The 115343-nt window shown below is 36.5% G+C and carries 95 protein-coding genes and 5 pseudogenes; 72 read left to right on the forward strand and 28 right to left on the reverse strand.

Annotation, left to right across the window (positions count from 1 at the left end):
* The first annotated feature begins 122 nt into the window (after positions 1–122).
* From rpsJ to alaS, 31 genes are all read left to right on the forward strand, one after another.
* Complete coding sequence (rpsJ, locus tag ACFINC_RS03745; RefSeq protein WP_005773267.1) at positions 123–431, forward strand: 30S ribosomal protein S10; 309 nt, start codon at positions 123–125, stop codon at positions 429–431.
* Positions 432–458: 27 nt separating this feature from the next.
* On the forward strand, positions 459–1196 hold the full coding sequence (rplC, locus tag ACFINC_RS03750; RefSeq protein WP_375616171.1) for a 50S ribosomal protein L3: 738 nt from the start codon (positions 459–461) through the stop codon (positions 1194–1196).
* A 2-nt stretch (positions 1197–1198) separates the two neighbouring features.
* Complete coding sequence (rplD, locus tag ACFINC_RS03755) at positions 1199–1819, forward strand: 50S ribosomal protein L4 (protein WP_375616172.1); 621 nt, start codon at positions 1199–1201, stop codon at positions 1817–1819.
* Entirely contained in the window at positions 1816–2109 is a 294-nt protein-coding gene (locus ACFINC_RS03760) for a 50S ribosomal protein L23 (RefSeq protein WP_375616173.1), read from the forward strand. Before rplD ends, ACFINC_RS03760 begins: the two co-directional genes overlap by 4 nt.
* A gap of 21 nt (positions 2110–2130) precedes the next feature.
* The gene (gene rplB, locus ACFINC_RS03765; protein WP_375616174.1) at positions 2131–2964 is read left to right on the forward strand and encodes a 50S ribosomal protein L2; all 834 of its coding nucleotides are present in this window, start codon (positions 2131–2133) and stop codon (positions 2962–2964) included.
* A gap of 15 nt (positions 2965–2979) precedes the next feature.
* Positions 2980–3258 (forward strand): 30S ribosomal protein S19, encoded by a 279-nt coding sequence (gene rpsS, locus ACFINC_RS03770; RefSeq protein WP_004855734.1) that lies wholly within the window; start codon positions 2980–2982, stop codon positions 3256–3258.
* A 2-nt stretch (positions 3259–3260) separates the two neighbouring features.
* A complete protein-coding gene (gene rplV, locus ACFINC_RS03775; protein ID WP_375616175.1) occupies positions 3261–3650 on the forward strand; it encodes a 50S ribosomal protein L22 in 390 nt (129 codons plus the stop codon).
* Complete coding sequence (gene rpsC, locus ACFINC_RS03780; RefSeq protein WP_375616176.1) at positions 3650–4360, forward strand: 30S ribosomal protein S3; 711 nt, start codon at positions 3650–3652, stop codon at positions 4358–4360. Before rplV ends, rpsC begins: the two co-directional genes overlap by 1 nt.
* Before the next feature lie 35 nt (positions 4361–4395).
* Positions 4396–4809 carry a 50S ribosomal protein L16 gene (gene rplP / locus ACFINC_RS03785; protein ID WP_375616177.1) on the forward strand — a complete coding sequence of 138 codons (414 nt, stop codon included), beginning with the start codon at positions 4396–4398 and terminating at the stop codon, positions 4807–4809.
* Between the two features lie 12 nt (positions 4810–4821).
* Complete coding sequence (gene rpmC, locus ACFINC_RS03790) at positions 4822–5022, forward strand: 50S ribosomal protein L29 (protein ID WP_375616178.1); 201 nt, start codon at positions 4822–4824, stop codon at positions 5020–5022.
* 12 nt (positions 5023–5034) lie between these two features.
* Positions 5035–5274 (forward strand): 30S ribosomal protein S17, encoded by a 240-nt coding sequence (rpsQ, locus tag ACFINC_RS03795; RefSeq protein WP_375616179.1) that lies wholly within the window; start codon positions 5035–5037, stop codon positions 5272–5274.
* Between the two features lie 142 nt (positions 5275–5416).
* Positions 5417–5785, forward strand: a complete 369-nt coding sequence (gene rplN, locus ACFINC_RS03800) for a 50S ribosomal protein L14 (protein WP_004855715.1) — start codon at positions 5417–5419, stop codon at positions 5783–5785.
* Positions 5786–5797: 12 nt separating this feature from the next.
* On the forward strand, positions 5798–6112 hold the full coding sequence (rplX, locus tag ACFINC_RS03805; RefSeq protein ID WP_375616180.1) for a 50S ribosomal protein L24: 315 nt from the start codon (positions 5798–5800) through the stop codon (positions 6110–6112).
* The gene (gene rplE, locus ACFINC_RS03810; protein WP_375606713.1) at positions 6105–6662 is read left to right on the forward strand and encodes a 50S ribosomal protein L5; all 558 of its coding nucleotides are present in this window, start codon (positions 6105–6107) and stop codon (positions 6660–6662) included. Before rplX ends, rplE begins: the two co-directional genes overlap by 8 nt.
* A 24-nt stretch (positions 6663–6686) precedes the next feature.
* Positions 6687–6992 carry a 30S ribosomal protein S14 gene (rpsN, locus tag ACFINC_RS03815; protein WP_375616181.1) on the forward strand — a complete coding sequence of 102 codons (306 nt, stop codon included), beginning with the start codon at positions 6687–6689 and terminating at the stop codon, positions 6990–6992.
* Positions 6993–7006: 14 nt separating this feature from the next.
* Positions 7007–7405, forward strand: coding sequence for a 30S ribosomal protein S8 (gene rpsH, locus ACFINC_RS03820; protein WP_375606711.1), 399 nt, complete (start codon positions 7007–7009; stop codon positions 7403–7405).
* A 39-nt stretch (positions 7406–7444) separates the two neighbouring features.
* Positions 7445–7978, forward strand: coding sequence for a 50S ribosomal protein L6 (gene rplF / locus ACFINC_RS03825; protein WP_375616182.1), 534 nt, complete (start codon positions 7445–7447; stop codon positions 7976–7978).
* A 12-nt stretch (positions 7979–7990) separates the two neighbouring features.
* A complete protein-coding gene (gene rplR / locus ACFINC_RS03830) occupies positions 7991–8353 on the forward strand; it encodes a 50S ribosomal protein L18 (protein WP_375608623.1) in 363 nt (120 codons plus the stop codon).
* A 111-nt stretch (positions 8354–8464) separates the two neighbouring features.
* The gene (gene rpsE, locus ACFINC_RS03835) at positions 8465–9013 is read left to right on the forward strand and encodes a 30S ribosomal protein S5 (protein ID WP_375608624.1); all 549 of its coding nucleotides are present in this window, start codon (positions 8465–8467) and stop codon (positions 9011–9013) included.
* A gap of 31 nt (positions 9014–9044) precedes the next feature.
* Complete coding sequence (rpmD, locus tag ACFINC_RS03840; protein ID WP_375606709.1) at positions 9045–9251, forward strand: 50S ribosomal protein L30; 207 nt, start codon at positions 9045–9047, stop codon at positions 9249–9251.
* A 20-nt stretch (positions 9252–9271) separates the two neighbouring features.
* Positions 9272–9739, forward strand: a complete 468-nt coding sequence (gene rplO, locus ACFINC_RS03845; RefSeq protein WP_375606708.1) for a 50S ribosomal protein L15 — start codon at positions 9272–9274, stop codon at positions 9737–9739.
* Between the two features lie 161 nt (positions 9740–9900).
* The gene (gene secY, locus ACFINC_RS03850) at positions 9901–11247 is read left to right on the forward strand and encodes a preprotein translocase subunit SecY (RefSeq protein ID WP_375616293.1); all 1347 of its coding nucleotides are present in this window, start codon (positions 9901–9903) and stop codon (positions 11245–11247) included.
* A complete protein-coding gene (locus ACFINC_RS03855) occupies positions 11244–11822 on the forward strand; it encodes an adenylate kinase (RefSeq protein ID WP_375616183.1) in 579 nt (192 codons plus the stop codon). Before secY ends, ACFINC_RS03855 begins: the two co-directional genes overlap by 4 nt.
* 179 nt (positions 11823–12001) lie before the next feature.
* A complete protein-coding gene (gene rpsM / locus ACFINC_RS03860) occupies positions 12002–12370 on the forward strand; it encodes a 30S ribosomal protein S13 (RefSeq protein ID WP_375608626.1) in 369 nt (122 codons plus the stop codon).
* Positions 12371–12485: 115 nt separating this feature from the next.
* The gene (gene rpsK, locus ACFINC_RS03865) at positions 12486–12875 is read left to right on the forward strand and encodes a 30S ribosomal protein S11 (RefSeq protein WP_007347762.1); all 390 of its coding nucleotides are present in this window, start codon (positions 12486–12488) and stop codon (positions 12873–12875) included.
* A gap of 95 nt (positions 12876–12970) precedes the next feature.
* Positions 12971–13984 (forward strand): DNA-directed RNA polymerase subunit alpha, encoded by a 1014-nt coding sequence (locus ACFINC_RS03870; protein WP_375608627.1) that lies wholly within the window; start codon positions 12971–12973, stop codon positions 13982–13984.
* Positions 13985–14008: 24 nt separating this feature from the next.
* Positions 14009–14437, forward strand: coding sequence for a 50S ribosomal protein L17 (rplQ, locus tag ACFINC_RS03875; RefSeq protein WP_375616184.1), 429 nt, complete (start codon positions 14009–14011; stop codon positions 14435–14437).
* 270 nt (positions 14438–14707) lie between these two features.
* On the forward strand, positions 14708–16102 hold the full coding sequence (locus tag ACFINC_RS03880; protein WP_375616185.1) for a DegQ family serine endoprotease: 1395 nt from the start codon (positions 14708–14710) through the stop codon (positions 16100–16102).
* 9 nt (positions 16103–16111) lie between these two features.
* Complete coding sequence (locus ACFINC_RS03885; RefSeq protein ID WP_375616186.1) at positions 16112–17431, forward strand: replication-associated recombination protein A; 1320 nt, start codon at positions 16112–16114, stop codon at positions 17429–17431.
* 606 nt (positions 17432–18037) lie between these two features.
* The gene (recA, locus tag ACFINC_RS03890) at positions 18038–19081 is read left to right on the forward strand and encodes a recombinase RecA (protein ID WP_375606702.1); all 1044 of its coding nucleotides are present in this window, start codon (positions 18038–18040) and stop codon (positions 19079–19081) included.
* Positions 19082–19290: 209 nt separating this feature from the next.
* The gene (gene alaS, locus ACFINC_RS03895) at positions 19291–21957 is read left to right on the forward strand and encodes an alanine--tRNA ligase (protein ID WP_375616187.1); all 2667 of its coding nucleotides are present in this window, start codon (positions 19291–19293) and stop codon (positions 21955–21957) included.
* A 1254-nt stretch (positions 21958–23211) separates the two neighbouring features.
* Here alaS and ACFINC_RS03900 read toward each other — a convergent pair.
* The gene (locus ACFINC_RS03900; RefSeq protein ID WP_375616188.1) at positions 23212–24999 is read right to left on the reverse strand and encodes a glucan ABC transporter ATP-binding protein/ permease; all 1788 of its coding nucleotides are present in this window, start codon (positions 24997–24999) and stop codon (positions 23212–23214) included.
* A 221-nt stretch (positions 25000–25220) separates the two neighbouring features.
* On the opposite strand from ACFINC_RS03900, the gene ACFINC_RS03905 reads away from it, so the two are divergent.
* The 6 genes from ACFINC_RS03905 to ACFINC_RS03930 all read left to right on the forward strand — a co-directional run bounded on the left by ACFINC_RS03905 (position 25221) and on the right by ACFINC_RS03930 (position 33006).
* Entirely contained in the window at positions 25221–26204 is a 984-nt protein-coding gene (locus ACFINC_RS03905) for an RluA family pseudouridine synthase (RefSeq protein WP_375616189.1), read from the forward strand.
* Positions 26205–27006: 802 nt separating this feature from the next.
* The gene (locus tag ACFINC_RS03910; protein ID WP_375616190.1) at positions 27007–28014 is read left to right on the forward strand and encodes an ATP-binding cassette domain-containing protein; all 1008 of its coding nucleotides are present in this window, start codon (positions 27007–27009) and stop codon (positions 28012–28014) included.
* Positions 27989–28813, forward strand: a complete 825-nt coding sequence (locus tag ACFINC_RS03915) for an ABC-2 family transporter protein (protein ID WP_375616191.1) — start codon at positions 27989–27991, stop codon at positions 28811–28813. Before ACFINC_RS03910 ends, ACFINC_RS03915 begins: the two co-directional genes overlap by 26 nt.
* Positions 28797–29585, forward strand: coding sequence for an ABC-2 family transporter protein (locus ACFINC_RS03920; RefSeq protein ID WP_375616192.1), 789 nt, complete (start codon positions 28797–28799; stop codon positions 29583–29585). The genes ACFINC_RS03915 and ACFINC_RS03920 overlap by 17 nt, the downstream gene beginning before the upstream one ends.
* 2151 nt (positions 29586–31736) lie before the next feature.
* Positions 31737–32096, forward strand: a complete 360-nt coding sequence (locus ACFINC_RS03925) for a hypothetical protein (RefSeq protein WP_375616294.1) — start codon at positions 31737–31739, stop codon at positions 32094–32096.
* 544 nt (positions 32097–32640) lie between these two features.
* The gene (locus ACFINC_RS03930) at positions 32641–33006 is read left to right on the forward strand and encodes a response regulator (RefSeq protein ID WP_273724078.1); all 366 of its coding nucleotides are present in this window, start codon (positions 32641–32643) and stop codon (positions 33004–33006) included.
* A 310-nt stretch (positions 33007–33316) separates the two neighbouring features.
* On the opposite strand, the gene rpsI is transcribed toward ACFINC_RS03930, so the two are convergent.
* Positions 33317–33802, reverse strand: a complete 486-nt coding sequence (gene rpsI, locus ACFINC_RS03935; RefSeq protein WP_375616193.1) for a 30S ribosomal protein S9 — start codon at positions 33800–33802, stop codon at positions 33317–33319.
* A gap of 2 nt (positions 33803–33804) precedes the next feature.
* Positions 33805–34269 (reverse strand): 50S ribosomal protein L13, encoded by a 465-nt coding sequence (rplM, locus tag ACFINC_RS03940; RefSeq protein ID WP_375616194.1) that lies wholly within the window; start codon positions 34267–34269, stop codon positions 33805–33807.
* 297 nt (positions 34270–34566) lie between these two features.
* On the opposite strand from rplM, the gene recJ reads away from it, so the two are divergent.
* Positions 34567–36351, forward strand: coding sequence for a single-stranded-DNA-specific exonuclease RecJ (recJ, locus tag ACFINC_RS03945; RefSeq protein ID WP_375616295.1), 1785 nt, complete (start codon positions 34567–34569; stop codon positions 36349–36351).
* A gap of 17 nt (positions 36352–36368) precedes the next feature.
* Here recJ and parE read toward each other — a convergent pair whose 3' ends face one another.
* The 4 genes from parE to ACFINC_RS03965 all read right to left on the reverse strand — a co-directional run bounded on the left by parE (position 36369) and on the right by ACFINC_RS03965 (position 40880).
* Positions 36369–38435: a DNA topoisomerase IV subunit B gene (gene parE, locus ACFINC_RS03950; RefSeq protein ID WP_375616195.1), complete on the reverse strand. Its 2067-nt coding sequence runs from the start codon at positions 38433–38435 to the stop codon at positions 36369–36371.
* Between the two features lie 82 nt (positions 38436–38517).
* Positions 38518–39255: a lipoyl(octanoyl) transferase LipB gene (gene lipB, locus ACFINC_RS03955; RefSeq protein WP_375616196.1), complete on the reverse strand. Its 738-nt coding sequence runs from the start codon at positions 39253–39255 to the stop codon at positions 38518–38520.
* Positions 39256–39402: 147 nt separating this feature from the next.
* Positions 39403–40254, reverse strand: coding sequence for a TPM domain-containing protein (locus tag ACFINC_RS03960; protein WP_375616197.1), 852 nt, complete (start codon positions 40252–40254; stop codon positions 39403–39405).
* A complete protein-coding gene (locus tag ACFINC_RS03965) occupies positions 40254–40880 on the reverse strand; it encodes a LemA family protein (RefSeq protein ID WP_375616198.1) in 627 nt (208 codons plus the stop codon). Before ACFINC_RS03965 ends, ACFINC_RS03960 begins: the two co-directional genes overlap by 1 nt.
* Positions 40881–41302: 422 nt before the next feature.
* Here ACFINC_RS03965 and ACFINC_RS03970 point away from each other — a divergent pair, with 422 nt between their 5' ends.
* The 10 genes and pseudogenes from ACFINC_RS03970 to ACFINC_RS04015 all read left to right on the forward strand — a co-directional run bounded on the left by ACFINC_RS03970 (position 41303) and on the right by ACFINC_RS04015 (position 54844).
* Positions 41303–42079 carry a class I SAM-dependent methyltransferase gene (locus ACFINC_RS03970; RefSeq protein ID WP_375616199.1) on the forward strand — a complete coding sequence of 259 codons (777 nt, stop codon included), beginning with the start codon at positions 41303–41305 and terminating at the stop codon, positions 42077–42079.
* 1093 nt (positions 42080–43172) lie between these two features.
* Positions 43173–44711 (forward strand): histidine ammonia-lyase, encoded by a 1539-nt coding sequence (hutH, locus tag ACFINC_RS03975; protein WP_375616200.1) that lies wholly within the window; start codon positions 43173–43175, stop codon positions 44709–44711.
* Between the two features lie 403 nt (positions 44712–45114).
* Positions 45115–45474, forward strand: coding sequence for a hypothetical protein (locus tag ACFINC_RS03980; protein ID WP_375616201.1), 360 nt, complete (start codon positions 45115–45117; stop codon positions 45472–45474).
* 449 nt (positions 45475–45923) lie between these two features.
* On the forward strand, positions 45924–47300 hold the full coding sequence (locus ACFINC_RS03985) for an amino acid permease (RefSeq protein WP_375616202.1): 1377 nt from the start codon (positions 45924–45926) through the stop codon (positions 47298–47300).
* A gap of 1128 nt (positions 47301–48428) precedes the next feature.
* Positions 48429–48854 (forward strand): hypothetical protein, encoded by a 426-nt coding sequence (locus tag ACFINC_RS03990; RefSeq protein WP_375616203.1) that lies wholly within the window; start codon positions 48429–48431, stop codon positions 48852–48854.
* A gap of 97 nt (positions 48855–48951) precedes the next feature.
* Positions 48952–49080: a hypothetical protein gene (locus tag ACFINC_RS03995; protein WP_375616204.1), complete on the forward strand. Its 129-nt coding sequence runs from the start codon at positions 48952–48954 to the stop codon at positions 49078–49080.
* A 319-nt stretch (positions 49081–49399) separates the two neighbouring features.
* Positions 49400–49719, forward strand: a pseudogene (locus tag ACFINC_RS04000) (hypothetical protein); the annotation flags it as partial.
* A 364-nt stretch (positions 49720–50083) separates the two neighbouring features.
* A complete protein-coding gene (locus ACFINC_RS04005) occupies positions 50084–50485 on the forward strand; it encodes a hypothetical protein (RefSeq protein WP_375616296.1) in 402 nt (133 codons plus the stop codon).
* 150 nt (positions 50486–50635) lie between these two features.
* A pseudogene (locus ACFINC_RS04010) lies at positions 50636–51053 on the forward strand (hypothetical protein).
* Between the two features lie 1037 nt (positions 51054–52090).
* A complete protein-coding gene (locus tag ACFINC_RS04015; RefSeq protein WP_375616205.1) occupies positions 52091–54844 on the forward strand; it encodes an autotransporter outer membrane beta-barrel domain-containing protein in 2754 nt (917 codons plus the stop codon).
* An 891-nt stretch (positions 54845–55735) separates the two neighbouring features.
* Here the strand turns inward: ACFINC_RS04015 and ACFINC_RS04020 are convergent.
* The 7 genes and pseudogenes from ACFINC_RS04020 to ACFINC_RS04050 all read right to left on the reverse strand — a co-directional run.
* Positions 55736–55942 (reverse strand): annotated as a pseudogene (locus ACFINC_RS04020) (Arm DNA-binding domain-containing protein); the annotation flags it as partial.
* Positions 55943–56064: 122 nt separating this feature from the next.
* Positions 56065–57324, reverse strand: coding sequence for an acetyl-CoA carboxylase biotin carboxylase subunit family protein (locus tag ACFINC_RS04025; protein ID WP_375616206.1), 1260 nt, complete (start codon positions 57322–57324; stop codon positions 56065–56067).
* On the reverse strand, positions 57321–58268 hold the full coding sequence (locus tag ACFINC_RS04030; protein WP_375616207.1) for a DMT family transporter: 948 nt from the start codon (positions 58266–58268) through the stop codon (positions 57321–57323). Before ACFINC_RS04030 ends, ACFINC_RS04025 begins: the two co-directional genes overlap by 4 nt.
* The gene (locus tag ACFINC_RS04035; RefSeq protein ID WP_375616208.1) at positions 58265–58462 is read right to left on the reverse strand and encodes a hypothetical protein; all 198 of its coding nucleotides are present in this window, start codon (positions 58460–58462) and stop codon (positions 58265–58267) included. Before ACFINC_RS04035 ends, ACFINC_RS04030 begins: the two co-directional genes overlap by 4 nt.
* A gap of 53 nt (positions 58463–58515) precedes the next feature.
* Positions 58516–58893 (reverse strand): hypothetical protein, encoded by a 378-nt coding sequence (locus tag ACFINC_RS04040; protein WP_375616209.1) that lies wholly within the window; start codon positions 58891–58893, stop codon positions 58516–58518.
* A gap of 135 nt (positions 58894–59028) precedes the next feature.
* Positions 59029–59478: a hypothetical protein gene (locus ACFINC_RS04045; protein ID WP_375616210.1), complete on the reverse strand. Its 450-nt coding sequence runs from the start codon at positions 59476–59478 to the stop codon at positions 59029–59031.
* 43 nt (positions 59479–59521) lie between these two features.
* Positions 59522–59776: a prephenate dehydratase domain-containing protein gene (locus ACFINC_RS04050; protein WP_375616297.1), complete on the reverse strand. Its 255-nt coding sequence runs from the start codon at positions 59774–59776 to the stop codon at positions 59522–59524.
* Between the two features lie 915 nt (positions 59777–60691).
* Here ACFINC_RS04050 and ACFINC_RS04055 point away from each other — a divergent pair.
* Entirely contained in the window at positions 60692–61474 is a 783-nt protein-coding gene (locus ACFINC_RS04055; protein WP_375616211.1) for an ATP12 family chaperone protein, read from the forward strand.
* A 374-nt stretch (positions 61475–61848) separates the two neighbouring features.
* On the opposite strand, the gene ACFINC_RS04060 is transcribed toward ACFINC_RS04055, so the two are convergent.
* From ACFINC_RS04060 to ACFINC_RS04070, 3 genes are all read right to left on the reverse strand, one after another.
* Positions 61849–62394, reverse strand: coding sequence for a hypothetical protein (locus ACFINC_RS04060; protein WP_375616212.1), 546 nt, complete (start codon positions 62392–62394; stop codon positions 61849–61851).
* Between the two features lie 156 nt (positions 62395–62550).
* Complete coding sequence (glnA, locus tag ACFINC_RS04065) at positions 62551–63960, reverse strand: type I glutamate--ammonia ligase (RefSeq protein WP_375616213.1); 1410 nt, start codon at positions 63958–63960, stop codon at positions 62551–62553.
* A gap of 59 nt (positions 63961–64019) precedes the next feature.
* On the reverse strand, positions 64020–64358 hold the full coding sequence (locus ACFINC_RS04070; RefSeq protein WP_375616214.1) for a P-II family nitrogen regulator: 339 nt from the start codon (positions 64356–64358) through the stop codon (positions 64020–64022).
* 632 nt (positions 64359–64990) lie between these two features.
* Between ACFINC_RS04070 and ACFINC_RS04075 the strand changes: the two genes are divergently transcribed.
* Positions 64991–65272: a hypothetical protein gene (locus tag ACFINC_RS04075; RefSeq protein ID WP_375616215.1), complete on the forward strand. Its 282-nt coding sequence runs from the start codon at positions 64991–64993 to the stop codon at positions 65270–65272.
* A gap of 137 nt (positions 65273–65409) precedes the next feature.
* Here ACFINC_RS04075 and uvrA read toward each other — a convergent pair whose 3' ends face one another.
* On the reverse strand, positions 65410–68325 hold the full coding sequence (gene uvrA / locus ACFINC_RS04080) for an excinuclease ABC subunit UvrA (protein WP_375616216.1): 2916 nt from the start codon (positions 68323–68325) through the stop codon (positions 65410–65412).
* Positions 68326–68656: 331 nt separating this feature from the next.
* Here uvrA and ssb point away from each other — a divergent pair, with 331 nt between their 5' ends.
* From ssb to ACFINC_RS04115, 7 genes are all read left to right on the forward strand, one after another.
* On the forward strand, positions 68657–69163 hold the full coding sequence (gene ssb / locus ACFINC_RS04085; RefSeq protein WP_375616217.1) for a single-stranded DNA-binding protein: 507 nt from the start codon (positions 68657–68659) through the stop codon (positions 69161–69163).
* Between the two features lie 241 nt (positions 69164–69404).
* Positions 69405–72188: a DNA gyrase subunit A gene (gene gyrA, locus ACFINC_RS04090; protein WP_375616218.1), complete on the forward strand. Its 2784-nt coding sequence runs from the start codon at positions 69405–69407 to the stop codon at positions 72186–72188.
* Positions 72189–72212: 24 nt separating this feature from the next.
* On the forward strand, positions 72213–72731 hold the full coding sequence (gene coaD, locus ACFINC_RS04095; RefSeq protein ID WP_375616219.1) for a pantetheine-phosphate adenylyltransferase: 519 nt from the start codon (positions 72213–72215) through the stop codon (positions 72729–72731).
* Positions 72721–73314, forward strand: a complete 594-nt coding sequence (locus tag ACFINC_RS04100; RefSeq protein ID WP_375616220.1) for a peptidylprolyl isomerase — start codon at positions 72721–72723, stop codon at positions 73312–73314. The genes coaD and ACFINC_RS04100 overlap by 11 nt, the downstream gene beginning before the upstream one ends.
* 18 nt (positions 73315–73332) lie before the next feature.
* Positions 73333–73845, forward strand: coding sequence for a peptidylprolyl isomerase (locus ACFINC_RS04105; protein WP_375611520.1), 513 nt, complete (start codon positions 73333–73335; stop codon positions 73843–73845).
* Between the two features lie 2384 nt (positions 73846–76229).
* A complete protein-coding gene (gene tgt / locus ACFINC_RS04110) occupies positions 76230–77351 on the forward strand; it encodes a tRNA guanosine(34) transglycosylase Tgt (RefSeq protein WP_375616298.1) in 1122 nt (373 codons plus the stop codon).
* 1291 nt (positions 77352–78642) lie between these two features.
* Positions 78643–79842, forward strand: coding sequence for an MFS transporter (locus ACFINC_RS04115; protein WP_375616221.1), 1200 nt, complete (start codon positions 78643–78645; stop codon positions 79840–79842).
* A gap of 44 nt (positions 79843–79886) precedes the next feature.
* Here the strand turns inward: ACFINC_RS04115 and ACFINC_RS04120 are convergent, their stop codons facing one another.
* Together ACFINC_RS04120 and ACFINC_RS04125 are read right to left on the reverse strand one after the other, a co-directional pair.
* A complete protein-coding gene (locus ACFINC_RS04120; protein ID WP_375616222.1) occupies positions 79887–81314 on the reverse strand; it encodes an MFS transporter in 1428 nt (475 codons plus the stop codon).
* 115 nt (positions 81315–81429) lie between these two features.
* Positions 81430–82644 (reverse strand): NADP-dependent isocitrate dehydrogenase, encoded by a 1215-nt coding sequence (locus tag ACFINC_RS04125; RefSeq protein WP_375616223.1) that lies wholly within the window; start codon positions 82642–82644, stop codon positions 81430–81432.
* A 635-nt stretch (positions 82645–83279) separates the two neighbouring features.
* Here ACFINC_RS04125 and ACFINC_RS04130 point away from each other — a divergent pair.
* Entirely contained in the window at positions 83280–83891 is a 612-nt protein-coding gene (locus tag ACFINC_RS04130) for an invasion associated locus B family protein (protein WP_375608379.1), read from the forward strand.
* A gap of 74 nt (positions 83892–83965) precedes the next feature.
* Here ACFINC_RS04130 and ACFINC_RS04135 read toward each other — a convergent pair whose 3' ends face one another.
* Entirely contained in the window at positions 83966–86584 is a 2619-nt protein-coding gene (locus tag ACFINC_RS04135; protein WP_375616224.1) for an Rne/Rng family ribonuclease, read from the reverse strand.
* Between the two features lie 597 nt (positions 86585–87181).
* On the opposite strand from ACFINC_RS04135, the gene ACFINC_RS04140 reads away from it, so the two are divergent.
* The 4 genes and pseudogenes from ACFINC_RS04140 to ACFINC_RS04155 form a co-directional block, all read left to right on the forward strand.
* Positions 87182–88411, forward strand: coding sequence for an N-acetylmuramoyl-L-alanine amidase (locus ACFINC_RS04140; RefSeq protein WP_375616225.1), 1230 nt, complete (start codon positions 87182–87184; stop codon positions 88409–88411).
* Between the two features lie 169 nt (positions 88412–88580).
* Complete coding sequence (locus ACFINC_RS04145) at positions 88581–91046, forward strand: penicillin-binding protein 1A (protein ID WP_375616226.1); 2466 nt, start codon at positions 88581–88583, stop codon at positions 91044–91046.
* Positions 91047–91216: 170 nt separating this feature from the next.
* Positions 91217–92345 (forward strand): peptide chain release factor 2 gene (gene prfB / locus ACFINC_RS04150; RefSeq protein WP_375616227.1). Its coding sequence is split into 2 segments (ribosomal slippage): positions 91217–91285 and positions 91287–92345, totalling 1128 coding nucleotides; the frame shifts between segments, so codons are not numbered across the junction.
* A gap of 600 nt (positions 92346–92945) precedes the next feature.
* Positions 92946–93241 (forward strand): annotated as a pseudogene (locus tag ACFINC_RS04155) (integrase); the annotation flags it as partial.
* Between the two features lie 209 nt (positions 93242–93450).
* On the opposite strand, the gene ACFINC_RS04160 reads toward ACFINC_RS04155, so the two are convergent.
* The 3 genes from ACFINC_RS04160 to ACFINC_RS04170 all read right to left on the reverse strand — a co-directional run bounded on the left by ACFINC_RS04160 (position 93451) and on the right by ACFINC_RS04170 (position 96407).
* The gene (locus ACFINC_RS04160; RefSeq protein WP_375610354.1) at positions 93451–93936 is read right to left on the reverse strand and encodes a peroxiredoxin; all 486 of its coding nucleotides are present in this window, start codon (positions 93934–93936) and stop codon (positions 93451–93453) included.
* Between the two features lie 213 nt (positions 93937–94149).
* A complete protein-coding gene (gene tyrS / locus ACFINC_RS04165; protein ID WP_375616228.1) occupies positions 94150–95403 on the reverse strand; it encodes a tyrosine--tRNA ligase in 1254 nt (417 codons plus the stop codon).
* 323 nt (positions 95404–95726) lie between these two features.
* Positions 95727–96407: an alpha/beta hydrolase gene (locus ACFINC_RS04170; protein WP_375616229.1), complete on the reverse strand. Its 681-nt coding sequence runs from the start codon at positions 96405–96407 to the stop codon at positions 95727–95729.
* 160 nt (positions 96408–96567) lie between these two features.
* Here ACFINC_RS04170 and ACFINC_RS04175 point away from each other — a divergent pair, with 160 nt between their 5' ends.
* From ACFINC_RS04175 to ACFINC_RS04220, 10 genes are all read left to right on the forward strand, one after another.
* Positions 96568–97713, forward strand: coding sequence for a cysteine desulfurase family protein (locus ACFINC_RS04175; protein ID WP_375616230.1), 1146 nt, complete (start codon positions 96568–96570; stop codon positions 97711–97713).
* A 171-nt stretch (positions 97714–97884) separates the two neighbouring features.
* Positions 97885–99396 (forward strand): Fe-S cluster assembly protein SufB, encoded by a 1512-nt coding sequence (gene sufB / locus ACFINC_RS04180; RefSeq protein ID WP_375616231.1) that lies wholly within the window; start codon positions 97885–97887, stop codon positions 99394–99396.
* A 163-nt stretch (positions 99397–99559) separates the two neighbouring features.
* On the forward strand, positions 99560–100315 hold the full coding sequence (gene sufC / locus ACFINC_RS04185) for a Fe-S cluster assembly ATPase SufC (protein ID WP_375616299.1): 756 nt from the start codon (positions 99560–99562) through the stop codon (positions 100313–100315).
* Between the two features lie 10 nt (positions 100316–100325).
* On the forward strand, positions 100326–101588 hold the full coding sequence (sufD, locus tag ACFINC_RS04190) for a Fe-S cluster assembly protein SufD (RefSeq protein ID WP_375616300.1): 1263 nt from the start codon (positions 100326–100328) through the stop codon (positions 101586–101588).
* Positions 101589–101598: 10 nt separating this feature from the next.
* On the forward strand, positions 101599–102843 hold the full coding sequence (locus ACFINC_RS04195; protein ID WP_375616232.1) for a cysteine desulfurase: 1245 nt from the start codon (positions 101599–101601) through the stop codon (positions 102841–102843).
* A complete protein-coding gene (locus ACFINC_RS04200) occupies positions 102836–103237 on the forward strand; it encodes an SUF system Fe-S cluster assembly protein (protein WP_375616233.1) in 402 nt (133 codons plus the stop codon). The genes ACFINC_RS04195 and ACFINC_RS04200 overlap by 8 nt, the downstream gene beginning before the upstream one ends.
* A gap of 57 nt (positions 103238–103294) precedes the next feature.
* Positions 103295–104935, forward strand: coding sequence for a site-specific DNA-methyltransferase (locus tag ACFINC_RS04205; protein WP_375616234.1), 1641 nt, complete (start codon positions 103295–103297; stop codon positions 104933–104935).
* 22 nt (positions 104936–104957) lie between these two features.
* Positions 104958–106598: a site-specific DNA-methyltransferase gene (locus ACFINC_RS04210; protein WP_375616235.1), complete on the forward strand. Its 1641-nt coding sequence runs from the start codon at positions 104958–104960 to the stop codon at positions 106596–106598.
* A gap of 22 nt (positions 106599–106620) precedes the next feature.
* Complete coding sequence (locus ACFINC_RS04215) at positions 106621–109371, forward strand: DEAD/DEAH box helicase (RefSeq protein WP_375616236.1); 2751 nt, start codon at positions 106621–106623, stop codon at positions 109369–109371.
* A 427-nt stretch (positions 109372–109798) separates the two neighbouring features.
* Positions 109799–110731, forward strand: a complete 933-nt coding sequence (locus ACFINC_RS04220) for a COG2958 family protein (protein WP_375616237.1) — start codon at positions 109799–109801, stop codon at positions 110729–110731.
* 621 nt (positions 110732–111352) lie between these two features.
* Here ACFINC_RS04220 and sodC read toward each other — a convergent pair.
* From sodC to ACFINC_RS04240, 4 genes and pseudogenes are all read right to left on the reverse strand, one after another.
* Positions 111353–111880 (reverse strand): superoxide dismutase [Cu-Zn] SodC, encoded by a 528-nt coding sequence (gene sodC / locus ACFINC_RS04225; protein ID WP_375616238.1) that lies wholly within the window; start codon positions 111878–111880, stop codon positions 111353–111355.
* A gap of 444 nt (positions 111881–112324) precedes the next feature.
* Positions 112325–112666: a hypothetical protein gene (locus ACFINC_RS04230; RefSeq protein ID WP_375616239.1), complete on the reverse strand. Its 342-nt coding sequence runs from the start codon at positions 112664–112666 to the stop codon at positions 112325–112327.
* Positions 112659–113003 (reverse strand): hypothetical protein, encoded by a 345-nt coding sequence (locus ACFINC_RS04235; protein WP_375616240.1) that lies wholly within the window; start codon positions 113001–113003, stop codon positions 112659–112661. The genes ACFINC_RS04230 and ACFINC_RS04235 overlap by 8 nt, the downstream gene beginning before the upstream one ends.
* A 1075-nt stretch (positions 113004–114078) precedes the next feature.
* Positions 114079–115244, reverse strand: a pseudogene (locus ACFINC_RS04240) (UbiH/UbiF family hydroxylase).
* Between the last annotated feature and the right edge of the window lie 99 nt (positions 115245–115343).

Below are 115343 nucleotides of genomic sequence, written 5' to 3' on the forward strand. Positions count from 1 at the left end.
TGCTATTCGTGAAGGTGGTCGTACTGTTGGTGCCGGTATCGTCTCTAAGATCATTGAATAAATAATGCTTGTTGAGCACCTTGATTATTTGAGGTGCTTTGTATAACAGGGAAATAAAGAGCATGAACAGTCAAAATATCCGCATTCGCCTAAAAGCGTTTGATCATAGAATTCTTGATACGTCGACGCGTGAGATTGTATCGACTGCTAAACGTACCGGTGCAAATGTCCGTGGTCCCATTCCGCTTCCTACGCGGATTGAGAAGTTTACGGTCAATCGTGGACCGCATATCGATAAGAAGAGCCGTGAGCAGTTTGAAATGCGTACACATAAGCGTCTTCTTGATATTGTTGATCCAACGCCGCAAACAGTGGATGCGCTTATGAAGTTGGATCTTTCTGCTGGTGTGGATGTAGAAATTAAGCTCTGAGGTTTGAGGACAGAAGGAACAGACCCGATGCGTTCAGGTGTAATAGCACAGAAGCTGGGCATGACCCGTATTTATAATGATGCCGGCGAGCATGTGCCGGTGACAGTGCTTCGTTTGGAGAATTGTCAAGTCGTTGCTCAGCGTACAGTTGAAAAGAATGGTTATACTGCTGTTCAATTAGGTGTAGGCTTTGCCAAGGTTAAAAATACTTCGCAAGCTCTTCGTGGACATTTTGCTAAGGCTTCTGTTGAGCCTAAAGCCAAAATAGCAGAGTTTCGTGTTAGTCCCGATAATCTTCTTGATATCGGTACCGAAATTACAGTGGAACACTTTGTTCCAGGACAAAGAGTCGATGTGACGGGGACCAGTATTGGTAAGGGGTTTGCTGGTGTTATGAAACGGCATAATTTTGGTGGACACCGTGCTTCCCATGGTAATTCGATCACCCATCGTGCTCATGGTTCTACGGGGCAGTGCCAAGATCCTGGTAAAGTTTTTAAAGGTAAGAAAATGGCTGGCCATATGGGGCAAGTGCGTGTAACAACACAGAATATTGAAGTTGTTTCCACTGATATTGAGCGTGGTTTAATTTTAGTGCGTGGAGCTGTTTCTGGTTCTAAAGGCTCTTGGATTTTGGTGCGGGATGCTGTGAAGAAACCTCTTCCTGATAATGCTCCAAAACCTGCTGGTGTCCGCCGTCTTGTGAAGGAGAAAGCGGAAATGACTACTCCGGTAGCTGCAGCCTCTGAAGTTGAGGGAGCCTAATAATGGATCTTGTAATTAAAACTCTTGATGGTAAAGAAGCTGGCAAATTAAAGGTTTCTGAAGCTATTTTTGATCTTGTTCCGCGTGAGGATATTTTACAACGTGTTGTTCGTTGGCAGCTTGCACGTCGTCAGCAGGGGACTCATCAATCCCAAGGACGTTCTGATGTATCGCGAACAGGGGCAAAGATGTTTAAACAAAAAGGAACTGGTCGCGCTCGACATTCATCTGCACGTGCGCCACAGTTTAGAGGTGGTGGGAAGGCGCATGGGCCAGTGGTTCGTAACCATGCGCATGATCTTCCTAAAAAGATTCGTGCTCTTGGATTGCGTCTTGCTTTATCTGCAAAATTAAAAGCAAAAGATTTAATTATTGTAGATGAATTGAGTGTTAAGGATGCTAAAACGAAAATGCTTGTTTCTCATTTTTCTAAGCTTGGATTTAATAACGCTCTCTTGATTGATGGTAAAGAGATTGATATTAAGTTTTTTCGTGCAGCGTCTAATATTCCTAATATTGATATTTTACCTATTCAGGGAATTAATGTTTATGATATTTTGCGTCGCAGCAAACTTGTTTTATCAAAGGCAGCTGTTGAGGCTCTTGAGGAGCGTTTTAAATGACAGATCTTCGCCATTATGATATAATTATTAGTCCAGTTATTACTGAAAAGTCGACTATGATTTCTGAATATAATCAAGTTGCCTTTAATGTCGCGCCGAAAGCGACGAAGCCTGAGATTAAAGCTGCTGTTGAAGCGCTTTTTAGCGTAAAAGTTAAAGCAGTTAACACGGTAGTCCGTAAGGGTAAAGTGAAGCGTTTCAAAGGTATTGTTGGTCGGCAGAGTGATGTCAAAAAAGCGATCGTAACTCTGGCCAGTGGTCAGACTATCGACGTTTCGACAGGTCTTTAAAGAGGCTCGGAGATAGGAATAATGGCACTTAAGCAATTTAATCCAACGACACCTGGGCAGCGTCAGCTTGTTATTGTAGAACGCTCTTATCTTTATAAGGGAAAACCTGTAAAGATATTAACTGAAGGTTTGTCTTCAAAGGGTGGTCGTAATAATCGCGGTCGTGTTACTGCTCGTTTTCAAGGTGGTGGGCATAAACGGAGTTATCGGTTTGTTGACTTTAAACGTCTTAAACGTGATGTTTCGGCAAAAGTTGAGCGTTTAGAGTATGATCCTAATCGTACTGCTTTTATCGCTTTAATTCGCTATGAGGATGGGCAATTGAGTTATATCCTTGCGCCACAGCGTCTGGGTGTTGGTGATTCTGTTGTCTCTGGTTTAAATGTTGATGTTAAACCAGGGAATGCTATGCCCCTTGGGAATATGCCGGTAGGTACGATTATTCATAATGTTGAAATGAAGCCAGGAAAAGGGGGGCAGATTGCACGTTCAGCAGGTACTTATGCGCAGTTGGTTGGACGAGATCATGGTATGGCTATTCTTCGTTTAAATTCTGGTGAACAGCGGTTGGTTCCTAGCAGCTGTTTTGCAACTGTTGGGGCTGTTTCAAATCCTGATCATGGGAATATTAATGATGGTAAGGCGGGTCGATCACGTTGGCGTGGTAAGCGTCCACATGTTCGTGGTGTTGCTATGAATCCTGTTGATCATCCGCACGGTGGTGGTGAAGGTCGTACATCGGGGGGGCGTCATCCAGTGTCTCCTTGGGGTAAGCCTACAAAAGGTAAGCGTACGCGCTCCAATAAATCCACTGATAAGTTTATTATGCGTACGCGTCATCAGCGCAAGAAATGAGAAAGGTAGTCTGAAGTGGTTCGTTCAGTGTGGAAAGGTCCGTTTGTTGACGGCTATCTTCTTGGTAAAGCAGAGAAGGTACGTGCAAGTGGGCGCAATGAAGTTATAAAAATATGGAGTCGTCGCTCTACTATTTTGCCGCAGTTTGTTGGTTTAACTTTTGGTGTTTACAACGGTAATAAGCATATTCCTGTTTCTGTTTCTGAAGAGATGGTTGGACATAAGTTTGGTGAGTTTGCTCCTACCCGGACTTATTATGGTCATGGTGCCGATAAAAAAGCGAAGAGGAAGTAGGAATGGGAAAAGCTAAGGTTCCGCGCCAGCTTAAAGATAATGAAGCAAAAGCTGTTACACGGACGATTCGTGTTAGTCCGCAAAAGCTTAATTTAGTTGCTGCGATGATTCGTGGTAAAAGAGTTAATGTGGCGCTCGCTGATTTGATGTTTTCACGCAAACGTATTGCTGGTACTGTGAAAAAAACGCTTGAATCAGCAATTGCAAATGCAGAGAATAACCACGATCTTGATATTGATTCGCTTGTTGTTGCAGAGGCTTATGTTGGTAAGTCGATAGTGATGAAACGTTTTCATGTTCGTGGTCGAGGGCGTGCGAGTAGAATTGAGCGTCCATTTTCACATCTTACTGTTATTGTTCGTGAAGTTACCGAAAAAGTGGAGGCCGCGTAATGGGTCAGAAGATCAATCCAATAGGGCTTCGTCTTGGTGTTAATCGGACTTGGGATTCTCGTTGGTACGCTGATAGTGGTGAATATGGACGTCTTCTTCATGAAGATTTGAAAATTCGTTCGTATGTGCTTGAGGAACTTAAACAGGCGGCCATTTCTAAGGTTGTTATTGAGCGTCCTCATAAAAAGTGTCGCGTTACGATTCATTCTGCACGTCCTGGTTTGATTATTGGTAAAAAAGGTGCTGATATCGAAAAGCTTCGTCGTAAGCTTTCAGAGATGACCAATGCTGAAACTTCATTGAATATTGTGGAGATTCGTAAACCGGAGATTGATGCTACAATTATTGCACAATCAATTGCTCAACAGTTAGAGCGTCGTGTTGCTTTTCGTCGTGCAATGAAGCGTGCTGTTCAGTCTGCTATGCGTCTTGGTGCGGAAGGTATTCGTATCAATTGTTCTGGCCGTCTTGGTGGTGCTGAAATTGCTCGTATGGAATGGTATCGTGAAGGTCGTGTTCCACTTCATACCTTGCGTTCTGATGTTGATTACGGTACAGCAGAAGCTAAGACTGCCTATGGTATTTGTGGTATTAAAGTTTGGGTCTTTAAGGGTGAGATTCTTGAACATGATCCGATGGCTTCAGAGCGTCGTGCTACGGAAGTTGATCAATCTGGTTCTTCATCGAATCGTCGCCGCGAAAGTGCTTAGTTTTTGAGATTGAACTAAATTTGGAGTAGAGAACAATGTTGCAGCCAAAGCGCACAAAGTTCCGTAAACAGTTCAAGGGCCGTATTCACGGTGTTGCGAAGGGTGGTACGGATTTGAATTTCGGTGCCTACGGTTTGAAGGCGGTTGAGCCGGAGCGGGTTACTGCTCGTCAAATTGAAGCGGCGCGTCGTGCAATTACACGTTATATGAAACGTTCTGGTCGTGTGTGGATTCGCATTTTTCCAGATCTTCCAGTTACATCTAAACCGACTGAAGTTCGTATGGGTAAAGGTAAGGGAAGTGTTGATTATTGGGCTGCGCGTGTTGCTCCTGGACGTATCATGTTTGAACTTGATGGCGTTCCTGAAGATATTGCACGTGAAGCGCTGAGGTTGGGTGCTGCAAAGTTACCTATAAAGACGCGTTTCATCCAGCGTATTGCTGAATAAAGAGGTTAAGCGATGAGAGCCACAGAATTACGGGCGCAAACGCTCGACCAAATGAAAGATGAATTGGCTAAGTTGAAAAAAGAGCAATTTAATTTGCGCTTTCAAAAAGCAACTGGACAATTAGAAAAGACTGCGCGCGTTAAACAAGTTCGTCGTGATATTGCGCGTGTTAAAACTTTTCTTCGTCAAAAGATAAGTGAAAGTAAGGTTTAAGGAAAATAAGAGATGCCTAAACGCGTTTTGCAGGGTGTTGTTATTAGCGACAAAAGCGATAAAACTGTCGTTGTTAAAGTTGAGCGTCGTTATTCTCATCCGCTTCTTAAGAAGACTGTTCGGCAGTCTAAAAATTATAAAGCGCATGACGAAAACAACCAATTCAGGATTGGGGATCAAGTTTCTATTCAAGAATCTAAACCAATTTCGAAAGATAAATGTTGGATTGTTTTAAAGGACAATGTAGCGTAATTAGTAAGTTTATTGTTTTAGAATTTAATAGTGGTTTTTCGTTAATAAATTTGAGGACGATAGCTTTATCGTTATTTGGCAGGCAAATCCGAGTATGTAAAAGATACAATCGGATGTATATGTTAAGAGAAGGTGGCCAGTCATGATTCAGATGCAAACAAACCTCGACGTTGCTGATAATTCTGGTGCTCGTCGTGTCATGTGCATCAAGGTGTTAGGCGGTTCAAAGCGAAAATATGCTTCGGTCGGTGACATTATTGTTGTTTCGGTTAAGGATGCTATTCCTCGTGGCCGTGTTAAAAAGGGTGATGTTATGAAAGCTGTTGTGGTTCGTACTGCTAAGGATATTCGTCGTGCAGATGGTAGTGTCATTCGTTTTGATAGTAATGCTGCGGTTTTAGTAGATAATAAAAAAGAGCCGATTGGTACGCGTATCTTTGGACCTGTTCCTCGTGAATTGCGTGGTAGGAATCATATGAAGATCATCTCTCTCGCTCCTGAAGTGCTGTAAGGAGTAGATGTTATGCAGAAGATTCGAAAAGGTGATAGAGTTGTTGTTTTATCCGGTAAGGATAAAGGGTGTAGTGGTGAAGTAATTAAGGTTAATCCGAAAGATAATAAGGCTTTTGTTCGTGGGGTTAATATGATTAAACGTCATCAACGTCAAACGCAGAAGCAAGAAGCTGGAATTATTTCTAAGGAAGCTCCAATTCATCTGTCTAATTTGGCGATTGCTGATCCTAAAGATGGTAAGCCTACACGTGTAGGCTTTCGTATGAATGCAGATGGTAATAAAGTGCGTTTTGCCAAGCGTTCGGGAGAGTTGATTAATGGCTGAGGAAAGACAAATACCGCGTATGAAAGCGCATTATTTTGAAGTGATCCGTAAAACACTTCAAGAAAAGTTTAATTACAAAAATGCGATGCAAATTCCGCGGATTGATAAAATTGTGATAAATATGGGGATAGGTGAAGCGACTGCTGATTCGAAAAAGCCTTCCCTTGCTGCTGAGGATTTAGGGCTTATAACAGGTCAGAAGGCTGTTATTACGCGTGCACGTAATTCTATTGCAACCTTTAAGGTTCGTGAAGGAATGCCTCTTGGGGCTAAAGTTACATTGCGTAAAGATCGTATGTTTGAGTTTTTAGATCGTCTTGTTACGATTGCTCTTCCGCGGGTTCGTGACTTTCGTGGTTTAAATCCAAAAAGCTTTGATGGTCGTGGCAATTTTGCTATGGGTATTAAAGAACACATTGTGTTTCCAGAAATTAACTATGATAAAGTTGATCAAATTTGGGGCATGGATATTATCGTTTGTACGACAGCAAAAACGGATGATGAAGCTCGTGAACTATTGCGTGCTTTTAATTTTCCTTTTCGTTCGTAACGGCAAACGTAGCGAGGTGAAATTATGGCCAAAGTAAGTGCCGTTGAAAAAAATAAACGTCGTGAGGTGATGGTGAAGCGTTATGCTGCACGTCGTGCACGTTTGAAAGCAATAGTGATGGATCAGAAGCTTTCTCTTGAGGAACGCTTTAAAGCTTCCGTTCAATTAGCAGAATTGCCACGTAATTCTGCAAAAGTTCGTGTTCGTAATCGCTGTGAGGTTTCAGGTCGTCCACGGGCTTATTACCGTAAGTTAAAAATGTCGCGAATTGCATTGCGTGAACTTGGCTCTGTGGGCCATATCCCTGGTATTGTAAAGTCTAGTTGGTAAGAGGAGATTATTCAATGTCTATGTCAGATCCTCTTGGTGATATGTTAACACGTATTCGTAATGCACTTGGTCGTAAAAAAGGCAAAGTGGTTACTCCAGCTTCGAAGCTTCGTGCACACGTTCTTGATGTTTTGCAGTCAGAAGGTTATATTCGGGGATATAATCGCGTTGATTTAGGTGATGGAAAAGCTGAAATTGAAATCGAGTTGAAGTATTTTGAAGGGCTGGCTGCTATTCGTGAGATTTCACGTGTGTCAAAGCCAGGGCGTCGTGTGTATGTTTCTGCTAAGTCACTTCCGCAGGTGGCAAATGGTTTAGGTATTTCGATTTTATCGACTCCTAAAGGCGTTATGGCGGATCATGAAGCGCGTGAACAGAATGTTGGTGGAGAACTCCTTTGTCGTGTTTTCTAAGTTATGTCAAGAAAACGGAAGAAAAATTAGGTTAGAACAATGTCTCGTATTGGAAAGAAACCCATTTCAATTCCTTCTGGAGTTACTGCTACTGTTGAAGGTCAGCTGGTTAAGGCAAAAGGTCCAAAAGGTGAACTCAGTTACGTCGTTAATGATGAAGTCTTAGTCAAACTTGAGGAAAATGTTATATCAGTTGCGCCGCGGGATCAATCAAAAGATGCGCGCTCTAAATGGGGTATGTCGCGCTCAATGATTGAAAACATTTTTTGTGGTGTAAAAGATGGTTTTGAAAAGAGGTTGGAAATCAATGGGGTTGGTTATCGTGCTGCTTTGCAGGGTAAGGATGTTCAACTATCTTTAGGTTTTTCACATGATGTGGTTTATAAAGTTCCATCAGGTGTTACTGTAACTGTTCCTAAACCCACGGAGATTGTTATTTCTGGAATTAATAAACAGCAAGTTGGACAAGTCGCAGCAGAGATTCGCGAGTATCGTAGACCTGAGCCTTATAAGGGTAAAGGCGTTAAACATGCAGATGAACATATCTTCCGTAAAGAAGGTAAAAAGAAATAAGGATTTTGTATTATGGTTTCATCTAAGGACATTATCCGGCGTCGTGCAAGACGTGTTCGTCGTAGGATCAAAATGGTTTCTCATAATCGTCCTCGACTTAGTATTTATCGTTCAAATCAGAATATCTATGCTCAAGTTATCGATGATTTACGGGGATGTACACTTGTTTCAGCTTCTACTCTTGAAAGTGATTTAAAGAAGTCGTTAAAGAGTGGTGCTGATAAAGAAGCTGCCTTTGCTGTTGGTAAGTTAATTGCTGAACGTGCGAAGCAAGTTGGTGTGAGCGACGTGGTTTTTGATCGTGGAGCCTATGTGTATCACGGTCGTGTCAAGGCTTTGGCTGAAGCTGCTCGTGAAGGTGGTTTGAATTTCTAAAATTTCCTCTTTATGAATGCGTAAGGAGAGTTTAGAGTATTTCGTTTAGGTTCTTCTAGTTTGATGAGGAGCTTTATTATCGTGCTTCCGGAAAAGAAAAAGGAATGAGGAATGGCACAAAAAGAACGTAGTGAAAGAGAAGAACGCGATAATGAGTTTGTCGATAGGCTCGTTCATATTAATCGTGTTGCTAAAGTTGTAAAGGGTGGACGGCGTTTTGGTTTTGCTGCTCTTGTTGTTGTTGGAGATCAAAAAGGGCGTGTGGGTTTTGGTCATGGTAAAGCTCGTGAAGTTCCGGAAGCTGTTCGTAAAGCAACGGAATCTGCAAAGCGTGGGATGATTTATGTTCCGCTTCGGTCTGGACGCACATTGCATCATGATCTTGAAGGTCGTCACGGAGCGGGGCGTGTTTTATTGCGTTCAGCTTCTGCGGGTACTGGGATTATTGCTGGGGGGCCGATGCGGGCTATTTTTGAAGCTCTTGGTATGCAGGATGTTGTTGCAAAATCATTAGGATCTTCGAACCCTTATAACATGGTTCGTGCAACATTTGATGCATTGAAACATCAAATGCATCCTCGAGATATTGCTGCTCAGCGTGGTATAAAATACTCAACTTTGCAGGCGCGTCGTCGCCATTTAGTTGATGTAGAAGGGTAGTTTCTGAGATTATCAGAAAAGGAATTAGGAAATGGTTCAAAAAAAATCTCAGAGTGGTAAAACTGTGATGGTAGAGCAAATTGGAAGCCCTATTCGAAAATCACAGATTCAGCGTGCAACCTTAAAAGGGCTTGGATTAAATAAGATGCGTCGGCGGCGTGTTTTAGAAGATACACTTTGTGTACGGGGTATGATTGCTCAGGTTCGGCATCTTGTTCGCGTTATAGATGAAGATTAAGGGTTGCAGGAGTATTAGATATGAAACTCAATGAACTGCGTGATTGCGAAGGCGCAACAAAAAATCGTAAGCGTGTTGGACGAGGTATTGGCTCGGGTATTGGTAAGACTGGTGGTCGCGGTGTCAAAGGACAAAGGTCACGTTCTGGTGTTTCCCTTAATGGTTTTGAAGGTGGGCAAATGCCTATCTATCGTCGTTTACCGAAACGTGGATTTAAGAATTTCTTCGCCAAAACCTATAATGAAGTTTCTTTGGGACGTATTCAGTCAGCCGTTGATGCAGGAAAGTTGGATATTGAAAAGCCTGTTGATATGATTGCTTTGAAAGAGGCTGGTATTATTCGTCGTAAAAAGGATGGGGTTCGTCTTCTTTCTGATGGTGATTTGAAAGCTAAGATTATCTTTCATGTTTCTGGAGCTTCAGAAGCTACTCGTGTTAAAGTTGAAAAAGTGGGTGGTCAGATTATTTTTCCTGATGTTGTTCAATAATTTTTTGATATGAGTAGAGATCTGAAGAAGGGTTATATATATTCTGCAAAATATTTTGTGTGAAATTTTTTAAGTTCCGCATTTATTCTTGTATAAAGATATGAGTTTTAGGGTTATACTTCTGTGATTTAAAGAACTGGAGTGTGAAGTGGAGACGTTTTATGGCATCAGCAGCAGAGCAATTTGCTTCCAATATAAACTTCGGTACCTTTTCGCGTGCAACTGAATTAAAGAAACGCATCTGGTTTACTCTGGCGGCACTTCTTGTCTATCGTTTTGGCACTTATATCTCTCTTCCAGGTATTAATATTGATGCTTTACGGCAAACCTTTGAACATCATGCATCAGGTGTATTAGGACTCTTTAATATGTTTGCAGGGGGTGCTGTTGGGCGTATGGCGATTTTTGCGCTGGGTATCATGCCTTATATCTCAGCATCTATTATTGTACAGTTGTTAACATCTATTATTCCTTCTTTGGAGACTCTTAAAAAAGAAGGGGAATTAGGTCGTAAGATTATTAATCAGTATACGCGTTATGTAACAGTTGTATTGGCAATTCTACAAGCTTTCGGTATCGCGGTTGCGCTTGAAAGTGGTATAGGGACAGGGCTTCAAATTGTTTTAGAACCAGGTCTGATGTTTCGTATCTCTTCTGTTATTACACTTGTTGGTGGGACAATGTTTCTCATGTGGCTTGGCGAGCAAATTACGTCACGCGGTGTTGGTAACGGGGTTTCTCTCATCATTTTTACAGGAATTGTAGCTAACTTTCCTTCTACTTTTGCTCAGCTTTTGACAGCTCATAGCCAAGCTGATTTATCAACTTTTCTTTTAATAGGAATCGTCCTTATTGCTGTTTTGGTTATCGGACTTATTGTTTTTATAGAGCGTGCGCAACGGCGAATTCTTATTCAGTACCCGAAGCGTCAGGTTGGTAATCAAATGTTTCAAGGCGATATGTCGCATCTTCCTTTAAAGTTGAATACTGCTGGTGTTATTCCACCTATTTTCGCTTCATCTTTATTGTTATTACCAGCCACTATTAATAACTTTTCTGATAAAATGCCACAATGGGTTCAGGCTATTTCTTATTCTCTTGGTCATGGACAGCCACTTTATATGATCGTTTATGCATTTTTAATGGCGTTTTTCTGCTTTTTTTATACGGCGATAGTGTTTAATCCAAGTGATACTGCAGATCAGTTGAAAAAACATTCTGGTTTTATTCCAGGGATTCGTCCAGGTGAACGCACAGCCCAATATATTGATTACGTTTTGACACGTATTACTGTTGTGGGGGCTCTTTATATCATCTTGGTTTGTTTGTTGCCTGAATTTATGATATCTGCATTACAGGTTCCTTTTTATCTTGGGGGGACGTCCTTGTTGATTGTTGTTACTGTCACACTTGATACAGTTGCTCAAATTCAGGGATACCTTGTTGCTCACCAATATGAAGGGTTGATAAAAAAATCAAAACTTCGTGGAGGTAGAAGGAATCGATGAGGGTTATTCTTTTAGGTCCTCCTGGAGCGGGGAAAGGGACGCAAGCTAAAATGTTGACTGAGGAATATAACATTCCTCATTTATCAACAGGGGATATGTTGCGTGAGGTTATTACTAAAGAAACGGAAATTGGTAAAAAAACTAAGAGTATTATAAGCTCTGGTGCTTTAGTTCCTGATAGCATTGTTAATCAAATCGTATCAGATCGGATTGATGAAACTGATTGTATAAATGGTTTTGTTTTGGATGGGTATCCACGAACTGTGCAGCAGGCAGAAGCGTTACAACAGATACTAGAGTTAAAAAATATGCAGCTTGATGCTGTTATTGAGTTGTGTGTTGATGAAGAAGTGTTGATTGAACGTATGAAGATGCGTGTTCAGGAAACAATAGCGGCTGGTGGACAGGTTCGTTTAGATGACAATCCTGTTGTTTTTGCAAAAAGATTAGTAGAATATCGTGAAAAAACAGCTCCCTTATCAAAATTTTATTCGGAGAGGGGAATGTTAAAGGTCGTTGATGGAATGATTGGTATTACTGAAGTGGCACGTATGATTAGAGGGTTTCTTTCATAAGATTTTTTTTAGAAGTAAATGAAAAGAGTTGACTTTTGAGATGAAATCTATCACAAACAAATTCAATTTATTTCAGTGAAATAAGAGGATTCGGAAGAATTTTGTTCTGAGTCTATTTTTTTTGTAAGGTACATCAGGTATTTGATGCCAATTTGTCAACATAACTAAGGAGAGTGAACGTGGCTCGTATTGCTGGAGTCAATATCCCGACAAATAAGCGTGTAATTATTGCACTTCAATATATCCACGGGATTGGACCAAAATTTGCTCAGGAAATTATTGAACGGGTTGGCATTCCTATAGGGCGTCGTGTGCATGAGCTTTCAGATGCCGAAGTGTTGCAGATTCGTGAGGCGATAGATCAGGGCTATCAAGTTGAAGGTGATCTTCGTCGTGAAGTGGCTATGAATGTTAAGCGTTTGATGGACCTTGGTTGTTATCGTGGATTGCGGCATCGTCGGTCTTTGCCTGTCCGAGGACAGCGTACGCATACGAATGCTCGTACGCGTAAGGGGCCTGCTAAAGCAATTGCCGGTAAAAAGAAATAAGGGCATTTGTATAAGGTTTTTTATATATTCTTTTTTTGTTCTATTTGTTTGACAAGGAAAAGTAAGGTGGAGCTGCTGATGTTACGGCAGTGATGAGATCGTTGAAAGGGAAATTATGGCCAAGGAAGCCACACGTGTTCGTCGTCGCGAACGTAAAAATATTTCATCGGGTGTTGTACATATTAATTCAACATTTAATAACACAATGATTACTATTACTGATGCTCAGGGAAATGCGATTGCATGGTCGTCTGCTGGTGCTCAGGGATTTAAAGGGGCCCGTAAATCTACACCTTTTGCCGCTCAAGTTGCTGCGGAAGATTGTGCGAGAAAAGCGCAAGAGCATGGTATGCGTTCTTTGGAAGTTGAAGTTTGTGGTCCTGGTTCAGGGCGTGAATCTGCTCTACGTGCGTTGCAATCTGTTGGTTTTGTCATTACTTCTATTCGTGATGTAACACCAATTCCTCATAATGGATGTCGTCCTCGAAAAAGACGGCGTGTTTAATTGGGTGTTGTTTTTTTGTTGTCGGAGATTTCTCTGATGTTCACATTGGTCGTTACGATTGAATGGTAACGGAACTAAAGAACGGGAATAAAAATATGATCCAGAAAAACTGGCAGGAACTTATTAAACCCAATAAGGTTGAGTCATGTGCGCATGATAATCCAAATATTACGAGCGTGATTGCTGAACCTCTTGAGCGGGGCTTTGGCTTAACGTTAGGAAATGCGCTTCGTCGTGTTTTGTTATCTTCGCTTCGTGGTGCGGCTATTACTGCTGTGCAGATTGACGGTGTCTTACATGAATTTTCGTCAATTCCTGGTGTTCGTGAAGATGTTACAGATATTATTTTGAATATCAAAGAGATTGCGCTTCGTATGCAAGAAGAGGGGCCTAAGCGTGTCGTTGTTTATAAAGAGGGTCCTGGTGTTGTGAGAGCGGGAGATATCAATACCGTTGGAGATATGGAAATTCTAAATCCAGATCATGTTATTTGTACTCTTGATGAAGATGCTGAAATTCGTATGGAGTTTATTGTCAATACAGGAAAAGGCTATGTTCCATCTGATCGTAATTGTGTTGATGATGCACGCATAGGACTTATTCCAATTGATAGTCTCTATTCACCAATTCGTAAAGTGTCTTATAAGGTAGAAAATACGCGTGAAGGTCAAGTTCTGGATTATGATAAATTAACGTTGACGATTGAAACAAATGGTGCTGTTAATGGAGAAGATGCTGTTGCTTTTGCCGCACGTATTCTTCAAGATCAATTGTCGTTATTTATCAACTTTGAAGAGCCACAGAAGGAGGCTGTTGAAGAGACTGATTCTGAGCTTTCTTTTAATCCTGCACTTCTCAAAAAAGTGGATGAATTAGAACTTTCAGTTCGTTCAGCAAATTGTCTTAAGAATGATAATATTGTTTATATTGGTGATCTTATTCAAAAAACGGAGTCTGAAATGCTTCGGACACCAAATTTTGGTCGCAAGTCGTTGAATGAAATTAAAGAAGTCTTAGCATGTATGGGGTTACATCTTGGAATGGAAATTCCTGCATGGCCGCCTGAAAACATTGATGATCTTGCTAAACGCTATGAAGATCAGTATTAAAATTAGAATTTAAGGAGAGGGCTTATGCGCCATAGTAAGTCAGGCCGCAAGTTGAATCGGACTGCCAGTCACCGTAAAGCGATGTTTGCAAATATGGCAACTTCGTTGATCGAGCATGAGCAGATTGTAACAACATTGCCAAAGGCTAAGGAAATTCGTCCTATTGTTGAAAAACTCGTTACTCTTGGTAAGCGTGGTGGTTTGCATGCGCGTCGACAAGCAATTGCAGCACTTCGTGATGCAGGGAAGGTTGCAAAATTATTTGATACGCTTGCGCCACGTTATGCATCACGCAACGGTGGGTATTTACGTATTATGAAAGCAGGGTTTCGTACCGGTGATAATGCGCCCATGGCTGTTATAGAATTTGTTGATCGTGATGTCGAAGCGAAAGGAGCTGGGGATCGTGCTCGTATGGAAGCTTCTGAGAATGAAAAGGAAACTTCTTCGTAGAGTTTTTTTTATTCTGTTGAATTTTTAAAGGCCGCCTTGTCTTGGGCGGTTTTTTTGTGAGCATTTTTAGGTTATTTTACTTGAAAAATAGATGCAGAGAGAAAATTATAGGATATTGAATTATCTGATTTTTATAATATTTATTATTCAAATAAGTTGTTTTTATTCTCTATTATGAAATATTAATAAGAGAGCCTTAATTTGCGGGGATGTGTTTTTTAAATTCTATTAATCTTCAACAGAATGTGCTGATTTTATAAGGAGTAGATTATGAGGTATTCTTTTTGGGTGCGACTTTTTTTGGCGATTATGATACCGATATCGTTTGATCATGCATATTCTCATATCCCTCAAACACAAAAAGAAATCACTCTTTCATTTGCTCCTTTAGTTAAAAAGACAGTTCCATCTGTTGTAAATATTTATGCAGCTCGACAAATTAGAGCACGATCACCTTTTGAGGGTGATCCATTTTTTGAGCAATTTTTTGGACGTTTTCAAAATAATTTTCCTGTTCGTAAGCAGTCGTCATTAGGATCAGGGGTGATTGTTGATGCACGGGGTTTGATTGTTACAAATTACCACGTTATTAAAGATGCAAGCGAAATTAAAGTGGCTTTTTCTGATGGGCGCGAGTTTGAGAGCAAGATCGTGCTCAAAGATGAAGCAACTGATATTGCTGTTCTTGAAGTTGATGCAAAAGATGCTCAGTTTCCCGTTTTGCCTTTGGGAAATTCTGATGCTGTTGAAGTTGGTGATCTTGTTCTTGCTATTGGTAATCCTTTTGGTGTTGGTCAAACGGTTACCAGTGGAATTGTTTCAGCGCAAGCGCGTACACGTGTTGGGATTTCTGATTTTGACTTTTTTATTCAAACAGACGCTGCCATTAATCCAGGGAATTCTGGTGGCGCTTTAATTGATATGAAAGGTGAGTTAATCGGGATTAATACGGCTATTTATTCGCGTTCGGGTGGTTCTGTAGGGATTGGTTTTGCTATTCCAGTTAATCTTGTAAAAGTGATGCTTGATACTGTTAAACGCGGTGGAAAATATTTTGTGCCGCCTTATATTGGGGCATCTTTTCAAAATGTTACGCCTGATATTGCTGGTGGGTTAGGTTTAGAACGTCCCTATGGTGCTCTTATTGTTGAAGTTATCAAAGATAGTCCTGCTGAAAAAGCTGGTTTGAAAGTGGGCGATGTCATTTTGAGTGTGCAAGGGATGCGCGTTGATAGTCCAGATAGTCTTGGGTATCGTTTGATGATTGCGGGCATTGGGCATAGTCTTGATTTAGAATATTTACGAAGTGGAAAAACTTTAAAAACACAAATAATGCTTTCATCGATTTCGGAAACTGAATTTTTAAAATCTGAAAAAATTACGGGTGAAAATCCTCTTGCTGGTGCTGAAGTGTTAGATTTAACGCCGCAAAATAGTCGACGTTTTAATCTTCCTATATCTGCAAAAGGTGTTGTGATTACCAATCTTGATGAAATGAGCAATGCTGCTGGAATTTTTCGGTCAGGAGATATTCTACGTGTGGTCAATGGCCATAAAATTCAAACAGTTCATCAGTTGAAAAAGATTCTTATGCAAGCTCGTTCGCGTACTTGGCAATTGGAATATGAACGTGATGGTATGTATATTCGCCAATTTATTCGTTGAGGTTTTTTTTTGAAGAAAGATTTTTTTACTTCGTCGTTTGATCTTCAAGTTCATAAAAATCGGCCACTTGCAGAAAGAATGCGCCCTTGTTCTCTCAATGATGTTGTGGGACAAAAGCATTTGATTGGAGAGGATGGTTTGCTTTCACGTATGGCGGCAACTGGTTCAATTGGATCGATGATTTTTTGGGGGCCTCCAGGGACGGGAAAAACGACCGTTGCACGTTTGTTAGCGCTTGAAACAAATTTTGCGTTTGAACAAGTTTCTGCTATTTTTACAGGCGTTTCTGAACTTAAAAGGATTTTTGAAGGTGCACAGAGGCGTTTTATCTCTGGAGATAAAACTCTTTTGTTTGTTGATGAAATTCATCGGTTTAATCGTGCACAGCAGGATAGTTTTCTTCCTGTTATGGAAGAAGGTACTGTGGTACTTATAGGAGCAACAACCGAAAATCCTTCTTTTGAGCTTAATGCTGCTCTTCTTTCGCGGGCACGCGTTTTGACATTTTTTCCCCATGATCATGAAAGTTTGAACATGCTTTTGAGGCGCGCTGAAGAAGTGGAGGGAAAATGTCTACCCTTGGATAATGATGCTAGAGACGTTTTGATAGAAATGTCTGATGGTGATGCACGGGTAGCATTGACATTGGCAGAGGAAGTTTGGTCTATTACACCATCGGGAGAAATTCTTGATGTTGTTGCTTTGCAAAAAGTTATTCAGCGCCGTGCGCCCATTTATGATAAAGGACGAGATGGGCATTATAATCTCATTTCAGCTTTGCATAAATCTGTTCGTGGATCTGATCCTGATGCAGCGCTTTATTATTTAGCACGTATGTTGGATGCTGGTGAAGATCCTCTCTATATTGGGCGAAGATTGGTTCGTATGGCTGTTGAAGATGTTGGTTTGGCAGATCCTCAAGCTCTTGTCATTTGTAATGCGGCAAAAGACGCCTATGATTATTTAGGATCACCGGAAGGAGAACTGGCTTTGGCACAGGCATGTCTTTATGTTGCAACTGCGCCAAAGTCAAACGCAACATATCTCGCGTATAAAGCAGCATTGTATTGTGCTCGCAAAAATGGCTCTTTGCCGCCTCCTAAGCATATTCTTAATGCACCTACGAAATTTATGAAGGAGGAAGGGTATGGAGATGGTTATTGTTATGATCATGATGCACCAGATGCTTTTTCAGGGCAAGAGTACTTTCCTGAAAAACTTGGGCGTCAGAGTTATTATAAACCAGTTGAGCGTGGTTTTGAACGTGAAATTGTGAAACGTCTTGAATGGTGGAAACAATTGCGCCAAAAACGTAAAAATCAAAAATAACATTTAAATTGAAATACGTTTTTTATTGATTTTGAATTTATTGGTTATCCCTTATATAATTGTATGAACAATTTAGCTTATTTTTAGATACTTATTTCATTGCTCGTAGAGCAATTTTTTTATTGGTATCTTCAAAAACAGATATCTTTTTACAGATTCAAATTGAAAAAATATTTCATTCAAATATTAAACTACTTTGATTTTTATGATTTTAATTGGATGCAATATGGTGTGATTTTGATTGATGATGCGTTTTTATGTGATTAAGAGCTAGGGGAGCTTTTCTCTCTTAAGGACTTAATCAAAGGGATAAACAGAAGGGCTATAGAACATTGTGTTGAAATTTAAATTGTTCCTTTTCTAGAGAGATATAAATGTGTTAACTTGCTCTCCTAGGAAGTATTGTTTTATTGGAATTTATTTTGTGTCATAAGATAAGCAATGCCAATTCTTTATTGTGATGCTCATGGTATGTTATATGGACATAAGGTAGGGATAGGAATGCAAATAGTCTGTGAAAATCTAAACTCAAGACTTTAGTTAAATTAAAAGTACAGTGTAAACTTTAAGTGTTAGATTATTTATGAATCGGTCAAGGATATAGTCGTGGATAAAACAAAAGCTCTCGATGCTGCTCTCTCACAAATTGAACGTTCTTTTGGTAAAGGCTCAATTATGCGTCTTGGGCAAAAAGAGCAGGTTGTTGAAATTGAAACAGTTCCAACAGGGTCATTATCCTTGGATATTGCTTTAGGGATTGGTGGATTACCCAAGGGGCGCATTGTTGAGATTTATGGACCAGAAAGTTCTGGGAAAACAACATTGGCTCTCCATGCTATTGCTGAGGCACAGAAAAGTGGTGGGATTTGTGCTTTTATTGATGCAGAGCATGCACTTGATCCTATTTATGCGCGTAAGCTTGGTGTTGATTTAGAAAATTTGTTCATTTCTCAACCAGATACTGGTGAACAGGCATTGGAAATTACAGAGACGTTGGTTCGTTCTGGTGCAGTTGATGTGCTTGTTGTGGATTCTGTTGCAGCTTTAACACCGCGTGCGGAAATCGATGGTGAAATGGGGGATGCTTTGCCTGGATTGCAAGCGCGATTGATGAGTAAAGCATTGCGAAAATTAACAGCAGCGATTTTTCGCTCTAACTGTATGGTTGTTTTTATTAATCAAATTCGCATGAAAATTGGGGTGATGTTTGGTTCGCCTGAAACAACAACAGGGGGAAACGCTTTAAAGTTTTATGCTTCTGTTCGTTTGGATATTCGTCGCATTGGGTCTATTAAAGATAGGGATGCAATCGTTGGTAATCAGACGCGTGTTAAAGTGGTGAAAAATAAATTGGCACCTCCATTCAAACAGGTTGAGTTTGATATTATTTATGGTGAAGGCATTTCTAAAGTAGGTGAATTGATTGATTTGGGTGTTAAGGTTGGTATTGTGGAAAAATCTGGTGCATGGTTTTCTTATAATTCTCAGCGTTTAGGACAGGGGCGTGAAAATGCAAAGCAGTTTTTACGTGAACATGCGGAAGTTGCTACAGAAATTGAAGCTGCTTTGCGCCAAAATGCTGGTTTGATTGCCATTGAATTGTTAGAAAATGCAGGTTCAGAAAATACAGAGAGTGATGAAGCCATTTGATGGAGCGTTTTTTCATCTATAATTTTTTCCCTTTAAGATTTTTTCTGTTTTTATTTGTTTGAGTTTTTAAATATACAGTCATTTTTTCTCAATTTTTTTGAACAAATATTCCATTCTTTGATTAAATTGACTCCATGCGTGGCAAAGAGGATATTTAATGAGGGGGATTTTTCTTTTATGGTTTTGTACTGTATTGAGCAGGTGTCGGTATGAATAGTGTTAATAACATTCGGTCAACATTTTTGGATTATTTTCATCGTAATGGGCATAAAGTTCTTTCTTCTAGCCCACTTGTTCCACGTAATGATCCTACACTTATGTTTACAAATGCAGGAATGGTGCAGTTTAAAAATGTTTTTACTGGACTTGAAAAGTCCCCTTATAAGCAGGCAACAACGGCACAAAAATGTGTTCGTGCGGGTGGAAAGCATAATGATCTTGATAATGTTGGTTATACGGCACGCCATCATACATTTTTTGAAATGCTGGGTAATTTTTCTTTCGGTGATTATTTCAAAGAAGAAGCCATTTTTTTATCATGGAACCTTTTAACAAAAGAATTTTGTCTGCCAAAAGATAAACTGTTGGTGACAGTTTATCAGAGTGATGATGTTGCTGCTGAACTATGGCGTAAAATTTCAGGTCTTCCAGATGAAAAAATTGTCCGTATTGCGACGGCTGATAATTTTTGGGCGATGGGAGATACAGGACCCTGCGGTCCTTGTTCAGAGATTTTTTATGATCATGGTGATGAAATCTGGGGGGGGCCACCTGGAAGTGCTCATGAAGATGGGGATCGCTTTATTGAGATTTGGAATCTTGTTTTTATGCAGTATGAGCAGATTTCCAAGGAAGAACGTGTTGATTTACCTCATCCTTCTATTGATACAGGCATGGGGTTAGAGCGTATTGCTGCTGTTTTACAGGGTGTTCATGATAATTATGACATTGATCTTTTTCGTGCATTAATTGCTGCTTCAGAAGAAATTACAGGGATTGAGGCAAAGGGTGATTTTATTGCCAGCCATCGTGTCATTGCTGATCATCTTCGCTCGTGCGCATTTTTGATTGCTGATGGTGTTCTTCCTTCCAACGAAGGAAGAGGATATGTTTTACGTCGCATTATGCGTCGTGCTATGCGTCATGCCCATCTTCTTGGTGCTAAAGAGCCTTTAATGTGGCGGCTTTTGCCTGCTTTAATTCGCGAAATGGGACAAGCCTATCCTGAATTGGTGCGTGCTGAGTCTTTGATTTCAGAAATTTTGAAGTTAGAAGAAATACGCTTTCGTAAAACACTTGAACGAGGACTTGGTTTGTTAAATGAAGCGAGTAGTCTTCTTAAAGAGGGAGATCATTTAAATGGTGAAGTTGCTTTCAAGCTTTATGATACCTATGGTTTTCCGCTTGATTTGACGCAAGATATGCTTCGGCGTCGCGGAATATCTGTTGATGTTGATGCTTTTGATAAAGCGATGGAACACCAAAAAGAGGAAGCGCGTGCTCATTGGTCTGGTTCTGGTGAAGCTATAACGGAGACAATTTGGTTTTCTGTTCGTGATAAGGTAGGGGCGACAGAATTTTTAGGTTATGAAACAGAAAAAGCTGAAGGCATTCTTACAGCTCTTGTGTGTGATGGTAAAATTGTTGATCATATTTCTTCGGGGCAAAAAGCCATTCTTGTGGTAAATCAGACTCCTTTTTATGGTGAATCTGGCGGGCAAGTTGGTGATAGCGGTATCATTTCTGGTGAAGATTTTGTTTTTGAGGTGTATGATACTCAGAAAAAGGGTGATGGTGTTTTTATCCATATTGGAGAAGTAAAATCTGGTCAGGCATCGAGGTCTGATTGTGTAGAACTAACCGTTGATGGTATTCGTCGTAAAAAAATTCGTGCAAACCATTCTGCTACCCATTTATTACACGAGGCTTTACGGCAAATATTGGGGGACCATGTTACTCAAAAGGGCTCTCTTGTATCGCCAGATCGGTTGCGTTTTGATTTTTCTCATCCAAAATCTGTTTCTTTGGAAGAATTGAAAAAAATAGAAGATTTAGCCAATGAGATTGTTTTGCAAAATAGTAAGGTCGTAACGCATCTCATGGATGTGGATGAAGCCATTTCTAAAGGAGCCATGGCATTATTTGGTGAAAAATATGGTGATGAAGTTCGCGTTGTTTCTATGGGGAAGCAGTGTCACCAAGAGGGATTAAAAAAGCATTGGTCAATAGAGCTTTGTGGGGGCACACATGTGGAGCGAACAGGCGATATTGGTTTGATCCATATTGTTTCTGAAAGTTCTGTTTCGGCAGGAGTGCGTCGTATTGAAGCCTTAACTGGCCAAGAAGCACGTTTTTATCTTTGTCGCCAAGATGAGCGTATTCATGAGATCGCTGATCTTTTAAAAACGTCTTCTTCTGGTTTAGAAGAACGGGTGCGAATTTTGCTTGATGATCGTCGTAAACTTGAAAAAGAGTTGAATGATGTACGCAAAAAAATGGTGTTGAGTGGTGGTATAACAGAAAGTAGTCAAGATGATATTACAATCATTAATGGGCTTTCTTTTCTCGGACGCATTGTCAAAAATATTTTACCACGGGATCTTAAGGCATTCGTCGATTCTGGAAAAAAACAAATTGAGTCTGGAGTGGTTGCTTTTATTAGTGTTTCGGAGGATGGAAAAGGCAGTGCTGTTGTTGGCGTTACGGATGATTTAACGGATAAGTTGAATGCTGTTGATCTCGTTCGTATTCTTTCAGCTGTGCTTGGTGGTCGAGGTGGTGGTGGTCGTCCTGATATGGCGCAGGCTGGTGGTCCTGAGGGAAACAAGGCTAGTGAGGCATTTGCGGCACTAAAAGATTTTCTTGAAAAAAATTAAAGAATGAAATCATTCTGCATAGGTATTTTTCACATTGTTATATTTGGTTGGCATCTATGTATCATGAATATCTGTCTGGTGTATTTCTGAAATGTAGATACAGCGTAATTGGGGAAAATACAATTGTAAAGATAAAGACAGTGTTTGCCTTTATCACCACTTTATCATTTGGCTTTATAGCTTCCAAGTGTTTCAGGAGTCACCTTTTTAAGATAAGATAGATTATGCAGCACTTCATGCTTTACTGTGTATTCTTTTACTAGGAAGACTAGTTATTGTGTTGCTCTTATAGATTTTTTGAAGAAACATCTCTTTTTATGAAAGGAAAAATACAAGATTTATTGCATACGATTATCCTTATAAAGTTATAAGCTATCATTATTCGATTAGTTTTCAAATGAATAAAATTTCTTTCCTTGAAAAGGCTTATAAAAGAGTTGTTGTATCTTAGAAGCTATTATTTTCATTTTGCTTGTTATGTACAAGAAAACAGTTTTTTGGTTTATTATTAAAAGGTCTTGAAAGGAATATTCTCCTATCTTTATAAATCTTTATTTTAAGTTATAAAGTAATGAATTATCAATATAAATCAAAGGAATATAACATAAATATAAATATTTAGATTAATATCTAATTTATTTATGATAAAATTTCTTTAATATATTGAATTATAATGATAATTTATCGTTTTATCTTTTGAACAAGAGCTACGAATATTCGTAGGGTTTTATTATTTCAAATTCTGTGTATGTTAAATTAATCAAAACCACTCACGAATGTCGTTGTGAAATGGGCTTAAGAGCATTGAGAAATGTTTCTTAAAAAAAGTCATATGAATGTGCAAAACAATGATGTTCTGTTCTTTATGAGAGGACTATAAAGAACGTGATAAAAAAAGTGCAAAGCAATACATAATATTCATTATTTAAAAGATATTTCTTTAGTTCGTTTTGAAATTCGTAAAGCTAAGTTAAAAGAAGACGGTAAAACTGGAAATTGTTTTTACCTTTACATCTTTATATTTTCCCTAAATGAGAGTGTGTACTCGTCAATATGCACAGATATAGGGAAATATTTTTGTCCCAATCTAGTAAAATTGCAATAGCAGAGAAAATACTAAACTGTTTTAATATTTTTCTTAAATACCTAAAATGGATTGTAGCATTTTTAGAAATCTTTTTACTTGTATCATATAAGCACTCTTGTTATCTTGAGGAGGATTTTTTTGCATAAGATCTATGAAGAGTATCATTTTTATGATGCTATGGCTTCATGTAAGAGGATGACGTTTTCATTTTCTCCTTCTTTTTCTGATGGTTTGATTGTTAAACCACTGGCTTTTAAGAATTGAGAGAAACGGCCGCCTCTCTCGATTAATTCTTGAAAGCTTCCTTTTTCAATTAAATGACCATGTTCTAGAAAGAGGACTACATCAGCATTGCGTACTGTTGAGAGGCGATGTGCTATAATGAAAGTGGTGCGATTATGGCTTATGCAATCAAGGGCATTTTTGACACGTGCTTCTGTTTCAACATCAAGAGCGCTTGTTGCTTCATCTAGAATGAGAATAGGGGCATTTTTTAAAACAGCGCGTGCAATTGCTAGTCGCTGTTTTTCTCCACCTGATAATTGAGATCCTCGTTCGCCCACTATTGTGTTATAATAATCAGCTTTCTTTAGAATAAAATCGTGAGCTTCTGCTATTTTTGCTGCTTCATAAAGTTCTTCATTCGTTGCGCTCGCTTTTCCTATTGAAATATTGTCATGAATAGTACGGTTGAAAAGACCCGAGTCTTGAAATACTGTTGCTAGAGATTTGCGTAAAGATTCGCGATTGATCGAGCATATATTTATTCCATCAATGGAGATATGCCCAAAGGTAGGGTCGTATACGCGCTGCAACAGATTGATCAATGTTGTTTTTCCAGCCCCTGTTGGTCCTACAATCGCAACAGTTTGTCCTGCTTTAACCTCAAAAGAAATGTCAAAAACACCTTGAGAAGAATTTGGGAATTGATAGGTCACGTGATGAAATTGTATGGTGCCTTTAACATTTTGGAGGGAGGGAAGATTTTGCGGTTCGTTAATATGAAAGGTTGAGTCTTCCATTTCAAAAAATTCTTGCAGTTTTGCTTGTGAGGATATTGCACAGTGAATAAAATTGCTCATTTGGTCTAGGCGGCTAATCATGAGTTGTGCAAATCCAACAAAAGCAACGACTTCACCTACTCGTAATTGATCTTTTGCAACAAAAAAAGCTCCAAGGAGAAGAACACAAACGATTGAAATTGTTGAAGCCATTCGATTTAAGCCACTGGCGAGCGCCCACCAATTGAGAACAGGATTTTGTGCTTTAAGCAGAGCATTTGTATGTTGGTGCAGTATGGAAGTTTCTTCTTTTATTCGGTTATAACTTTGTACAATGGAAACATTAGAGATTGAATCATTGACATGTTTAAAAAGGTTATGATGATAGCATTCTACAGCGGCTTGTCCGTCTTTTGTTTTTCGCATCACTAAACGTGCAATTAATACATAGATGATGGCAAGCACAACCAAGACTATTGAAAGGCGCCAATTCATATTAAAGGCTATGGGGATGAGAACCAATAAGGCGACAAGCGTTGAGAGATGTTGACGCATAAAATCAAGCCATATGGTTGACATGGAATCTATAGCGCGCAAAAGTGTATGGAGTGCGTTAGACGTTCCGCGTTGTTGATGCCAAATTAACGGCATGGCAATGATACGTTCGAAAGATTCTGTTAAAACCGTTAAGCGACGTCTATGGGCTAAGCGGTCTGCACCGCGAGCAACAAGGACATAAGCGATAATATGTGAAAGTCCAAAACAAACCCAAATGGCAAGAGTAGAGATGATCCCTGTTTTTTCTGTAATAGAATCGATAACCCGTCCAAATAAAATAGGTTCTGCAATGGTGATAATCGCTAACATAACATTAGCGGTACAGATTAAAAGGGATGCATTTTTTTCTCTGTTTAGGTAAGTGAGAACACGTGCATAGGTTTTGAATAAGGACACTGTTAATTATCTCCATTCGCTGTTAAGCGTAAAGGCTATTGATTTTTTTATAACGCTTAAATTTTTAGCTAATAAAATTTGGACGTTAAGAAAAGGCAATTTTGGATACTAACTGTAATATGGTGTGATAAAGCCAACTAAAGTATGAATTTTTGTGTTTATATTTGTGCTTATAAAGGCGCAAAAATAGATCAATAAAATTATCAGGCAAGGGAACTTTCATGGCAGGCGTAGAAATAAAAAAAGTTGAGACAGATGAAGATGGAATGCGCTTAGATCGTTGGTTTAAAGTGCATTATCCAGGACTTGGTTTTGGAGCTTTGCAAAAATTGTTGCGTTCTGGTCAGATACGGGTTGATGGTGGACGTGTTAAAGCCGATACGCGTCTTTGTATAGGACAGGCTGTTCGTATTCCACCTCTCCCTATTAATGACAAGGAAAATCTTTCAATAACGGATAAAACACTTCGTGGGCAGGATGATGGGACCGTTTTAAAAAAGTTGCTGCTTTATGAAGATCCAAAAGTATTTGTTTTTAATAAACCAGCTGGGTTGGCTGTCCAAGGAGGCTCTGGTTTAACACGTCATATGGATAGTATGCTCGAGGTATGGCGCAATAAAAAAGGTGAAAAGCCGCGTTTGGTTCATCGTCTTGATCGTGAGACGTCGGGTGTGCTTATTGTTGCGCGATCAAGGGGAGCTGCTCAGTCTTTAACAGCTGCTTTTAGAGCGCGAGAAACAAAAAAGATTTATTGGGCGTTGGTTCGGGGCGTGCCTAAAAAAAAGCAGGACAAAATTTCAACGTGGATGGTTAAGGAAATGACTGCACAAGGTGACAAAATGCGTGTTTGTGAACATGGGGAGCCAGATTCACATCATGCGGTTTCCTACTATCGCGTTTTAGATACGCGAGGGCGGGCTCTTTCGTGGCTTGAAATGGAACCCTATACAGGGAGAACACATCAGCTTCGTGTGCATGCAGCCCATATGGATCATCCTATCATTGGCGATTCAAAGTATTTTTTTTCTGATAGTAATTGGACATTACCAGGAGGAATTCAAAATCGTCTTCATCTTCATGCACGTCGTATTCGTATTCCTCATCCTTCAGGAGGAATATTGGACATTGTTGCACCTTTACCACCTCATATGGTTCAAAGTTTTAATCTTTTGTCTTTTAATGAGAGTGATGCTGAAACAGAGTAAAAAAGCTTCGTTTATCCTTTTTGATTAGTAAAAATTTTGTCTATAAATTTGATGAGATGGATATGGCTTAATTTGAAGAGAGCTTTAGTAATCGCTATGAGAAAATGGTGTTTTTAAGTGATGAATTTGGAAATATCATAGGCTTTCTTTCTACAGCTCTTTATCCATATTGATTGTATTGTTATTTTTGGATATAGTGTATCGTTTAATAATCTGAGTTTATGAAGCTGCTCCTTTGAATTATCTACAGAGGTCATATGTTGGGGAGGCATGTCTGTTGAGGGAGATGAGTTAGATAAAATCTGAAAGATATTTACTAAAATAGTGAAAGCAATTTTAGTTTTTTCATGGGGAATAATGGAGGCATTTTATAGTAATGCTGAGGAAAAGTAGCCTCTCAAAAAATTCCTGTTGTCAAGGAGTTTTGTTTTGTTATCAATGTGGTTTGATATGCTTATAGTATAGATTTATGCTTTGTATCTTTGCTTACACAATGAAGCCTTCTTAGCAAAGCTCTCCTTTCAATGACCAATTATTTTTCTACTTACTTAGTTTATCCAAAAGACTATCTTTCATAAAAGAAGAAATAAGTTTTTAGTATCTTAATGCTTCATCGAAGTGAACTCATCACATTGAAAAAATATCTAGACAAAAAATTGAAGATAAAACGTCAGGTGCATTTTATTGCTCTAAGGAGGGCTTGAACACTTTTGTTTTTTCTAGTGAACAAAAACAGATATTTATTATGGGAACATGCAAAGGGGGGGTAAGTTGAAATTAGGAGTGACTGATGGGATCATTATTGATTGACGTTAATAACGTCTCAAAAATATATCGCAACATTGACAGAGGAATTGGTTTTAAAAACAAGGTGTTTTCTCTCTTCAAGCCGGATTATACAAATCATCATGTGTTAAAAGATATGAGTTTCACCCTCTTTTCAGGGCAATCGTTAGCAATTCTTGGCCCTAACGGAGCGGGTAAATCGACACTGATTAAAATACTTGCTGGTATACAATTCGTTGATAAGGGAAGTGTTAAAGTCTTGGGATTTAATCCGTATAAAACCAAGAAAGATCTGTTTAGACAGTTGGGTGTGGTCTTTGGTCATAAGAGTTGTTTATGGTGGGATTTACCCTTACGCTACAGTCTGGATATGGTTCAACCATTATATGGTCTTGAACGCACCTCTTTTACCCGTGATCTTAAAGAGATCGCTGAGTTACTGGGTCTTGAGCATATTATGGATAAGCCAGTGCGGATGCTTAGTCTGGGTGAGAGAGTGAAAAGTGAATTGGCATTTAATCTCTCCTTTAGACCTAAACTGTTGTTTCTCGATGAGCCAAGTATTGGTCTTGATATTACATCTAAGCATGAAATCAGGGAGCTTCTTAAAAAACTGAAAAAGGAGCGTGGCACTGGATATATCATCACAAGTCATGATATGGGAGATATTGATGGATACGTTGATGATATTATTCTCTTGCATAAAGGAAAGAAACAGTTTCATGGTAATCTTCACGCGCTTAAAAATGTCATTCCTTCTTTGGTGAGAATAACGTTTTTTTGTGAACACATGGCTGTACCTTCAGCTGTTGTAGAAAAAATTGATGAGATTGCGTTGAAATTATCTACTCCTTTAAAAGATAAGCACTTTAACGCTGAAGAATGCTCGCTGGAGGTTTCGCTGCCCCGTGAGGATTTTGCGCATTTTGTACGCGAAATTACAACCAAATTGAACTGTACGTTCTCTGTATCCACTCCCTCGCTTGAAGAGATGCTCCGTGTTAAATTTAAAGAATTTATCTAACCACTGCTTTGGTATGTTTCTTTTTGCCAAGAATGGATTACTCACTGTTCTAAGTGATAGAGCCATGTTTTTTACCGATATTATCATTGGGACATTTTCGCCATTTGTTATTCAACTTCTATTATGGAATGCACTTTTCTCTGATACGGGCAACACCATAAATGGCTTTAGCTTTTATGATATGATGTATTATTATGCTTTTGCTTTAGTCCTAGGTCGCTTAAATAATGGTTATAATGTGATTAAGTTTTTCTCTCATCATGTTAAAGAAGGCCAATTAGAAGTATATCTTACAAAGCCCTTTAGTTATATGACACAAATGCTTTTTACTTTTTTAGGGGAGAGTGTATTATATAGCATCCCATTATTGGCTCTTTTTATTGTTAAGCTTGTTTTATCCTATGAAAATATTCTGGGATTGTTCATCGCTTTTCTGTTCTTTTTTCTGGTTGTTATTCTATCACAATTGCTTTGTTTTTTAATCTTTTTTGGAATTGCCTTATTAAGCTTTTGGGTGATTGAGTACAATATATTACTCTCTTTCAGTATTCTTAGTTCAGCGCTTCTTGGGGGTGTTCTTTTACCACCATCTTTTTGGCCGGTGTGGCTTATTCCGCTTATGCAATTTAATCCTTATCGTTTCATGATATCCGCTCCTGCTGAGTTTTTCGCGACGCAAAATTTAGCGTTGTTTCAGCAGTTTATTTTCGGAAGTTTTACTTATATTTTGTGTTTTTTATGCTTAATTCATATTGCTTGGAATAAAGGAATGAAGATGTATTATGGAGCGGGCGGTTGAGATGAAAATAATCCTTCATTTTATCAGCCTGAATATCTGCCGACAGATTGTTTATGGTAAGAATTTGGCTGGGGAGTTTATTCTTTCTCTATGCTATTATTTTATTCAATTCATATTTATTGATAGAATATCTTCTTTTTCAGGAAAGATCGGTAACTATAGCAGAGATGAAATCCATTTTATCTTTGTTGTCTTTGTTTTACTTGGGATATTTTTGAATATTTTTACTAATTCTATTGAAACGTTTTTTGAAAAAGTAGCGGATGGTAAAATTGAACCATACTTGATAAAGCCTGTTTCAATCTGGTTGTTGATGTTGTTTGGTTGGTGTAAACCTCTTAATCTGATAAAGCTCTTTGTTCTTTATGTTAGTGCCTATTTATTAGTATCATTACCAGATATGTATGATCTTAAGCTCAGATGGGTCTCTTTTGTTGTTGCAATATTTTGCGTTTTTATCGTCAATATTTGTTTTTTCATGATGTTCAATTTTATAACATTTATTATTAGCCGTAAGATGCCTGTCGAATATTTTCATGAAATGATTTACGAGCTTTCATTTGTACCAATAGGAATTTATCCCTCAAGCATTGTAAAATGGCTTTTGTTTATGCTTCCCATGGCTTTTTCTGCTTCCTTGCCTGTGTCATTGTTGCTTGGTAAAGGCGAATGGAATATTGGATATCTTCTGTTGAGCGCTTTTCTTTCCATGGTCATGACTTTCATAAGTTATAAGAAAACAATGCGTAAATTTAATGGATTAGGGGGATGAGATGAAAGTCATCATGATTATAAAAATAAAAAATTGAGTGAAAATTCTATCGTACTGTAAAATATCGTTATTTATGCTGGCGGTATAGGGCATGTAAAATTTACACATGAGGATTTTTTATTAGACATATTCATGCATAAAATCGGTTGTATTTCTATAGCTATGAGCAAAGAGTTTACAATAAAAATCAGAGAATTAAATTTCTTGGTTTTAGATCAGTTTTAGTTTGAGTTTAGATGGCCGCTTGATGACACAAGCCAATGGTAAGATGGTGTACAATATTAGTACTGCTTTCTCATCTGAGCAAAATTTATTTTTGTTGCGTTTATAGTGCTAAAAAATTGTCAAAGATGGATAATTTTTATATGTGTAGAATGTGGTTATTCGTGCGGATTTTGTTGGTGCATTCAATATATTATTACGTGGATGAGATTTGGCTTAAACAATAAGAAAATTGACAGAATAAAGCTTTTAAGTTGCCCGATAGAAAGCTATGAGCTGCGCTAAACAACATGATAGCTCTTATCAAAACAACAATAACATAGAGATTTTTCAGCATGCTGAGCAGTCAAAATTCAGTTAATAATTGCTTGGAAATAAAAGGATCCACTAAGCAAAGCGGGCAAAAACGATGGCAACGCAACTGAGTTCAATAACATAATTAAATATATTTCTTTGTTGTCCTTGTAAAACAATAGAATTATACTTGATTTTATTGTAAACTTCTTATTCATATGCTATAATTTTATTTAATAGAAAGATAATTAGTATGTAATATTTTAGTATTATTATAAATATTATTATTTAATTAAAAATATACAATTTAAACACATATAATATAAATATAATATATTTATATTATTTTAAATAGGTTATTTTAAAAATTAATTAAATAAGATATTATTTTGTAAAAAATTATTTTCTATTTTTTAAATATTAATAAGATCATTTTTCAATTTTTTTTAACAATGATCAGAGAAAAATGAAGTTTTACATCCTCTTTTACAATAAATAAAAGTGATACTTTAATCTGGTGTTGCTCTCTAAACTTAGAGCTATACAGATGTTATTGCTTATCATTAATAAAACTAATGTGATTGATGGCGTAGAGATTACAAAGGGCTAAATTTTTTGCATGTAATTCATATCTTTTACAAGACTTTAAAAATAACACAGAAAAAATGAGAGAGGAAGGAATAGTGAACAAGAGTGATAAGCTTTTTCATTTTTTAGTGTTATAATTACTTTTGTATTTTACGGTTCATTCATTGTATGTATGATCAATTCCAAATTTTTTATTTTAAGCTTATAGTGAATCTATATTTTAGTCTGTTATTGAAGTGTTGTAGTGATTGAGATTAAAATGTCACAATAGTGAACACTCTGATTTAATAGAGAAGATTGTTTTCTAGCAAATAATCTATCCATATCAACGTTATTTAAATTTTTATTTCTCTATTTTATCTTAAAGTTGTGGAATTATATTAATGTTAGAAAGTTATAATTGTGGAAGACAATGAACTTTATTAAAATTATTCCACGTTCTTGTAGAAACGCATGGCTGTGAAGTCGTTGAAATGTGTAATAGCTTATGGCATTAGATTTGGCGCATTCACCAAAGTTATCCCTTATCTTACCTAATTTATCTTTTTCAATCAAATAGTTAAGCTGGTGTTTACGCTAATTGTAGCTGGGGCAAATATTTTTTCTCAATCTATACTAAGGAAAAATTATTTTATAAAAATATTTATTTTACTATATTATACAAAAAAATAAAAATATTTCGTGTAACTAAAAAACAACATATTGATATTTTTATATTATAAAATCATAATAATAGTTATGATAATAAAGCTAAATTTATAATAAAAACAATAAAATAACTTTATTTTAATATATTTTTATTGTTAAATTACACAATGTAAAGTACAAATAAAATAATTGACAATCCTTAAATAAACATGTAACGGATATATTGTAATTGTAATATAATATCAAAATAACAATTAAAATAAAATTATTAATTAAATTTTGTATTATATTTTTATTATAATAAGATAAATATACTTTATCGATATATAACGGAATGTTTTCTATTTAGAGGGGGCGGTAAAGAAAATTTATTTTACTAAATATTGTAATTAGGTGGTTATGATGAAAATATTCAAGCATTGTATAGTATGTTTTGTTGCAGTAGCGATTTTCTTTTCACAGATTTTAAGAGCCAATGCTGATTCTTTAAATGGCAGATTTCAAAATGCTGGTTTTATTTCTGTAATGACACAGGAAAATAGAGTTATTAAAGCTGTTGATATGATTATTAGCCAGTTTGGAGGACAAGGGGCTGAGAAAAATGTCCAAAAGGTGGCTGGTTTGATAGGGTTTGAGACAGCGATTTTTGGTTTCATCGCATATCTTATATATTTCTTTACTAGAAAGCCACCGGATCCTAGCTCAAGCGTAGGTGAAAGAGCATTCACTGCTTTTGCTTATAGTGCATGGGCTTTGTAGTAAAAGATATTTCCTTAATAAATTTTGAATTGTTCTGTTATTGAATGTTGTATATTAAATAAACCATGATATTCAATCACGGTTTATTTATTTTTTACTCTTAATGATGTTAATAAGCTCATCCTTTTATATCATTAAGATATTGTTGGGGGGGATGGCAGTCTAGGGGGCTTTAATTTAAATAATCAGCTGCTTTTTAAAGTTAATTAATTTTTTTCTCTTCAAAATACGCATTTGAGCTAAGTTTGTATTTGATATTTTTTCTATGATGAAAATGCATATGCTTTAATTGAGATATTCATAAACTTTGCATATCTACTCAAAAAATACGTGGTAACATAATCTTATGGTTATTATGGATTTCATTCTTATCAACTGAAAAAGTATAGTGATGAGATTACAAATGTTTGCAAAAAAATACTTTTATTGGAATCTTTTAGTCTCTTTGTAGTTTACAATTTTTTTTATCATTTTATCTTAAACAAGGAGAATGTGGATTCATTTCTATTTCTTAATTTTGTCTAAGAAGGGTGGAGTTATACGAATGTCAAAAAAAGTCATGATCGTGGAAGATAATGAGCTTAATATGAAGCTATTCCGTGATCTTGTAGAAGCGAGTGGCTATGAAACCGTTGAAACGCGTAATGGTCTTATGGCATTAGATTTGGCACGCTCATCAATGCCATCTCTTATCCTTGTGGATATCCAGTTGCCAGAGGTATCAGGCATAGATGTTATTAAACAATTAAAAGAAGATGAAGAACTTCGATCAATCCCCGTTGTTGCTGTAACAGCCTTTGCTATGAAGGGAGATGAAGAACGAATTCGTGCAAGTGGATGTGAAGAATATATGTCAAAACCTATTTCTGTCCCTCATTTTATCACAATGGTAAAGCACTTCTTGGATTAAAGCTTTGTTAAGTGATGGTGGAAAAAGATATTGAACAGTTTATCAGATAGTTGAAATTATATTGCAATTTTTTTGTGCCTTAGCACGTGAATATGTCCAAGTTACCAAAATAAATTTTAAAAATTGAAACTGAGGTTTTGAATTTTGTTGGTCTATTTTTTAGTACTTGTCTAAAGAGGAGCAATTATTTTGCATCCTTGTTTTCTTCTAACAGGTACAATTTGTCTCTGTATTCATTTAAAAATCTATTTTAAAAGGCAAAAAAGCCCCGTTTCCATCTGAGGCTTTATGCATTGAACAAAAATTGAAATTAACGCTTTGAAAATTGGAAAGAACGACGCGCTTTCGCTTTACCGTACTTTTTACGTTCAACAACACGGCTATCACGGGTAAGAAACCCACCTTTTTTCAAGATTGAGCGAAGCTCTGGTTCGTAATAGGTTAAAGCCTTGGAAATGCCATGGCGTACTGCACCGGCTTGTCCAGAAAGTCCACCACCTGCAACAGTTGCAATAATATCAAATTGGGTATCTCTGTTTGTTGCAACAATTGGTTGACGAAGGATCATTCTAAGTACAGGACGAGCAAAATATTTGTCAAATTCCTTATTGTTAATGGTAATTTTTCCAGAACCTGGTTTAATCCATACGCGAGCAACAGCGTCTTTACGCTTTCCTGTTGCATAGGCACGTCCTTGTGAATCAAGCTTTTGCACGTGAACAGGAACAACATTTTCATGTGTTTCTGCAACACTTGTTGCTATGCTAAGCTCAGAAAGAGAATTAATTTCAGCCATAATCAAGCAATCCTTTTATTTTTGCGGTTTAAAGCACCAACGTCAAGAGATTCGGGCTGTTGTGCTTCGTGTGGATGTTGATTTCCAGCATAAACACGTAGATTCCTCAATTGACGACGACCAAGGGGCCCACGAGGAATCATGCGCTCTACTGCTTTTTCAATAACACGCTCAGGAAAGCGCCCCTCAAGAAGCTGACGGGCTGTACGTTCTTTGATTCCACCAATATAGCCGGTATGCCAATAATATTTTTTATCGGTATATTTTTTGCCGGTGAGAGCGATTTTATCTGCATTGATGACAATAACGTTGTCACCATCATCAACATGTGGCGTAAATGTAGCTTTATGTTTACCACGTAAGCGGTTAGCAACAAATGTGGCAAGACGACCTAAAACAAGGTTTTCTGCGTCAATAATAACCCATTTTTTCACCACTTCAGTTGGCTTTTGTGAAAAAGTTGCCATAGAAGTATCCTTTAATTAAAACCCTTTAACATAAGGGAAATTTCATTGTTGTGCGTTGAAAATTGTTACTATAGCGAAATATTTAACGCATACTCCTTGCTCTGATATAATGTCTTTTAAGTTACGTCAAGAGAAAATAAAAACTTATAAAAACAGCATCTTATGAATGAGGTATTATAATACTACATTGTAAGAAGTTTATAGACAATTTAAATTTAAAATGAATGCTGCAAAAGACTATTTTATCTTTAACGCATGATTGTATTTTATTGATCTTCATTATAAAAATAAATAATGATGCAGTGGTCTCGTTATTTTCTCAATGTTGAATTTTCTGCTTGTGGTCAAGCTTGGGTAGATGCCCTTGATGTTCAAGGGATAAATAATGCGCGCGCTATTTCTCAAAAGTTTGGTTTTCCAGATCAGTTAGCTCGAGTACTTTCGGCAAGAGATGTAGATGAAGATGACGCTGTTGCTTTTATTAATCCAACATTGCGCACGCTTATGCCTGATCCAGAAAGTTTTAGAGATATGCAGTGCGCAGCAGAGCGCATTGTTAAGGCTCTTTTAAATCAAGAGAAGGTTGCAGTTTTTGGTGATTATGACGTTGATGGTGCTTGCTCATCAGCACTCATAGCACGTTTTTTTCGTTATTTTGGTATTGAAGTAAAAATTTATATTCCTGATCGTATTGTTGAAGGCTATGGTCCGAATGAACAAGCAATGAGGATGTTAGCGCAAGAAGGTGCCCGTTTAATTATCACCGTTGATTGTGGTGCGAATAGTCCAGATGCAGTAAAAGCGGCGAGACTTTCAGGTTCTGATGTTGTGATTTTAGATCATCATCAAATGTCAGAGATTCATCAAGAAGCGGTTGCTCTTGTCAATCCTAATCGCCCTGATGATTTTTCTCAACAGGGGCATTTATGTGCAGCGGGCGTTGTCTTTGTTACGTTGGCTTGGGTTCATCATTTACTGCGGAAAAAACAATTTGAAGGGCAGCTGCCTGATCTTTTGGGTATGCTTGATCTTGTTGCATTGGCAACCATCTGTGATGTTGTTCCATTAAAGGGTGTTAACCGCGCGTTTGTAGTAAAAGGGATTCAAGTTGCTCGTTCTATGCATAATCTAGGAATAGCTGCTTTAACAAAGGTTGCACGGATAGGGGAGCCGCTTAATAGTTTTCATTTAGGCTTTTTATTAGGTCCTAGAATTAATGCAGGAGGGCGCATTGGTGATCAAGCTTTGGGAGCACGTTTGCTTAGCTGTGAGAATAAAGATGAAGCGGACAGAATAGCAGAACAATTAGATCGGCTTAATCAAGAACGACAAGAAATGGAGAATATTCAATTAGCACAAGCGGAATCCTATATTGCTTCTCTTTATCAAGGTCAAGAAACACCATTGTCACTTGTCATTTCTCATAAAGAATGGCATCCGGGGATTATTGGTATTCTTGCTTCCCGCCTCAAAGAGCGTTTTTTTTGTCCTGTCTTTGCTATTGCTTTGAAAGAAGATGGAAATGGCGTAGGGTCAGGACGCTCAATTAATGGTATAGATTTAGGAGCAATCGTTCGTGAAGCTGTTACACTCAATTTATTAGAAAAAGGAGGGGGGCATAGTATGGCAGCAGGAATTACAATTCAATCAACAAAAATTGAAACCTTTCGAAAATGGCTAGAAGAAAAAGTTTCTTTAATGGTTTCACAGTTGCGTGCAAAAAAGTCTCTTAAGATAGATGGTTCTCTTTCTGCTTCTGGTGCCAATAAAACGCTGTTTGAATTGCTTGAAAAAGCAGGTCCATTTGGAACAGGGAATGCAACACCTGTTTTTGTTCTTCCCTCTCATCGATTGATAAACTTATCTGAAGTTGGTAAAGGACATCTTCGCCTCATTGTCTCTAATATTGAGGGAAAAAAACTGCAAGGAATAGCTTTTCATGCTGTAGGGACATCGCTTGGTGATTTTCTTTCTGAAAATATTGGTGAAATGATTCATTTAGCAGGTCATCTTAGTTTGAATTATTGGAATGGAACGATCAATCCGCAACTGCGCGTGATTGACGCAGCCGCAGTGGTTTGAAAGGGATATTTTTTACATTAGATGTCTAGATTAGAAGCAAAAGTAGAATTTTCTTGTATGAAACGAAATCGTGCTTCTGGTTTTGTTCCCATGAGATTTTCTACAGTCTTTTTCGTTTCTTGCAGTTCCACGGCATCAATAGAAACACGAAGCAATGTACGTTTTTGAGGATGCATAGTCGTTTCTTTAAGTTGTTCTGCGCGCATTTCACCTAGCCCTTTAAAACGCCCAATTTCGATTTTAGCTTTTCCAGTAAATTCAGTTTTGAGCAATTCATCCTTATGAAGGTCGTCACGAGCATAAGCAACTTTTCCTCCTTGTGATATTCTATAAAGGGGAGGGACGGCGAGATATAAATGTCCCTGACGAATAAGGTCGGGCATTTCTTGAAAGAAGAAGGTAATGAGCAGTGACGCAATATGAGCACCATCAACATCAGCATCTGTCATGATGATAATACGTTCATATCTGAGATCTTTTTCACGATACTTGGAGCGTGTTCCACATCCAAGAGCAAGGATAAGATCACTAATTGTTTGGCTTGAGTTCATTTTTTCATGTGCAGCACTGGCGACATTTAAGATTTTGCCACGAAGAGGTAAAATTGCTTGGTTTGCTCTATTTCTTGCTTGTTTAGCAGATCCTCCTGCTGAATCCCCTTCAACAATGAATAGTTCAGCACCCACAGCATGGTTCTGGCTACAATCTGCAAGTTTACCAGGCAGACGTAATTTACGGACAGCAGTTTTTCGACTTATTTCTCTATCTTGGCGTCGTCTAACACGTTCTTCAGCACGTTCAATAACCCAATCGAGAAGTTTTGTTGCTTCTTGCGGGGAATTTGCTAACCAATGATCAAAAGGATCGCGGATTGCATTCTCAACGATACGCTGTGCTTCAATGGTTGCTAATCGATCTTTTGTTTGTCCAACAAATTCAGGGTTACTGATAAAGACTGAAAGTATTGCGGCTGTTGAAATCATAATATCGTCAGACGTAATAATCGCTGCGCGCTTGTTTCCTATTAACTCAGCGTAGGATTTCAATCCACGCAAAAGAGCTTGGCGTAATCCTATTTCGTGTGTTCCGCCTTCTCCTGTAGGAATCGTATTGCAGTAAGATTGCACACAAGAATCACCACCATGCCAAGCGATCGCCCATTCAACGGAGCCATGGCCGTTATTTTGTTGTGTTTTGCCAGAAAAAATTTCTGACGTTACTCGATATTCATCTTTTAGTGACGAAAGTAAATAGTCTTTAAGCCCATTGGGAAAATGAAAAACAGCTTTTTCAGGAATATTTTTTGCGCCTTCAAGTATGACGGGATCACAAGACCAGCGAATTTTTACGCCACCAAAAAGATAGGCTTTGGAGCATGTCATCTTATAGATTTTTTCTGGATCAAAAGCTGCTTTTTCACCAAAAATTTCATGATCAGGATGAAAACGAACGCGCGTACCACGACGATTATAAACATCTCCCAGATCTTCCAATCCAGATTGAGGAATACCACGTGAGAAACGTTGGCGGTAAAGTTTTCGTTCTCGTGCAACTTCAACTTCCATATCATCAGAAAGAGCATTGACGACAGAAATTCCTACTCCATGAAGTCCACCAGCAGTTTGATAAGCCTTTCCATCAAATTTTCCCCCTGAGTGGAGTTGTGTCATAATAACTTCAAGAGTCGATTTCTCAGGCATTTGAGGATGATTTTCGACAGGAATACCCCGTCCATTATCTGTAACGGTTATATAACCGTTCCTATCTAATGAGACCTCAATAGAATCTGCATAACCCGCAACAGCTTCATCCATCGCGTTATCAATAATTTCGGCAAATAAATGATGAAGCGCTTTACTGTCTGTTCCACCAATATACATTCCAGGGCGTAAACGTACCGGCTCTAAACCCTCAAGAACTCGAATAGAGAGGGCATTATAGTCATCTTCTTGCGTATCTTTTGCACTTTTTCTTGAAATCATCGCGTTTGATTTCATTGGAGACTGCAGAGTGTTTTCTTTTGTATTTACCCGAGATTGTGCTTTATTTAAAACACTAAAAAGATCCTTTTTGTTATCGCTCATAGCGTTTAACTATCTACCTCATCAAATAAAATATTCATTAAAATAAATTTTATGCCTGTTTTTTATTTAAAAATCAATGCACTTAGGAAACATCAATTGTTGGACCAAAAATTTTTTCAAAAGCGTGTTTGAGAGCAATATCAATATCATGCATTGCTACAGGGCAACCTAGATCAAGAAAGCTTGTTACACCGTGGTTTGTAATTCCACAAGGAACAATTCCTGAATAATGGGCTAAATTAGGATTAACATTGATAGAAACTCCATGAAAACTTATCCATTTGCGCACTCGAATGCCAATAGCTGCAATTTTATCTTCGGAAGAAAGATCATTTTGTGTTGATGGGCAATGAGACTGTTTAACCCAGACACCAACGCGATCTTCTCTGCGTTCGCCTTTAATATTAAAGTTGGCAAGCATCTGTATGATCCATTCTTCTAATGCACTAATGAAAGCACGAATGTCTTGTTTCCGGCGTTTAAGATCAAGCATGATATAAGCAATACGCTGTCCTGGACCGTGATATGTAAATTCACCTCCACGTCCTGCTTCATAAACAGGGAATAAATTAGGCGCCAAAAGATCTTTTTTATTGGCACTCGTCCCCGCTGTATAAAGGGAAGGGTGTTCGAGAAGCCAAACTTGTTCATGCGCAGTTTTTGCAAGAATTTTTTCTACACGTTCTTGCATGTAACGTAAAGCTTCAGGATACTCAACTAGATGATCGCTTATTTTCCATTCAACGGGTGGATTTTCTAGAATTGCATTAAAATGATGTGATAAGTGATTACGATCTGTATGTTTCAATTCACATGTCATGGGTAATATTTATCTTGATGTTTGAGTTTGTATTGTAATCAATAAAAGTGATTACAGAGTAAGGTATAGAATTGTTGAATAAAAGAGAATACGTTCATAAAATTTTATCTTAAGAAGATTTGCTACGCTTAAAAATCCACGTTCCTTTTACCATCTTCCTGTTGCACCGCCACCACCTGATGATCCACCACCACCCCTAAATCCCCCTCCACCTCGAGGACCTCCGAACCTTCCACCAGGATATCTGCCACCGGCACTTAAGTTAAGAAACCAAGGTGTGAAGATGATCCCCAGCCAGAGATACTTTTGTGGACCCACTTTTTTACCAAAAATCATTGCAAGAATGGGCAAACCAACGACTATAAAGAGTATGAGAAACATGATTGTATTTATAATCATTTCTTCTTTTTCAGCTTGTTTACGTTGTTCTTCAACGATTTTAGCTTTTTCTTTGATGCGAAAAGTAAAATCAGAATCACTTTCTGTAATAACTTTGATAATTGCATCAACTGCTTCAGCAATTCCTTTTTGATAATTTCCTTCGCGAAAATTAGGAATCATGAAGCTATTAATAATGACAGAGGAAAGAGCATCTGTTAGCTCTCCTTCCAAACCATATCCAACTTCGATACGTGCTGTGCGTTCATTCGGTGCAATGACCAGTAATACACCATTATTGATCTTCTTTTGGCCTAATCCCCATGTACGAAAAAGAGAATTGCTGTATGTTTCTATATCATTGCCCGAAAGAGTAGGGAGTGTCACAAGAACAATTTGATCTCCCGTTTTCTCTTCGATTGCTGCCAGTTTTTTTGTCAAGTCTTCCTTGGTTGCATTATCGAGCAAATGAGCCACATCATTAACATAACCTGTTAAATGAGGAAATTTTATTTGCGAACAAGCGATACTTCCCAATGCAGCAACTAAATACAGAGAGCAGATAAAAACCCATAATTGTGAAAATACAATACGTTGCAAAGAGTATCGAAATGATTTCATTAATTAAAATTAACCTTTGGTGTTTGTTGGCTATCAGTATCGATGGTAAAAGTTGGCATAGGTTTAGCATCACGAAACCATAATTTTGCCCAAATCATCGTCGGCATTGTTTTGAGTGCAGTATTGTAGGCACGTACTGTTTCAATATAATCGCGGCGTGCAACGGAAATACGGTTTTCTGTTCCTTCTAATTGTGATTGAAGAGCAAGAAAGTTCTGGTTTGCTTTAAGATCCGGATAGTTTTCAACAACAGCCATAAGCCGCGAAAGTGCACTTGATAAATTTGCTTGATTTTTGAGATATTGCTGCATAACTTCTGGATTATTCAACATATCTGCATTAATGTTGACTTGCGTTGCTTTAGCACGTGCTTCAATTACATTGGTGAAAACGCTTTGTTCATGAGCTGCGTAAGCTTTAACTGTTTCTACAAGATTGGGGATGAGATCTGTACGACGTTGATATTGATTGAGTACTTCACTCCATGCTGCATGTGCTTTTTCTTCATTTGTTGGTATCGTATTAAATCCGCACCCACTTAAAAATGGCACTAACCATGCCAAAAAAATCACGATTGGCAATTGTTTTAATATTTTAAACATTGAAGAAGTTTGTACATTTAACATAAAGATGTCTCCACAGATATTTTATGTATTATATAGGGTTTATTTTCTTGGTGGAAAGTATTTTGAACTTTATAAACAGGTGTATTTATCAATAAATTGATATCTCTATGCGTTTTAGATACGCTTAAGTGGCTTGTTGATATCAAAGTAATAATGGTAATATAGATATTATCTTATAAAAGATCAATAATATTTATATCAATTATTATTACGGAAAATTATATTATTTTCGTAGGAGTTTTGGGTTTCACAACGTGCAGATAACAATTGGAAAAGAGAAAAATGTAAGTATCAATCTTATGGAAAGATAGAAGGTAAGGGCAGTTCTTATTTTCCTCCTTTAGAAGTTATGTTTAATACATTGGACAAAAAGGGCTTTTTAATTATGTATGGTAGTAATTGTGAAGGAGGGTGAAAGTCCTATGATAGAAATTGTTCAGCGGCAAAGTGAAAAGTTTGATGGATTGGCTAATGATTATGATCGTTATCGTCCTCGCTATCCCCTTACTTTATTTAAAACCATGCTCCATCCTTTTAAGAACAAAAAGCATTTGTCCATTGTGGATGTGGGTGCTGGGACAGGCATCGCATTAGAGGGAATTGTTAAATTTTTAGGAAATGAGCACCAATATCATGCTATTGATGTATCGGCAGATATGATTAAGCAGGGACGAAGAAAATTTCCGAACGTGCGGTGGTATCAGGGCCGAGCCGAAGATCTATTGCCTCAAATAGGCAAGGTAGATCTTATCGTTGCAGCGCAGGCATTTCAATGGATGGATCGCCCTAAGTTGCTTTGCGCTATTTCAGATCAACTTCGAGCCAATGGTGTCATGGCAATTGTCCAAAATAATCGTGATTTCAAACATAGTGAATTTCTAGAGGCTTATGAGACATTGTTAGAGAAAATGAGTCCAAATTATTCTCGTTATTATCGTAATTTTGATTTTTTACAGGAAATGAGTGATGGCTTTGGGGTAAAAGCAGAAAAAATTTCTTTCCATACGCATAATTGGACGATGATGATCCCGTCTGAATCTTTTATTGGAATGAGCCGCTCTTCAACGCAAGCGCAACGCGCTATTGCGAACCATGGAAAAGAATATTTGCGGCAATTGGTCGCATTGATAAAACAATATGAAGTGCAAGGCAATTTGGAGATTTTATATCGAAGTGAGCTCTATATGTATGCAGGATAATCTGATATCGATGATCCCTTTTACGACCTTATAGAACATCAGAGCAGGTGATATTCAGGAAATTTATGCATTATTAAGGTGCGTTTTTTGAGGGGGACGAACAGCTTTTTCTTCTTCAACATTCAAATTGATGCCTCGTTACATATAATCTTCATTATTCACTTGAGATATGTAGGAGTTCTTAATAGAAAATTTTATGAACTGATTATAGCATCAAAGTGTTTTTCTTTCCTGTAGTTTAACAACAGATTTTTATAAAATGGGAAGAGCTGGCTTGAATAGAAATATTCGGTAATTCTTTATTTTTATAATTATTTTTTACTGTTAAGTGAGCGTTTTATTAAAGTAGATTTTGATAAAAAACTAAAAAAGTATCTCAATCAGAATTGGGGAGTAAAAAGAGTGGAAGGCTTTGGAAAGCCTATAAATACTCGATAAAAATGGCTTATCTTTAAAAACCAACTAATTTTGAAATTAGCTCTAAAACCAGCTTCAAATGACGAAAAAAGAAAAATACGTCATGAAGCATTTTTATTTTTAAAATATATAAAATAAAAACAATATATTAATTAATTTTTTTAATGTAAAAAACGAGCTTTATCTTCTATTTTAAATAATGGGTTAGGCTGAGTTTTTGTGTGATTTTATTGAACTTGTGTTTTTCAGGTTTCAATCTGGCGCTTTGAATATAATTTTAGAAGTGGTAAAATAAGTTCAATCTCTTTTCTATGTTGATGTTTTGAATAAGTTTTTTAATTTTTCATATATAGCTCCATTGCGCGTTTTACTTTCTCTTCAAGGGAGAGTTTAATTTTACAATCGTGATAGATGGTGTAGGCTATTGATCTAAGTTTTTTCATAAGTCTAGTGGGAATAGTTTATGACTTAAAATCCACGACCTTTGTGGGGCTTGTAAATATCTTATCTTCATCTGTCTTTAATTATTCTGCTTTTGGACAATGCCTTTGTTTTAAGGAATAGTTTTAAAAAAGGCTTTTCGTTTAAAGAGTCGTTATAGTTTTTTGTTTTATAGGTTTTATAGAAAGATCAATAATGTTAAGCATTGTACTTTAATGAACGAAGAAAGAAAATCATGATGATTACACTAAAACCGGGCGAGGTAACGCTTAGTGAGCTTGCAGCTATTTATTTTAATGGAGAAGTGGGTAAACTTCATAATAATACGCATTTAGCTATCGAGAAAGGAGCGCAGCGCATTGCTGAAATTGCTGCTGGAAGTAAGCCAGTGTATGGTGTTAATACTGGTTTTGGGAAATTGGCTTCCATTAAAATTGATGCGGACAATGTTGCTGTTTTACAGAGAAATCTTATTTTGTCCCATTGTTGTGGGGTGGGAGAACCTTTAGCAGAAAATATTGTGCGTTTGATAATGAGCTTAAAGCTTATCTCTTTAGGAAGAGGGGCTTCAGGGGTTCGTCTAGAATTGATAAATTTGCTGGAAAATATGCTTGCAAAGGGCGTCATTCCTGTCATCCCTGAAAAAGGGTCTGTTGGCGCTTCCGGTGATCTCGCCCCACTTGCTCACATGGCGGCTGTTATGATGGGAGAGGGAGAAGCATTTTTTAAAAATATTCGTATGAGTGGAGCAGCTGCGTTAGAAAAAGCGGGATTGTCCCCTATTATTTTAAAGGCAAAGGAAGGTCTCGCTCTTATTAATGGGACTCAAACCTCAACAGCCCTTGCACTTGCCGGTCTTTTTCGAGGTTATCGGGCATTGTGTGGTGGATTGTTGGCAGGAGCTTTGACAACAGATGCCCTCATGGGGTCAACGGCGCCATTTCATCCTGATATCCATATTTTACGAGGACATTATGGGCAGATTGCCGTATCGAAAACATTAGAAAAACTTGTAGAGGATTCAGAAATTCGTGCAGCACATCTACGAGGTGATGAGCGTGTACAAGATCCTTACTGTATACGTTGCCAGCCACAGGTGATGGGGGCATGTTTTGATATTTTGTTAGCCGCAGCAAAAACACTTATTATTGAAGCAAATGCTGTTACAGATAATCCATTGATTTTAAGGAATGGTGAGGTTGTATCAGGTGGGAATTTCCATGCAGAACCTGTAGCATTTGCTGCAGATCAGATCGCTCTTGCTTTGTGTGAAATAGGATCTATTTCTCAACGGCGTATTGCTCTTATGGTTGATCCAGCAATTTCTTACGGTCTTCCAGCTTTTTTAGCGCACAACCCAGGTCTTCATTCAGGTTTTATGATTGCTGAAGTAACAGCAGCTGCTTTAATGTCTGAAAATAAGCAAATGGCCTATCCTGCTTCCGTTGATTCAACACCCACTTCAGCTAATCAAGAAGATCATGTTTCAATGGCTTGCCATGGCGCTCGTCGGTTATTGGTAATGAGTGAAAACCTTTTTACACTTATTGGCATTGAAACGCTTGTTGCAGCACAAGGAATTGAATATCGTGCACCTTTAAAAACAAGTACTTTTTTGCAATCTGTTATGGAATGTTTACGCAACAATATTGCCTCTCTTAAGGAAGATCGCTATATGGCCCCAGATCTTCATCAAGCACATATACTCGTGCGTGAAGGACATTTATTATCTGTTTTACCAGAAACAATTTTTCCTTCATTAAGTTTTCAATAATATTTGTTTTAAAGCAAATGATGAAAGGCGGATATTGAATTTTGAAACTTCTTCATATGACAATATAGAAGATCAATACTATAGTTTAATTATTTAATAAATTATGTATTTATTCCTGTATATATCTGTTATTTGTAGCCAACTAGATACTTTAAATGCTCTGATTTATCATCATAATTTTATAGAAACTATAAAGTTGAATTTTATGTCAGATTTTTTAATATAGTTTAAATAATATACACAAATTGTATATTGAAATATTATATTTTTATAAGTATAAATTATATTATAGGAATTTTATTAATTAAAAATAAATAATTTTATTGTATATTATTTTTATTTATTAATACTTTATGAATTTTATATTTCATTTTTGGTATTTTAAATAAAAAAGGAGAAAGAAATGTTTAAAAGTGCTCGCTTATGTATTTTAATAACAGTTCTTTTTTTTTCTAAAATTCTTGAGATTCATGCAAATTTTAGGAGAGCTAGCTTTCCAGAGGAAGTTTTCATTATGATAATGGCCCAAGAGAAAGAGCCTCTTATTTTAGCGAAAAACAAAGATTTTATTGCTATCTCAGGGCAAACTCCCAGAGAGAAGGAGGATACTATCATCGGACCAACAATCAAAGATGCTCTTTTTACCATATATTTTTTTTTCATTGGAAAGCTTGTCGTTAAGGCAGCTGGAGTCTTTAAAAGATGGGTTGTAGATAGATTTTCTCATGCTTTTGGAAACTTGCGAGATTCGTATTATCATTAATTGAGCTATTTAATTGGCGTAAAAAGTTTGTTTTATGGACTCAAAGAGAGTTTGTTTAAAGTAACAAAAAATTAATTGTATGCATAGTTAATGCGTTTGTTATGAATTTTTAGGCTTCTATTTCGGTGCACTGAAATAGAAGTCTAAGATTTTAGACTACATTAAGGTTGATTTTCTCTGTAAAAAACTAGAGAATACGAAATGAATTAAATGACGATTATAAAAAAATTCATTATCACTTTATTTGAATAAAATAATACGAAATTGCAGGCTATAAAAGCTGAATAATTCGCAATAAAAGTATTTTTTTATTGTTTAGAGCAAAGTGTTGGACTGGCTGGTCTTCGATGTTTTTTGAAGTATATTTGTGAAAGAAACATGAGGCTTTATTTATCATAGAGCTGTTATTGCGGTGTGGATTGTTAGCATTTCAAAAAGTAAGGACAGAAATGGCAATAAATGAACTGAAAAGAGGGATGAGTAAGCGCCAAGTTATTTTTTTAGCTCTTGGATCTGCTATTGGAACAGGTCTTTTTTATGGGTCTGCACAGGCAATTAAACTTGCAGGTCCAAGTGTTTTGATTGCTTATTGTATTGCTGGTTTGGCTATTTTTATGGTTATGCGAGCTTTAGGTGAGATGATACTTCATAATCCATTGCCTGGTTCTTTTGCCCGTTATGCGGCAAATTACATATCACCATTAGCAGGTTTTTTAACGGGATGGACATATGTATTTGAGATGATTCTTGTTGGTTTGGCTGATATTACAGCTTTTGCGACTTATATGGGTTTTTGGTATCCTGATGTTGCTCCTTGGGTATGGGCACTGAGTATTACATTAATCATCACAGGTATTAATTTAGCTGCTGTAGAAGTCTATGGTGAACTGGAGTTTTGGCTATCTTCTATTAAAGTTATCGCTATCATTGCGATGATTATTTTAGGAATAGCAATTATTTTTTTTGGATGGGGTGAAGGTGCAGATTTTTCTACCGTTACTGTTCATAATTTATGGAAGAATGGTGGTATTTTTCCCAATGGTTGGTTTGGTTTTTTAGCTTGCTTTAGTGTTGTTGTTTTTGCTTTTGGTGGCATAGAAATTATTGGTATGGCAGTCATGGAAGTTCAAAACCCTCATCAAACGATTTCAAAGGCAATTAATTCTACTCCAGTTCGTATTTTGCTTTTTTACGTCATGACGTTAGCTATTTTAATGTCTCTTTATCCTTGGAATGAGATTGGTCTTTTAGATAGCCCTTTTGTATCCATTTTTGAAAATCTTGGGATTTCATATGCAGCAAATATTTTAAATATTGTTGTTGTTACAGCGGCTATTTCGGCAATGAATAGTGGAATGTATGGTGCTTGTCGTATGATCCATGGTTTATCGCAAGAAGGTTATGCTTTAAAAAAGTTTCAATATTTATCAAAAAACGGTATTCCAGTTTTTGTTATTTTGATGATTTTTTGTATTTTTCTTTTTGGTGCTGTCCTTAATTATTTTTATCATGAAAAGCTTTTTTTTCTTATTGCAGCAATGGCCACATTTGCGACAGTTTTTGTTTGGATGATGATTCTTCTTTCGCAAATTTTCATGCGGATTAAGATGCCTAAAGAAGCACAGAATGGTTTAAAATTTCCAATTCCATTTTGGCCAATAGGATCGATTTTTTCTATTTTATTTATGGTTTTTATTTTTATTCTCTTATGGTATTTTGATGAAACACGGCCAGTTTTAATTATAGGTTTTAGTTGGATTTCTTGGCTTGTTATTTGTTTCTATGCACTTAAACTTTATAATTTTAAGCAAAAGAGACAGCAATAAAATGTGAATGGAGATAAAACTCAAAACAAATAGCTGATGTCATCAGGAGAACAGATGTTTGATTGTTATTCTCTAAAGGTTAAACAATCTAGATTGAAAAAATATGCTCGTTATTATTTTGTTTTGGAAGTTTTTGTGGTCCATTACTTATGGTAACCACCAAATCGTGTAAATATTAGGTGTTTTCTAATGGTGAGCTGCGCCATCAATATAAGCGTTTCATGTTAAAATGCTAATAGTGCGAATAGATTTTACGAGGGATAAGGTTATAGGGAGATATCTTTTTCTAAATCTATTAATGAAGTTTTTTTCATAAAAGAAGTTATTGTAAGAATTATGTTTATTATTTTATTCATTTTTCTTTTATCTATACTCAACTCAATCAATAAAATGTTTTATAAGCTTTTTTAAAAATTAATTTTTTAAATTTTGTTGTTTAAGAAACTGCTATTCTTTTAGAAACAAAGATAAAATTCTTATGCATTTCCCTTGAAAAGAAGGGTGGAATCTTGAAGGTCTTTTAAAAGGATATTTGGGTTATTATGGGGTAAAGGGGAGATGTTTTTTCCATTTCTATTATTATTTTTTGATAGAGGGCTGGTGTTGATCAAAAACAGCGGATAACGAAGCCATAGGGGCATTGTATCATTGTGTTTGCAAAAGCTGCAATAGAGAGCAGCAAGGTATCACACTAAAATCTCATAGAAGAGTAAATTTAAGATAATGATGAGCATGTGGCAGTTTTTTTACGATTCTTGTTGTTATTGCAGTCAAAAGAGCAAAGATCAAATTTACTTTCAATGATATTGTAAACAGCGTTCATGCGCAAGCCAGCAGCTAAGGTGTAAGCATTTTTGCGGATAGGCAATATACCAAGGTAAATATGGTATCGCAAAAAATATTGCCAAAAACGTCTTAGATTATGTAAAAGAGTAGGACTTAAAGGAAGATTACACTAAGTCTTCCATTAGCAATGCTATCATCATCCTGACAAATGAAGCAGAGAAAATGGCATTAACAAGGCAAATGGGGGCAGCGATGAGTAGCAATCGCCTCCTTTAACCGTGATACTGCCAGCGCATCATGGTTTATCACAAAGAGATGTAGAAAAGTTGGAACGTTTCGTTCATGAAAACCAAGAAATGGCAAAGCAATTGCTGGAAGAAAGATTTTAATACAGCAATTAATCCTGTCAAATCATGTTTATTAAAGAACACTCCATTGCTGTCGTTGACCGTGATGAAAAGAGCAATATCATCTATGCAACAGATAAAAATGGAAATCCTATACAAGACAGCCGCGGATAAAAATACCTTATTCTATTTAAGAGATGAAGAAAAACAGCATTTAAAAGCAGGTTCTGATAGCAAGGGCCATGTTTTCTTCAATGGCATTTTTACTTCGTTGGAAAAGATTGCTGTTTATGCGGTGCACTATGCCAACAATCAAAATGAACCGTTTTATCTTATCGTGTTTCCACAAGCTGATTCTGCTGTCTTAGAACTTATGCTTGCAGGGTACCAGAAGTTTCTGGAAAAGAATTTTTTGGTTTAACCCATTCAACAGGAGACGCAAAAGATCTGCTGTATCTCTATAACAATACAGGAGTAAGTTTTATGCTCATAGCTGCGTGGGTGTAATATTGAGGAATATGCTGAATTCTTTAAAACAACAAGGTGCACAGGATATAGCAGGTAACACAACTATCAATCTTTATGTGCCGGCTTCTAACGCTGAAGTTATGGCAGGTCTATTAAGTTATGTGAGTGGAGGCAAATAAACCACTATCGGCTTTGATGGGCATAAAGATGATTTTGTAAAAACAGTAGTTGGTGGCAATGGCTATACTTATGGGATAGTGCCTGCTGGCAATAATATTTAAAAAGAAGCATAGAAAGTGTTTACAGATCCTTATAACGTCCATACTTTTTTTGACATGCGAAGGATAAGTGCCAAAGATTTTAATGATTAATCCAATCGAATGTAAATTTCTTCAAGGAGAAAAAAATGAAACAAATCTTAGAAATTATTGAGCGTCTTCACTTTATGCACCATAATGGGATATTAGTTTAATAAACAGAGGGAACTTGAGTGTGTAGAAGAAACTTGGAGCAGATTTTACTGAGGTAGGAGAAGCACTGTTAGGAAGCACTGTTAGAATGTGGTATGCCACCCCCTTATGATGTTTTGCCAGAAAATAAAAAGATAAGCATCAATGCGAAAACATCCATTAAAGCTTGCATGCTTCAAGAAAAACTCCACTACAAATGGGGAGGATTATATTGGTGTTATATCTTATAAAGATAAAAACCTCCCCATTTGTTGTTTTGGTGCTGTTATCTCGTAACGAAGTGTCAAGAAGCATTTGAACAGCCCGTTTTGTAAAAAATATAAAACCACACCTGAATATCAGCCTTAGTTTTTGCTGGTGATGATTACAATCTCTACCTTCATGTTTCTCATGCCCGTGCACGAGAGCCCTTAATTTAGTATGTCAATGCTATTTATTTATGGGGACCACAACTGTTGGCACAATAATATAAAAATATCTATTTGGGTTGTAATCAAAATATTGAGAATAATTATATGCATAACGTTGATAGAATACGATTTAAGTAGTAATTTTGCTGTATTTTTGATATAATATCGACGGTATAATTATCGAAAAGAGATAAATGACCATGAAGGTTGATAATGTTCATCGTTATTTTGGAAGTGAAAAAACAGCATGTAAAGTAATTTATGGATTGTTTCATAATATCAAATTATTCAAGGATAGGAAAATGAAGCAGATTTTAAAATTATTAAGTGGGATGACTCTATTTGTTATGGCTGGATGTTATCCAGAAAAGCCTTCTCAAACAGTTGTAGATGCATGGGAAAAGTCTGGTGCTGATCAACTTGAGATAAAAAAAGCTCTGTTAGAGTGTGGAATGCAGTATCTTGATGGTCGTCTTGATACAGAAACAAGTACTGATGAGAGATTCAATGCAGAGGAGTCTGTGAATGCATGCATGATACAAGCAGGTTTCCAAGATAAATTGGGAAGGGTAAAGTGGTGTGAAAAGTATGAAAATCTTCCAATTTGTCAGCCTGATGCTGTTATTCCTCAGCGAAGTGTAGAGAGGCGCTTGAATAGTCCTCATTGTGAAGAGCACAAAGAGCAACCCGAATGTCAACCTTAAATATTGATGCTGTTGTAATCAATAATCCTTATATTTTTGTTCTCGCAGGGGGGGCGGGATTATTTTTTCAATAGACTAGCAATCTTACATGTGAAAAAATTAGCACAGGCTTATAGGCTTTTTTATCATAAATATTGAGGGAGGGGGAAAATGAAAAAAATATTGAAGTTATTGAGTGCTATGATTTTTTAAGCTCTGCGGGATGTGTTAGTAAATCTCCCCTATCGACATTGGCATGATGGGAAAAGCCTGGTGTTAATAAATCTATGGTTCAACAAGCACTGTTAAAATGTAGATGGAAACCAATCTACGTTTCTCCTGAAAATATGGATTCGCGTGCAAGTGAATTTGCAGCAATTTATGAGTGCATGACTAAAGCAGGTTATCGGTATAAATTGCAGGATTCAAAGGGATCTATTTTTCATCAACACCGCGAAGTGATTCATTTTTAGTCAATTTAATGGTAGCAGGGTATCAGCAGGTTATGGACAATGATACTTTTGGTGTAACCAATTCAACGAAACAGAAACAAGATTTGATGTTACGTCTTCAGAATGATAAAAAATAGAAAAGTTTTGAAAAAGTGATCTAACAGTAAAATATATTCATCTTTAAAGTAATAGTTCAATGAAAATATTAATAGGGGTGAGGGAGTAAAAGTGCTGCTCTTTTACCCTTGATATAGTTATATTCATTAGAAACTAGCTTAGCAATGTATTATTTTCAGATGATAATGATATTGGGGGATGGTTAGCATTTTTAGAGAAGGTTATTCAATATAAAAAATGGCAAAGAATAGCTTTGCTAAAATATCCTCTTTAACGATAATAAATAGATTACTTTTATAAAAATGAATTTGATGAAATATTTTATTTTGATGTTTTTTAATTTCAGGAAAGTGAGTGTTTTATTGTATTTTAAATTTTATCAGAAGATATTAAAGCGTTATGCAAGTAATTTTGATGTAAATATCTTTTTATTTTATGGTCTATTTCGAGATGATATCTTCTAGAGTGATTTATTGATGAATTGAAAACATTGATGATAGGGACTTAAGAGAAAATTTATTCAATTTTTTTACTAGGTAGTTTACAGCTTTTATATAGAATTAGATACCTACATTAACTTATACGCTAGTGAGCATTTACTTAGGTTTTTGCTGTTGAAGAAGTAGTACAATTATAGCTTTTGTATAGCTTATTTCATGGTATTGTGTTTTTATTAAGACATTTTGAGTTTTTAAATCTTAACAATTATTCTCATTTTATTGTATTTTTATTTTTTGGTAGTGAAAGAAATTTAAGATTATATCTCTCCAAAGTTTGCCTTTCTTCAAGTTTTTTTTGAGATTATTTTTCCGACGCTTTGTGTTGCCATTCTCAGCAATTGAGGGATTAGTTCTTTAAGAGAGCGTAATCCTAAATGGTATTATTAAGTTTTTTGTTCTTTCTTTACATAAAATACAAAACATATTATGAAATGCTGTAATTTATCAGTAAAACAGTAAAATAACTTTGTTTATTTTGTTCTTATCGTATTTAATGTATGGTTTATTTTTTACCGGCATTTTTTGTGTTTGTTGAGAAAAAGAAAGTTTTGAAAATAATGATAAGCAAGGTATCTAAAAATCGCTTATATTCGTGTGTTTTTACGGCAGCTATTTTTTCTTTTTTGTTAAACACAAATATTGAGGCACATTCTCGTTCATTTGTATTACTGTCATGTGATGAAAACAAATTACCTTATGAATGCAGAGATGGTGCAAAGCATACAATTAGTGATAAAATATATAAGTTCACTGCACCTGTTAAAGAAAAGAATGGGGAAGGTAGTTCTCTCATATTGCCTGCTGCTATAGTAGTACAGGAGCCTAATACAGTTATTCAGGCGACGCGTGTAGAGGTTGAAGGAATTTCAGGTATAGAAGATATTTATGGTGCTGTTGTATCACGAGGGGGAAGAATTGTTTTAAGCGATTCAGCTTTTAAAAATGTATCAGTAGGTCTTAAAGCTGATAGTGGAATAATTGAGGTCAATCGTGGAACAATTGAAGCTTCTCATATAGCTGCTTATGCAGAGAAGAAAGAAGCAGCTGTTAGGTTAACGAATACAAAAATTAAAGTAGAAGGTCAGGGTATTGGTCGAGAGAGTGCTCTTTTCGTTGGTGCTGATGCGGGCATTCAGATGACAGGTGGACTTATTGATGTAAATGATGCCGCTGTACTTTATGTGGGTATAAGGGGAAATGCAACTTTAGATGATGTTACCATTACTTCAAAACGTCAAAAAACAGAAGATAAAGAAAATACAAATGAAAAAATTGCGCATACAGTTTTCAATGTAGACCAGCGTGGTTCTGTTTATTTGAAGAAGACTAATATTGTTTCTACAAATGTTCATGTTTTAATGGTTGGACAAGATTCTAAGGTGCAATCCAATGTTGGCTGGGATGAAAATATTTTAATTTCGCGGGTTAATATTGAAGATTCAACAATTAAGGTAATCGGTAACAAACATGGTATGCATTTTGAGATGGGGGGAGAGAGCAATGCGTACGAACAGGGACTCGTTTTTTTGAAAAGGACGGTTTTTGAGATTGTAGATGGAACAGCTATTTATAGTCATAACAGTCGTAGTTATATTGCAGTAACAGAAGGCACAAAAATTTCTGGTGATTTATTATTAACAGCTGAAAAGGGGGGGACTGTAGCAATTTTGGCTTCTTCTTCTTCATTAATAGGAGGGACGCGTGTTGCTGATGATTCTATTGCTGAACTTTATTTGACAGAAGGATCAAAATGGTTAGTGACAAAAAGAGGAGCAATAGCTTCACACATTGCAGACCGTACAAGTTCGTTTATTTCATTTGTAAAACTTTCTGATAGTTTTATTGCTTTTGAAACGCCAATGTTTCAGGAGTATCAGACACTTTATATTGGGAAGGGAGAGAAAGAAGTTTATAGTGCGCAAGATAGTGCAGATATTTATCTCAATACACATCTCAGTCGTGATGGTTTGCTTGATAATAAACAGACTGACCGACTTTTGATACATGGTGATGTTTCTGGGAAAACCACAGTTTATGTGCAATTTGTTCCAGGAAATCAGGGGGAGATAGCAAACGGTGAAAAGGCTCATAGTATTTCACTTATTCAGGTTTCTGGAAAAGCGGCAGAAGATTCTTTTCAGTTAGATCGTGCTTATATTGCATTAGAGGGTTTGCCTTACCAATATTATCTTCATGCTTATGGTCCGAATTCTTCTCTTGGAAATGCACAAACTTCTCAAAGATTGGTTGAAGGAGATGGAGATTTTTGGGATTTCCGCCTTGAAAGTAAATATATTCAGCCTACTTTAGAGATGTCTGTTATTCCCCCTTCTGAGTTAAAGATCAGGGAGGTTGTTCCACAAGTTCCCACTTACCTTCTATTACCAAATGCTTTGTTTCATGTTGGACTCATGGATATTCGTCATCAACAAAAGCAGTTGCAAGCTACGCGGTCTATTTCTCGTAAATTGTTAAAAAACGAAGAGAATTTTGCTTTATCTATTCACAGTTATGGTGGGCGTTATCGTTATGTCTCAGATCTTTCTACACTTAAATATGGGTACGATGGTCATGTTGATTATAACGCTATAGAAACAGATATTTTGCTTAAAACGATAGAGAATGCACATAGTACGACATCTTTTGGGATTATGGGGATCTATGGAAAGCTTTCCTTACAACCTCATAACGTGGAACAAAGTCAAAAGAGTACGTTTAATAAATGGTCATTTACGGCATATGGTAGTGTGGAACACAAAACTGGTTTTTATATAGATAGTCTTTTATCTTATGGTTTGTTTAAAGGGGATGTGCGTAGCCATGTTTGGGGTAAGACGGCGACATTAAAAGCAAAACCTCTCAACGTTTCTTTTTCTGCTGGTAAAGTGTTTATGATAGGACGTGAAGGTCTTATTTTTGATCCGCAGCTTCAGCTTATTTATCAACATCTGCAATTTGATAAGTTTCGTGATATTGATGGATTTGATGTTGATATGAAAAAAATAGATCAATGGTTTGTGCGTGTTGGTGGGCGTTTAAGTAAAACATTTACAGCCTCTGAAAAGGATCGTATCACTTCTTTTTATGGCAATATTCATCTTGCTCATTGTTTTGATAAAGAACAATTTGTTCATTTTAAAGATGTTTTCCAGTTGAGTTCTTTTGGTTCTTCCTTAGAGGTTGGCTTGGGTGTCAATTCACAGTTTTCTTCTAAAGTTACACTTTACAGTGATCTTGGCTATCAGTATACGTTAACAAAGGCGGGTTTTTCTGGAGTTCGTTTTTCTGGTGGATTGCGCTATCATTTTTAATCACTCTTTTTAAAAATAATAAATGTGATTTTCAAAATCTTGTTCTGTTGTCGAGAACTAAAACCATTGTTTGTGCAGAATTTTTTAACAATAGTCCCATGTGTTTTAATAAAAAAGTATCACGTTGATTTATTTTTATTGAGTATAGCATTTCTTAAACGCTTTTAAAAAATTGGTCCATTAGATTCTAAATATTTTTGTGTTGTTTTGGCTATAAATATTTGGGATGCCTTCGTTATCATCTTTTTAAAAGAACAGCATTGTTATCTTATTATGCCATAAAACACCGTTGTGTAAGATATGCTGATATCAGGCATGAAAAAAGGCAGGGGAATATTGTTTGTGCTGATTGGGAGCCTTTTCTTTTAAGGATATGTGAAGGGAAAGAATGCACAACTCTATAGTTTCATGGATAATGGGCATTTTTCTACTTTTAAATTTTGCAAAAAGCGTTTTTGAAGCTTTGGAATCGAGTGCATTATTGTAAGTGGGGAATAAGAAAAGTGGTAAAGTGTGCTTTCTTTCACCATAAGATTCACTATCTTTAATTTTAAAATCAAGATAAATCCTTTGAAGAAATTGTTAGAATTGTTGCTGAATAGATGAACGAGGCCGTTGTTTTGTTTGTTAAATAGAGATGAAATATAACTTTTAAATCGGAGTGAAAGTGGTAAGATTTTCTTCTTTCTTTAAGGCGTGGGGAGAAGAGATTGATCATATCGAAAAAGTCGATGACAAGTTTTTTTTATGGTTTGAAATATGGAGATATTGAAGAGAGTCTATTAAAATGGGGTGTAAAAGTAGATCATCGCTTCCTCAATCATTAGGTTTTGAAAAGGGTAAGAGAAATATCTTTATCGGGTTATTGATAAACGTGGTATTTCCAGTGGGTGCAGTTTTACGCGCTTGTTTTAAAGAGAGTTCTCTCAACGTTCCAAAAGTTCTTTCGCGACGGCATTTTTGAATGGTCTAATGGTAAATCCATTGAGCCCCCCATCTTTACGCTTATGAAGTAACAAGCCGGCACCATCACACACTTTGCCAGCTTCCAATGTTTTTTGCTACAGCTCTTGTCGTAAGATGATGCATAAGAGGCATTTTTACTCCTTTTGTAACGTGTAAGAAAATGGTTTTGACTGCTTCAATATAAACAGGGTTGGAATGAGAGAGTTCTCCGATATTGTGAATGTTCATTCAACATGCAAAAAAATAAATTTTTTTTATAAGTCAGTATTTTGCCATATGATGCTTAAAGTATCATCAAGCCATTTATGGTAATTGCGTGCTTCTTCGTTTGAGGCATGAACAGAGAAAATAAAACCAGGATATCCACCAAATGCTGGTGGCGGTGGTGAAATATGATCCGTTTCAAAGAAAATGATAGTTCTGCTAGTTTGTGGATGTTGTACGACCTTATCGAGACCTAAAAATCCAGAGAAGCGTCCATCCCCATGAAGAGGAATAATATAATTTGCAGCCACTTTTTTAGCTGGGAGGACATCAGGAAGATCTAAATTTTGTTCAGCTAAAGCCGCTTTCATACAGAGTTTTGCAAATGAAATTCCTGTACTTTGTTCTACAATAAAATGGGAGACACCTGACCCACCTATACGAGCGCCGATCTCAATGATATAAGGTAAATTATTAGCATCTAGGCGTAGCTCTACATGGGCAGCACCCATATTTATACCAAGAGCTTTGACTCCAGAGCATGCAGCCTCACATAAAGCAATAATTAAAGGATCATCTATATCACAGCGTTGACGATAAATTGTTTCTTCAAACCATGGTCCTTCAGGTTGTCCTTTGTCGCCAACAGCTAAAACATGCACACCTGTTGTATCAACAAAACATTCTACGACAAATTCTTTTCCTGGCAAATATCGTTCTACAATTAAACCTACAGGTTTATTTTTATCATTAAAACGTGCCATGTCTTTATACTGAACATTCCATACAGCTTTGATAAGCTTAGAAAATTCTTCAGGATTTTTAGCTAACATGACGCCTGTACTCGCCCATCCAGAGACGGGTTTAATAACAAGCGGATAGTCTAAGGTTTGTGTTTGTAATAGGTCTTCTGGATTATCTATATACAGAAATTTCGGTGTTCTTAAGCCTGCTTTAGCAAAAGCTTGACGCATGAGATATTTGTTTCTGGTTAATGCTGCTACTTCTGGTTCAATACTTGGGGTGTTGATTTTTTTTGCAGCCAAAGCTGTCCATAGAATGGCTTCTTCGCGAAGGGTCATAACCCCAGCGATATTGCGTTCTTTTACGCCTGCTGCAAAAGCGTCTAGAGCTGCTTCTGGATTATCAAAAACAGGAAGTTGCCAAGTTGCACTGACTGCTGCGGGTTGAGTAGGAGCGCTTTCAGCGGTATCATAGATCATTACTAATTCGATATTAGCTGCTTGTGCTGCTTCAAATATAAACGGGAACTTTGTATTGCGCTGACAAACTAACGCGAGTTTTTTCATTTTGTTTCCTCATTAAATTTGGAATTTTTGGCACGACGTTTCTGTTGCCATCCAGATACCTTTGATGCATCTATAAATAAGAGTGTCATTCCTATAACAGCCATCATCATAGCCATTATTTTAATAGCATTGAGAGAAGGGCTAGAGCCGATTATCCATTCACATGTAACCACTGCAAAAGGGGATAATACGCCAATAGTGTTGGCGTATAATACACCTCCCTCAGCTAAAACTTTTTGGTACAAAACGTAAACTGGTGCCGAGCAGACAGTTCCTAAAATCAATATCTTAAATATATCTTCTAACTTAAGATATAAGAGTGGGGCAGGATCAAAAATAAATAATGGCATAAATGATGCGGCAGAAATTGTTGTGATCCAAGCCAGAGAGGTGAGCAAAGGTAAATTTTTAAGATAACGTTTAGATAATAAGCCATAAGCAGAGTAAGAAAGTGCTGCTGTTAAGGCAAGAACTACTCCTATCAGGTTATAATATCCACCTTCTCCACGGTTTATATTGAATGCTACAGCTGCTATACTGACAATTATCACTCCACTAAGCTTCAGCCATGAGAATTTAAGGACATTTGTCAATGCACCTAATATATAAGTAATTCCTGGAATAGTAGCGAGTACCATGGTTAAATCACTGGCTTTGAGTGATTTTAATGCACCAAAACTGCATACAAAGTACAGCGAAAATCCTAACACTGAGAGAATAAAAAAAGCAGGTATCATGGAAAGCAATGGTAAGGATCTGAAAACAGCTTTCTCACGAAATACTGCAATCAGCCATAAGGTGGCAGCGGTGGCAAACAACCTAAGTCCAACCGCATGCATGACGGGTATATTGCTAACCAAATTCTTAGATAATAACCAACTTATGGAAAACAATGCTAGAATGGCAAAAGTAAATAGGAATAACCGTCCTTTTAAGAAACTCAATGATTTAATCCCCCAATAACGTATTGTGCATAAGATGATGTTGAAAAATTAAATCGTGATTTTGAGGTTTGCGGTCTTCCAAGATTATTTTGGATATAATCCCTAGCCTCTGCCAAATAAGCATCATTATCTAAAGTTTCAATTGCTTTTATAGCGGCAATCATCAATGCTCTTACTTGCTTGAGATGCTCCAAATTAAATTGAAGATCCCTCCTTGATCTGTTTTAATCAATGCTTTGATACGCATCTATATTTCAAAAAGCAATAAACCTGTATCAGCATCGAATGTTATATGCTGATCAGAACCTTTTGGATAACGAAATATGCGTTCTAAGAGAACAAACTCAATTCTTTCTTTCCAAATCTTTGAACAACCTTTTAGCATAATACGCATTGTAATTAAGTCAACTTTAGTTTCCTCTAAAAGTCCTGTAAACCAATTTAATTTTATATACAAATTTTTATCTAATGGTCGAGGTCTGGTATCCGGTGTGATGTGCATAGTCGTGATAATAGTCCCCCACAAACAGCGCATATCGTAAATTTCTTCCTTAGATAAGTTACGACTATACAATTGACTGAATAGGAATTTATTGTCTCTACCAAGCAAACGTTCTGCTTCCATAATTGTCTGCTTATTGTAAATATCACAAAATTTGCTGAAAAAACAAAGCAAATGCTTGTTTATCAATTTTTTGAGCAGTCGCTACAGATTCTGGGAATAGAACAATGCAATTGCCTTCTAAAAACCCCTTTGATGCTATTCCCATTTTATACATTGAAAAGGTGATACATAATTCTTTGTATATTTTAAGGCGTCAGCAAGATAGGCTGTTTCATGACGATATCCTGTAACTAATTCCAGCCGGAATCCTTTTGGATCAGGTTCATTTGTTGCACGCATTGGAGCCAAGAAAAACAAGGGAGCATCTGGTAATGGCGCTTTGAAAGCAGTCAAGGTGTTATCAAATTGAGGAGGAGTACTTAAACCGCTGAGCATCCACAGATGAAGATCATCAGAAGTGGTCACCAAAAGTTCCGGAGATAATCCGTCAATTATATCTGCATGATGATTGAGTAGAGTGATCAATTCATTGATCATATTACTATCTGCTGAAGGTGGTTCCTTAATGCTCCCATTTCGTTCTTGGCGCACACGAAATTTGTCAACCAAGTTAACAATGGAAAGAAGCACTTCAGATTTTTTCATGATGAGCTGACTTTAGCGAGTGGAGCAAAAAGGCCATTGGCACTTATCCAAAATTTTCGACAATACTCAGCCTATAGCGATTTGCCGCAACCGATGTTGTGATACAAGCATCGGTTTTTTCAGCCTTACAAAGAACGGCTGCATCAGCATTGCTGTTGGCAAATACTTTGTCATATTGATGAGCTACCAGAGATTGCGGGGCAGGGTGAGTCGCTACGATTTTAATTTCATCAATGTTATTGCGTTTAGCTAAAACTATAGAGTGAGTAGGCATGATAAAGCTATTAAATAATTGCATGTCACCTAAACGGGTAAATATGAATGTATGCAAATCAGGGTAAGTAGCACAACTTAAGAGATAAGCATCTTTTTTTTGAGAAAGTTCATTAAATGCTTCTTCAAGAGTTGCCTATAAGATAATGCGGGATCTCGAGTCAGTGGACAAAATATTTTTATTGTGATTGTCAAGCCACCATTGTTCTGCAGTCGCACAGTTAGTTTCTGCAGGGCCAAGTGTATAGATAAAAGTATTATTTTCAAATTGCATGATCTCTATTCTTTTAATTATGTGCCTAAATTTAGACTAGTGCAATATGTGTAGTATATCAAGAAAAATAAGTTAAATAATTTAGTGCTTAAAAAAACATATGCATATGTGAAAGAAAATTTACGATATAATTTTGTCTTGTCATTGCCCTATCATGCCATAAAATATCATTGTTTAGGAGAGTTATTAGGGAGAAAAAATTTGGAGCAGGGAATATTTGTTGGATATGACGAATGATTGGAATGGTGAAGCAAAGGTTGATGATGTGTAAAGCACACTGTTCTTTTGGGGATAATAAGCCTTTTTCGACTTTACAATTTTGCAAAAAGTATTTTTTTAGCTGTTCGTATTGTAAGTGGATAACGAATAGAGTGGTAAAACACGATTGCTTCTACCATTTAATTCAATATATTTAACTTTTAATTAAAATAATATTTTTAAAAAATATTCTACAGTTGTGACTGTGTTGAATATATGAAAAGGTATCATCATTGGCTTGATTGGCTTGTTTGTAAAAGAAACATGAAATATAACTCTTAAATTAGAGTGGGATTGGCAAGATCTTTTTCCTTCTTTGAGGTGTGTGAAGGGCGGATTAAATCTTATTAAAATATATAAAACTTAGAAAAAATAGTCTCTTTCTTGAAAAGATCAGAGGTAAACAATATGCGTGAGATTTTGGATCATTTTGATATGCCATTGAATAAAAATATTTCTGTTCAACAGACTCAAAATCTTTCATGCCAATCACACCCAAAACGATTTTATCAACAAGTGAAAATTGCTTGTGAGGAAGGAGGCTTTACTCTCTTATTAGATGGACATTCTGTTAAAACACCCGCAAGGCGTCATTTTCATGTGCCAACGCAAGTGTTTGCTGAATATGTTGCTCAGGAATTTGAGAACCAAAAGCACGTTGTTGATCCTGCAAAAATGCCGATGACGCGTTTGGTTAATACAGTTATTGATGGTATCGCTGATGATATGCAGGCTGTGTTTGAAGATTTATTGCGTTTCGTTGCATGTGATATGATCTTTTATCGTGCACAGACACCTAAAGAGTTGGTGCAAAAACAATCTGAACAATGGGATCCTTTATTAGATTGGGCAGAAAAAAAACTGGGTTCAAGGTTTTATTTGACAGAAGGGCTAATGCATGTGGAACAATCACCAGAAGCGCTTCAAGCAGTCAGTAATTATTTACGTAGAGTTGAATCTCCTTATATGCTTGCTGCACTTCATCTGATGACGACCTTAACAGGATCTGCTCTCATTGCTCTTGCGGTCGCTGCGGGAAAGATTGATGCTGATCATGCATGGTCTATTGCCCACTTAGATGAAGATTGGATGATGGAACAATGGGGAATAGATAAAGAAACAATAGAACGCCGTGCTCATAAAAAAGTTGAATTTAATGTTGCGGTTACAATTGCTACAGTATGTTTATAAGATTTCTTTATTTCCTTGGGCTTTTTTAAGAAACATCTCTCAAAGAGCACCCAAGCCATTTCACGGTGCCAACCATGAATGGTATAACGATAAAGCCATTGAGCAACACTATCTTTACGCTTGTGAAGAAGTACGCCGGTACCATCATACACTTTGCCAGCTCGTAGGTGTTGCGAACAGTCCTTGGCACTTGAGAGGGTTCATAAGAGGCATTTTTAGTTCTTTCTTGTACAGTTTTTACCCATATGCCAGCCCTGTTTTTGATGCGCAAGGAAATGGTTTTTATTGATTCAATATACACAGATTTGAAATGAGAGAATCTTACGATATTTAGCTTTCTAATTCATTTATAAATCAATGTGTTGTTTTTGCTGTTACATTATTTTTGTGATTTTGAGAGGATTGATTTTTACTTTTTCAAGTCCAGGAAATATTTCGTTGGTTATGTTTAAGATTGCTTCGTCATTACCACGGATAAAATACCATTGATTATCGTGAAGGAGGGCAATAATTTCAGTTTGAATAGAGCATTTTTTTCCAGCATTTGTTGCGGTTACAAGCTCCACGGGTATAACAAAATAAGGAATGCCATTATCAAGTGTCCCTTCGCGTTTTTGTTTTTCGTCAATGTGGATACTTTCAATTTTATAATTTTTTGCCAACCATTCTATTTGGCTTTTCATGATTTGTCGAAATTGTGATTTACTAAGATTTTTTTTGGTAGTTAAGTTGTTGATGATTTGGGGCGGGATAGCGTTTAAGATGGCATTTGCATCGGCATTTTTAAGTGCTTTACTATAAGCAGATGTCGCTTTTTCAAGAGTTATGAGTTTTTGGTTTGTAATCGTATGTGCTTGAGTTGTTGATGTGATAAAGACAATGCATAAAAGAACGGGAACGAGAAAACAAATTCGCGGCATTAGAAACCTTGTTAATTAATTGGAAGAGATTCAACATATTATAAAGGAAAAGCAGATGAGCAAAAAGCCTCTTGCGCCCTTGCATGAGAAGAATATCCACAAAAATGGAGGCTTTGACCTCCATTTTAAAAATCAAAGGAATACGTATTGATATGTTTAAACAGAATAGTACATATCAAATTCAACAGGATGGGGTGTTGTTTCGTAGCGCAAAACTTCTTGCATCTTTACTTGAATGAAGGAATTAATCTGATCATCATCAAAAACGTCGCCAGCTTTAAGAAAGCCACGATCTTTATCGAGTGCTTCAAGCGCTTCACGCAGACTTCCTGAAACGGTGGGGATGTCTTTGAGTTCTTTTAAGGGAAGGTCATAAAGATCTTTATCCATAGCGTGTCCAGGGTGAATTTTGTTTTTAATGCCATCAAGACCAGCCATTAAAAGGGCTGCAAATGCCAAATAGGGATTTGCTGTTGGGTCTGGAAAACGAACTTCTACGCGTTTTGAATTTGGTGAAGAGCTCATTGGAATACGGCAAGATGCGGAACGATTACGTGCTGAATAGGCAAGAAGAACAGGAGCTTCATAACCAGGAACCAAACGTTTATAGGAGTTTGTAGATGGGTTGGTAAAAGCATTGATTGCTTTTGCGTGCTTAATAACACCACCGATAAAAAATAAACAGGTTTCTGATAGTCCGGCATATTCGTTTCCTGCAAAAATGGGTTTGCCATCTTTCCAAATGGAGATGTGGACATGCATTCCAGAACCGTTATCACCAAAAACTGGTTTTGGCATGAAGGTTGCTGTTTTCCCATAACTGTTTGCTATTTGATGTACAACATATTTAAAAATTTGCATCTTGTCAGCCTCGCGAACGAGTGTATCAAAACGAATACCCAATTCATGTTGGCCTGCTGCTACTTCGTGATGGTGTTTTTCGACCTGTACGCCCATATCTTTGAGTGCTGTGAGCATTTCAGAACGCATATCTTGGCAAGAATCAATTGGCGGAACAGGAAGGTAGCCTCCCTTTATTCGTGGGCGATGCCCTAGATTGCCTGTTTCATATTCCATATCATCATTGGAGGGAAGTTCACTTGAATTGAGTTTAAACCCTGTGTTGTAAGGATCCGTTTTATAGCGCACATCATCAAAGATAAAAAACTCTGCTTCTGGACCTACATTGATCGTATCTCCAATGCCTAAAGATTTCATATAAACTTCGGCTCTTTTGGCGATAGAACGAGGATCTCTACGATAAAATTCACCAGAGACAGGGTCAAGTACGTCACAAAATATGACCAAAGTAGATTGAGCAAAAAAAGGATCAATATGCGCTGTTCCTGGATCTGGCATTAAAACCATGTCAGATTCATTAATTGTTTTCCAACCAGCAATTGAAGAGCCATCAAACATAACACCATCACTAAAAGTATCCTCGCTGATTTCTGCGATATCCATTGTGATGTGATGCAATTTTCCTCGTGGATCAGTAAAACGTAAATCAACAAAACGGATTTCGTTATCTGCAATCTGTTTGATAATATCTGATGCGGTTGTCATATTCAATTTCCTTAATATGGCGTTGAGGTGGATAAAAAAGTGAATTTTCTCGTTGTTTATTAAAGGGCATCGATCCCAGTTTCATCAGTCCCTATACGAATGGCATCATCAATGGAAAAGACAAATATTTTTCCATCCCCTATATGTTTGGTTTGGGCTGCTTTACGTATTGCATCAACAGTTTGTTCCAGTTTGTCATCGGACACGACAATTTCAATTTTTACTTTAGGGAGAAAGTCAACAACATATTTCGTCCCACGATAAAGTTCTGTATCTTCCCTTTGACGACCAAAACCTTTCGCTTCTGTTACTGTAATACCATGGAGCCCTATTTTTTGAAGCGCTTCTTTCACTTCATCAAGTTTGAAAGGTTTTATAATGGCTTCAATTTTTTTCATGCTGAAATTATCTCCAACGTTATTTTGTCTTTTTAGACTGCATCACATTATATTGACAACTGTAAGATGTCCAACAGATACTTTGTGCACAAAAAGTCGAAAACAATGACACTCTATGCTCTTTTAGGAGAGTTTCTTTTGTAGAATACAGCGAAATACTGTTTTTTGGAAAAAAACTTACAATCCTTATAAACGAATCAAAATAATCTCATTAAGAGAGTGTGCTTCCTTTTTTGGATAATACATTGACTTATAAGGATAATTAGATATTTTTTCTATGGTATGAAGAATTATTATAGCGTAAGATTTTCTCATTTTAGATCGTCTCATCAAAGCTATATCCTTGTATATCAAGAGATACGAGCCTGTGGATAAAAACATTTGAAAAAAGAAATATAAATGCCTTTTATGAAAACTCTCGATAACCAAAGGTTGTTACAATATTAGGGATTAGGGGGGAGCGCAAATATTGGAAATGAGGGTGTTAGTTTGCACTTGCTTAAAAGCGCAAAGATAGTGGTGTATAATAATTAATTTACCATTCTCAGGTGACTGTCGTGAACTGGATGTGGGAGTGTTGAAAAATATTTTTTTAAACAAGCGTGTGAATTGGCAACGCAAATATATTCTGTTTGGGGCGTTTTGTCTTTCGTGAGGAGCGAGATCTCATTAAAGAATGCAATAAACAAAAGCGTGAAGCAATGCGCAATCTTCATTCTTTTTTAAATATTGCTGTGGATGTTTTTGAAAATCGTAAAGATGAATTAAAAGGGGAGGATAAAGATGGAAACTGGTTTATACCCTTAAAACTTCATATCCTTTCAAAATTAGGTTGTCTTCTCGTTTCAGAGATTACACGCAATAGAGCTATGCAATATGTTTGCCCCTATTTGACAATACAAAAACTAAAATAAAACAGCTGATAAAGCGCTAAATTGTTTTTAGTCTTTGCTTCAAACATGTTGCACCACTGGAATTAGGTGTTGGTTTACAGGTAACAATAAAAGTACAGGCTTTGTTCGTATGCTGTATTTTATAAGGGGAAGCATTTTTAAGAATTGGAATTATAGAGGGATGGGCGCAGTAAAACATCTTTTAGAAATTTTCCTGTATAGGAAGCTGGAATTTTAATAATGTCTTCAGGGCGTCCAATTGCAACGATTTCTCCACCGCGATCTCCACCTTCTGGTCCTAAATCAATAATCCAGTCGGCTGTTTTTATAACATCAAGGTTATGTTCAATGACGATGACTGTGTTGCCTTGTTCGACCAGTTCGTGAAGCACTTCAAGAAGTTTGGAAATATCATGAAAATGTAAACCTGTTGTAGGTTCATCCAAAATATAGAGTGTACGTCCCGTTGTTTTACGTGAAAGCTCTTTCGCAAGTTTTACACGTTGTGCTTCTCCACCAGAAAGTGTGGTTGCTTGCTGTCCTACTTTTATGTAACCCAATCCTACTTTAATGAGAGTTTTCATTTTATTATGAATGGCTGGAACAGCTTGGAAAAATTCCTCTGCTTTTTCAATTGTCATATCCAAAATATCTGCGATAGATTGTCCTTTGAATTTTATTTCTAGTGTTTCTCGATTATAGCGTTTTCCTTTACAGACATCGCAAGTAACATAGACATCAGGTAAAAAGTGCATTTCAATTTTAATGACTCCATCACCTTGACATGCTTCGCAGCGTCCTCCTTTAACATTAAATGAAAAACGTCCTGCTTTATAACCACGGGCTTTTGATTCTGGAAGTTCGGCAAACCATTCACGAATCGGCGTAAAAGCGCCTGTATAGGTTGCGGGATTAGAGCGTGGGGTGCGTCCAATGGGGGATTGGTTGATATCAATGACTTTATCAAGAAATTCTAAGCCCTCAATTTTATCATAGCTGGCAGGAGTGTGATGAGAGCCCATGATGTGATGTGATGCTGCTTTGAAAAGCGTTTCAATAAGAAATGTTGATTTTCCTCCTCCAGAAACACCAGTTATGCATGTGAAGGTTCCAAGAGGGATGTTTGCATTGATATTTTTGAGGTTATTGCCTTTGGCACCGATGATTTTAAGTGTTTTCGATTTTGATATTTTACGCCGTTCTGTTGGCATTCTAACAGCCATTTTTCCTGAAAGGTATTGGCCTGTGAGAGAGGCTGAATTTTCTATAATTTCCTGTGGTGTACCTTGCGCTATGATTTCTCCACCATGAACGCCTGCGGCAGGGCCCATATCGACAACATAGTCTGCCGTGAGAATAGCATCTTCATCATGTTCAACGACAATAACTGTATTGCCAAGATTGCGCAAATGGCGCAGCATTTCCAAAAGGCGTTCATTATCGCGTTGGTGTAAACCGATGGATGGTTCATCTAAAATGTAAAGGACGCCTGTAAGACCAGAACCAATCTGGGATGCTAATCGAATACGTTGGCTTTCTCCCCCTGAAAGCGTTCCTGAATTGCGAGACAAGGTAAGATATTCCAATCCTACATGATTTAAAAAAGCTAAGCGTTCACGAATTTCTTTTAAAATACGTACAGCGATATTACGTTGTTTTTCTGTGAGATATTGATGAATATTGGCAAACCAATCATCTGCTTGTGAGATGGAAAAATCTGATATTTGCCCAATATGCATCCCGTGGATTTTTACAGCGAGTGCCTCTGGTTTTAAACGATAACCGTGACACGCTGGACAAGGCGAAGAAGACATATAACGTTCGATTTCTTCACGGGACCAAGCAGAATCTGTTTCTTTCCAGCGTCTCTCCATATTAGGGATGATTCCTTCAAAAGATTGAGTTGTTTTATGCAAACCAGAATCATTTTTATAGATAAAAGAAATTTCATTTTTTTTTGTACCGTAGAGAATAGCTTGTTGTGCTTCATCGGAGAGTTCACACCATTGATTTGTGAGTTTGAAACCGTAAGCTTTTCCTAATGCTTCTAAGGTTTGGCTATAGTAAAGTGAATCTAATTTAGCCCAAGGAGCAATGGCTCCATTCTTTAGGGTAAGATTTTTATTGGGCACAATTTTCAGTGGATCCATTGTCTTTTTGATGCCCAGTCCATCGCAGAGAGGACAGGCACCAAAAGGATTATTGAACGAAAAAAGGCGTGGTTCAATTTCAGGGATAGAGAAACCAGATATAGGGCAAGAAAACTTTTCTGAAAAAATGAGCCGTTTGTGTGTATCATTTTTTGATTTATGAGCAGATTCCTTTGTCGTTTCTTTTGGTGTCAAGGGGAGATCTGTCATTTCAGCAATGGCAAGTCCATTGGCTAGCTGTAAACAGGTTTCTATACTATCAGCTAAACGAGAGGTGATATCCTTTTGTACAACAATGCGGTCTACCACAACGTCGATGTCATGTTTATACTTTTTATCAAGAGGTGGAATGTCAGGGATTTCATAAAACTTGCCATCAACTTTAGCGCGTTGAAATCCTCTTTTTAAGAGTTCTGTTAGCTCTTTTTTATATTCTCCCTTTCGTCCTCGTACCAAGGGTGCCATAATAAAAATTCGCGTTCCTTCTGGTAAGGACATAATTTGATCCACCATTTGGCTTACCGTTTGGCTTTCAATAGGAAGTCCTGTTGCAGGAGAATGAGGAATACCAATACGGGCAAAGAGAAGGCGCATGTAGTCGTGGATTTCAGTAACGGTGCCTACTGTTGAACGGGGATTGCGGCTCGTTGTTTTTTGTTCAATGGAGATGGCTGGGGAAAGTCCGTCTATGCGGTCGACATCGGGTTTTTGCATGACTTCCAGAAATTGGCGTGCATAGGCCGAAAGGCTTTCGACATAGCGACGTTGTCCTTCAGCGTAAATTGTATCAAAAGCTAAAGATGATTTACCTGATCCAGAAAGTCCTGTTATAACAATGAGTTTGTCACGAGGCAGATCGAGATCAATATTTTTAAGGTTATGCTCACGTGCACCGCGAATAGAGATATATTTTTGATGTGTCATATTTTATCCTTGGCATATGTGACAAAAATTGAGCATCTAAAATGGAATAAAACTGTTTTTTTAGAATTACAATGTGTTTAACTGCTTTAATGCAGAAAGAAGGAATAAGTTTTGTGAAAAGAAAAATACAAATGAGCAGCTTTTTATTCTCTGGTGGTGGAATAAACTATGCGTTTTTATCATCTTTTGTTATAATTAATGGATACAATATTGGGAAAGGATAGCAATATCCATATTGGAGGTCAATTGTAGACATATAAATTGAAGGTCAAGATGGTTGTAACTGTTATACAACAAATATTGTACGATTTAAAATTTTGGAGTTTATGCGATGGCTGGTAGCCTTAATAAAGTTATTTTGATTGGTAATCTCGGGGCAGATCCTGAAATCCGCCGTTTGAATTCTGGTGATCAAGTGGCAAATCTACGTATTGCTACTTCAGAAAGTTGGCGTGATCGGAATACAAATGAGCGAAAAGAACGTACTGAATGGCATAGTATTGTTATTTTTAATGAAAACCTTGTCAAAGTTGTAGAGCAATATTTAAAAAAGGGGAGCAAAATTTATATTGAGGGGCAGTTGCAGACACGGAAATGGCAAGATCAAAATGGAAATGACCGTTATACAACAGAGGTTGTTTTGCAAAAATACCGTGGTGAATTACAAATGCTTGATGGGCGCGGAGCAGCGGGTGGAGAGCAGGGAGCAAGTCAAGGGGGGAGTTACAGTGGTGACTTTGCTAATAGTAGTTCAAATCAAAGAAATACTTTTGGTCAAAATAATAACCAATTAGGAGAAAGTTTTTCACACAAATTAGATGATGATGTCCCTTTTTAAGAGGCTTTAAAGTTGCAGTATTATGATTGCTTTATGGTTTGTTTGTTTTAGATTTTTGAAGTTTAGCAAAGTGAAAACTATTCATTGTTATTGGTAATTTTTAATAGAAATTAATAACATCTTGAAAAATATTGTTAAATTTCTTTTTTGTTATGGGAGAGAAATTAGCATTTTTGTGTATTTTTCGATATAAACCGATATAAATAAAGTGAAATGATTCTTTTTTGAAAGTTTTGAAATTGTGACCGATCTTACTCCACACCCAGAACGTGATGTGCTGACCGGTATTGAACCAATCAGTATTATTGATGAAATGCAACGCTCCTATCTCGATTATGCGATGAGCGTGATTGTTTCGCGTGCACTTCCCGATGTTCGTGATGGTCTTAAGCCTGTTCATCGACGTATCCTTCATGCTATGAACGAGATGGGGCTTTCTTTCAATAAGCCGTATCGTAAATCTGCTGGTGTCGTTGGTGAGGTTATGGGAAAATTCCATCCTCATGGTGATGCTTCAATTTATGATGCTTTGGTGCGTATGGCGCAGGACTTCTCTTTGAGAAATCCATTGATTGATGGTCAGGGGAATTTTGGTTCCGTTGATGGTGATCCACCTGCAGCTATGCGCTATACTGAGTGTCGTTTAGAAAAAGTTTCAGAAGAACTTTTAGCTGATATTGATAAAGATACTGTTGATTTTCAGGATAATTACGATGGGCGTGAACGTGAACCGGTTGTCTTGCCAGCACGTTTCCCTAATCTTTTGGTCAATGGGTCAGGGGGGATTGCTGTGGGAATGGCAACCAATATTCCTCCCCATAATCTTGGTGAAGTCGTTGATGGTTGTATCGCTTTGATTGATAATCCTGATATCACACTCGATAAAATAATTGAAATTATTCCTGGTCCGGATTTTCCTACAGGGGGTATTATCCTTGGCCACTCTGGTGTTCGTTCAGCTTATGAAACAGGGCGTGGCTCAATCATTATGCGTGCTAAAGTTGAGATCGAAGAAATTCGCAGTGGTCGACAAGCAATTATTGTGAGTGAGATCCCTTATCAAGTTAATAAGGCCACAATGATTGAGAAAATGGCCGAATTGGTGCGCGATAAACGCATTGAGGGAATCTCTGATTTGCGTGACGAATCGGATCGTGATGGATATCGCGTTGTTATTGAGTTGAAAAAAGATGTTGTTGCGGAAGTTGTTTTAAACCAATTATATCGTTATACGCCACTGCAAACTTCCTTTGGTTGTAATATGGTTGCTTTGAATGGGGGAAAACCCGAACAGATGACGTTGCTTGATATGCTTCGTGCATTTGTTTCTTTTCGGGAAGAAGTTGTTAGTCGGCGAACAAAATATCTTTTGCGTAAAGCGCGTGAGCGGGCCCATGTTTTGGTGGGGCTTGCCCTTGCAGTTGCCAATATTGATGAAATTATAGCGCTTATTCGCAAAGCTCCTGATCCACAGACAGCACGTACACAATTAATGGAACGACGCTGGCCAGCGATGGATGTTGCACCTTTGATTAAACTTATTGATGATCTTCGCCATATTATCCACGAGGATGGTACTTATAATCTCTCTGAAGAACAGGCACGTGCTATTTTAGAATTGCGTTTGCAACGGTTGACAGCCCTTGGACGTGATGAAATCGCTGATGAATTGAATAAAATTGGTGTGGATATTGCTGATTATCTTGATATCTTAGCATCGCGCGTACGCATTATGGGTATTGTTAAGGACGAGTTGAGTGCTCTGCGTGAGGAATTTGCAACACCGCGACGTACCGTATTTGGTTTTGGTAGCGCTGAGATGGAGAGTGAAGATCTGATCGCGCCAGAGGATATGGTCGTAACGGTGAGCCATAGTGGCTATATTAAGCGCGTACCTCTTAATACCTATCGTGCGCAACGCCGTGGTGGTAAAGGGCGTTCTGGTATGTCCACGAAGGATGAGGATTTTGTAACACGGTTGTTTGTCGCCAATACGCATACACCGGTTCTTTTCTTTTCATCACGTGGGATTGTTTATAAGGAGAAAGTTTGGCGTTTACCGCTAGGTACACCGCAATCACGTGGGCGGGCTTTGATCAATATGCTTCCCTTACAACAAGGTGAACGCATTACAACAATTATGCCTTTGCCTGAAGACGAAGCAAGCTGGAGCGCATTGGATGTCATGTTTGCGACAACACGTGGAACTGTACGTCGTAATAAGTTGTCAGATTTTGTTCAGGTTAACCGTAATGGTAAAATTGCAATGAAACTTGATGAGGAAGATGAAATTCTTTCTGTTGAAACTTGTACAGAACATCACGATGTCGTTCTAACAACAGCGAATGGACAATGTATCCGTTTTCCAGTTGTTGATGTGCGTGTCTTTGCGGGGCGTAATTCTGTGGGGGTTCGTGGTATCAATTTGGCTAAAGGCGATAAAGTCATTTCGATGACAATTTTAGAGCATGTCGAGGCAACGTCCATTGAACGTTCTGCTTATATTAAACGTGTCATGAATGAACGGCGTGCTGCTGGTGCAGATGCTGATGTTGAAGATCTTGTCATTCTGGATGATGAAGATGGGGGTGTTGAAACAGAGTTAACAGATGAACGTTATGCAGAACTTCATGCACGTGAACAAATGCTTTTAACAGTGAGTGAATTTGGTTATGGTAAACGTTCTTCTTCCTATGAGTTCCGGATTTCGGGACGTGGTGGAAAAGGGATTCGTGCAACAGATCCATCTAAAACAGCTGAAATTGGTAAATTAGTAGCGGCTTTTCCGGTGAAGGCGCAAGACCAAATTATGTTGGTGTCAGATGGGGGGCAGCTTATTCGTGTCCCTGTTGAGGGAATACGTACTGCTGGGCGTTCAACTAAGGGCGTTACGATTTTTAATACAGCTGAAGGTGAAAGAGTCGTATCGGTTGAACGTATTTCTGAACCTGAAGATGATACGAGTTCATTAGATGATGAAAGTGTGAAGCATTCTGATACGATTGATATGAGCGAAGAAAAATAATTTTGAAGAGGATGGAGTGAAATCATGAAAATTGCTCTTTACGCAGGTTCATTTGATCCTCTTACAAACGGTCATCTTGATGTTTTAAAAGGGTGTTTTGTGTTAGCTGATAAGGTGGTCGTCGCTATAGGTATACAGGCTGACAAAAAAACACTCTTTAGCTTTGAAGAGCGTGTTGATTTCATTATGCAGGTAGGGAAAGACTTGTTTGGTGCAGATTCTAATCGATTGCAGGTTCTTTCATTTAATAACCTTCTCATTGATAAGGCACGTGAAGTTGGTGCTTCATTTCTCGTTCGCGGATTGCGTGATGGTACTGATCTTGATTATGAAATGCAAATGGCAGGGATGAATGGCATTCTGGCTCCTGAATTGCAAACTGTTTTTTTGCCGGCAAGTGTTTCTGGGCGTGCGATAACGTCTACATTGGTCCGTCAAATTGCCTCTATGGGAGGTGATGTGACACCATTTGTGCCGCCCAATATTGCACAAGCTTTGCGCTCGAAATTCCAGTCTTTAGAGGAGAATAAGTGTGTCTCGTAGAATTTTTGCTGTTTTGATATGTGTATTTTGTTTTTTTTCATTGTCCGCTGTCGCTGGTAATTCTAGTCCAGCGAGTGATGCAAGCCTTCTTGTTTTATCTCTCAACAACGGTGAGGTTGTTATTCGCCTGCGTCCTGATTTGGCACCAAAACATGTTGCGCAAATCAAAAAACTAACAGAGGAAGGGGCCTATAATAATGTTGTTTTTCATCGTGTAATTCCTGGCTTTATGGCACAAACTGGTGATGTAAAGTTTGGAAAAAAAGGCAGTAGAGATTTTGATCTAAAACGCGTTGGTATGGGGGGATCAAATTATCCCAATATACCGGCTGAGTTTTCAAAGCAGCCATTTAAGCGTGGTACTGTTGGGATGGCACGTTCACAAGATCCAGATTCTGCGAATTCTCAGTTCTTCATTTGTTTTGATGATGCTGCTTTTTTAAACGGTCAGTATACGGTTATTGGGGAAGTAATAAAGGGGATGGATGTTGTTGATAAAATTAAAAAAGGTACCACAAGTAATAATGGATCTGTAGAAAATCCTGATGTTATTAATGCTGCTACTTTACAAGTTGAGAAATGAATCAAGGGAGCTTTCCATATGGCTGAGAATAAAAATCCAGAGAATACTTTAATTCTTGAAACAACAAAGGGCAGAGTTGTTATTGAGCTTTTTGCTGATTTAGCACCTTGTCATGTTGCACGTATTAAAGAACTTGTCCGTGAAGGTGCTTATGATAATGTTATTTTCCATCGCGTTATTGATGGCTTTATGGCGCAGACTGGAGATGTGCAATTTGGAAAGAAGGATAGTGAAAAATTCAATTTATCACGTGCTGGTATGGGGGGGGCAGAAAAACCAAATTTAACAGCAGAGTTTTCAAATCTTTCTCATAAGCGTGGGACAGTTTCTATGGCGCGTAGTCAGAATCCAAATTCTGCTAACTCTCAGTTTTTTATTTGTTTTGCAGATGCTCCGTGGCTTGATCGTCAATATTCCATATGGGGGCAGGTTGTTGAAGGTATGGAAAATGTTGATAAAATTAAACGTGGTGAACCTGTTGCAGATCCAGATTCAATTACCAAAGCCATTATTGCTGCGGATGTAGAATAGTATAAACTATACTGATTTCAATTGTAAGTTGCTAAGAGAAAATTCTCCTATCTGATATAGGGTGGCAATCAGTGATTGCAGCTTAAATTCCTAACAGAATTCAGCTGCTATGCCTTTATTCTCTCTATCAAGTTTCTTTTAATTTATGGATTTAGAGAATTTTGTTTGCTGTATTGGGGAAAGGTTGTTGATTTGTTTGGGTATTTTCTCGAACGAAGAGACAGCCTAATTAGGTGGAAGACGTAAAGATGAAAATAAAAGGCTCATCTTACTCTCTCCTTTTAAATTCAGCTTTACTTTTTCAAAAGTATCTAAAGCAATGTCTGTTAAATAATAAAGATGACGCATTGCCTTATGCTTTGGTCCTTCTTGTTTTTTTTAATAAGAGGAACACTCATTACGTGGAATAGAGCGCTCCAAATAGAGTTGCGCATTTACGCGCTTTTTTAAAGAAACATCTCTCAGTGTATGCCAACATTCATTTAAACTCCCTCATCTTTATGCTTGTGAAGGAGCAAGCCAGTACCATCATATGCTTTTTTCAGCCTCCAATGTTATAACAAAGCCTTTGGTATGTGTAGTTTGACAGTAAGTGGGAAGAGGTGGGATTAGTTAGGAATACGTGATAATTTACTATTTTATGTATAGAATTTAGCATTAAATGTGTATTTTGTCAAAATGGATTTTAACACCTGAAATTGCCAAAAAGAGCTAAAAATAACGAAATTTGGAATTTTGGAGCAAAAATGAGAAAAGGCTTTGAAAGATCTTTGAAAATTCTTTTAAGATTTTTAAAAAGTCTGTGAAATCCCAGAAAACCGCCTTTGAAGACCCTTTGAGAGCCCCTTAAAAATCATTTAAAAAAAATAAATTGATGCAAAACCCGATGATAAGCTACAGTATGTGAGAATCTTAAAAAAATAAAAGTGCTTTTTAAAAGTGTTTTTATTTACACGTTAATCTCTCTTGTGATGTGCAAGAAAATGATTTTAGTTATTTTAACATATACAGATTTACAATAAGAGAAGCTAGCCCTTCATTCAACATATAGAAATAAATTATTATTATAAATCAATGTATTGATGCTGTTTCTAAATATTGTCGTTAATAAGATATTCTATCAAAGTTTGGCTTTTGTATCTTAATACGGTTTGTTCGCTGTAATTTGAGTATGAATAGCGCATTTTATTGTGCCTACTATTTATAGGGTTCGTCGTTTTTTACAATTGTTTTTGCGTTTCATAATAGGTGGTTCATTTTATTTTTATCCCATGTGGGTAATGATCTTACAGTTTAATTAAGGATTTTTCCTGTTAGATTGAATGAATTATTTTTTCATGCTTGTGCTTTTTAAAAAATTTTGATGAATCTATCAATGTGGATGATATAAGGTAAGGTTTTAAAATAGAGTATTACATTTGTGATGTTGGTTGTCTTGTACAATCTAGAGAGCCTTTTAACGCCATATTATACGAATATATTGCGCAAGATAATGAAAATAAAAATCATGATTTTTTTATTTGCAATTGCAATGGAGCAAAGATGTAATCTCTAGGCTTGTGTTTTATGAAGTTATATCTAAATAACTTTAGAGATAGGTTTCTTTCTAGATTAGTACATTGATTTATAATGGATAAATTATTATTTTGTCCATTGAAAGAGCGCTCTGAATATTGTAAGATTTTTTTATTTCAATTTCTCTTATATTGACTTCTTCTCCATCCTAAAGGGTGAATTTTCTACGAGTGTCGGTTTGTAAGCCATTCTTTTTTCACGGTAGGGGGCTCCTACAGATTATTCATGCGGTTAAATTAATCAAAATCATCTCTTTTGCTCGTTACAAATGAGATTGGCGTGGGGAAAAACTATTGGAAAAAAACTCCCTTTTATGAATTATCTCAAGGGCTATCTCAATGCTGTGAACGGATAAATGATAATATGCATTTGCACTTTTATTAAGCGTAAGGCTCTCGGTGTCCGATAGATGAAAATTTTTTATCTATAAAAGTGAAGAATATTGGAAGTTGTATAATATTTTCAGAATTTTCTTCTATTCGTACGAAATTATTACTTATGAAAGTACGTAAAGATGAGATTATTGAGATAATAATTTTGCAGTTCTATTAAGGCTTTAGTGTGTTAAGCGTAGGTATTTTGAGGCATGATATTTAAGGATTTTGCTATTTTTCTGGAGCTGGATTATTTCTTTATTATGGTGATTTCTTCATAACAAATGCTCTTTTATCTCGTTTAATTTTTTATGCTGGTTACAATATTAAGCGAATCAAGAATTAATTCATAAAGCTTATGACAATGCTCGTAAGGGAGATATTTTTTCTCTTTCTGTAGAGATATGCATTGATGGAATCAAGAAGACGAGAATGATGATAAAGACATTTCATTATAGAAAAATTGCTCAAGATGGATGTGCGCGTCGAGGCGAAATTATAACGGGGCGAGGATGCGTTCGTACACCCGCATTTATGCCAGTTGGGACGGCAGGAACCGTTAAAGCTATGTATATGGATCAAATACGTGATCTTGGAGCAGATATCATTTTGGGAAATACTTATCATTTAATGTTACGTCCAGGAGCTGAACGTGTTGCACGTTTGGGAGGATTACACGAATTTTCACGTTGGAGCGGACCTATTTTAACTGATTCTGGAGGCTTTCAGGTGATGTCGCTGGAGGGAATCCGTAAAATTACTGAACAAGGTGTGATTTTTCGCTCTTACATTAATGGCGCCTACTATGAAATGAGTCCAGAGCGTTCTATCGAAATTCAAGGGCTTCTTGATGCGGATATCCAGATGCAGTTGGATCAATGTATTGCATTACCTGCCACTGAAAAGGAGATGGAAGAAGCTATGGAACTTTCATTGCGGTGGGCGCAGCGTTGTAAAACAGCTTTTGGGGATCAGACAGATAAAGCATTGTTTGGGATTGTTCAAGGGGGGGATAATATGAAACTGCGTGAACGTTCTGCTCAAGCATTAAAAGAAATGGATTTAAAAGGTTATGCTATTGGAGGGCTTGCTGTTGGTGAGCCGCAGAGTGTTATGACAGCAGTGTTGGATACTACTTGTCCGATTTTGCCAGAGGATAAACCGCGCTATCTTATGGGAGTAGGGACACCTGATGATATTTTACAAAGTGTTGCTCGTGGTATTGATATGTTTGATTGTGTTATGCCGACGCGTGCAGGACGTCATGGTTTAGCTTTTACACGTTTTGGTAGAATTAATTTGCGTAATGCGCGTTATGCAGAAGATCTCCATCCTCTTGATCCACAGTCACTTTGTCCAGCAGCACGTGATTATAGTTGTGCTTATTTGCATCATTTGATCAAATCTGGTGAATCTCTTGGGGGGATGTTGTTGACTTGGAATAATCTTTTTTACTATCAACAACTTATGCAGGGAATTCGTGATGCCATTGAGGAAGGTTGTTATGCTGATTTTTGCGCTGAAACGCGTGCTTTATGGACACAAGGACGCTATTAATCCTAATATAGCACCTCATTTTTTATTAAATTTACTTTACTGTTGTATCTGAAACTTTTGCTCAAAATATCAAATTAGAAATGCCTTCCAAAATTACAAAATTGCACTATTTTAGGATATAAAAGTGCAATTTTATATGACATTGATTCTCTTTATAATTAGCATATAAAACAGAAACTGTTACTCCGGTACGCGCTACCTGATCCGGAGAAAAACAGTTTATTTCTGTTTCTGATGACTGTTTAAAGCAACAATGTTAATGAGGCGTTAGCGAACTCTTAAAGAAATATGAAAATTGTATTTTTTATGCGCTATATTGTGTTTTTTATTGCTAAAGGTAAAGAATGGTTTATAGACAGTTGAACAGATAAACGCTTAGAAAATTAAGATAAAAATGAAATCAGACTACAATCTTTTAAAAATATACTTTTAAATTTTAGTTTTTTCATTTCTATAGATTAATATAAGTATTATTTAAAATATTCTTATGTAATTTTATATTAAAATATTTTAAATTATTAAGTTATAAAAATAAAAAATTTAATTACTATAATTATCATTTATAAAATATCGATAAATATATTTACAAAAACTTATCATATTACTTTTTGTTATGTTTATAGAGTTTATTCGAAAATAATCATAATATATTACATGAATATTTTAATTTACAGATGGTGCTTTAGATGAAAAACTATTTGATGTTATTTAGATGAGTGACGGGTAAATGTACCTAAAATAGAATTATTTCATAAATGTAGAATTCAAGCAATATCATCATGAGAATTTTTAGAAGATTCTAAAATAGCTCATAAAGATGGTGTAAAGTTGAGATTATAGCTTATCGATTTGGAGGATGTGCATTCTGGTAACAAAAACAAAGAAACAATAAGTTTGGGAGAAAGTTTATATTTGTTTCAAGATAATGATTGAAATATTGATCACTTGTTTGGAATGCATTATTCGACTAATTTTAGCATGAATGTATGGTATATCGTCTCAAAATAAAGGTTTCACTGAAAAAGAAGAATTTTGGAATGGTTAAAAAGAATAGACAAAGTTCATGATCTGGCAGGGTTGATAAAAATAGTTGAATATATCTGTAGCCTTTAAGCTTACAATGATTTTCTATTAAAGAATCTGACTTAAATCTTCATAAAATGCCTTATATATCGAAATGTTTATAAAATTTTATTGGGGACTATTGGGCATGCGTATAACAATGTTTTGAATTTTTGTTTGTGTGTATTACAGATATTTACAGTTAAAACTCCTATCCAGAAGTGATGATATGAAGGATTTTTATCAACAAAAGGTTCTTGCATTGGGAATTGATTCGAGAATACGGCGTTTAATAATTTTAGCTCTTGCCGTGGGGAGTTTTGCTATTGGTACTGCAGAGTTTGTCGCAATGGGGCTACTGCCAGAGATGGCACGAAGTTCCTATGTTGATATTCCTACCGCTGGTCAATATATTTCTGCTTATGCATTAGGAGTTGTGATTGGAGCACCTCTTTTAGCTGTGGCAACAGCTCAGGTATCACGCAAAACTGTTTTGATGGGATTAATGCTTTTTTATGCCTTAGCAAATATTGCTAGTGCCTTTTTTTCTGATTTTAGCATATTAGTAGTATTACGCTTTCTCAGTGGACTTCCTCATGGAATCTATTTTGGACTTGCGGCTATGGTTGCTTCTTCAATGGTAGAAATGAAAGAACGTTCTAAAGCTGTTGGATATGTTATGCTCGGCTTAACAATTGCAACCGTTTTGGGAGCACCCAGTGCTACTTGGATTGGTCAACTTATTGGTTGGCAGATTGCTTTTGTCCTTGTGGGGATAATTGCTTTATTATGTTGTTTGCTTATTTGGAATTTTTTTCCTTGTGATTCAAGTTTTCCAAAAACGAATCCTTTGCAAGAAATGGGTGCATTAAAGCAAAAGCAGGTGTGGCTTCTTTTATTGATGGTTTCGGTGGGAGCGTCAGGATTATTTTCTATTTTCACTTATATCAAGCCAACGTTAATGCATATTTCTGGTGTTTCACTTGAGTGGGTACCATTTATCATGCCGTTAGTTGGATTGGGAATGGTGGTAGGAAATCTCTTGGGGCCTAAATTGGCTGTTAAAATTGGTATTTCGCCAATGATATTTTTTTCTATGCTTTGGAGCGTATTTGTTTTTTTTGTTTTTTTCTTTTTATCCTATGCTCCGTTAACGGCAGCGATAGGATGCTTTTTTGTTGGGACTTCTTTTGCTGCTATGCCTTCTATACAAACAAAAATTATGGATGTTGCACTACAGGGACAGATTTTAGCAGGAGCATTAATGCAATCTGCTTTTAATATTGCCAATGCTCTTGGTGCAGAGTCTGGAGCATTAGTTTTAAAATTGGGCTATAGTTATGAATATACAGCTGTTTTAGGAAGTGTTCTAACTTTGTGTGGATTGATGGTTTTTTGCATCTCATGGTATATAGAGAAGCATGCTTAATATTTTTTATTTTTTAAATGAAGAAGGAATTTTTATATTTATTTTTAGTTATTGGAATGTCCTGTTGGGTTTTTTAATATGCAGTAAGAAATGCGCAATGCTAATGGAATAGCAAGACAAAATAAAAGACCCATGAGCGCTATAAGAAGAGTTTTTGCTGCTAAGATCATTCCTATTGTTCCTCCAGGATTAAAGAGTCCGGCAAGATTGGTGATAACTCCGGCTAGAGTTGCACTTAAGGCCGCTGAAAATAGTTGTACAGAGGTAAGGGATTCACTGGCACGGAGAGCATCTTCATCATTTGCACATTGTAAGATCCGTGTGAGCAAATGCGGCCATGCTACGCCTGCACTGATTCCAATAGAAAATAGTGCTAAGCAGATCATAAAAATATATTCAAGTGTGGAAACTTCTGTTGGAATGAGCCATAAAAGAATAGCTATGCCTAATAGTTTTAATAGGGGGGAGTATATAATGATGTTGCGAATTTTTTTTGCTGATACACCGGCACTTGAGAGGGCTCCACATGTCCATCCTAGGCTCATAAGTGCTGCTATATAACCAGCAAGAAGTGGAGCTTGTCCATGAAGCTCTTGAAGAAAAAGTGGAAAATAAAGCTCCATACTATATACGACTGTCGTCATAACAAGTATTAATGCGTAAACAGGAAAAATTTCAGAAGAAAAAGAAAAGGATTTGCGTGGCAACATAGGATGAAGGGTAGATGATTCGATTTTTGCTAGGACAAAGAGAAGACTAAGTCCAATAACCAATCCGCAAATTTTTGCCATTGTTGTGTCCATAGCTCCTCCAACAGAAATGATAAAAATCAATAAGGTGAGTGTGAGAAGCTGAAGCAGAGGGAGAGGGGTTGTTGGAACATAATTTTCATTCTTTTTTGGTAAAAATTTAAAGGCTATGAGTGAGAAGAATATAGCTAATGCACCAATGATCCAAAAAGATGCTCTCCACATGCCATAATATACAGAAATTCCTCCGATTGCTGGTCCTAACAAGGTTGATATTCCCCACATTCCAGAGATGACACTTAATGCGTGTGACCATAAAGATGGACTGAAAACAATACGTACCATGGAATAGGATAAGGATAACAAAGAACCACTTCCAAATCCTTGAATAAAACGTCCTATTAAAAATAATGGCATAGATGAAGAAATGCTGCACATGAAAGTGCCTAGGGTAAAGATAAGTCCAGAGAGAACATAAGTGTTACGAGGACCTAATTTCCCTAATATTTTTGTTGCAAGTGAAGTCCCAAGAAGTGAAGCTGTAATAAAGACAGTTGCCACCCAAGAATAATATATTTCATTGCCAATATGATTCATAAGAGAGGGCAAAATAGTAATAACGATATAAACGTTAGTAGCGTGTAACACAACACCGCCTATAAACGTCAAAAAGCAAAGACCATTTTTACCTAATAAAAGCGCAGACCAGCTTTGTTTTTTCACTGTTTTTGCTATTTAATAAAATTTATCCTCTTTTTATTTATAAGGCAGTTCTTTAAATTTGCCAAGAGAAATTCAAAGCTCTAAACAGAGCTTTGAATTTTAATCGAGTAATAACTTAATTGCCCATTGCTTTTTTGAGATTTTCATCAATTTTATCGAGGAAATCTGTTGTAGAAAGCCATTTTTGTTTAGGTCCAATCAAAAGTGCGAGATCTTTAGTCATAAAACCTTCTTCGACGGTTTTAATACAAACTTCTTCCAATGTTGTGACAAAGTTTTTTAATTTCTCATTGTTATCCAGTTTAGCACGGTGTGCCAGTCCACGCGTCCATGCAAAAATAGAGGCAATGGAATTTGTTGATGTCTCTTCACCTTTTTGATGCTGACGGTAATGGCGTGTCACGGTGCCGTGCGCTGCCTCTGCTTCAACAATTTTACCGTCAGGTGTCATGAGAACAGAAGTCATAAGACCAAGAGAACCAAAGCCTTGGGCAACAATATCAGACTGAACATCACCATCATAATTTTTACATGCCCACACATAGCCACCTGACCACTTTAATGCAGAAGCAACCATATCATCAATGAGACGGTGTTCGTAATATAATTTACGGTTTTCAAATTCAGTTTTAAATTCCGTATCGAATATTTCTTGAAAGATGTCTTTAAAACGACCATCGTAAGTTTTTAGAATAGTATTTTTTGTTGAAAGATAAACTGGAACATTCCGCTGTAGTCCATAATTAAAAGATGCGCGAGCAAAATCACGAATTGACTCATCAAGGTTATACATAGCCATGGCAACCCCTGCACTTGGGGCATCAAAAACATCATGTTCAATCACTTGATTGTCATCACCTACAAATTTAATACTTAATTTTCCTTTTCCTGGAAATTTAAAATCTGTCGCTTTATATTGATCACCAAAAGCGTGACGTCCAATAATAATTGGCTTTGTCCAGTTAGGAACAAGGCGAGGGACGTTTTTACAGATAATAGGTTCGCGAAAAATGACTCCTCCTAAAATATTGCGTATTGTGCCATTGGGTGATTTCCACATTTTTTTTAGGTTAAATTCTTTAACGCGTGCCTCATCAGGTGTGATGGTTGCACATTTTATACCAACGCCATATTTTTTTATAGCATTGGCAGAATCGATCGTTACCTGATCATTGGTTGCATCGCGGTTTTCGACGGAAAGATCATAATATTTGAGATCAATGTCGAGATAGGGATGGATTAATTTATCTTTGATGTATTTCCAGATGATATGGGTCATTTCATCCCCATCAAGTTCAACAACGGGGTTTTCTACTTTGATCTTTACCATTAGAAGTCCTTTTTTTTAAGTGATATCACTTTATAGCACTTTCAGATTTATAATGAAAAGTAAAAACAAGGGGAAAAGAGCATTCAAAAACGATATTAACAATAGAGTACTTTGAAAGAAAAAAATCATCTTTTCTTTTTTAGTAGTGGAGTCATAATTTCAAATTAAAAAGGTAAGTTATTTGGAGAATAGCTTTAATTTTTTATAAAGATTGCTTTATCTGACATTTTGGAGTTTCATGCATTACAATACTTGTTTCTAAAGATTCATAAACTTAATGTGGAGAGTAATCGGTGTAAAAAGTTTAAATGAATAAGTTTTTTAAGGAGCATGAGAGTTTATTTTAATTGATATTGCAATATTGATTCGTTTATGTAATCTTAGTTTAAATGCACAGAGGTGTTTTGTGGATAAATTACATTAAACACCAGTGTGATAAAGAGGGGAATGCTGATGGGTATATAAAATTAAAGGGCTCGTCATAATTTTTTCTCTAAATTTGACTTTTTTTTAAATATTGAAGTAAAAGCAATAAAATAGTTTTATTTCATTATAATTTAATAAATTTAAGTTAGAATTATATTTAATATTTTTTTGAAGTTACTTAAGAGCGCGTTGAAAGGATTAACTTAGTCATGTCGCATAAAAATATTTATTCTGCTGTTTCAGTATTAATTGGAGCCGCTGCCCTTTTTCTTATAGCTGGCATTTCTGCAAATGCGCAAACTTTATCGCAAGGTTGGTACAAAGTTTGTAGTAAGCAGCATGATGTTGATATTTGTAATACAATGAATACTGTATTATCGAATACGGGACAACCTTTAACGGCTTTTAATCTTGTTGAAATAAAAGGAAAGCAAAATGAAAAACGTATAGGCATTCAAGTGCCGACAGGTCGTTTTTTGCCAGAAGGTGTTCATATTAAAATTGGTGATGATTTCTCTAAAAAAATCCCTTATGTGATTTGTAATGGACCAAGTTGTATTGCCAATGATGTTTTAGATGATAAGCTTATAGCAGCTATGAAAAGTGGTACAAAGATGGTTGTAACTACAGTTAATTTTCGTGGTTCAGCTAATCCTATTGAATTTTCTCTGAATGGATTTACAGCTGCTTATACGGGTCCTGGTATGGAAGAAAAAGATTTCCAACAAGAACAAATAAAGCTTCAGCAGGCTATTCAATCAAAGCAAAAAGAAATTGAAGAGCGTATGCGGGCTGAGCAAGAAAAAGCAAAACAAAAATAACCATAGAATTGGTTGAAACTTTTTTATAATTGTTTATTTAAACCGCCACATTTTTTGTGGCGGTTTTTATTTTCTTAATTTTTTGAAAGAGTTCTACGTTTCCACCAACCAATACGCTCAGTTTTGGGAGTATCGTTAGATGTTGATGAGATAACAACGGGTTGATTGATTGTTTCTGCAATTGGGGAAAGAGAGGATTCGACAACTTTCTCCATCTCCATTGCAGTTTCTTTCTCTAATGTTTTTTGTATTTGCATTATCTCTTTAGAGGATGACTTTTTGCGTGTTCTACGTGTTGATTTTTTACTATTTTCAGGAGTTTTATCCTCTAACTCATGAATAGATTTATCTGCTTTTTTGGTTTTAAGTTTACGTGCAGAATTGGTTTTAGGCTTTTCTTCAAGAGATTTTTGTCCTGTGACATTTTGATCATTCTCTAGAGAAAGTTGACTTTCTTCTGCTTTTGAAGAACGTGTTTTACGTTTTTTAGGTTTAATACTTGTGTCAACTTTTGTCGTTTCATCTTGTTGTTGTATATCTAGAGCTTGTATATTATTTTTTATTTCTTCAGATTCAAAAGACTTAGCAGATGGAACACGACGTTTACGATGCGCTATTTTAATCTCTGCTAAAGCTTGCTTAGCAAAGTCTCCCACTGGTTCTGCGTAAGGAACACGAAGCTGAGAAAAACTACTATCTTGATTGCGTCGACCACCTCGACGTCCTCGGCGACGTCCTCGACGATAAGCATCATCACTCAACGTGTCTTCTTTTTTATGAACGGTGGAGGAAGAAAGATCAGTAGTTTCATCATGACGATTTTTGCGCCGACGCTTTGAGTTTGTTTCAGTGGGAGAGGAATTTTCAATAGTTTCACTCTTTATGAAAACAGAATCTTCAATTTCTTGCTTATTGTCATCTTCCAATGGAGATTGAGAAATATTCTCTGCTATTGTGCCTTTAGAAATAATAAGATGTTGCGTTCCAATACTATCATCTGCCTCAATACTAATATTAAGTTTAAAGCGTGTTTCTAAATTAACAAGAATATTGCGTTTGTGATTTAATACATAAAGCGCTGTTGCTACCGGTGTACGCACGATAATATTATATCGCGAATTATGAAGAAGATATTCTTCAATTGAGCGCATGACATGTAAAGCAATTGATGATTCAGAACGTATAGTTCCTGTTCCTGCGCAATGTGGGCAGGGCTGTGTTGTACTTTCTAAAACCGATATGCGAATACGTTGACGACTCATTTCTAAAAGGCCGAAGTGTGAAATATGACCAACTTGAATACGAGCTCGGTCATTTTTTAAACAGTCTTTTAATTTTTTTTCGACCAGTCGCACATTCCTTTCTTCAAGCATGTCAATAAAATCAATTACAATTAAACCAGCAAGGTCGCGTAAGCGTAATTGACGCGCTATTTCTTCTGCAGCTTCAAGGTTAGTTTGTAAGGCTGTCTTTTCGACAGAGAATTCTCTCGTAGAGCGGCCAGAATTTACGTCAATAGCAACAAGTGCTTCTGTTTGATTAATAACAAGATAACCGCCAGATTTTAAAGAAACCTGTGGTTGCAACATTTTATCAAGTTGAATTTCAATATTATTTCTTGCAAAAATGGGTATAGGATCACGGTAAGGTTGCACAACTTTTGCATGACTTGGCATAAGCATACGCATAAAGTCTTTCGCCTCACGATATCCTTGGTCTCCAGAGACAAGAATTTCACTAATGTTCTTATTGTAAAGATCTCTTATAGAACGTTTTATGAGATTACTTTCTTCATGGATAAGGCATGGTGCCGTTGACTCGAGTGTCAAAGTGCGAATCGTATCCCATAACCGCATAAGATATTCGTAATCGCGTTTAATTTCAGCTTTTGTTCTATTGGCGCCAGCTGTTCGTAAGATAACGCCCATACCTTTTGGAACGGATAATTCTTTTACGATTTCTTTAAGACGCTTACGGTCTTGCACATTCGTAATTTTTCGTGAAATACCACCGCCGCGTGCTGTGTTGGGCATTAAAACAGAATAACGACCTGCTAGAGATAAATATGTTGTAAGCGCGGCTCCTTTATTACCACGTTCTTCCTTGATAACTTGTACTAACAAAATTTGACGTCGTTTAATCACTTCTTGAATTTTATACTGGCGTCCTTGTTTTTTTTGATAAGTTGGGAATTCTTCGCGGATGTCCTCAGCACCGACCATTTCGATCTCATCATAAGAGGCATCGATATTTAATACTTCTTCTGTATCATCAATTGTTACAGTTTCAGATGTGATATCATTTTCAACATCGGCTGCTATGACACTCTTTTTTGTTCTTTTGGAGCGTCTTTTATTTTTAGTTGTTGCTTCCGTCAAGACATCTGCTGAATTTTCTCCTACAGCGGCGATTTCTTCTTCTTCAAGAAGAGCAAGGCGATCAGCAATAGGAATTTGATAATAATCAGGATGAATTTCAGAAAATGTCAAAAAACCATGACGATTTCCACCATATTCAACAAAAGCTGCTTGGAGAGATGGTTCTACACGCGTAATACGTGCGAGATAAATATTCCCCTTGAGCTGTTTTCTATGTTCTGATTCAAAATCAAGTTCTTCAATTTTGTTGCCGTGAACAACAACAACACGTGTTTCCTCCGGATGGGAGGCATCTATAAGCATTTTGTTTGACATAAGTTAATATCCTGAAGGCGACATGCACAATTTTATTCAAACGAATGCTATAATTATTCGTAAACATAAAAGGCTGTCTGCCATAAAAGGGAGGTACCAGAAAAACAGGACGGAACATCACGTGTAGATGCATGACAACATTTACACCATTTTTCATCATTATTCCCATCCGTTTTTTATGACTCATATTTCTTAAAAGTCTCCGGTAAAATAATCTTTAAAACAGTTCGGATATCCAAACCAACGAATCTTAAGTAATGCAATCCTAATTTTATAACATAGAAATTTTTCATCCATCACAAAGTCTCAACGCATAATATGCAAAAACTTTCTAAAAACAACTTAATATAAGTTACAGATAATTTAGATGGCTATTATCAGCTAGGAAGCATAGATATTCTTTTATGTTGATATCATGCGTTTGGCAAGTAACAATGTAAATATGTATCATGAGAATATCTTTATTACCTTAATTTTGTTTTTGAGTGTTTATAATGAAAGGATTTAGCATTTATTGAAAAATAGAGAATAAATTAGTGTATCGTTTTTATATAACCAAGATAAATTATTACAAATATAGTGTAGAGTATTTTGCTTATGATAAGAGTTTTTTTTACCAAAAAGCTGAAAATAGCCTGTTGGGATGTTATTATGCAAATCACATATTTTTTGCTATTTTTTCTGGTATTTCAAAGCAGTATTCAAGCCGCAGATCCTTTAAGACTTATCAATTTTCGAACTATTGGTGATAGTGCTCATACGCGTATTATTGCGATTTTCAATTCAAAACCAAATGTTCGTTTGCAGATTTTGGATAGACCTGCGCGTTTGGTTATCAATTTACCTACAATTGATTTTTCGATGCAAAATACGTCTTTAAATAAACAGAATACATTATCTATTATGCTTTTAGATGTGCGTTATGCTTTTTCTGATATACAGACTTCACGCATTATTTTGACAAGTAAAACGGCTTTTGTTGTTGAAAAAAGTGTCGTAAAAAAATTAGACAATGGTTTATGGCAGTTGCTGATTGATATTCGTAAAAGTACACAAGAAAAATTTGATGAGATATTAAAGAATCAGCAAAGAAGCAATTTTGATACAAAAACACCGTTGTTTCCCACACATAATTTTCGTGTTGTTCTTGATCCTGGTCATGGTGGTATTGACGGTGGTGCACGGGGTGTTACAGGAATTTTAGAGAAAGACGTGACTTTAAATTTTGCGCGTGCATTGCGAGATGAATTACAAAAGGATCCTCATATTACTGTTGCTTTGACGCGTGATTCCAATATTTTTTTAAGATTAAGTGAAAGAGTAAAAAAAGCGCAAGAGTTTGATGCTGATCTTTTTATATCTATTCACGCGGATACGATTGATGTACATTCTCTTCGCGGTGCCACAGTTTATACTCTATCAGAAAAAGCCTCTGATGCCATTGCAAAATCTTTAGCTGAAAGTGAAAATAAAGTTGATTTGCTTGATGGTTTGCCTGCAGATGAAACTCTTGAAGTTACAGATATTTTGATGGATCTTACGCGACGTGAAACGCATACATTCTCGGTTAATTTCGCAAATAGTATTATTTCAAGTTTATCAAAGAGTCGTATTAACTTGATCAATAATCCTCACCGGTATGCTAATTTTCAAGTTTTAAGAGCTTCAGATATACCCTCTGTTTTGATAGAGATAGGTTATTTATCCAATAAAGAGGACGAAAAGTTATTAAATGATCCTCATTGGAGAAAACAAATGGCAGCCTCTATTGCTCATTCTATTCGTCAATTTGCTGATTATAGGCAGAAAATGATACAGCCTCTTTAAATTTGTGAGAAAATAGAGTATCAGTAAGGGTTTCTAGTGTACCCTAGTATAAATAAAAGATAGAAAACAATTTCTCTTGATCTCAATCTTGTGGTGATATCCACATGGTGTGTTTGAAGTAACGTACTTTTTTCTTTAATTAATTCTTAAGAAAGCGATAGCCGTTTTTATGATGATTTTTTTAAGATATCTTCTTCGTTTTTTTATTGCTATTGGACTTTTTAGCACAATAACATGGGGTGTTGTGACCTGTGGTCAAGCAAATGCACTTCCTGATTATGAAGTTCTTTCACTTTATGAGCCGCCGGTAATGACCCGTGTCCATGCTTCTGATGGCCGTCTTATGGCAGAGTTTGCGACAAAACACCGTCTTTATTTGCCGATTCAATCAATACCAAAGCTTGTTATAGATGCTTTTGTTTCGGCTGAAGATAAGAATTTTTATCATCATTTTGGTTTAGATCCCGAAGGGCTTTCTCGAGCTTTGATCAATAATATTCGTAATATTGGTTCTGGAAGACGTCCAGAGGGCGCATCAACCATAACGCAACAAGTCGCAAAAAACTTCCTTTTAAGTTCAGAAACAACGTTAGAGCGTAAATTTAAGGAAGCTATTTTAGCTATGCGTATTGAGAAAACCTACTCAAAAGATCATATTCTTGAACTTTATCTCAATGAAATTTATCTGGGGCGTGGCACTTATGGCATAGCGGCTGCTTCTTTGACCTATTTTAATAAATCCGTCAATGATCTAACGCTAGAACAATGTGCTTATTTGGCTGCTCTTCCAAAAGGACCGGCAAATTATGATCCATTTAAGAATACAAAGCGAGCTATTGATCGTCGCAATTGGGTTATAGACCGGATGGTGGCAAATGGATATGTAACGCGTGAACAAGGTGAACAAGCAAAAGCTAAGCCTTTAGGAGCTATAATACGTGGTAGTGATAATTATGTTTTTGCGGCTGATTATTTTACTGAAGAAGTGCGACGTCGTTTAATACATCGCTATGGGGCTAAAACACTTTATGAAGGTGGACTTTCCATCCGTACAACGCTTGACCCACATTTACAACTTATTGCTCGGCGTGCTTTGCACGATGGATTAATTAAATTTGACCATGCGCAAGGATGGCGTGGAGCTTATGCACATATTGATGAGAAAGGTGATTGGGGGATAGAACTTGCAAATATCACAGGGCTAAATGATGTTCCTGAATGGCGTTTGGCTGTTGTCCTTTCTGCTAACCCCAATAAAGTAGAGATTGGTTTACAGCCACCACGTGAAGCTTCAGGTATATTATCAAAAAAACGCGAAACTGCAGTTTTATCAGAAGCTGATTCAAAATGGGCACTCCATGTTGTAAAAGAAAATGGTTATCGAAAAACTGTTCAGAGCTTATCTCATGTTCTGCAAATTGGGGATGTCATTTTTGTTGAAAAACTATCCAATACAAACAACACTTATCGTTTACAACAAATTCCAAAGGTTGAAGGCGCAATTGTTGCTATGGAACCTCATACAGGGCGCGTTCTTGCTATGGTGGGAGGATTTTCTTTTGCCGCCTCTGAATTTAACCGTGCAACCCAAGCTTATCGTCAACCGGGGTCCGCTTTTAAGCCTTTTGTTTATGCAGCAGCACTTGATAACGGATATACACCAGCATCCGTTGTTTTAGATGGCCCCATTGAAGTTCGTCAATATAATGGTGAAATTTGGCAACCCAAAAATTATGGTGGTACCTTTGCAGGACCTTCAACGTTGCGTTATGGTATTGAGCATTCTCGTAATCTTATGACAATACGGCTTGCCAATGATATGGGAATGCCTCTTGTTGCTGAATATGCAGAACGCTTTGGGGTGGTAGATAAATTGCAGCCTTATCTTCCCATGGCTTTAGGGGCTGGTGAAACAACAGTATTACGGATGGTTACAGCTTATTCCGTTATTGCCAATGGGGGACGCTCTATTAAACCTTCTCTGATAGACAGAATTCAAGATCGTTATGGGAAGACAATTTATCGTCATGATGATCGTATTTGCGAAAATTGTAATACGAATTCATGGAATAATCAAAGTGAACCCACATTGATTGATGAAAGAGATCAAGTTCTTGACCCTATGACAGCTTATCAAATTACATCGATGATGGAAGGGGTTGTTCAGCGTGGTACTGCAGCACGTTTACGATATCTTAATCGACATATTGCCGCTAAAACAGGAACAACAAATGACTCTAAAGATGTTTGGTTTATGGGATTTACTCCTGACATTGTCGTTGGTATTTTTGTTGGATACGATCAACCAGCTCCGTTAGGATATAATGGAACGGGAAGTTCATTAGCCGCTCCTATTTTTGGTGAGTTTATGGCAGATGCTCTTAAAGGAAAGCCAGATGTTCCCTTCAAAATGCCAAAGGGTATGATTTTAATGCCAATTAATCGAAAAACAGGAATGCTTGCTGAAAGAGGAGATCAAGATGTCATTATAGAAGCATTTAAACCAGGGACTGGTCCTGCTGATATCTATCAAGTCATTGGGAGTACGAATTCTTTTCAAGAAGGTGTTCCTGCAGTAACTACTTCTCCACAAGTCAATAAAGCTCTTGAAAGTGGGACGGGTGGGCTGTATTAGTCGATAAAATCTTTTTTGCCATGAGTTATGGTTTTTATCTATTTTTTTACAATGTCGGTTCCGTAAATAGAATGATAAAACCGTACCACTTTCTGATAGCAGCTCTTAAATTTGTATAAAATGCTAAGAGACATAACCAGAAAGAGTATTAAAAAATACGGTGTTAAATTATGCGAGCAGAAATAGAAACATTAGTTGATGAAATCCAGAAAGCAATTCAATTGCTAAGGGGGCATCTTTGACTGGGATCAATCACTAAAACGTCTCGAATATCTTAATCAAAAAGCGGAAGATCCATCATTATGGGATGATGCGCAACGAGCACAGGATATGATGCGTGAACGTCAACGTCTTGATGATTCAATCAATGGTCTTTTATCATTTACAAAAACACTTGAAGAATGCATTGAGCTTATTGCGATGGGCGAAGAAGAAAGTGATGTTGAAATTATCGCTGAAGCAGAAAATTCAATACGTAATCTTAAAAGCGAGATAGATAAAAGGCAAATTGATGTGCTTCTTTCAGGAGAGGCGGATCCAAATGATACCTATTTAGAAATTCATGCTGGAGCAGGGGGAACTGAGAGCCAAGATTGGGCTTCTATGCTCTTACGCATGTATATGCGCTGGGCTGAACAGCATGAAATGAAGGTTGAAGTTTTAGAAATTCATGATGGAGAAGAAGCAGGAATAAAGTCAGCGACTATTCTTGTAAAAGGGCATAATGCTTATGGACTGTTAAAGACAGAATCAGGCGTTCATCGCTTGGTGCGGATTTCCCCATTCGATTCGAATGCAAAGCGCCATACTTCTTTTGCGAGCATTTGGGTTTATCCGGTTATTGATGACAATATTGAAGTTGATGTTTCAGAGGCAGATGTGCGGATTGATACATATCGTGCATCAGGAGCAGGAGGGCAACATGTTAATACGACAGATTCTGCTGTTCGCATCACACATATAAAAACGGGTATTGTTGTTCAATGTCAAACTGAGCGTTCTCAGCATAAAAATCGCGCTACGGCTTGGTCGATGTTACGTGCACGTCTTTATGAAGAAGAACTCAAAAAAAGGGAAGAAGAAACGAATGCTGTTGAATCTTCTAAAACAGAAATTGGCTGGGGACACCAAATTAGATCTTATGTTCTTCAACCCTATCAACTTGTAAAAGACTTGCGCACAGGTGTTGAAAATACTGATCCACAATCCGTACTTAATGGTAACTTAGATGTATTTATAGAAGCAGCGCTTGCTCGACGTATTTATGGACAAGATAAAGAAATTGAAGATATTAATTAATTATATATCATCCTTCAAGGATGCAAATTTGTTTCTTAAGTTGTTCATTTTACTGATGTTGTGATTTACGGTAGCTCTTGATACTTGAGAGGTTCAAAGAGGTGTTCTCTTTTTTCCTTTCTTCAAGTTTTTTCTCACACGCCAATCCTGCTATATAAACGCATTGATTTATAATGATAATTCACTGTTTTGCATATTGAATGAGAATCCCGCATATCGTAAGATTCTTTCATTTCAAACTTGTTTATGTTGAATCAATCAAAATCACTTACTTGCACATAACAAACGGGATGAGTGTGTGGATAAAAATTATAGAAGAAAGGACTCAAAATGGCTCTTATGAACTGTCTTAAGTACTAGGGGCTATCCTCTCAAACACCTACGAGCTGGCAAGTGTGTGGTGGTGCCGGCTTGTTTCTTCACAAGCGTAAAGATCGGGGTGCTCAATGGACTTTTTATTATTTCATGGGAGACTTATCGTTATATCATTCACGAGGTGTCGACGTGAAATGGACTTGGGAGACAGATGTCTCTTTAAAACAAGCTTGTGAATGTGCACCCTAATGGGGCGCTTCTGTTTTACGTGAGGGGCGTGATCCTATTAAAGAACGCAATAAACAAAAGCGTGAGATAATAAGCAATCTCCATTATTTAAAAGATATTGCTCTAGAGACTTTTGAAAGTCGTAAAACCGAATTAAAGAATGATGGCAAAGGTGGCAAATGGTTTTTATCTTTACGGCTTTAATTCTCCCACAATTAGGCTGTATTTCCGTTTCAGAGATTACACAAACAGAGATACACAATATCTTGCTCTTATTTGGCATACAAAAGCTGGCGCTGCTTACAAAGCTCTCATTCCGTTTCAATCGTTGTCCCAAACATGCTGCTGCATTATGACGGATGCAAGTGAATTGATTTTGATTCATTCAAAATAAGAAGAATCCGAAATGAGAAAAATTTACGATATTCAGGAGGATAATTTAAATGTAGAATAATCAGTTGTTCTTATAAAGCAATATATTATAAAAATTGAAACCATTGGAAAAATTAATATCAATTGGGAAGGAAAACTTTTGCTTTTTAAGATAAATTAAGCATTCTCTTTACAAGTCACCATTACGATGTAAAAGTGTTGCAGCAGCTAAAACATTCTCAGCATGTCCAGATACACTTACTTTGCGCCATTCTTCTGTTATTATTCCATGTGCATCAATTAAAAAAGTGCTCCGTTCAACACCCATATATTTGCGTCCATACATACTTTTCTCCACCCAAACACCATAAGCTTCAAGGGTTCTTTTTTCTTCATCAGAAACCAAGATAACATCAAGTTCATGTTTTACTTTAAATTTATCATGTTTTTTTACATTATCTGGAGAGATTCCAATAACAACAACACCAATTTCATCAAATTTCGTCTTTAATTGTGTAAAGTCAAGCGCTTCGCTTGTGCACCCACTGGTATCATCTTTGGGATAGAAATATAAAACAACAGTTTTTCCTTTAAAGTCAGAAAGACGCACTGTCTCTCCTCCATCGCGTGGTAAATTAAAATCAGGAGCAAGAGTACCTTTCATTGAGTTTATCATTTTTTTATCTTTCTTTTTAAGCGCAAAGATCAATCACTAGCATACAGAGAAGGAATAAAGTTTCAACTCTCTAAAATAGAATTATTTTAAAGACTTTTTCGCCATCATATAAAATTATTCTGTCATAAGAATTAAATTAAAAAATGAGGAAAGAAAGCGTAAGAAAGATCAATATCATGGATATAAATATAGAATGAATGAGACATCAATAGATTATAGCGGTTTGATCAAAATATGTTTTTTCTTTCCGAAAGAAAGTTTAATGATTCCTTCTGCTGTCACATCTTTTTCAATAATAAGGTGTGTTTCATCCTTTATTATTTGATCATTAACACGTATTCCTCCACCTTGAACGTGTCGGCGTGCCTCACTATTAGATTTAGCAAGTCCTGCTTGTACTAAAAGAGTGAGCAATCCAACACCTTTTTTAAATTCTGAGGAATTAATTTCAACAGTTGGAAGATTTTCTCCCAGAGTTTTTTCTTCAAACGTTTTGCGAGCCGTTTCTGCAGCTTCATCGGCAAGAGCGCGTCCATGCAACATTGCTGTAACTTCTGTTGCAAGAATTTTTTTTGCTTCGTTAATTTCAGTTCCTTGTAATAGAGAAAGTTTAAGAATCTCATCCATCGGTAATGGAGTATAGAGCTTTAGAAATCGTGTTACGTCAGCATCTTCTGTATTGCGCCAGTATTGCCAAAATTGATAAGGTGAAAGTTTATCCGCATTCAGCCATACAGCTCCATTCAATGATTTACCCATTTTGGCACCGGAAGAGGTTGTCAGCAATGGTGATGTTAACGCATATAATTGCGGTGTTCCTAAACGATGCCCTAATTCGATTCCGTTAATAATGTTGCCCCACTGATCAGAGCCCCCCATTTGCATACGCAACCCATAACGTTTATAGAGTTCAACAAAGTCATAAGCTTGCAGAATCATATAATTAAACTCTAAGAATGACAAAGAGTGTTCACGCTCAAGTCTGAGTCTGACAGAATCAAATGACAACATACGGTTGACAGAAAAATGCTTTCCTACATCACGCAAAAATTCTAAGTAGTTTAAATTGCATAACCATTCCGCGTTATTCACAATACAAGCATCGGTTTCTCGGTCACCGAATGTCAAATAGTTAGCAAATACTTTTTTTATACCATCAATATTTGCAGCAATATCATCTTGTGTCAGGAGGCGTCGTGCTTCATCTTTGAAGGAAGGATCACCGATCAATCCGGTTCCTCCGCCCATTAAAGCAATGGGGCGATGACCCGTTTTTTGTAACCAATAAAGCATCATAATCTGAAGAAGACTTCCAGCATGTAAACTCGATGCTGTTGGATCAAATCCAGTATAAGCGCTTACAGTTTCTTTTGAAAAAAGATCATCTAAGCCTTTTTCATCTGAAATTTGGTGGATAAAACCACGTTCGCTCATAATGTGTAAAAAATCAGATTTAAAGGCAAACACAGATTTAATTTCCTAATTTAAGAGTGTATTTATTGTATATAATAGGCGATTGTATAATGAATTATTAATGCGTTATCTACCATAAATAACGCACATATCACAAAAGAACGAAATATATTAATAATTAAAGATAATAATACAGGTATTATTCCTTTTTTACGCTAAAAAAACACTCCACAGTAATAGAAAGAAGAACTCTTTATCCTAATTTCTACCCTGAAATGAAATTTAGGAAAGTTGCAAATACATTCTGTAACAGTAAATTACTTCAGTTATAAACAGAAGCGGCTTTTGCTGTTTTTTTATGAAGTTCTTGTATTTTTCTAAGTTAGTGAAAGTATTTCAGGAGGAGGAGCGAGAAGTTCATTGGTGATATGGTTATCCAAATAGTGTGCACATCGTTCAATAAGTTCTTCATGACATCCACTGAAAAAATGATTAGCCCCTTCCAATATTTCTTGTGTGATGATGATACCTTTTTGTGTTTTTAATTTATCGACAAGTATTTGAACATCTTTTGGGGGAGAAACTTTATCGATACCGCCATGAATGATAAGTCCAGAAGAGGGACAAGGTGCAAGAAATGAAAAGTCATAAACATTAGGCTGAGGGGCAACAGAGATAAATCCCTCAATTTCCGGTCGGCGCATTAAAAGCTGCATACCAATCCATGCTCCAAATGAATATCCTGCTACCCAACAATTCTTAGAATCTGGATGTTGTGTTTGCACCCAATCGAGAGCAGCAGCAGCATCTGAAAGTTCTCCTATTCCATAATCAAATTCACCCTGACTACGACCAATACCACGAAAGTTAAAACGTAAAGTTGTAAAGCCACGTTGTTGGAACATATAAAAGAGGTCATAGACAATTTTATGATTCATAGTTCCACCAAATTGGGGATGAGGATGCAAAATGATCGCAATGGGTGCATTTTTTTGTTGTGAAGGTTGATAACGCCCTTCGAGCCGACCTGCGGGACCGTTAAAAATAATTTCTGGCATAAAATGCTCCTTAATGCAATAAAAGGCTCTCTTTGACCATGGTCGACTTTTACCATAGAATCTCTTAAATAATTATTAGATATTCTTTTTTTAGTGCACTTTTCAAGAAAATTGCGCTATTTTTTTACTCAATTCATAAGATTAATGATTGCGATGTAAAATGGTTATAAAACGCCGATATTTTGATCATAACGCAACAACACCACTCAAAAAAGCGGCACGGATAGCGTTACTGGAATCTTTAGAAATATTTGGTAATCCATCATCGGTTCATAAGGAAGGGCGTGCGGCTAAAACTTTGTTGCAAAAGGCCCGTCGGCAAATCGCTGAAAATCTTAAAACAGATCCAGATCACGTGGTATTTACCTCTGGTGCGAGTGAAGCAGCAATGACTTTGTTAACCCCCTTTTACAATATGGGGAATGCAAAGGTTCAATTTTCTCATCTTTACCTTGGAGCAACTGAACATCCCTCTGTTTTAGAGGGAGGGCGTTTTTCTAAAGAATTGATAAGCATCATTGCTGTTGATCAAGATGGGCTTATTCAACAAGATAAATTAACATCACTCTTAGCGGCTCACGATAAAACAAAAGGTTTACCTCTCGTTGCTATTCAAGCTGCAAATAGTGAAACTGGTGTTGTTCAACCATTAAAAGAAATAGCCGCTGTTGTTCGCGATTTAGGAGGCACTCTTGTTGTTGATTTGACACAATATGTAGATAAAAATTTTGTTGATATTCATCAGTTAGGAGGAGACTTTTTTATACTGTCTGCCCATAAAATTGGCGGTCCTAAAGGGATAGGTGCTTTTGTTTCATGTGGTAATCTTCTCACTCCACATCCTCTTATTGTCGGGGGAGGACAGGAAAAAGGTTTACGGGGAGGAACAGAAGCATTGCCCCTTATAGCTGCTTTTGGAGCAGCAATGGCTGATTGTTTCACGCAAGAAGAAAGAAAACAATTAATATATTTACGCAATAAATTAGAAGATGGACTACAGAAAATAAGTAAAAATGTTGAAATTTTTGGCAAAAGAGTTCAACGTTTGCCAAATACAACTTACTTTACCGTGAAAAATATAAAAGCTGAAACGATGCAAATTGCTTTTGATTTAGAAGGGTTTTCTGTATCGGCTGGCTCTGCTTGTTCTTCGGGAAAAGTAAAACAAAGCAAAGTTTTAGAGGCAATGGGGTATCATGTTCCAAATGGTGCCATTCGCATTTCGATAGGACGTGATACAACTTCTGAAGATATAGATGATTTTCTATCGTTTTTTTCTCAAATTATAAACAGGAAAAAAGAATAAAATTTATCACTAAAAAAATAGAAAAATTAGAATTATTTTAAAGATAAAATAAGTTTGATTGAAATTTTTGCACTTTACCTATAGCTTAGGAGATAACTTGCTTACTTTAATCTTGTAAAAAAACAAGACTTTTAGTTACCGGTTTTTGACGCCCAAAAATGGAGAAAATTTATGCCGGCAGTACAAGAAACGATACGCCAAGTACGTGAAATAGATGTTGACCAATATAAATATGGTTTTGAAACCAATATTGAAACCGATAAAGCTCCAAAAGGCTTAAATGAGGATATTATCAAATTTATTTCCGCTAAAAAACATGAGCCTGAATGGATGCTAACATGGCGCTTAAAAGCTTACCGCCGTTGGCTAACAATGCAAGAGCCACATTGGGCGCGTCTTGAATATCCTAAAATTGATTTTCAGGAGCTTTATTATTATGCTGCTCCTAAAAATCATACAGGACCAAAATCTTTGGATGAAGTGGATCCTGAGTTATTAGCAATGTACGAAAAACTTGGCATTCCCCTTAAAGAACAAGAGATTTTGGCAGGAGTAAGAAAACAGTCTGATCCCTCCACTTTTGATGACAGTATGTCTGTATCGGGGCAGGTGGCTGTTGATGCAGTCTTTGATTCTGTCTCTGTTGTAACAACATTCAAGAAAGAGCTGGCACGTGCTGGTGTGATTTTTTGTTCTATTTCAGAGGCGATTATTGAACATTCTGAGCTTATTAAAGAATATTTAGGAACAGTTGTACCTGTAAGTGATAATTATTATGCGGCCTTAAATGCAGCTGTTTTTACAGATGGTTCATTTGTTTATATTCCCAAAGGAGTTCGTTGCCCTATGGAGCTTTCAACTTATTTTAGGATTAATGAACGCAATACAGGCCAGTTTGAACGAACATTGATTATTGCAGCTGAAGATTCCTATGTTTCTTATCTTGAAGGATGTACAGCCCCCCAACGTGATGAAAACCAACTTCATGCTGCTGTTGTTGAACTTATTGCCCTTGAAAATGCAGAGATTAAATATTCTACAGTACAAAACTGGTATCCTGGTGATAAAGATGGAAAGGGTGGTATTTATAATTTTGTGACGAAGCGTGGAGATTGTCGAGGTGATAACTCTAAGATTTCATGGACACAAGTTGAGACCGGTTCTGCGATTACTTGGAAATACCCATCCTGCTTATTGCGCGGTGAGAACGCGCGTGGAGAATTTTATTCTATTGCTGTTGCAAACGGTCATCAACAAATTGATTCCGGTACAAAAATGATCCATTTAGGAAAAAATACATCCAGTCGCATTATTTCTAAAGGTATTTCTGCAGGTTTTTCAAATAACACTTATCGAGGACAAGTCACAGCGCATCGAAAAGCACAAAATGCGCGTAACTTTACGCAATGTGATAGTTTGTTAATCGGGAATGAATGTGGAGCTCATACAGTTCCTTATATTGAAGCAAAAAATGCAACTGCTCAGTTTGAACATGAAGCCACAACATCAAAAATTTCTGATGACCAACTTTTTTATGTTATGCAAAGAGGAATTCCTGAAGAAGAAGCTATCGCATTAATTGTAAATGGTTTTGTAAAAGAGGTTATTCAAAAACTTCCCATGGAATTTGCTGTCGAAGCGCAAAAGCTTATTGGTATTAGCCTTGAAGGTAGTGTTGGATAATTTTATTTAATGAGATAAATTGAAGGCTTGATGCAAAAAGGCTGTAACCGTAGCGTATAATGCTAAAAATAACCTCTATGGTAATTACAAAAGTAGATGGATGCTAAGGCGAAATAACACAGCATTGGTATCTGAAAAAAAACAGCCAGAACAGGATTAAATGATGTTAGAGATAAAAAATTTGCGCGCACGTATTGCTGGAACCGATACAGAAGTTATTCGTGGTTTAAACTTGACGGTTCAAGACGGAGAAATTGCCGCTATCATGGGACAAAATGGAGCCGGAAAATCAACTTTGTCTTATTTACTTGCTGGTCGTGATGATTATGAAATAACAGAAGGAGATATTCTCTATAATGGACAATCACTTTTAGAAATGGATCCAGCAGAACGGGCTGCATATGGTGTTTTTCTTGCATTTCAATATCCAATGGAAATACCAGGGGTAGCAACGATGGAATTTTTAAAAGTTGCGATGAATTCTCAACGTAAAGCGCGAGGTGATGAAGAGCTTAAAATTCCTGAATTTATAAAATACGTCAAAGAAGTTTCAGCCAAACTTGAAATAGATATGGATATGCTAAAGCGTCCATTAAATGTAGGTTTTTCAGGTGGAGAGAAAAAACGCGCTGAAATTTTACAAATGGCACTTCTTGAACCTAAACTTTGCATTTTAGATGAGACGGATTCTGGTTTAGATATTGATGCACTAAAAATTGTTGCAGATGGTGTTAATAAACTTCGCGATTCAAAACGTTCATTTTTGGTGATTACCCATTATCAACGGCTGCTTAATTATATTATTCCTGATACGGTTCATGTCCTTTATAAAGGACGAATTATCAAAAGTGGAGATAAATCCTTAGCCCTTTATTTAGAGCAAAATGGCTATGCTGATCTTATCAGAGAAGCGGTTTAAGGTTATTAATATGAATGCACAGCAAAACTTGTTAGCGGTTGAAGAAGATATACTCAGTAATTTCAACCAGTATATAAACGACTTACCTGGTAATAAAGCCGTGCGGGAAATTCGCAAGAAAGCTATTCAGCAGTTTCAAATGACACGGCTTCCTTCCCGTAAAATCGAAAGTTGGCACTATACAAATCTACGCACATTATTGAAGTCTGTTAGCAACTTTTCAAAAGTCCAAGACAATCAATTGGTTGATGCATTACTTTCAGAAAGCGCTGTTTTTTCCATGAACAATGGAAAAGCATCGACACAGTCCAAGGTAGACAATATTACAGTAAAACGCCTTTCAGATGCATTAGAAGATAATTCTATACAGATAAATCAAAACATTTCTGATGATAATTTTATTGGACAGTTAAATACAGCTTTTGTTACAGATGGTTGGCTTTTTCATATTCCTGAAAATACAAAGCTAAATATACCCATTGAATTACAAAATATACAAATGGGGGGACAATCGCATATTTTTTCAGATATAAAAGTTGATAAAAATAGTCAGGTTGTGTTTATTGAACATCAGGTTGGCAATGATAAAGATACCTTTGTCAGTTCAGTATTTTCATTAAATATTGCTGCTGATAGTGATGTTACGTGGATTCTTATTCGCAATCGTGATTTTAATTCTACACAGTTTGGCCAATTTCGTGCTATTCTTGATCAAGGAGCCAAGCTATCACTTTATGTCATTAATATAGGGAGTCAATTAAATCGCCAGGAAATCGATATTAAATTACGGGGAGAAGAATCTGATTTCCAATTACGCGTTATAAATTTATTATCAGGGCAAACACATAGTGATCTTACAATGACTGTTTGTCATCTTAATGAAAGATCAACATCAACGGAAATTATACGCAATGTCGTTACAGATAGGGCTGTAGGTGTTTTTCAAGGGATAATACGTGTTGCTCAAAAAGCGCAAAAAACAGATGCACGTATGGCCTGTAATAGCCTTATCCTTTCAGATGATGCAGAATTTAATGCAAAGCCTGAATTAGAGATTTTTGCTGATGATGTTGCATGCGGTCATGGTGCAACAGTTGCTAATATTAATCATGATTATCTTTTTTATCTCATGGCGCGCGGTATTCCATTTAAAACGGCTCGTGCACTTTTGATTAAAGGATTTATCTCTGAGCTTATTGATGACATCAAGCAAGATAATATTCAGATTATTTTGGAGAATATCATTGGTAAATGGCTTGAAAAAAATGTTTAAGGGAGGAGAAATGGAAAATAATGTACAAACATTTATCTATAATGTCGAAGAAATTCGACGTGATTTTCCTCTTTTGCACCATCAAGTTTATGGAAAGCGATTAGCCTATCTTGATAGTGCTGCTTCTGCCCAAAAACCACAATCAGTACTCAATGCAATGAATAATTATTATCACTATAGTTATGCTAATGTGCATAGAGGAATGTACTTTTTAGCCAATGCAGCAACGCAATCCTATGAAAATTCTCGTGAAACCGTTCGTGTTTTTCTAAATGCACAAAAAGCTGAAGAAATTGTTTTTACGAAAAATGCAACGGAAGCTATTAATACTGTTGCTTATGGTTGGGCTATGCCCAAGCTCAAGGAAGGTGATGAGATTGTTCTAACGATTATGGAACATCATTCAAATATTATTCCTTGGCATTTTCTCCGGGAACAAAAAGGTGTTAAACTTGTTTTTGTTCCTGTTGATGAAAATGGTGTTCTGCATATTGAAGATTTCCAAAAGGCTTTAAGCGAAAAAACGCAGCTTGTTGCTATAACGCATATGTCTAATATATTAGGAACTGTACCTCCTGTTAAAGAAATTATTAAGCGAGCACATCAATATTCTATTCCTGTTCTGGTTGATGGTTCTCAAGGAGCAATACATTTAACCGTTGATGTGCAAGATCTCGATTGTGATTGGTATGTCTTTACAGGTCATAAGCTTTATGGCCCCACTGGTATTGGTGTTCTTTATGGGAAGGAACATAGATTAGAGGAAATGCGTCCTTTTCAAGGGGGAGGGGAAATGATCGAAGAGGTAACAACCGATAAGGTGTTTTATAATGCCCCTCCTTACCGTTTTGAAGCAGGCACTCCTCCTATCGTTGAATCTATTGGATTAGCAGCGGCTATTGATTATATACAAGAGAAAGGTCGGAGTAAGATTCATGCCCATGAGATGTCCCTTTTAGCTTATGCGCATGAAAAACTGAAAACGGTTGAGTCATTGCGTATTTATGGTCATTCTCCTAATAAAGGAGCGATTATATCATTTGCCATTGAAGGGATTCACGCTCATGATATCGCTATGTTTATTGATAGAAAAGGTGTTGCGATACGCGCAGGAACCCATTGTGCACAGCCTTTATTACAGCGCTTTGGTCTAACATCTATTTGTCGCGCATCGTTAGCCATGTATAACACTCAAGAAGATATAGATCAATTAGTAGAATCATTGAAAGAAACAAGGACATTTTTTAATGGCTGAATCACTTGAAGAGCGTCATTCTACAGAATCTGTTGAAAGTGTAAACGAAAATAAGAAATCTTACATATCAGCAATTCCAGCAGACGAAATTGATCGTATGACGAATGATATTATTGCTGCTCTTAAAACAGTTTATGACCCAGAGATTCCTGCTGATATTTATGAGCTAGGACTGATTTATCGTATTGATATTGAAGATGATCGTTCAGTAAAAATTGAAATGACTCTTACAGCACCGGGATGTCCTGTTGCAGGTGAAATGCCAGGGTGGGTAGAAAATGCAGTCAGTGCAGTTGAAGGGGTTTCGTATGTTGAAGTCACTATGACTTTTGATCCACCATGGACACCTGATTGTATGTCAGAAGAAGCACAAATTGCTGTCGGATGGTACTAACAATACTATCCGTAAATGCATCGTTTTTCGCAAAAATTTGGATTAAAAAACGATCCCATGCATTATAATAAACAAAAATTAGAACTTAACTGGATTGGAAAAGAGAAACGCCCCAAACTAGAATCTTGTATCTTGTTAGAAGATCTTGAAAAATCTTATCATGCCTCGCATCAAATATCATCACAGGATATTTTTGATAATAAACTTATTTTTGGTGATAATCTACTCGCACTCAAGGCACTTGAGCAAGAATATACGGGGAAGGTAAAATGTATCTACATCGATCCACCTTATAATACAGGCAATGCCTTTGAACATTATGAAGATGGTTTGGAGCATTCCCTATGGCTAAGTCTTATGAGAGACAGACTAGAATTGTTACATCGCTTATTGGCAGATGATGGAAGTATTTGGATTTCCATTGATGATGATGAACAAGCCTATCTTAAAGTGATGATGGATGAAATTTTTGGTCGCCAAAATTTCATCAACAATATAATTTGGCAAAAGAAATATGCCCCACAAAATGATACAAAGTGGCTTTCCGATAACCATGATTTTATAATGGTTTATGCCAAAGACAAAACGATTTGGCGTCCTCATTTACTTCCTCGTTCAAGCGATATGGATGCGCGCTATAAAAATCCTGATAATGATCCTCGCGGTCCTTGGAAATCGGGAGATTTATCCGTGAAAAGAGTAACACCTAAGGACATTTATGAAATCATCACACCTTCTGGACGCGAAGTTATGCCTCCTAATGGTAGAAGTTGGGCGATGAGTGAAAAAAAATTCTCTGAATTATTGCAAGATAATCGTATTTGGTTTGGCCCCGCAGGAAGCAATGTTCCTTCTTTGAAGCGTTTTTTATCAGAAGTAAAAAATGGTATGGTTTCAATGACGATTTGGCTTTATGAGGAAGTAGGGCATAACCAAGATGCCAAAAAAGAAGTCAAAGCCTTTAATTCTGATAATGTCTTTACAACTCCCAAACCTGAGCGATTAATGAAACGCATCATTCAACTTGCCACCACCCCTGGTGATCTTGTCTTGGATTCCTTTGCTGGTTCTGGTACGACCGGTGCTGTTGCTCATAAAATGGGCCGCAAGTGGATTATGATTGAACTCGGTGAACATTGTCATACACACATTATTCCTCGTTTAAAACAAGTAATTGATGGAACTGATCAAGGGGGAATTTCTAAAAGTGTCAATTGGCAAGGTGGCGGTGGATTTCGTTATTATCGCCTTGCACCTTCTCTGTTGCAGAAAGATCCATGGGGACAATGGGTTATTAGTCGTGAATATAATGCTGCGATGCTTTCAGAAGCCATGTGCAAACATATGGGATTTACCTATGCGCCGGATAAAAATCATTATTGGATGCAGGGATATTCAACGGAAACGGATTATATTTATGTCACAACCAGCGCTATGACCCATGAACAACTCCGTATCATGAGCGAAGAGGTGGGCTCTCATCGCACCCTGCTGATTTGTTGTACAGCCTTTGATATAAAAACAGCATCATTTGAGAATCTTACACTTACAAAAATCCCCCGTGCAGTATTGGAAAAATGCGAATGGGGAAGGGATGATTATAGTTTAAATGTAGCCAATCTTGAACCAATGATTGTGGTAAAAGAAAGTGAAAAAGATAAAGATATTGCGCAACAAGAATTAGATCTATTTGGATAAATATCAACGAGGCAGGTTACGAATGAGCCGTAATAAACAAAAATTAGAACTTAACTGGATTGGAAAAGAGAAACGCCCCAAACTGGAACCTCGTATATTGTTAGAAGATCTTGAAAAGTCTTATCATGCCGCGCATCAAATATCATCACAGGATATTTTTGATAATAAACTTATTTTTGGTGATAATTTACTCGCACTCAAGGCACTTGAGCAAGAATATACGGGGAAGGTAAAATGTATCTATATAGATCCACCTTATAATACAGGCAATGCCTTTGAACATTATGAAGATGGTTTGGAGCATTCCCTATGGCTAAGTCTTATGAGAGACAGACTAGAATTGTTACATCGCTTATTGGCAGATGATGGAAGTATTTGGATTTCCATTGATGATGATGAACAAGCCTATCTTAAAGTGATGATGGATGAAATTTTTGGTCGCCAAAATTTCATCAACAATATAATTTGGCAAAAGAAATATGCCCCACAGAATGATACAAAGTGGCTTTCCGATAACCATGATTTTATAATGGTTTATGCCAAAGACAAAACGATTTGGCGCCCTAATTTACTTCCTCGTTCAAGCGATATGGATGCGCGCTATAAAAATCCTGATAATGATCCTCGTGGGTTATGGCAATCGGATAATCTGTCTGCGAAAAGAGTAACACCTAAGGATATTTATGAAATCATTACACCTTCTGGACGCAAAGTTATGCCTCCCGCTGGAGCTAGTTGGCGGGTTAGTAAAGAAAAGTTTGCCAAGCTGTTAGAGGATAATCGCATTTGGTTTGGAACAGATAATGGCGGAGTACCAAGGATCAAACGTTTTTTATCAGAAGTAAAGAATGGCATGGTTTCAATGACCATTTGGCCCTATACGGAAGTAGGGCACAACCAAGACGCCAAAAAAGAAGTCAAAGCCTTTAATTCTAATAATGTCTTTACAACTCCCAAACCTGAGCGGTTAATGGAACGCATCATTCAACTTGCCACCAACTCTGGTGATCTTGTCTTGGATTCCTTTGCTGGTTCTGGCACAACCGGTGCTGTTGCGCATAAAATGGGCCGCAAGTGGATTATGATTGAACTCGGTGAACATTGTCACACCCATATTATTCCTCGTTTAAAACAAGTAATTGATGGAACTGATCAAGGGGGAATTTCTAAAAGTGTCAATTGGCAAGGTGGCGGTGGATTTCGTTATTATCGCCTTGCACCTTCTCTGTTGCAGAAAGATCCATGGGGACAATGGGTTATTAGTCGTGAATATAATGCTGCGATGCTTTCAGAAGCCATGTGCAAACATATGGGATTTACCTATGCGCCGGATGAAAATCATTATTGGATGCAGGGATATTCAACGGAAACGGATTATATTTATGTCACAACGAGCGCCATGACCCATGAACAACTCCGTATCATGAGCGAAGAAGTGGGCTCTCATCGCACCCTGCTGATTTGTTGTACAGCCTTTGATACAAAATCATCATCCTTTGAGAATCTTACACTTACAAAAATCCCCCGTGCAGTATTGGAAAAATGCGAATGGGGAAGGGATGATTATAGTTTAAATGTAGCCAATCTTGAACCAATGATTGTGGTAAAAGAAAGCGAAAAAGATAAAGATATTGCGCAACAAGAATTAGATCTATTTGAATAATATATAAAAAGCGGAGTTTTTTATGAACAGTGTTGAAAAAAGGATTTCAGCTCGCTTATCGTTGCGTGATCCTCAACGTGAATCATTAAATATTTTGGTGAAAATTTTAGAAAATATAGAGCTTTCTAAAAATGCTGATTTAGTTGCGAAATTAGAAATAATAAAAAGTCTCTATCCTTCTGTACAAGATTTTGAACGAAGCTTTCCCTCTTTTTGTTTTGCCTTAGCAACGGGAGTTGGAAAAACGCGACTTATGGGAGCTTTTATTAGCTATCTTTATTTAACAGGTCGTAGCCGACATTTTTTTGTTTTAGCTCCAAACTTGACTATTTATGAAAAATTAAAACAGGATTTTAGTCCTCAAAGTCCGAAGTATGTTTTCAGTGGAATAAGTGAATTCATTGCAAATAGACCCATTATTATTACAGGTGAAGATTATGAAAGTGGTAAAGGTATTCGCGCTGATGAACACCACTATTACGGACAAAAACGTTTGTTTGAAAATCGGAATACGGCCTTTATCAATATTTTTAATATTTCTAAAATTAATACAACGGATAATAAAAAAGGCGCACTAAAATCTAGTATTCCGCGAATTAAACGCTTACAAGAAACGATTGGTGAAAGTTATTTTGATTATCTCGCAAATCTTCCTGATTTAGTTTTGTTAATGGATGAAGCACATCGTTATCGAGCGTCTGCTGGTGCGGCAGCAATTAATGAGTTAAAACCTGTTTTAGGAATAGAGCTTACAGCGACACCGAAAACAATAGGTGCAAAACCTGTAGATTTTAAAAATGTTGTTTACAGTTATTCACTTGCAGAGGCTATGAGAGATGGTTTTGTAAAAGAGCCTGCTGTTGCTACACGTAAAGACTTTCGTCCTCAAAATTATACATCTGAACAATTAGAACATATTAAATTACAAGATGCAATTCATGCCCATGAAAACGTGAAAGCAGATTTAATTGCCTATGCCAAAGATTATAACAAAAAGTTTGTTAAGCCTTTTATTTTAGTTGTCGCTCAAGATACAAATCATGCACAGAAATTGCGTGATTTATTGGAATCAGATGATTTTTTTGCAGGAGCTTATAAGGGAAAAGTTATAGAGATTCATACAAAACAGTCAAATGTAGAGGAAGATCAAAATATTCAAAAACTCATTGTGATTGAGAATCCTCATGAGCCAACAGAAATTGTTATTCACGTTAATAAATTAAAGGAGGGATGGGATGTTAGCAATCTTTATACTATCGTACCGTTGCGTGCATCGGCTTCAGAAATTTTAACAGAACAAACAATTGGGCGTGGATTGCGTTTGCCTTATGGGCATAGAACAGGCATAGAATCTATTGATCGTTTAACAATCATTGCGCATGATCGTTTTCAAGATATTATTGATCGTGCGAACGATCCGAATTCAATTATAAAAAAGCATATTGAGATTGGAACAGGGGGTGATATATCCTCTGAAAAATCGGATATAGTGACAGTTCCAAGTCAAGCAGAAGCTTTATTTATAAAAACGATAGTAACACGTCATTCCGATATAAATGGAACATCTGATTTACACGGTATCATGTTACGTAATACGGATTCACCCACATTAACCTCTGAAGAACAAGAAATTGCTGCTATCGCATGGGATATTATTAAAGAGAATGATAATTTACCAAGTTCTCAAATGCTTTGTTCTGCACCGATACAAGAAAAAATGAATAATAAAATTATGAGTATTATACCGCTAGCACAAAAGTCTCTTGTGTCAAAAGTGGTTACAATTCTGACAAAACAATTACCAGAACTGATCATAGATATTCCCAATATTGTACTCATACCTTCGCGTGAGGTTACTTATGGTTTTTCTGATTTTGATTTGGAAAATCTAGAAAGTTTAAATTTGCAACCTGTTAGTAAAGAACTTTTAATTCGAGAATTGCGTACCCATAAAAGCATTTTTCTCACTTCTAAGGATAAATATATTAAAGAGCCTCATCTTGAAAATTACATCATTCGTGGTTTAATTGATAATGATTTTATCGATTATGATAGCCATACGCCATTATTACGAAAATTGGCTTGTCAGATGGTAGAGCATTTCCGATCTTATTTACCCAATGATATAGCCGTTGAGAACGTATTAATTCACTATCAGCATAAGATTAATACTTTTATTGTTGCGCAATTAAGAGAACATCAATGGGAAACACAAAAAGATTATGAGATTAAAGTTACACGAGGTTTTACAACTTTAACACCTATCCATTATGTTTTGCCGCAAGGAACATCTCCTATTGATTTTCGTAATATTCCTGCCATTAAAAGAGACATTAAGAAACTTATATTCAGCGGCTTTAGGAAATGTTGTTATCCTTTGCAAAAGTTTGACTCAGTAGAAGGGGAATTACGATTTGCTCAAATATTAGAAGACGATGCAAAAGTATTGAAATGGATGAAACCCGCTCGAGGTTTTTTCAAGATAGAATATGATAAAGGATCAGCCTATGAACCGGATTTTGTTGTAGAAACGAAGGATGCCAAATATCTTTGTGAACCTAAAAAAGCTTCTGAAATACAAAACGCTATTGTTTTAAAAAAGAAACAAGCAGCAGTTCAATGGTGTTGTCATGCAACGCATTATGCAGCTACTTATGGTGGTAAAAAATGGTATTATGTTCTTATTCCTCATGATGCTATTAAAGCAAATAGTAGTTTTGAAGGTTTGTGTGCAGAATTTACCATTTCAGAATCTATACTTGAGAGCACATAATTTTTTGCTTAAAAAAACACATAAGTTTTTTAACTGGCCGATGCGAGAAACAATCAAATGTTTTGAATATTATTTTTAATTTTGTTCCCTGTTGCACCATTAATTTAAGAATATGAGCTAATTCTTAAATCATGAAATTATTATTTTTTTCTAACTAACTTAAAATAAAAGGAAAAATTTATAGGAAAATTATACAATATTATGCTTTTTTATGGAGATTTTCAGCTCATTTATGATTTTTGATAAAAATAGAAGCTTACTTTCTTTATATGAAAAAAAACTTGAATTTATAGTCACAAATTCAGAAAAAATATTTTAATTTTATAGACAGCTTTTTTCAAAAAAAAATAGACAGTCTGTTGTGTTCTCTTTTGAAATATCTGAATATAATGGTATATCCAGAAGATAAAAGTGGGCTATTTTACATATGACTTTGAATTTAACAAATACTGTTTTTAATTTTTTAAAGAAAAAACCGACAAAAAAATTTACAGCTCGAGAAATTGCTCAATGGATATTTGAGAATTATCCAGAAAAGTGCCGCCACAAACAAAAGCGTTCAACCGCAATAATCACTCCCCTTAACAGTGATGCAGCTCTTATTCAGCAAATTGTCGCTGAAATAGGAGCAAAACGTCCTCAGCTACAAAAGCGTTATCCAGAAATTAAAACCACTGAAGGACGACCACGGCAGTATTATTTTACTAAACAAACAGATAGCGCTGAAATTGATGCAGTAGAGGACAATGAAGAAAGTAGAGATTCTTCTGTTAAAGAGCGTGATCTTTATCCATTAGTATCTAAATTTTTATGGTCAGAGCTTGCAGTTTACAGCAAGCGCATTAATGAGAAATGTTCTCGTAATAAACATGGTGCAGGCGGCAATAAATGGCTTTATCCGGATCTCGTAGGGATACAAGATTTAAGCAGGGAATGGAATCGTGAAATCAAAGACTGTGTTTTGCAATATTTTGATAAAAAGACGAAGCTTTGGTCTTTTGAAGTTAAAATTCTCATTAATCGTTCAAATTTACGGAAAGCATTTTTTCAAACAGTTAGCAATTCTTCATGGGCTAATTTGAGCTATTTAGTTGCGAGTGAAATTGAAGGTATTGATACATTAAAAGAGCTTCGGATGCTTTCAAGTTTGCATGGAATTGGATTTATAAGACTTGATAAAGAAAACTCTTCCGAGAGTGAGATCATAATTCCAGCGAAAGAACGTAGTGATATTGATTGGGATACTGCTAATAGATTAGTGGTGGAAAACAAAGACTTTCTTAATTATATTAAACTCATTCGTCAATTTTATCAAACTGGCGAAATGCGTCCATTGGATTGGGATCATATGGACCCATGAGGGGTATTTTTAAAAAGGTTTTATTGTTTAAAAGCTCTTTTGTTCAGAGTGACAAAAAATTACTCTAACTATTTTATTTGACCGATTATATTGATTTATAATGATAATTGGTATTTTTTACTTAATGAGAAGTTTGAATATCGTAGCATTCAATCATTTTAAACTATCTTATGTTGGTGTTAATCAATCAAGGTTGTTTTCCGTGCCTCTCACGAGAGGGGAGGTAAGGAGGGGGCAAGTGAAAGTTTTTGAGTATTCTATTTTGTATGAGGGCGTGATCCCATTAGATACCTTAAACTTAATGATTATAATTCATTACACATTTGATATTGTAGAGAGTGAAATTAAACTTTGTTGCTTCTGTTTACATCAAGCATTAAAAATATTGCTTCCTCATATTGAAGTTTTTTTACAAAGAATTTATTCTACTATTCCCTCAGTTTCGATTGCTGTTCGTTCTGATTATTATTAAGTTCTTTGTTCTCTGTATTAAACATTTAAAAAGAAATATCAATTTTATAAAATATTCACATAGTTTACTTCATTTCTTGAAATGGATTTAAAAAATAAATTTCTATCATATCTTATGCTCAAGAGAGAATGTTTAACATAATATTCTATTTATTTTTCAATAATACCGCATGCCAAACGTGCCCCCCCTCCGCCAAGCGGTAATGGTTTATCTGATTGATTATCAGCTCCTAAATGAATTATTAATGAGCGCCCTTTAATTTCAGAGATTGTTTTTAATCGTGGAGCAAGAACGCTCATTACAGCATTTCCTTGCTTATCAACATAAAGTGCCGGTAAATCACCAAGATGACCATTGATATTATAGGGTCCTAAGTGTTTCCCAGTATGCTCTGGATCATAATGTCCACCCGCGCTTCCACCTATTATGCCATCTTTTGTATCACATGAAGGGTTTACATGTACATGAAAACCATGCATCCCTTCTGGTAAAGTAGACAAATTTGGTACGAAAATTAAACCGTGTGTATTTTCTTCAATTTTAATGCTACCAATAGCCTTTTTAGAATTATTAGCTTCTAGTTTATAAATATTTACTTGTGTCGATATCGCTAACGCAGAGTTTTTATGAATTAAAAATGCCATAAAAACGAATAATGATAATAATATTTTTCTCATAAAATACCTTTATATTTAATTTAAATAATTTTTAGCTATAAAAATAATTATTACTTCAATATTATGCTTAATTAGATATATGTATAATTTACTAAAATTGATTTTTTAGAAAAATACTTTATAAATAAATATTACTTTTTAGAAATACTGAATAAATTAAAGTATATTTTTATATATTTCTAAACATATATCTCATTTTTTTATTTATAAAATTTATTTATAAATAATGTAGCTTTTATAGGTGGATAATTATATCTCACTTACATTTCTTCAAGAGATGCATTAAAAAAATCTACTTTTTGAGGTATAATAAGAAATTAAATAAGGAATTTTAATAAGTTAGCTATTATTTCATTTTATGATGATCTTTTCATCAAAAAATAGAACATATAATTTGTTGACGGTTTAAATTTTTTGTTCATAGAAAAAATGATGAGAGCTTTTCTATTCATTGTGAGATTTATAAGAGAAAGGACTATTATGATTCATATAACTTTCCCATAAAATACAGCATATACCGACACTCCCCCCCATTCCTAATCCTATCAGTGCTCCTATTATCATTCCGGCAGAAAATGCTACTCCTATACCCATTGCAATAACTGGACCAAATCCTGGAAGAGCAATATAACCATAAGCGGCAAGAGCTGCTGCGATTGCTCCTGCTAGGCTACCATTTAATCCCCCGATGAAAGCAAATTCTTTAATGGAATGCCAGCACTTTTTGAAAAAATTTGTCTTATAATTATGAAAAGAAACAGTGCTGTAAGTTTTAAAATCAATCATATTTTTTTCTTTCATTTTGAATGGTAACGGTTCCTGAATAATCAATGGATACGAGAAAATGAGAGTTTTTAAATTTTATTAAAGCTCGCCAGATACCTTTGTCATCTAAACGCAATCGTTTAATATTCTCAAAACCATTTTGCATAAGACAGTTTTTAATTTGTGAGGCAGTAAATGAATTCTGACCTATTTTAGTGATATTTTGAGTAGAGGTATAGGTAAAGGTTTGACAATAAGGAAGGTGAAAAACTTCACTGATTGAAGTCGTGACTATCAACGAGACAGATACAATCATCATAAGAAAAACACTTAATTTTAAAAAGTTATTTAGTTTCATCTTGTCACCTGCTGTTGAAACAACACTTTATTAACCTTTGTATTGCTAACAGGTTCCCAGGATGATTTTATTTTTAATATTATACTTAATAACAAAAGTTCTGAAAATTTATTGATTAAATAAAAATATTTTTTATTATGATTTAGCAAAATATATTGTAATTTAAAAAGATGGTATATAAGAATATTATACTAATAATATATATATTATTACATAAATTAAAATAAATATTCTTTATATTTTTAATATAATTTATTATTTTATTAGAAAAAAACAAGAAAAGTATAAAAATAAAATAGCACTGAAATTTAAATGTTTAATAACAACTTGAAAATAAATGATATTTATCACATCAGTAATAGATATGCTCCAAAATGCAATATTAAACCATAGAGCGATTATATTGCTTATTATTGCTCATTGATAACACATAGATTTATAATGATAATTCATTGTTTTGTATGTTAAATAAGCGTCACGAATATCGTATAATTCTCTCATTTCAAATCTGTTTTTATTCTGAAGAATGAAAATCATTTGTAGGTCATAAAAAAGGAATAAATATAAAGTGATTCTTAGAAAGGCTCTCAAATATAAGGGGGGAAAAATAGTAGAGGATGGCCACATAATAATATAATGTGCGCCAGCTTGTTCCTTGATAAGGGTAAAAATGATAATGTTTAACAGCTTTCCTTTTATATCATCATTACAGGGGTGTCATTGCGAAACGGCTTTAGGTGTCAGATTTTGCTTTAAACAAGTGCATAAATTAATAAAATGAACATTCTCGTATGAATTTTTTACAAAAGCTGTTAAAGATACTCTAAATGATATTAACTTTTAAAGAATTAAACAATTCATTTTTGTTATGCATAATTAACCTTCTAAAGCATTGACACCAAAAAATGTATAGTAGAATATTTTTTTACTGAATAAATTTATTTTCAAAACGCATTATTGAAAATAATTATTTATTGGGTTATTTATATATTATGCATTTATTTCTATTTAGTTAGTTTGCATTAGTAAGTTAGACACAAAATAGCATTCATTCTACGTTATTATCCATTATTTTTCAATAGAGCTGTTTAGGCGATTTTGTTGGAAATTTTGCATAATTTCCTTGAATCCGTAACCTGGATACATTCCTTCGCGCATAAATAAATTACGTAATGGCGAGCAATTATGTAATAGACCAAGCCCAATACTTCGCACGATATGAACAGGAAACATATGAGAAAGTAAAGCGGAGTTCAGTGTATGAACAGCTCCACTTCGGATTAATATATCTGGTTTGCGGCATTTGTTATAACGTGCAACAATCATTTCAGGGTTAGAGTCAGATATTTCATTGGGTAAAATATCAATTAAAGTTTGAACATCACGGAATCCTAAATTCAATCCCTGTGCTCCAATAGGGGGGAAAACATGAGCAGCTTCACCCACTAAAATCGTTCGATTAGCAGCAAAATGATGAGCAAGAAGTCCTGAAAGAGTCCATGCCTGAATTGATGTTTCTAAGGTTAGCGTTCCAAGCATTGATTGCATTTGATTTTCGATTATTTTTGCAATTGCTTTTGATTTTATATTCAATAATTCTTCAGCACGAGAAGGATGGACAACCCATACAAGACTGGATCTTCGTCCTGGTAGCGGAACTTGTGTAAATGGACCATGTTCTGTATGAAATTCAGTTGATGTATTTTGATGAGAAAACTCATGGGAAAAGTTGAGAACAAGTGCTTTTTGTGGGTAGTTCCACTGTTTGATATTTATCCCTGCTGCAGCACGTGTGAGAGAGTGACGTCCATCAGCAGCTATAACAAGTGGTGCTTGAATGACTCTACCATCAGAAAGAGTAATACATACATGGCTTTTTGTGTGATGAAAAGATTTAGCAGCAGAAACAAATCTTGTAATATTGGGCATATGGGTAACAGCATCGATTAAAGCACTGTTTAATTCTACATTAGGTATGTTATAACCAAAGGCTTTTTCATCAATTTCAGCAGAAGAAAAATGCACCGTAGGAGCACGCACAATCCTAGAAGTTATATCTATAATTCTCATACGCGATAAAGCTGCCGCATGTTTTTGAAGACTATTCCAAATATTGAGTTTTTGAAGTGTGCGTATTGCTGGCATCATAAGAGCGGTTGTCCGTAACTCATCTGTATGAGCAGGGGGGCCAACAAGAAAAACAGAAAAACCCTTATGCGCAAGTCTCAGTGCAGCTAACATCCCAACAGGACCTGCACCAATAACAGTAATATCTTTATGCTCTTTTTTTAATATCACAATGATTTGAGCCTTTCTCCATTGAGAAAATATTTTAACCTT

Origin of the sequence: Bartonella sp. AP58NXGY (assembly GCF_042195785.1) — a bacterium.
Taxonomy (GTDB): domain Bacteria; phylum Pseudomonadota; class Alphaproteobacteria; order Rhizobiales; family Rhizobiaceae; genus Bartonella.

Bases quoted from the DNA above. Each gene is read 5' to 3' on its own strand.
- ACFINC_RS04145 (WP_375616226.1), top strand. From the start codon at position 88,581: ATGATGATTTTTTTAAGATATCTTCTTCGTTTTTTTATTGCTATTGGA.
- ACFINC_RS04170 (WP_375616229.1), bottom strand. From the start codon at position 96,407: ATGCCAGAAATTATTTTTAACGGTCCCGCAGGTCGGCTCGAAGGGCGT.
- rplD (WP_375616172.1), top strand. From the start codon at position 1,199: ATGGATCTTGTAATTAAAACTCTTGATGGTAAAGAAGCTGGCAAATTA.
- rpsJ (WP_005773267.1), top strand. From the start codon at position 123: ATGAACAGTCAAAATATCCGCATTCGCCTAAAAGCGTTTGATCATAGA.
- ACFINC_RS04015 (WP_375616205.1), top strand. From the start codon at position 52,091: ATGATAAGCAAGGTATCTAAAAATCGCTTATATTCGTGTGTTTTTACG.
- secY (WP_375616293.1), top strand. From the start codon at position 9,901: ATGGCATCAGCAGCAGAGCAATTTGCTTCCAATATAAACTTCGGTACC.
- ACFINC_RS03960 (WP_375616197.1), bottom strand. From the start codon at position 40,254: ATGAAATCATTTCGATACTCTTTGCAACGTATTGTATTTTCACAATTA.
- ACFINC_RS04235 (WP_375616240.1), bottom strand. From the start codon at position 113,003: ATGAAACTAAATAACTTTTTAAAATTAAGTGTTTTTCTTATGATGATT.
- rplE (WP_375606713.1), top strand. From the start codon at position 6,105: ATGGCTGAGGAAAGACAAATACCGCGTATGAAAGCGCATTATTTTGAA.
- rpmC (WP_375616178.1), top strand. From the start codon at position 4,822: ATGAGAGCCACAGAATTACGGGCGCAAACGCTCGACCAAATGAAAGAT.
- ACFINC_RS03970 (WP_375616199.1), top strand. From the start codon at position 41,303: ATGATAGAAATTGTTCAGCGGCAAAGTGAAAAGTTTGATGGATTGGCT.
- ssb (WP_375616217.1), top strand. From the start codon at position 68,657: ATGGCTGGTAGCCTTAATAAAGTTATTTTGATTGGTAATCTCGGGGCA.
- ACFINC_RS04055 (WP_375616211.1), top strand. From the start codon at position 60,692: ATGCGTGAGATTTTGGATCATTTTGATATGCCATTGAATAAAAATATT.
- ACFINC_RS04210 (WP_375616235.1), top strand. From the start codon at position 104,958: ATGAGCCGTAATAAACAAAAATTAGAACTTAACTGGATTGGAAAAGAG.
- ACFINC_RS04215 (WP_375616236.1), top strand. From the start codon at position 106,621: ATGAACAGTGTTGAAAAAAGGATTTCAGCTCGCTTATCGTTGCGTGAT.
- ACFINC_RS03925 (WP_375616294.1), top strand. From the start codon at position 31,737: ATGATGAAAATATTCAAGCATTGTATAGTATGTTTTGTTGCAGTAGCG.
- rpsH (WP_375606711.1), top strand. From the start codon at position 7,007: ATGTCTATGTCAGATCCTCTTGGTGATATGTTAACACGTATTCGTAAT.
- sufB (WP_375616231.1), top strand. From the start codon at position 97,885: ATGCCGGCAGTACAAGAAACGATACGCCAAGTACGTGAAATAGATGTT.
- ACFINC_RS04195 (WP_375616232.1), top strand. From the start codon at position 101,599: ATGGAAAATAATGTACAAACATTTATCTATAATGTCGAAGAAATTCGA.
- rplM (WP_375616194.1), bottom strand. From the start codon at position 34,269: ATGGCAACTTTTTCACAAAAGCCAACTGAAGTGGTGAAAAAATGGGTT.
- rpsQ (WP_375616179.1), top strand. From the start codon at position 5,035: ATGCCTAAACGCGTTTTGCAGGGTGTTGTTATTAGCGACAAAAGCGAT.
- rpsC (WP_375616176.1), top strand. From the start codon at position 3,650: ATGGGTCAGAAGATCAATCCAATAGGGCTTCGTCTTGGTGTTAATCGG.
- rplP (WP_375616177.1), top strand. From the start codon at position 4,396: ATGTTGCAGCCAAAGCGCACAAAGTTCCGTAAACAGTTCAAGGGCCGT.
- ACFINC_RS04025 (WP_375616206.1), bottom strand. From the start codon at position 57,324: ATGAAAAAACTCGCGTTAGTTTGTCAGCGCAATACAAAGTTCCCGTTT.
- ACFINC_RS04175 (WP_375616230.1), top strand. From the start codon at position 96,568: ATGGTTATAAAACGCCGATATTTTGATCATAACGCAACAACACCACTC.
- rpsI (WP_375616193.1), bottom strand. From the start codon at position 33,802: ATGGCTGAAATTAATTCTCTTTCTGAGCTTAGCATAGCAACAAGTGTT.
- rpmD (WP_375606709.1), top strand. From the start codon at position 9,045: ATGGTTCAAAAAAAATCTCAGAGTGGTAAAACTGTGATGGTAGAGCAA.
- ACFINC_RS03855 (WP_375616183.1), top strand. From the start codon at position 11,244: ATGAGGGTTATTCTTTTAGGTCCTCCTGGAGCGGGGAAAGGGACGCAA.
- parE (WP_375616195.1), bottom strand. From the start codon at position 38,435: ATGAGCGATAACAAAAAGGATCTTTTTAGTGTTTTAAATAAAGCACAA.
- ACFINC_RS03870 (WP_375608627.1), top strand. From the start codon at position 12,971: ATGATCCAGAAAAACTGGCAGGAACTTATTAAACCCAATAAGGTTGAG.
- ACFINC_RS03880 (WP_375616185.1), top strand. From the start codon at position 14,708: ATGAGGTATTCTTTTTGGGTGCGACTTTTTTTGGCGATTATGATACCG.
- rplX (WP_375616180.1), top strand. From the start codon at position 5,798: ATGCAGAAGATTCGAAAAGGTGATAGAGTTGTTGTTTTATCCGGTAAG.
- rplF (WP_375616182.1), top strand. From the start codon at position 7,445: ATGTCTCGTATTGGAAAGAAACCCATTTCAATTCCTTCTGGAGTTACT.
- ACFINC_RS03760 (WP_375616173.1), top strand. From the start codon at position 1,816: ATGACAGATCTTCGCCATTATGATATAATTATTAGTCCAGTTATTACT.
- rplB (WP_375616174.1), top strand. From the start codon at position 2,131: ATGGCACTTAAGCAATTTAATCCAACGACACCTGGGCAGCGTCAGCTT.
- ACFINC_RS04200 (WP_375616233.1), top strand. From the start codon at position 102,836: ATGGCTGAATCACTTGAAGAGCGTCATTCTACAGAATCTGTTGAAAGT.
- sufD (WP_375616300.1), top strand. From the start codon at position 100,326: ATGAATGCACAGCAAAACTTGTTAGCGGTTGAAGAAGATATACTCAGT.
- coaD (WP_375616219.1), top strand. From the start codon at position 72,213: ATGAAAATTGCTCTTTACGCAGGTTCATTTGATCCTCTTACAAACGGT.
- rpsN (WP_375616181.1), top strand. From the start codon at position 6,687: ATGGCCAAAGTAAGTGCCGTTGAAAAAAATAAACGTCGTGAGGTGATG.
- ACFINC_RS04160 (WP_375610354.1), bottom strand. From the start codon at position 93,936: ATGATAAACTCAATGAAAGGTACTCTTGCTCCTGATTTTAATTTACCA.
- ACFINC_RS03920 (WP_375616192.1), top strand. From the start codon at position 28,797: ATGGAGCGGGCGGTTGAGATGAAAATAATCCTTCATTTTATCAGCCTG.
- tgt (WP_375616298.1), top strand. From the start codon at position 76,230: ATGATAAAGACATTTCATTATAGAAAAATTGCTCAAGATGGATGTGCG.
- hutH (WP_375616200.1), top strand. From the start codon at position 43,173: ATGATGATTACACTAAAACCGGGCGAGGTAACGCTTAGTGAGCTTGCA.
- alaS (WP_375616187.1), top strand. From the start codon at position 19,291: ATGAATAGTGTTAATAACATTCGGTCAACATTTTTGGATTATTTTCAT.
- sufC (WP_375616299.1), top strand. From the start codon at position 99,560: ATGTTAGAGATAAAAAATTTGCGCGCACGTATTGCTGGAACCGATACA.
- ACFINC_RS04105 (WP_375611520.1), top strand. From the start codon at position 73,333: ATGGCTGAGAATAAAAATCCAGAGAATACTTTAATTCTTGAAACAACA.
- ACFINC_RS04140 (WP_375616225.1), top strand. From the start codon at position 87,182: ATGATAAGAGTTTTTTTTACCAAAAAGCTGAAAATAGCCTGTTGGGAT.
- rplO (WP_375606708.1), top strand. From the start codon at position 9,272: ATGAAACTCAATGAACTGCGTGATTGCGAAGGCGCAACAAAAAATCGT.
- ACFINC_RS04050 (WP_375616297.1), bottom strand. From the start codon at position 59,776: ATGCAATTATTTAATAGCTTTATCATGCCTACTCACTCTATAGTTTTA.
- glnA (WP_375616213.1), bottom strand. From the start codon at position 63,960: ATGACAACCGCATCAGATATTATCAAACAGATTGCAGATAACGAAATC.
- ACFINC_RS04040 (WP_375616209.1), bottom strand. From the start codon at position 58,893: ATGGAAGCAGAACGTTTGCTTGGTAGAGACAATAAATTCCTATTCAGT.
- rplR (WP_375608623.1), top strand. From the start codon at position 7,991: ATGGTTTCATCTAAGGACATTATCCGGCGTCGTGCAAGACGTGTTCGT.
- ACFINC_RS04220 (WP_375616237.1), top strand. From the start codon at position 109,799: ATGACTTTGAATTTAACAAATACTGTTTTTAATTTTTTAAAGAAAAAA.
- ACFINC_RS04070 (WP_375616214.1), bottom strand. From the start codon at position 64,358: ATGAAAAAAATTGAAGCCATTATAAAACCTTTCAAACTTGATGAAGTG.
- sodC (WP_375616238.1), bottom strand. From the start codon at position 111,880: ATGAGAAAAATATTATTATCATTATTCGTTTTTATGGCATTTTTAATT.
- ACFINC_RS03905 (WP_375616189.1), top strand. From the start codon at position 25,221: ATGGCAGGCGTAGAAATAAAAAAAGTTGAGACAGATGAAGATGGAATG.
- ACFINC_RS04045 (WP_375616210.1), bottom strand. From the start codon at position 59,478: ATGAAAAAATCTGAAGTGCTTCTTTCCATTGTTAACTTGGTTGACAAA.
- rplV (WP_375616175.1), top strand. From the start codon at position 3,261: ATGGGAAAAGCTAAGGTTCCGCGCCAGCTTAAAGATAATGAAGCAAAA.
- ACFINC_RS03980 (WP_375616201.1), top strand. From the start codon at position 45,115: ATGTTTAAAAGTGCTCGCTTATGTATTTTAATAACAGTTCTTTTTTTT.
- ACFINC_RS04115 (WP_375616221.1), top strand. From the start codon at position 78,643: ATGAAGGATTTTTATCAACAAAAGGTTCTTGCATTGGGAATTGATTCG.
- ACFINC_RS03995 (WP_375616204.1), top strand. From the start codon at position 48,952: ATGCTGAATTCTTTAAAACAACAAGGTGCACAGGATATAGCAGGTAAC.
- ACFINC_RS04125 (WP_375616223.1), bottom strand. From the start codon at position 82,644: ATGGTAAAGATCAAAGTAGAAAACCCCGTTGTTGAACTTGATGGGGAT.
- ACFINC_RS04135 (WP_375616224.1), bottom strand. From the start codon at position 86,584: ATGTCAAACAAAATGCTTATAGATGCCTCCCATCCGGAGGAAACACGT.
- uvrA (WP_375616216.1), bottom strand. From the start codon at position 68,325: ATGACACATCAAAAATATATCTCTATTCGCGGTGCACGTGAGCATAAC.
- ACFINC_RS03985 (WP_375616202.1), top strand. From the start codon at position 45,924: ATGGCAATAAATGAACTGAAAAGAGGGATGAGTAAGCGCCAAGTTATT.
- ACFINC_RS04005 (WP_375616296.1), top strand. From the start codon at position 50,084: ATGAAGCAGATTTTAAAATTATTAAGTGGGATGACTCTATTTGTTATG.
- ACFINC_RS04130 (WP_375608379.1), top strand. From the start codon at position 83,280: ATGTCGCATAAAAATATTTATTCTGCTGTTTCAGTATTAATTGGAGCC.
- rplC (WP_375616171.1), top strand. From the start codon at position 459: ATGCGTTCAGGTGTAATAGCACAGAAGCTGGGCATGACCCGTATTTAT.
- recJ (WP_375616295.1), top strand. From the start codon at position 34,567: ATGCAGTGGTCTCGTTATTTTCTCAATGTTGAATTTTCTGCTTGTGGT.
- ACFINC_RS03930 (WP_273724078.1), top strand. From the start codon at position 32,641: ATGTCAAAAAAAGTCATGATCGTGGAAGATAATGAGCTTAATATGAAG.
- lipB (WP_375616196.1), bottom strand. From the start codon at position 39,255: ATGACATGTGAATTGAAACATACAGATCGTAATCACTTATCACATCAT.
- ACFINC_RS03965 (WP_375616198.1), bottom strand. From the start codon at position 40,880: ATGTTAAATGTACAAACTTCTTCAATGTTTAAAATATTAAAACAATTG.
- rplN (WP_004855715.1), top strand. From the start codon at position 5,417: ATGATTCAGATGCAAACAAACCTCGACGTTGCTGATAATTCTGGTGCT.
- ACFINC_RS04230 (WP_375616239.1), bottom strand. From the start codon at position 112,666: ATGATTGATTTTAAAACTTACAGCACTGTTTCTTTTCATAATTATAAG.
- ACFINC_RS03990 (WP_375616203.1), top strand. From the start codon at position 48,429: ATGAAAACCAAGAAATGGCAAAGCAATTGCTGGAAGAAAGATTTTAAT.
- rpsK (WP_007347762.1), top strand. From the start codon at position 12,486: ATGGCCAAGGAAGCCACACGTGTTCGTCGTCGCGAACGTAAAAATATT.
- rpsE (WP_375608624.1), top strand. From the start codon at position 8,465: ATGGCACAAAAAGAACGTAGTGAAAGAGAAGAACGCGATAATGAGTTT.
- ACFINC_RS04205 (WP_375616234.1), top strand. From the start codon at position 103,295: ATGCATTATAATAAACAAAAATTAGAACTTAACTGGATTGGAAAAGAG.
- ACFINC_RS04060 (WP_375616212.1), bottom strand. From the start codon at position 62,394: ATGCCGCGAATTTGTTTTCTCGTTCCCGTTCTTTTATGCATTGTCTTT.
- rplQ (WP_375616184.1), top strand. From the start codon at position 14,009: ATGCGCCATAGTAAGTCAGGCCGCAAGTTGAATCGGACTGCCAGTCAC.